This window comes from Entomomonas asaccharolytica (assembly GCF_016653615.1).
GTDB classification, from domain to species: Bacteria; Pseudomonadota; Gammaproteobacteria; order Pseudomonadales; family Pseudomonadaceae; genus Entomomonas; species Entomomonas asaccharolytica.
Genome location: NZ_CP067393.1, coordinates 1,498,100 through 1,613,442 on the forward strand (window position 1 = coordinate 1,498,100; position 115,343 = coordinate 1,613,442).

Below are 115,343 nucleotides of genomic sequence, written 5' to 3' on the forward strand. Positions count from 1 at the left end.
CCATTATGATTACAGTTTGCAAAAAGATCGTGTACAGCATGAGGGGCAATTTGCTTCTTCTTATATCTCTTTTGATATAGCAACGGGTGTTAATTTAGATGAAGCTGTTAAAGCAATCGATAGAACCATTGCTTTGTTAAATATTCCAAAAGAAATTCAGGCAAAAATGGGTGGCACAGGTAGTGCTTTTCAATCCACAATGACAGGACAGCCGTTAATGATTCTTATGGCACTGGTAATTGTCTATATTGTATTAGGTATTCTTTATGAGAGTTATATTCATCCTTTAACAATTCTTTCAACATTACCCTCTGCAGGTGTAGGTGCGTTGTTGGCATTAATGATGTTAAATACCCCTTTTAGTCTAATCTCGTTATTAGGATTATTTTTATTAATTGGTATTGTTAAGAAAAATGCTATTTTAATGATTGACCTCGCTTTACAGTTTGAGCGGGAGCAAGGCATGGATTCGCGAACCTCTATTCAAGAGGCTAGTATTCTTAGGTTTAGACCTATTTTAATGACAACTATGGCTGCTATCTTAGGAGCTGTGCCCCTAATGCTTGGTGGTGCTGAGGGTTCGGAGATGCGTCAGCCATTAGGTATTACTATTGTGGGTGGTTTAATTTTGAGTCAATTATTAACTTTATATACCACACCTGTAGTTTATTTATATTTTGACAGCTTAAGTAATTGGTGGCGTCGTCGTCATCCTCAGAAAAATGCTCATGATGTCTCAGGAGAAACAGCATGAACTCAAGATTTTATCTAAAAACTTTATCACTTGTGTTGATAGGTGTATTGACTGGTTGCGCTATTGGCCCTGATTATCAACGACCAACTACAGCACAAGCAGTGGACTTTAAACAGGTAGAAGGGTGGAAGTTGGCTACCCCTGCCGATACCACATTGCCTGAAAGTTGGTGGACCTTATATAACGATGCTGAGTTAAATCAGCTTCAACAAAAATTACTGCTATCCAACCAAAATTTAGCCCAGTACGAAGCTCGTTATCGACAAGCTATTGCTTTAGTGAAAGGGGCTAGAGCAGCCTATTTCCCTACAGTTTCTGCTAATGTTAATTCCACAAGAGCACAGCAGGGTAGAGCTAACACAGTAACTGATCGCTATGACTTAGGCCCTTCTGCCTCTTGGGAACTCGATATTTGGGGTAAGATTCGTCGTCAAGTTGAGTCTGCCAAGGCAGATGCACAAGGTAGCCAAGCAGATCTAGCAGCAGCTAAGTTGAGTTTACAATCTGAATTAGCACAAACTTATTTTCAGCTTAGAATTATGGATATCCATCAACAGTTATTGGATCATACCGTAGAAGCATATAGAAGATCTCTCACATTAACAGAAAATCAATATAATGCAGGAATGGTTGTTAAGTCTGATATGACACAGGCTAGAACACAGCTTAAAAATACCGAAGCACAAGCTATTGATATAAAGTATCAACGCGCACAATTAGAACATGCAATTGCTGTATTAATTGGTGAAGCACCTGCTAATTTTAGTATTAAACCAACCTATCAAGTTCCAGCATTACCTGTTATTCCTAAGGTTTTACCCTCTCAATTATTAGAACGTAGGCCAGATATTGCTTCAGCTGAACAACAGGTTATTTCTGCCAATGCTCAAATCGGTGTAGCTAAAGCTGCATGGTTTCCAGATTTAACCTTATCAGCCAGTGCAGGATATGCCAGTAATAGCTTTAGTCATTGGATTAATAGCCCAAATCGTTATTGGTCATTAGGGCCACAGTTTGCTATGACATTATTTGATGGTGGTTTAATTCGTTCTCGCTATGAGCAAGCGGAAGCTGCTTATGATGAGAAAGTAGCAAACTATCGTCAAACAGTATTAAATAGTTTTAGAGAAGTAGAAGATTATCTTGTACAACTCTATATTATGGAACAAGAATCTGTTGTGCAAAAAGAAGCAACAGATTCAGCAAAAGAGTCACTACAGCTAATTACTAACCAATATGAAGCAGGTATGATCGATTACCTTAATGTGGCATCTGCCCAGTATTCAGCATTGAATACGGAAAGAACAGGTATTACTTTATTGGGTAATCAACTGACCGCCAGTGTTCAATTAATTGCTGCTATTGGTGGTGGATGGACGACTAAAGATTTAACTAAGGAATAAGAATAATGATAGTACCTAATTATTGGGCAGAAGCTATTGTTAAATACAATCAAGGTGGCCGCAGAGTCACCATTAAACGTTTTGGCTGGTCTGATATTAGCCAAGAAGATGCACAAAAGGAAGCACAAAGTCGTGCTGATGAGGCTTTAAATGCTTGGCTAGAAGGTAAACTAATTACCCTACATGAGAAAAAAATAAACTATAACGGTGCGGATGGGCTACCCATTAGAGAACAGGTGATTAGTCGGCATAACGATGTTGTCATTACTAGAAATAGTTATGGTGCATTATGTTTGAATACGCCTGATGTAATGTTTGCAGATATTGATTTTGAAGAAAATTTTTTAATACAGGGTAATTGTTTATCACCCATTTTATATTTTATTTTTGTAATAGCTTTTATAGTTAGTCTAATAAAAGGACATTATGAAGCAGCAGCGTTATTTGCTGGATTATGCTGTTTGCTCTTTCTAGTGAACAAAATAAGAAAAAAAGTAGCCAAGCCTATTGAAGATAAAAAGACTAAAATCATTGATAACTATTTAAAAAAGATAGAGTTATTTTTAGAAAAATATCCGAAATGGGGGATCAGGGTTTATGAAACACCTGCTGGATTACGTTTATTAATTACCCATAGAACGATGTTGCCTGATGATTCAGAAGTAAGCTTATTTTTTAAATTAATGAAAGTTGACCCTGTCTATGCAAGAATGTGTAAAAATCAACAATGTTTTAGGGCAAGAGTAAGTGCTAAACCTTGGCGAATTGATATGAATTCACATATCAAGCCACGTCCAGGCGTTTGGCCTGTTAAGGAACAATATATGGCTACCCGTGAAGATTGGGTAGCACAATATAATAAGAAAGCTGAAAATTTTGCAGCCTGTCGTTTCATTAAAAGTATAGGAAACGCTACAGTAGATAATAAAGTTGCTGAAATTATTACATTACATGATGAGTTAAGTAAGGCCAATACAGATTTAGCCATTGCTTAATATTTTTATCAGCCTAATGTCTATTACAATTTAAATCGAAATCTTTTAGGATAGATTCTTAAATAAAATAAAGGAGATAATAATGAAAACTACTTTAACACTTATTACTGGTGGATTATTAGCGTTGCAAGTTCATGCTGCTAGTATCGAAGTACCTATGCATGTGGCAACGGAAAAAGGGGTAGGTGACTCCATTGGTACTGTTACCATCACTGAAACAGAGTATGGTTTATTATTTACACCTAATTTAAAAGGGCTTGAGCCAGCAGGTATGCGTGGTTTTCATATCCATGAAAAAGCTAGTTGTGAACCTGCTGAAAAAGATGGCAAAATGCAAGCTGCTTTAGCAGCAGGTGGGCATTTTGATCCTACTAAAACAGATAAACATTTAGGCCCATATGATAAAGACGGGCATTTAGGTGATATACCACCGCTTTATATAGCCCAAGATGGTACAGCTACTTATCCAGTGTTAGCACCACGTATTAAAAAGCTAGATGAGATTAAAAATACGGCAATAATGGTTCATGCAGGTGGTGATAACAATAGTGATCATCCAATGCCTTTAGGTGGCGGTGGCGCACGTTTTGCTTGTGGTATTATTAAATAATAGCTGTTGTTTTAATAACGGTTGTTTAGAAAAGGATGATTATCATAAATCATCCTTTTTTTTCTAATAGTTTATACAACAGTGATCTAATGTCTTTATACAGTTACATGGCTTATAATATGCCCCACATATTATTCACTTCTAGGTACTATTTTAATTATCATGGAACGACGTACGCGTATTACTGTACTGCTTGATAAGGTTACTTTTGAAGATAATGCACTGCGTAAATTAGGCTATATCATGGCCTTTATCGCTGGCGCAGTAAATGCAGGTGGTTTTTTTGCTATTGGTTATTACACTTCCCATGTAACAGGTGAAGTGTCTGCTATGGCAGATCATCTGGTATTAGGCGATATTCAGATAGTTATTTTATTTTTTTGCATGTTACTCTGCTTTATTGGTGGAGCTATGCATTCAACATGGTTAATTATTTGGGCAAGACGTAGCCGTTTTCGTAGTGGTTATGGTATTTCTATGTGTGTGGAGTCATTTATCCTTTTACTCTTTGGTATACTAGGAATGACACTAGGTACACAATGGGAATTTTTATTTTTTTCGCCTACCATTATGTTGTTGTGTTTTATCATGGGTATGCATAACACAGTTATTACCATCTTTTCTAACGGTTTATTGCGCAGTACCCATATGACGGGAATTGCTACTGATATTGGTATTGAACTGTCAAAAGCCATATACTTTCATAAAAACCCACTTAAAAAAGTCGCAGCCATTAAAACTAATAGAAGTAAATTAATATTATTTATTGGGATTTTATTCTATTTCTTTATCGGAGGAATTATTGGGGCTTTAGGTTTTAGGCACCTTGGATTTCAATTTGTTTTGCCTCTAGCTATTTTATTATTTGTTTGGGGTGCTCGATCTGTCTATTATGACTTAAGGGCACGTACACGTTTAAGGAATTATAAAAGAGGTAATTTAGAAACAGCAAAGCCCAAATAATATTGAGCTATGCCGTGAATTATTTTTTAAAAGAATCTTTACGAATAGCAATATAAACCATAATAAAGCTTACACCTTGCATTAACAGATCAACACCTATCATAATACCAAAAATTGTACCACTGACAGGCCATGCAGCAATAATAATGATACCGAATAAGATATTTAAAAAGCCTGTAAGATAGAGCCACTGGCTACCAACCATCTTACGTAGTTTATAACTATAAAATAAACGGCTAATACCAAATGCTATTAATAATATGGCTAACAGTAAAGCAAGGTAAAGTGCAGACTCCATAGGAATGATAAGTAAGCAAATACCTGCTACTAGGTAGATTACAGACCATAATATAGAAAGTATAAAAACAGTGGTTGTTTGTTTAGCATAAAAGCTATGAAATAATTGGATCAGACCCGTTGCAATTAAAAAGCCACCTAAGAAATACATGGCTACAATAGTGGTAATAAAACTATAAGTTAATGCAAACAAACCACCTACGACTAACAGTATCCCTAAAATAAGGAACCAAATACGATTCATTTGTAGCTTTTGTATTAGCTCTGGGTATTGGTTGTCATTCAACATAATAAGAATCCTTTTAAGATTATTTATATCTTAGAGAGAAAAGTTCACTAGATAGTTCTTCAATTGCTTGCAAATACTATGTCTAAATATTAAGTAGGAGTATATGTACAAATTATTACATTGCCTGTATGGTAAAAATTAAACTTTTTATCCCATTGTTAAGTCTTATAAGCATATTTGCCTCTAAGAAATTGTATTGTTATGTTAAAACGTATTGTGCTGTTATCTCTATTATGCATTAGTTCAATCAGTCTAGTAATCGCTGAAGAACAACCGCTATATGATTTTTTACAAGCTTCTAATAAAGTAACTTTATTTACGCAGGGTGTAACTTTACCCAATGATGGAGTGGAACATAACCAACAGAATGAAGTATTAAAGAGAATCACCTTTGCTAATGATATTGATGAACCATCCATTGCCATACACTTTAAGCAAGCAACTAATCTAATCAATCAAAAAGCACTAAGCTTACGTATTCAAAATGCCATGGACTGGGATTTAAGATTATATGTGGATATTAAAGATACTTCCCAAACAACATTACTGCGAGCGACAATCGCACTACCTGCTGGCCCTGCTCAAAACTTACTTATTCCGCTTAAACAAACCTCTGGACGAGTATGGGGAATGCGAGAGGGTTTATCTTCACCATGGCAAAAAGATAATACACGTTATTTGCTACCTATGAGTGTGGTAGGTAAATTAGATACTAGTAAAATAGCTAGTATTACCCTATCAATGGCAAAACCAGCTATCCCACAAAGTATCTTAATAAGTAATATTAAGGCTATTGATAGTGATGCAGAGTATATGGCCTATCATCATTTGCTAGATAAATATGGTCAAAATAATACAGTTAATTGGCCAGATAAAATAACCAGTGATAAGCAATTACAGCAAGTGGCTCAAGCTGAACAAGCTCAATTAGAAGACTGGTTAAGTCATCAATTAATACAAGATAAATTTGGTGGTTTAGATGCTAAACCCCAATTTAAAGCCACTGGCTATTTTCGAACAGAAAAACATAACGGTAGATGGTATTTGGTTTCACCAGAAGGGCATGCATTTATTTCTTTGGGTATTAATACAGTAGTACCAGATCAAAGCCAAACCTATATAACAGGGCGTGAATTTATGTTTGCTTCATTACCTGAACAAAATAAGCCATTGGCTAATTATTATGGCCATGCTGATACTAACAGTGGTAATGCTGCACAAGGCGGTAGAGGAATAGATAAGGGGCAATGGTATGACTTTTACCAAGCCAATATGTATCGGGTACATGGTAAGGATGTAGTAAAAAACTGGCGTGAGCGTACCATAAATCGTTTTAAAGCATGGGGATTTAATACCATTGGTAATTGGAGTGATAAACAGCTAATTGCAGAAAAACGTTTACCCTATACCATGCCTATTTTAATTAAGGGGGATTATGCCAGTGTGCCATCGGGCATGGACTGGTGGGGATTTATGCCTGATACCTTTGACCCGAAGTTTACTGAAGCGGTGGAAAGAGCAGTGAAGTTAGCCACTAAAAATAGAGTAAATGATCCGTGGTTAGTGGGATATTTTGCAGATAATGAATTATCATGGGGTGGGCTAGATAACATACCTGCAGCTCACTATGCTCTAGCCATTAATTCATTAAGTAGAAATGCTGAAAGCCCAGCAAAGCAGGCATTTATAAAACAACTAAAAAATAAATATAAAGATATTGATAAGCTAGCAAATGCTTGGGGAGTAGCTATAAACGCATGGCAGGATATTGAGCAACAGGGTTATAGAGCACCTTTACCAACTGCTAAATACCCAGCAATTAGTGAAGATTATAGTATTTTCTTAACCAACTATGCAGATAATTATTTCAAAACAGTAAAAGAGATGATTTATAAATATGATCCTAACCATTTATTTTTAGGTAATCGATTTGCTGTTAAATTACCTGAAGTAATAACTTCTTGCGCTAAATACTGTGATGTAATTAGTTTTAATACTTATACGCTGTTAGCAAGTCAGGGGTATGACACGGAATTAGTAGCCAGTTTAGACAGGCCGATAATGATTAGTGAATTTACTTTTGGTTCTAAAACGACTGGCGCTTTATGGTCTGGTCCTGTAGCTGTTGCCGATGATAAAGTACGTGCTGATAGTTATCAGCAGTTTGTTAAAAATGCTTTTGAAGACCCTCATATGGTTGGGGTACATTGGTTCCAATATATAGATCAGCCTCTTACAGGGCGCTTGCTAGATGGTGAAAACGGCAATATGGGGTTGGTTGCTATTACAGATGTGCCTTTTCATCAGTTTATTAAGCAAGTAAGGCAAGCTAATTTAGCTGTTGCAGCGTGGATATTAAATAAATTGTAAACTAATAGCTTAATTTTTAGTCATTAGTCTGTACAATAGCAGTAGTTTTTGTATGGAAATAGTAATGATGTCAAACAAGCGTATTTATTTTGAAACCAATGTAGTAGAAGTTAAACCAGATGAAACGGTATTAGATGGTTTTGTTCGTAGTGGCGTTTCAATTCCTTTTTCGTGTCGTGGTGGTTCTTGTCAAACCTGTGCTGTACGTTGTTTAGAGGGTGATATTCCCGCTGATGCACAACTTGGTTTATCAGACTATCAAAAAGAAAAGGGTTATATATTAACTTGTCGTTGTATTCCAACTACAGATATGACCATTGCCCCATTAAGCCCTGATGATGTTATCACTGATGCCTTCTTAATGGCTGTAGAGCAACCGACAGCGGCACATCCTAAATATCGTTTTACAATCGAATTGGGAAGAAGCCGCAAGTTTGAAATAGGCGATACCTTTAAAATCATCGATGGTACAAACGATGAACCAGTTGTTAAAGTGGTAGCAACTGATGGCGACTGGGTGCTTACTGTTGAACTATTAGCTGATACAGCCCCTGCAACACTCACTTGGTTACAAGGTGAATTACAACCTGATACGATGATTCAAATTCGTGGCCCCTACTCACAACAAATACCGATGTGGTTAACGGAAGAAAAACCAGATCCAGAACCGAATTTAGAGGTGTGGCATCAGTTAGATGATGGTGCAAAGGTAAGAACGGTATTAATCGATTTTTATGATCGCGTGTATGAAGATGAACGGTTAGCCCCTTTTTTTGCTAATGTGAGCAAAACACGCCTAGTTGAAAAACAATTTTCTTTTATGAAATACTTGTTCACCCGTGAACATGTTCATTTTGGCCAACGTCCTCGTAATTTACATCATTGGATGGTGATTTCTGATGATTTAATGGATCATCGTCGTACTATTTTAGATGATACCTTTAAAGATCATGGTTTAACCGATGAGCAACGCCATGTGTGGCACCAGTATGAGGAAAAATTCCGTCAAGATGTGGTAAAAGATAAGCCTTGGCCGATTAAAGTGGGTGATGAGTTTATTGACTTAGAAGCATTTGATAAAGAAGTGTTATCTTGTGCTACAGTATGCGACCACTGTGGTGAACCAGTCGATGAGGGTACAGAGGTAATCTACCATCGTCGCACAGGTAAAATTAGTTGCCCTAGTTGTAGTAAATAAATTTAATTTGATATTGTGGAAAAAATTAATGAATAATTATTTAGAAACCCTGTATCCAGATTATGGTCAACGTTTTAGTGTTGATGAAATGTTATTTGAAACACAAACAGACCATCAAAAATTAGTTATTTTTCGTAACGGGAAAATGGGTACAGTAATGGCCTTAGATGGTGTTATTCAAACCACTGAGGCAGATGAGTTTATTTATCATGAAATGATGGCACATCTTCCCATTATGGCGCATGGTAATATAAAAAGTGTATTAATTATTGGTGGCGGTGACGGTGGAATGTTACGTGAGGTTTGTCGCCATGCAACCATAGAAAAAATTACTATGGTAGAGATTGATAGAGGAGTTATTGATCTTTGTACTCAATATTTACCTAATCACTCGGCAGGTGCTTATCAAGATCCTCGATTAGAACTTGTGATTGGCGATGGTATGGAGTTTGTAGCTAATACATCACAACGCTATGATGTAATTATTTCAGATTCTACTGACCCTATTGGCCCTGCTGAAGTGTTATTTACGGAAAATTTTTATCAAGCATGTCATCGCTGTTTAACGGAAAGAGGGGTATTAGTTACTCAAAATGGTACACCTTTTATGCAGTTGGACGAGGTAAAGAGTACAGCAAATAAAATGCAAGGTTTGTTCGCAGATTGGCATTTTTATCGTGCCGCAGTACCTACTTATATTGGTGGCGATATGACTTTTGCTTGGGGAAGTAAGGATAAAGGATTACGTTATACTTCTCTTGAGGAATTAAAGGCTCGTTTTGCTAAAGCTAATATTAAAACGCGTTATTATAATCCTGCTGTACATTATGCAGCATTTGCTTTACCACAATATGTATTAGAAGCGATTGGTAAACAAAATAATGATTAAAAAATTATCCCCTTAGTTTTCGCTAAGGGGATAAAATTATTATTTATATTTGATGCCTGAGTTCATTTCAGAGCGTTTATAGTCTGGTAAGCACCATACTTCACCCCAATCAAAAAACTCTTTTTCGTCTTTAAAAGGGCGTCCTAACTGAATTCTGTATTCAATTAAAGCAAGTAATACAGCTTCATCAACCGTTGCATTCGATGACCAACCTGCTGCTGAACGATCTGAGTGAGCTGGAACGATAGTGATTTTTACTTCAGTTAAAATACCATTATCAATATATAAACCTAGTGTACAAGGGCATTCACTAAATTCTATATCCTCAAAAAACATCCATTCAGTGCCATTTTTATAATCAATATTAGAACGATAAAGAGGCGTTAAAACAGTACCTATTTCCTCTCTAGTCGTACCTTTTTTAAGTATTATAGGGTAGTTCTTTATTGTTACTGATCCATCTTGTTTATTAATCTGTAAAGTATTTTTGTTCATCATAACTAACTTACCTGTTTTATCCATAAAGATGTAACATATTATAACAAGTGTAATATAACAATACCTTGTGTTTTGTCATTATTTTTCAGCTATTTTTCCCTAATCATAGTTATTAATAATAATTGATATTGATTATTTATCTTAATATACTGTTCAGCATTTATTAACCAAGTAACACGACATGTTAAGAGTAAGCTCACTATGAAAAAGAAAGCATTGTTGTTGTATTCAACCATTGATGGTCAGACATTTGCAATCATCTCTAAAATAGTTTTACGCATGACGGAAGAAGCTGAAGATATCGAACATGAAGTTTATGATTTATGGAAAATGCCAGAATTAGATTTGAATGAGTACTCTACTATCCTAATGGGAGCAGCCATTCGCTATAATAAATTTGATAAACCTTTCTTAAATTTTATTAAAAAGAATTATAAAGCGTTAAATGAGAAAAATTCGGCTTTCTTTTGTGTTAATTTAACAGCAAGAAAGCCAGGAAAAGACACACCAGAAACGAATGGTTATGCCCGTAGATTTTTAGCAAAAACGCCATGGAAACCCAATTTAAAAGCTGTTTTTGCAGGCTCTCTACGTTATCCACGCTATAGTTGGTATGATAAGATTTTAATCAAGTTTATTATGTGGATGGATGGTGAAAAACAAGATTTAAGTAAAGAGTATAATTATACTAATTGGCAAAAAGTGGATGAGTTTGCGCAACAGTTTATCGCTTTAGCACGTAAATAGTAATATTGATACTGAATAAAAGGTTCAATTATTTGAACCTTTTGTTGTTTTAGTTATTAACTTTATGTTTTAAGGATAATTTAATGACAGAAAAGCCAGTTGTTGCTGCCTTTGATTTTGATGTTACTATTACTAAAAAAGACACCTTTGTTCCCTTTCTTTATTGGGCTTTTGGTAAAGTAAAGGTTTATAAAGCATTTATTAAATTACTACCTGAAGCTGTTAAGGTAGTATTAAAAATATCTAATAGAGATTCTTTTAAAGAAAAAATAGTGGCAGAGTTATTTACAGGACAATCTGTTAAGCATTTGAAAGTACTGGGGGCAGGCTATGCCAGTTCTTTTACCCCTTTAATCAGACCCAAGGCACTTAAACGTATTAAATGGCATAAAGAACAAGGACACCGCCTAGTAATGGTAAGTGCTTCGTTAAACCTCTATTTAGAAAAAGCAGCAAAAGATTTAGGCTTTGATGATTTACTCTGTACCACACTAAAAGAACAAGACGATATATTTACAGGTAAATTGCAGGGTGCGAACTGTCGTTGCCAAGAGAAAGTTAATCGCTTGCAGGGATTATTGGGTGATTTATCACTCTATGAACTTTATGCGTATGGTGATTCTGCGGGTGATGAGCAGATGTTAGAGGTTGCTAACCATGCTAATTTTCGTGCTCTTGAGTAAGTAATATATCAGCTATAGTGTTACAGATATTATTAAAAATAAATGCTTTGAACTGATATTATCGTTTATTTGTGATTATTGATGAAAATAGAGCCTTAGAGAATAAGGCTCTATTGTTACTTGTTGTTAATCGTTCTTGTCGGTATTTTTACCTTCAAGACGTGATTCATACCATAGCGCATTGACAACAGCGAGTAATACAGCGAAGCCAACACCTAAAAACCAAGCAAAATACCACATAATGCTTCTCCTTAATATAAAGTCTTGTCGTTTGCTTCGATATATTCAGCATTTAATTTACCACGCATAACATAGTAAGACCATGCTGTATAACCTAAAACCATAGGTACGAAAATAAGTACTACGATTAGCATCACGATTAAGGTGTAATAGCTTGATGAACCATCCCATAAAGTAATACTCATGCTAGGATTAACTGTAGATGGTAGTACAAATGGGAATAGTGCAACAGCAGCTGTTAAAATGGTACAGGCAATAGCTAATGATGAGGTTACAAAAGCTAATAAAGTGCGTTTAATTGCTTGTAAACCTAATGTCGCTAGAACCATTACATAAGCAAGTATTGGTATAAGCCATAAAGCAGGAACTGCTTTATAGTTATTTAGCCATGCGCCTTCTTCAACATGAGCCGTTTTCATTAATGGATTAATCACTTCTTTAGGATCTGGCATAGTATCAATTACAATACCTTTTAAGAAAAATACCCATACACCTGCAATACTGAAACATACAAGCATTAGGATACCTACAATACGAGCAACTTTTATTACCCGCGCTTGTAATGCGCCTTCAGTACGATGTGCTAAGAAAGTAGCCCCTTGTAATGTTAATAAGGTGAAACTTACTACACCACAAATGATGGCAAATGGATGCAGTAATTGAAAGAAGTTACCATCATAGAATGAGCGCATATTGTCATCTAAATGGAATGGAATACCTAATAATAGGTTACCAAAAGCCACCCCAAATAATAATGAAGGAATCGCACTACCTACAAAAATGCCCCAATCCCAATTTCTACGCCATTTATCATTGGCTATTTTGGAACGATATTCAAAGCCAACTGGGCGAAAGAATAGGGAAGCTAACAAAAGTAGCATAGCCCAATATAGACCAGAGAAAGCAATTGAATAAACCACAGGCCATGCAGCAAATACACCAGCACCTGCTGTAATAAACCATACTTGGTTACCATCCCAGTGTGGCGCCACACTATTGATCATAACACGACGTTCGTTATCATTTTTTCCTAAGAAAGGAAGCAAAGTACCGACACCCATATCGTGTCCATCCATGATGGCAAAGCCGATTAATACAACCCCAACTATTAGCCACCAGATCAGTTTTAGTATTTCATAATCTAACATGATTTATCTCCTTGCATCCTACTTAACTGGTTCAGTTAGTACAACAGGGCCTAAGCGAGCATATTTAAACATCAAATACATCTCTGCTACGAGTAAGCCTGTATAGAACACAACAAAGCCAATTAATGATGCTAGTACAGAACCTGCACCAACAGAAGAAGGCGACAGATAAGTAGGTAATACACCAAATACAGTCCAAGGTTGACGACCATATTCAGCTAGGAACCAACCACACATAATGGCAACCCATGGTAATGGAATGGCGTATAAGCAAAATTTAAGAAACCAACGTTTTTCTTGCATGGTGTCTTTAATAGAAAGACGGAACGCATAGATAAACATAAAGATAAACAGGAAGCCTAAGGCAACCATTACACGGAATGACCAGAATAGAGGTGTAACTTTAGGTACACTATCATGAGCAGCCTGTGTAATAATGGCAGGTGTTGCATCTTCCACTTTTTCAACGTATTGGTGAACAAGTAGACCATAACCCAAATCTGCTTGATGTGCTTGCAGTTGTTTTGTTGCAGCAGCATGCTCAGTTGTTTTGGTTTTATCTTTTAGAATATTTAAAGCTTTAACTGCTTCAATACCACTGATAATACGTTGCTCATTTTGGGTGCGGATATCTTTGATACCTGGTAGTTTAGTATCGAAAGAACGAGTGCTGATAATACCTAACACATAAGGAATTCTGATTTCATAATGGTTAGTTTCAGCCTCCTCATCAGGAATAGCAAATAGGGTAAAGCCAGCTGGAGCTTCTTCAGTTTCCCACATGCCTTCTAGTGCGGCTAATTTAGATTTTTGAGATTGGGTAACAGAGTACCCTGATTCATCACCTAAAATTACTACACTTAAGGAAGAAGCAATACCAAAGGCAGCAGCAATACAGAAAGAGCGTTTAGCAAATTCTATATGTTTACCTTTTAATAAATACCAGCCTGAGATACCAAGTACAAACATTGAGCCTGTCACATAGCCTGCAGAAACCGTATGGACAAATTTCTCTTGTGCCATTGGATTAAAGACGATATCAACGAAACTATTTAACTCCATACGCATAGTAATAGGGTTAAAGTGTGCGCCAAGAGGATCTTGCATCCAGCCATTAGCAATCAATATCAATACAGCAGAAAGGTTGGAGCCTAGTGCTAGTAAGATAGTGACCATTAGGTGTTTACCTTTGGATAGTCTATTCCAACCAAAGAAGAATAAGCCAATCATGGTGGATTCTAAGAAGAATGCCATTAAACCTTCAATAGCCAAGGGTGCACCAAAGATATCACCCACATAATGAGAATAATACGCCCAGTTCGTACCAAACTGGAATTCCATAGTAATACCCGTAGTAACCCCTAGAGCAAAGTTAATTCCAAAGAGTTTTCCCCAGAATTTAGTCATCTCCTTGTAAATTTCTTTACCAGTAATAACATAAACAGATTCCATAATAACTAGAATCCATACCAACCCTAGCGTTAAGGGTACAAAGATAAAGTGATACATCCCAGTGATTGCAAACTGCAATCTGGCAAGATCAACAGCACTACCGTCTATCATGATTTAGCTCCTTCTGATAAAGACTGATCTGATTGCTCGTTATAAGTGTTGTGAATACTAAATTTCACTTTATAAAGACGAATCAGTGCGTACCAGAAACAATAAAGTATCAGTACTTTTATAATTACGATTAAAAGCAAATGTTTGCTTAATGGTGGAAACCATCGTTCTCGATTTTTCATCAAAACTCTCCAATCGAGTATGTAATTAACAATCACGGTGCTTTTAATTTACGAAAGCTTATGTAGGCAGAAGCGCTACTTTGTAGCACACGGCACAAACTTTCTATCAATTAAACAAACAACAAATTTATTAATTAACAATAAAAATAACGTTGAGAATATGAAAATTCTTATTAAACAATTGCTTTGATTGAAGGAGGGGCGCGACTAAGAATAGACCAGTAGTTAAGGGAGAGAATGTAAGGATCAGTAACCCTAATCACAGTTTGTGATTTTGGCGTCTCGAATAGAGTTATATAAAATGCAACTAATATCGAGGCAGTATGTAATAAATCACAATAACCACAATTAACGATAGTTGCGAAATCATCACTCTGGTTAGAAGTATGATTGGTGAAAAGGGGTGGTTCTTTTTTAGTTTCTAAAAAATCACTGGGATTTAAGTGGTTCTCTTTGTAAAACTGAGAGGCACATTCAAAATGATTTAATGAAGGGCTATGGTGAGGAGTTTTTTGATATGACTCGCCTAATAGAGCGATCGTTTGAGTAATTACTGGACAGATGGTTATCAGTAATATTGCAAACAAGCCCAAGTAAATGTTAAAACGCTGTAATGCCTTGCGTTTAAACACTGTACTCCTCCAGCGAAATAAAATGTTAATATTTTATATGCGACATTTTCTCACATATGGCTTATTACTTATATGGACAAAATGCCGCATATTGTTATTCTATACATTTTATTTATGTTTGTCATGTATATAAGCTACAGAAAAATTATTATTTTTAAAGAGGGATAGAGAATTATCCCTCCTAGATAAATTTAAGCAGCTAAAATTTTATTAAGATCTTGTTGTGCTATTGTGGTTGGATGTAGCTCAAACTTTTCAACAATAATATTAATAAGATTAGGTGTTAAGAAGGCTGGTAGTGTTGGCCCTGCAAAGATATTTTTAACACCTAATGATAATAGAGTAAGTAAAATTACAATGGCTTTTTGTTCGAACCAAGAAAGTACCAGTGTTAACGGCAGATCATTAACAGTACAGCCTAATCTTTCCGATAAATGAACAGCTAGCATAACGGCAGAATAGGCATCGTTACATTGTCCAACATCTATTAGTCGTGGTAGCCCCTCTATATCTCCAAAACTTTCTTTATTAAAACGGTACTTACCACAGCCTAGAGTCAGAATGGCACAGTCTTGCGGAACATTCATGGCAAATTCATTATAGTAGTTACGTTCGTCACGGCTACCATCACAACCACCTATTAGGAATATATGGCGTAATTTATGTTGACTAACAAGGTTAAGAACTGTATCTGCTGCGCCTAATAAAGTTTTACGAGCAAAACCTATAGTAATTGGATGTTCCAGTTCTGTATGTTGAAAACCAGGTAGGCTTAATGCTTGTGTAATAACATTTGTAAAGTCTCTATCTGCTATGTGTTTTACATCAGGCCAACCGACCATACTACGTGTCCAAATACGGTCTTGATAGTTGCCTACATTAGGGTCAATAATACAGTTCGATGTCATAATGATAGGGCCTGGGAAACCAGCAAATTCAGTTTGTTGATTTTGCCATGCACTACCATAGTTACCCACTAGATGCTTAAATTTATGGAAAGCAGGGTAGGCATGGGCTGGTAACATTTCACCATGAGTATAAACATTGATACCTTTGCCCTCTGTTTGTTTAAGCAGTGCATACAAGTCTTTTAAATCATGACCAGAAACAACAATACATTTACCTTTTACAGGTTTAGTATTGACTGTGCTAGGAATAGGATCACCAAAATTTGTGGTTTCCCCTTTATCTAATAATGCCATAACTCCAAAATTCATCTCACCAATAGCCATCGCATTATCTAATAAGGTATTAATATCTGTTGGTTCAGTGCCAAGCCAACTCATAATTTGGTGATATTGTAAATGTATATTATCATCAGCTTGACCTAATACGTGGGCATGTTCCATATAGGCAGCAGCACCTTTTAGTCCATATAGGCAAAGCATTCTCAAGCCATGTATATCTTCGCTTATTTCTTTTTTTGCCTTTAAAGAAAAAGCTTTAGCTTGTTCCTGTAACACTTTAATGGTATTACCTTGTAATTGTAATAAAGCGAGAGGATGTTCTAAATGTGCAGCGGCATCTTTAGTTTGACATTGTTTGATTAAACGATCTCTTAATTGAATGGCTTCAATGGTATATTCAATAATACGGTTAGAGTCAAAATTAACATTGGTCAAAGTCGAAAAGAAAGCTTTTGGGGAAAAAAGGTTTACTTCTTTATCAATAATATTTAATTCATTTGCCTTGATAGCCCATGCTGATAAGCTTTGTAGGGTGGCTATTAATAGATCTTGTAAGTCTGATGTTTCTGCTGTTTTACCACACATTCCTTTAGCGTAAGAACAACCATTTCCTTGTGTTGTTCTCATTGTTTGTTCACATTGTACACAATACATATTGAGCTACCTCATCATCTACTTATATAAATTTATTACCTGTATTAGATGAGTTATCAATTATTATACCAAAGTATAATAATATAAAAATCAATATCCTAGTAATCGTGTATGTAAATATGACTAGAATTAATTGTAGTCAAAATGATTTATAGAGTTATTTTAACTTAGCAAAGTATGATGATATTTAGTTAATATATTGATGAATTAATGCTTTGCTTGTTGTTGCCAATAGTCAGCTTTTTGTAAGTCTTTATCAACCCCTAGGCCATGTTGATAAAGATAACTTAAGGATTGCATTGCAGCATGGTTGCCAAGTTCAGCTGCTTTAGTAAGCCAGTAATAAGCCTGTTGGTAGTGAGAGGCAATAGATTTATCGTGCAAATAAATATTTGCTATATTTAGCATAGCTTTATCATTATTTAGCGTTGCTGCCTTTTCAAACCATTGCATAGCTAGTTGCTTATTTTGCTCTACACCTTGGCCTGCTAAATAAGCGGAGCCAATAAGATTCATTGCTTGGTCATTGTTTAGTTCGCTGGCTTTTATAAACCAATTCATTGCTTGTTGGTAATCTTGGCTAAAAGGTACTGTACCGTTAGCATAAAAATTACCAATATCAATCATTGCATAACTGTCACCCGTATCAGCAGCTTTGTATAGCCAATCGATTAGTTGCTTATTATCAATTTTTATCTTGGCAGCAGCGCATAGGTTGATATAGTTTTTTATTGCCTGTCGATTACCTGTTGCTGCTTCTTCTTTATATTGATTAAGCTGTGTTGTATTAAGTTGGTAGGTAGCTTTCTCATGGCCTAATAGGCTTGCTTGTTTAAACCAAGATTTTGCTTGATTGGCATCTTGTTGGGTACCTTCGCCTGTTTGATAAATAATACCAAGGTTATATATAGCATCACTAGAACCAGCCTTAGCTGCCTCTAAAAAGTAGTTTATTGCTTTACTATAATTTTGAGGGATTACTTCACCAAAATAATAGATTGTCCCTAAGTTATAGGCAGCTTTGGCATTACCTTGTTGGTAGGCCTTTTCTAACCAATAAATGGCTTCATTAATGTCTTTATCAACGCCTTCGCCTGTTAAATATAAAATACCAATATTTAACATAGCTGTATCATTATGATTTTTTGCTGCTTTTAAATATAAGTTAGCTGCTTTTTCAGGATTTTTTAAAGTGCCTAATCCATTGTCATATAAACTAGCAAGATTGACCAAGGCTTTAGTATTGCCTAGTTCAACTGCTTTTTCATACCAATATTTTGCCATCTGGTAATCAGTTTCGACAATATCGCCTGTTAGATAATGATTGGCTAGCTCATACATGGCTTCATTATCATCTTGTTCAGCTTTTTGTTTCAGTATCTCAATAATGACGTTATTAATTGTTTTAATGGCTTTGGGTTGCCCAAGTTTGGCTGCTTGTTGATACCAGTTGAGTGCTTTTGATAAATCTTGCTTTGTGCCTAGACCTCGATAATAGAGTGTTGCAAGGCTAAACATTGCATCTGGATTTTGATTGTTAGCAGATAGTTCAAACCAATAAATGGCTTTTTCTAATAAATGATCTTGTTTGGTGGAAAAGTAGTGGCCTGCAATTGCTAGTTGAGCTTTACTATCACCTTGTTTTGCCTGTTTTAAAAGAGTAGGAGATATGCCTAGTGCATACATTTCTTTTTTATTATTAAAATAGAAAAGTTGTTTTATAAAAGATATAAAAGTCATAAATAACACCTAACAAATATAATGATGTTATAGCAATTGTTAGTATTATTTTAATATCAATAACTATAAAAAAAGCTGTTTATTCTAAAATAAACAGCTTCTTAACAATTCATAAAACAGTGCTAAAAATAACTATTGGTTATCAGCTCTGTATGGTTTATGAGTAGATGTACAACCTAGGCAGCGAGCGAAAGTTAAACGAGCAGGTTCCGCTACTAAAGCATCAGCTGCTTCACCAACATTACCACCCAATGCTGAGAAAGGTAAAGTAACTAAGAATACACCCGTTCCAATAACTGTCATTACAGCGCCTAATGGACGTGCGATTACCAAATCACCAATCATTGCATAAGCAGGTGGTGCATTGACATCAAAACGTGGGTCTTCATATTGACCTTGTTCTGTATAATCTGTAGCAGCATGAGCAGGTACAGCAATTATACCTAGAGCAAGAACAAATGTAGTAGCAATCCGGCGAAGAGTATTCATTAACTCGATCCTTCTTATAAGAACAATTCATAAACTTGTTAACAGCATTATAACATAAAGTGACTATTAGCTAATAGTTGATGTTATATTTTTAACACTTATACAACTTATTTACTACCATATAGATCAATATTTTTGTAATAAATAAGTAGTTACAGAAAAATTATACAGCATTTTATTAAAAAGGAGCAGGACTTTCAAAGAATAATCTTTCTTTTGTGGTTGGATGAGTAATAGATAGTTCAGTAGCATGTAGACAAAGTCGTGGTTGTTTTTCTAAAGCATCTTCATGAGCATATAGCTTATCGCCTAAAATAGGATGACCAATAGATAATAGATGGACACGTAATTGATGTGATCTACCAGTGATTGGTGTTAATTCTAAACGGCTATGATGATCGTGGCGTTGCAATACTTTCCAAAAGGTAAGAGCATGGCGACCTTGTTGGTAATCTACAATATGGCGTGGTTTGTTAATAGGGTCATAACGTAACGGTAAATCAATAGAGCCACTGTCTAAACTTGGTGTTCCCCAACATAAAGCAGTGTATGATTTTTGAGTTTCTCGATCTTGAAATTGTCGCGAAAGCTCTCGATGACTATCAGGATCACGTGCTATGACTAGTAAGCCAGAAGTTTCCCAATCCAGTCTATGAACTATCAAAGCTTCTGGATAGCCATTTTGTTGCAAGCGAGTGATTAAACAGTCTTTATTATCTTCAGCGCGACCAGGTACAGAGAGTAGATAGGGTGGCTTATTAACGATAAAAAAAGAAGGGCACTCATAAATTATTTCGATAGAAGATAACGGCATAAATATCTCTTTATATCAAATTAAAAATAACTATATTGAGTAGTAAAGAATAAGGCGCTAATTGATTAGCGCCCTTCAGATTCAGGTAGAGTAATATTTAACTCAAGTACTGAACAGTTATCTTGAGTGGCTAGCTCTACTTGTATTTGATCCTGTTCAATAGGAATATATTTACGAATTACATCCAGTAAATCTTTCTGTAATTGTGGTAAATAATCAGGTTGCGATTGCCTTCCACGTTCGTGAGCAACAATGATTTGTAAACGTTCCTTAGCGATAGAAGCAGTACTAGGTTGCTTTTTGCTTCGGAAGAAATCTAGAATACTCATTCATTACCTCCGAATAAGCGTTGAAAAATTCCTTTCTTAGGCAACTCTAAGAAACGGTAAGGTACAGTTTTACCTAGCAATCTATCTACAGCATCATTATAAGCTTGGCCTGCATCACTTTGATCATCTAATACCACAGGGATCCCTTGGTTAGATGCTTTAAGAATAGCTTTTGATTCAGGAATAACCCCAATCAGTTCAATGGATAGAATTTCTTTTACGTCTTCAATACCTAGCATTTCGCCTTTTTCTACACGTTCAGGAGAGTAACGGGTAACTAATAGATGTTCTTTAATAGGTGTTTCGTTCTTTTCAGCACGGCGTGATTTACTGGCTAAGATACCTAACATACGATCAGAATCACGTACAGAAGAAACTTCAGGATTAGTCACTACCACCGCTTCATCTGCAAAATACATAGCAAGATGGGCACCTTTTTCAATACCAGCAGGAGAGTCACAGATAATATAGTCAAAGGTTTCAGAAAGTTCGTTAATGACTTTTTCAACACCTTCTACTGTTAAAGCGTCTTTATCACGGGTTTGACTGGCTGCAAGAATAAAAAGATTTTCTACGCGCTTATCTTTAATTAATGCTTGGGTAAGCGTTGCATCGCCATTAATAACATTAACAAAGTCATATACCACGCGGCGTTCACAACCCATGATTAAGTCAAGGTTTCTTAAACCTACGTCAAAATCAATAACAGCTGTTTTTAAACCACGCAAGGCTAATCCTGTACCTATTGCTGCACTTGTAGTTGTTTTCCCTACGCCACCTTTACCAGAAGTGACTACAATAATTTTGGCCAAGCTCTCACCTCAATATAATAAATTTAGTTAATAGATGATAAAACTATAAAATTGTCGGACATGATAACCTTTTATAAACACCTTTTAAAGTCTAATCATACTTAAGAAAGGGGGGTAATAGTTAATTGATTTCCTTCAAGACATAACTGTGCAGGTTTTCCCCATAGAGGATGTCGTCTCAGTTCTTCCTCAGTAATCATCTGTCCTGCAATAGAAATAAGTTCGCCCGTTAATCGGGAGCAAAAAATACGTGCTTTATTGTTACCATGAAAGCCCGCCATCGCTCTGCCGCGCATAATACCGTAAATATGAATATTGCCATCTGCTATTAGCTCTGCACCAGTACTGATATTAGAGGTTACAATTAAGTCACCATCATCAGCTTTGATTTGTTGACCACTACGCACAGGCGTAGAAACAATCATGGTTGGTATTGCTTGCTGTTTAGCTTTGTTTGTTTCTGTAGGTGCAGTTGATGCTTGTTCGTCAAATGCGCTTTCATAAGTGATGATTGCTTCATTGCTCAGTTCAGGTATATTTTCGCTACTTGTTAGAGCAGTATCAACAGCTTGCTGTGTTTCTTCAATAGGTAGTTGCTGTTGTCCATCATCAGGCACTTGTTGTTCAGCTTCAGGTGTTTCAACTATAGGTTCTGTTGCAGTTGGTTCTGCAACAACAGGACGGTTAACTGCAATTTCAATAAGTTTTTCTCTAGCGCCTGTTGGAGGTAATACCACTAAACCTAATTTATGGGCTGTTGCCACTGATTTTTCATCATCTGTACGCAAGCCCATGAGCTGAATATTGAATTCTTTAAAAAGTGTAAGTAACCCTTTAAGTTCTACTCTTGTTAAAGGCATATCTAGTTTGTCAATACTCAGTACCATAGGAATGGTACCAAAAAACTCAGGCGCCTCTTTAACCTTGGCGGTGAGTTCTTTGGTTAAGCGTTCAATATTAAAATGAGCAAGTTCAAATACAGTAATGGCGAGCATGGTTCCTTTAAGTTGAAAGGTGGGCTGTTGGGAGGTATCAGAAAATGGTTTGCTCATACTATGTCCATTGTCAATTTAAAATTAGTGCGAAATTATAGTACAAATCAGTGGCTAATAGATAATAAACTTAGGTTTTATTTAAAAGTTTGTGGTGTCCTAGCAACTGCATAAATATCCACTCTTGTAGCACCTGCTTGATAGAGTATTTTAGCTAAAGTATTAGCTGTTGCACCTGTGGTAACAACATCGTCAATAATCGCTAAATGTAAACCTTGGATATTAATAGAGTTATTGATATTAAAAACGTTTTTTAAATTGTGTAAGCGTTTTCTAGCAGAAAGCTGCTGTTGTGGAGGTGTATCAATTACCCTCGTTAGTAGATGGTAATGAATGGGTATCATTAAATTTTTACCTAACCATTTAGCAAGCATTTCTGCTTGGTTGAAACCTCGTCGTCGTAATCGTTTTTTAGCTTGTGGTACAGGGATTAAGTAGTGTGGTTTAGCTAAGCCATTATGATAATTTTGTTGCAAATATTCAGTTAGTAGCGATGCTAGTAAATGCCCCATAGGCCATTGTTGTTGATATTTAAATTTAGTAATTAACTGGGCAATAGGGAAGTCATACCGAAAAGGAGCTATAACTTTATGATAATTAGGAGGCTGTTGTAGACATTGTCCACAAACACCTTGATAAGGAATAGGAAGTCCACAATTTTGACAGCCTTGTATTATTGAAGGTAAATCGCTTCTACAATCAGTACAAATAGTTAATGTATCGTTTTTAATGGTTGTTAAACACAATAAACAACTAGGTTGTAACGTAAACCAAAAGGGCTTAAGCTTTTTGAGGATAGTAAACAAGCGATTAGTCATAAACTTAATATGTTATATCAACAATATACCAACGTTTAATACCTGTTGGTGTTTGTACAATTACTTCTGTGTCTAATGTTTTTCCTAGTAATGCTCTCGCTAAAGGGGAGTCAATACTAATATGGTTTTTTTTTAAATCTAGTTCATCTGGGCCAACAATACGGCAACGCATTTCTGTTCCATGCTCATCTTCTAAACTAACCCATGCAGCAAAATAAACCTTTGTTTGATCAGTGGGAGGTTGGTCTACAACTTTTAGTGCTTCCAAACGCTTAGTTAAAAAACGAACACGGCTATCTATTTCCCGTAGCATTTTCTTACCATAGGTATATTCAGCATTCTCTGAACGATCACCTTGAGCCGCTGCCTCACTAACAGACTGAGTGATCTTGGGGCGTTTTACATGCCATAGCTCATGCAATTCGGCTCGTAGTTTGGCTTCACCTTCTGGGGTAATTAAAGCTGTACCAGCTTTTCGTGGTGGACGATAACGGCTCATAAATTTTCTAATATTTCATCAGTCTAAGTAAATTATCCTTCGCGCAATACTTGTAGGGGGCTACTGTTAATAGTACGTCGAGTACCCCATACACCAATACAACCGATAAGTATTGCGCCAATCACAGGTAATATCAATAACCAAGGATGAAAGTGCCAACTGATTTTTAAAGTAAAGTGATACAGTAATCCACTAATTACTTCACAACCAATAGCAGCCAAACCACCTGCCATAGCACCTAGTAAGGCAAATTCGGCTATTTGTGTTTGTTTTAATAGTTGTCTTTTTGCGCCTAGCGCTCGTAATAAAGCACCTTGCCGAATACGATTATCCAGTGTCGACTGTAAGCCTGCAAATAGCACAGTAATACCTGCAAATAAGACAAATAATAAAATATATTCTACCGCAATGGTTACTTGGGCGAGAATGCTATTAAGCTGTTTTAATAAACCATCAATATCCAATAAGGTAACAGTGGGGAAGTTTCTAGCTAGTTCAACAATTTCTTTATCATTGCCAGTTGGGATATAAAAGCTTGTTAAATAAGTTGCAGGTATATTTTGTACACTTTCTGGGTCAAAGATTACAAAAAAGTTTGGTTGAAAATTATCCCAATTGATTTTGCGTGTACTGGTCATAATGGTTTTATATTCAACACCACCAATAACAAAGGTTAATTGGTCGCCTATATTAGCTCCTAGGCTTTTTGCTAACTCGTCTTCTAACGAAACTTTAATTACTGATTGGTCATCACTTGTTTCAGACCACCATGTGCCACTGGTAATAATATTTTCACTGGGTAGAGTTGCTGTCCATGTCAAACTTAGATCACGATGGGTAGCATTATCCCCTCGGCCTGTTAGATTAAGTTGCGCAACGGGTGTTCCTTTAACCTCAGTTAAGCGTCCAGCGATAATGGGGTAGTAAGGCGCAATATGGTTGGATAGTTGTTTTACCTTTTGTTGAAATAGAGGTAATTCGGCATCGGTAATATTCATCGCAAAGTAGTTAGGTGCATTTTTTGGCAATTGCTTTTGCCAAGTATCTAATAATTCACTACGTAGTAAGATAATCAACGCCATTGCCATCAAAATGACACCAAATGCTAAAATTTGGCCAATGGCACGTATTGGATAGCGGAGTAGTTGTCCTAACCCTAAACGCCAAGGTAATGAAGCTTTTGTTAGCAATTTACGTAAGCCTTTTAGTCCCCATAATAAGAGGCCACCTAACATAGCAACGGCTATTAATCCACCGCCCATAAGCGAAAGTGTTAGCTTAATATCTAAACTGAGTCGCCACATGATAATGGCTAATGCGAGGATAGCTAGACCATAAACAAACCAACTACGAGGAGGTGTAGGAAAAATATCCTGCCGTAAGACACGGATTGGCGGTGTATTACCTAACGCTGCCAACGGTGGAATAGCAAAGCCTGCTAAGGCAATTAAACCTGTGGCTATTCCCGCTAAGGCAGGAGTTAAGCCAACCGAGGGAAGAACTCCACTGACTAATCCAGCAAGTAATTTAAATAAACCTAATTGTACTAACCAGCCCAAAGCAGCGCCTAGGATACACGCAATTAGCCCAATATAAATGAGTTGTAGAGTATAAAGTGTTAGCACTTGCTTACGTGATAAACCTAAACAACGCAATAGTGCACTACTATCAAAGCGACGAGTAGCGAACTGATTAGCCGAGAGGGCAACGGCTACACTAGCTAATAAAATGGCTACTAGACTAGCGAGGTTGAGATAATTTTCACCTCTACTTAGCGTATTGTTTAGCTGCATATTACCATCTTTCCCTGTTAAAATACGTTGGTGGGGAGCAATGGTTGGCGTGATTTTGGTGTGATACTGGGTAATGGTTTCTGTGTTACCTGCCCATAGTTGCCGATAACTAGCACGACTACCAGGTTGTATGGCGTTGGTGGCAGCTAGATCAGACATATTCATCAGAATATGAGGATTTAATGTATAAAAATCCATTGAGCGATCAGGTTCATAAGTAAGAATTTTGGTGACGCGTAATTGAGCATTACCAATATGAATAATATCCCCTAGGTTAACGTTTAATGCGATAAATAAACGTTGTTCAGCCCATATTTCTCCAGCAGGAGGGCCATTAGAGGTTATTTGTTCCATTGCATCAAAAGCAGTCTTGTATTTTAGCTGACCACGTAATGGGTAATTATTATCTACGGCTTTAACACCTACAAGTTGCATCTCATCTTGATTAATGACAACAGTGCTAAAAGAAACTGTTTTAGCTTGTTTTAAGCCTAACTTTTCACCTTCATTAATTTGTTCAGTTGTGGCAGGTGAACTGCCTCTAATTACAAGATCAGCCGCTAAAAATTCACCTGCTTTTGCTTCCATTGAAGCTTGTAAGCGCGCACTAAAGTAACCAATAGCGGTACTACAAGTAACAGCTATCATTAATGCAAAAAATAAAATACGAAGTTCACCTGCTTTTATATCTCTTAGGAGTTGCCTAAAAGCTAATGTGAACAGTTTTAAAGAAACCGACTTACTCATCCTTAGTTAGCCTCACTGATAAGTTGACCTGCTTCAATTTGAATTCTTCGTTGGCAACGTTTAGCTAGTCGTTCTTCATGAGTAACTAGTACCAGTGTGGTAGATTGTTCTTGATTAAGCTCAAATAATAAATCACTAATATGTTCACCTGTATGGGTATCCAAATTACCTGTTGGTTCATCAGCAAATAATATTTTGGGAGTCGAAGCGAACGCACGAGCAATAGCTACTCTTTGCTGTTCTCCACCTGACAGTTGTTTAGGATAATGGTGTAGACGATGTTTTAATCCTACTCTTGTTAATAGTTGATGTGCTTGTTGATTAGCGTTGCTATTACCTTCTAGTTCTAACGGTAACATAACGTTTTCTAGCGCTGTTAAAGTATCAAGTAGTTGAAAAGATTGAAAAACAAAACCCACATTTTCTGCTCTTACTGCGGCACGTTGATCTTCATTAAGTTGATTAAGTGTTTTGCCCGCTAGTGTAATAGTGCCAGAACTAGGTGTGTCTAAACCAGCAAGTAATCCTAATAGTGTTGATTTACCAGAGCCAGAACTTCCCACAATGGCTAAACTATCACCTGCCTCAAGCTCAAAACTAATGTCTTGTAGAATGACAAGGTCTTGCTCACCTTTGATAACTTTTCCAACTTGCTGCGCACTCAAAATCATACAGTTATAACCCCTTATATATAAATAAAAATATAAAGATGACTGGTAATATTTTTATTTATATTGCCATTTCTATTTTTCAAATTAACGGCTATTTTAAAAAGTAAATTCAGATAACTACAATATTTAATATGTATATATTTAATTCTAACGTTTAATTTCAACACTATATAACACATAATGACTGGCAGATATAAACAATCAATATCAAATAGTTACAGTGTTGTTTTAAAAAAGTTATAAAAACACTTAATTATCAATCATGTCAGTGTAATATTTAGACAATAAACGATGGTTGTAATGAGTGGCTATGTGGTTTTAAATTGAAGGCACTTTTGCTTATAGGGTTGTTCAGATGTTAAAAAGAGTTCTGATTGTTATCATAGCATTATTAACTATTCCCATTGCTAGCGGCAAAACATTGCTTATTGTGGGGGATAGTATAAGTGCAGGCTTTGGTATAGAAGTTGGGCAAGGTTGGGTTAGTTTACTTGAACAACGCTTAAAAGATAAACAATATAATTATCAATTAATTAATGCATCTATTTCGGGAGATACTACCACCAATGGTGTTGCTAGGTTACCTAATTTATTAGAGAAGTATAAACCTGATGTGGTAGTAATTGAATTAGGTGGTAATGATGGCTTACGTGGCACACCACCTAAATTAATTGAACAAAATTTAACACAAATGGTAAGCCTAGCTAAGCAACAAGCAACGGTATTATTGGTTGGTATAGAGTTGCCACCAAACTATGGGCAACAATATTTAGATCGATTTGTTGCTGTTTATCAAGCAGTGGCAGAACAGCAGCAAGTGGCTCTACTGCCCTCTATCGTAGTGAATACAGGTGCTAACCCAGATTTAATGCAAGCGGATGGGGTGCATCCAAATACTAAAGGGCAAGCAATTATAATGGAAGATGTGTGGCAGAAATTACAACCCTTATTAAAGTAAAGATAAACAAATAATTAATAACTTATAAAATTGTTTTAGTTTAGTACTATTTACTACTATAAGGTTGATTATAAAGCGGTTAGAATGATGAGCTATTATAAATAGCCAGTATGCTAATAAATTTTTAATACTTTTAATTTGTGTAGGTTGAGTGGGGTGCAAGGTGCGTTTGTCTAAATTTTTTATTAGTGGTCTTTTATGGGGTGCTTTGGCTACTAATGTATTTGCTGTTCAGTATAAATTACCAGCACAGGGTGAAGATTTAGTCGGACAAATGCAAATTATTAAAGCTAAGTATGAGGATACCTTTGTAGATTTAGGTGATACTTATAGCTTAGGCTATAGCCAAATGATTGCTGCTAACCCTGGCGTAGACGCATGGTTACCTGGTGAAGGTACTGATATTTTATTACCTACTCGCTATATTTTGCCTGATACTGCTCGTGACGGTATCGTTATTAATTTACCAGAGTATCGCCTCTATTATTATCCAAAAGGTCAAGATATTGTCTATACTTTTCCGCTTGGTATTGGTCGGGAGGGTTGGGGCTCACCTTTAGGCACCACTAAAGTGGTGGGCAAAATAAAGGATCCTTCGTGGATTCCACCTGCTTCAATACGTAAAGAGCATGCAGAAGATGGTGATCCACTGCCAGCGATAGTACCACCTGGCCCTGATAATCCATTAGGCCCTTACAAAATACAGTTAGGTTTTAGTGGCTATTTGATACATGGTTCTAACAAGCAATTTGGTATTGGTACCCGTACTAGTCATGGCTGTTTTAGGATGTTGAATCCTGATGTCACCTACCTTTTTAGTATTTTACCAATGGGTACAAAAGTTACTATTGTGACTCAGCCTTATAAAATAGGAGTTGAGAATGGTAAGATTTATTTTGAAGCACACAAGGCTTTAGATGAACATCCTGCTCCTGATGTTGAGCAATTTATTGCCAATGCGCTAAAACGCTATAATAATCCTGATTTTGTAGTAGATATGTCACTTGCTAAAATGGTAGCTAGCCACCATGATGGTATTCCTATACAAATAGGTAATACAGAGGGTCTGCCAATGCAGGCACAAGTAGTTGAAGAAGTCCCCGCTATACCTGAAGAAGCTGCTGAACATGTTGAAAGTGAAGAGCAACTAAATATTGAGCATAAAAAGCAAGAAGCACAAAAGTTAAATAATCTAACTGAAGGTATAGAAGAATAACTAAAGTATTAATGGATAGTTATTAACTAACTATCCATAATTACCATAGAGAAGAGTAGCTACATAATCTGCAATAGCTAATGAAGCAGTCAATCCAGGCGACTCTATTCCAAATAAATTAATTAACCCTTTAACTCCATGCGTTGCTACACCATCTATTCTAAAGTCCGCTGCTGCTACTCCTTGTGGGGTAATTTTGGGTCTTATGCCACTATAGGCAGCTTGTAGTGTATTATCAGGAAGGTTAGACCAATAACTACGAATAGCAGCATAAAATTTATTACAACGTTGTTGATCTACTGTATAGTCAAGTTCAGTAATCCACTCCACATCAGGACCAAAGCGAGCTTGGCCCGCTAAATCAAGTGTTAGATGTACACCGAGACCGCCAGCTTCAGGCACTGGATAAATTAAATGAGTAAAAGGCGCTCGTTTTGTTAAACTGAAATAACTACCTTTTGCATAATAACCTTTAGGGATATATTGCTTTGGTAACCCTTCAAAGTTATCAGCTAATTGAGTGGCATACAGTCCTGCACAATTGATAACGTTTTTGGCTAATAATTGAAAAGGTTCATCTCCAGCTATTGTTAGGATTATGCCTTCTGTTGTTAATGTAGCTGATTGGACAGGGCTATTAAAAGCAATCATACCTCCGTTGCCTTCTAAATCACCTTGTAAGGCAAGCATATAACCATGACTATCAATAATACCTGTAGTGGGAGATAGTAAAGCAGATACGGCATTAAGTTCAGGCTCTAAAGTGGTGATTTGCTCCTTATCTAACCAAGTCAATGTAGGTACATTGTTTGCAGACGCTTGTTGTTGAAGAGCTTGTAACTCTTTAATTTGATCATTATTAGTGGCAACAATTAGTTTACCACAACGTTTATAGTCAACATGGTGTTGTTCACAATACTCATAAAGTAATTGGTTACCTTGTACACAAAGCTTTGCTTTTAGTGACCCTGTCGGATAGTAAATACCTGCATGAATTACTTCACTGTTACGAGAGCTTGTTTCAGTACCAATAGCTGCTTCTTTTTCAATAATAATAACATCATTACCCAGTAAAGCTAATTTTCTAGCTATAGCTAAGCCAACTACACCAGCACCAATTACAACATAATCTATTTTATCCATCTTTAAGTATTCGTTATTTATTTTGATTAGTAAATTATCTTTATAGAAGGAGTTTATATAAGATTATTATTAATATAAAGTGCTAAAAACAGTTAATTAGCTCAATAATAAAATAACCATTTATAGTTTTTGAGCTTTTTCATAAGGTACAAGTAGGTTCAGAAAAATAGAAAAAGAGTCTGCTACAAACACTAGTTTTGACTCATCGAAATCTAACAGACATAAATCGCTGTAGTTATATAAATAAATAGGATATGTTCCATCGTCTTTCAGTGCCATTAAATATTCGTCACCAGCTAATGTACAGGCAATAGGCAGATAGTGGTAACGACCGTCTTTAAAGAAATCTTTTTTATTAAGAATTAACAGGTCATTCATTGAGCTAGTTTGAAAGGGGCAGTTAAATGGATAAAAGTGATCAACGGTACTAGCAATAGTTGGAATATAATAATAACTTGGATAGCCCCCATTTACAGTAAGTAAAAAATTAGAATAATCTTTGGGTAACTGTATATTGGTTTGTTGTTCGAACGATGCTATCTCATCAAGGGTTGGTAGTGGCTGGTTATAAGCTTCTAATAGTTTTTTTTGAGTTTGTAAGTTGCTGTTCCTGAAACCATTAATATTTTGATCAGTTTCTGGCGATTTTACAGTATAACCAAATTTCTTAAATGTTAAGCTCATTACCCTAAACCTGCATTGTAGCAATGGACAGCTATTTTTATACACTACTAAATGGTTTGTGACAGTTCTTTGAAGTTGCTAAATATTTATAATAATTCAGTAACTTATAAAGTTATTATTACATAAGTTAAAGGTGAGATGTAGAGAAAATTTATACAGAAAATGTCATTTTATGCTATAGCACCACTATGAAATCTAAAAGTATTATCAGGGGTTTGAATAGCTTGTTTTTCAATTTCTGCAAAGAAAGTCACACGCTCATCAATTGGTTCAGGAGAGTATTTTTCAGCTAGCTTTAAATAGTCTTGATAATGGCGGCCTTCTGATTTAAGAAGGGATAGATAAAACGTTGCTAACTCATCATCTACCAAAGGTGCAACTCGATAAAAACGCTCACAAGAACGAGCCTCAATAAAAGCGCCTATAATTAAAATATCAATCATACGCTCTGGATCAGATTTTCTCAGGTGTTTACGCAGGCGTTGAGCGTATTGTGCGGCTTCTAAAAAAACATATTTAATATTACGCTTTTTCATAATATTAGCAACTTGCTCAAAATGGCGTAACTCTTCACGGGCTAACCGAGAAAGTTTATATTGTAGGTCTTCATACTCTGTATAACGAACTATTAAATTCAATGCGGTGAAAGCAGCCTTTTTTTCACAATTGGCATGATCAATTAATAAAATAGCTTCATTTTCTTTTTGTTTTGCTTGCTCTAGCCAAGCGTCAGGTGTTGGACATAATAAAAATTGTTCTATTTCAGGAAGTAGCTGTATAGTCATTATTAAAATATAATTGATTGATTAAAAGAATGAAATTCTAGCATTCTTGTAATTAAAACATAAAGTGGGTTTTTATAAAGAGTAATTGATAGATGATAAGTATCAAAGGAAAGAAATTAACAATATTAAATTGGTTGCAAGCTATCGTTATTATTTTTATTTGTTTGCCAATTTTTAGTTGGGCTAATAATGTGCAAATTGCAAAAGCAGCCCAACAGCAAGTCGGTAAAACCCTTGTATATGATCCAAGCTATACAGTATTAGCTTATCCAATGGGTGATATTCCATTAAATCGTGGAGTCTGTACTGATGTGGTTATTCGAGCGTTAAGAAGTAGCCATAAAGTCGATTTACAGCAGCTAGTTCATGAGGATATGCGCCAACATTTTGCGGTATATCCAAAAATGTGGGGATTAACTAAGCCTGATAAAAATATAGATCATCGGCGCGTACCTAATTTAGAAGTATTTTTCAAGCGGCAAGGGAAAAGTCTACCTGTGACCCAATGGGCTAATGACTATCAACCAGGGGATATTGTTTCTTGGCGGTTAGATAATGGTCTACCTCATATAGGTATCGTATCAACTAATATGAACATGGATCAAACACGCCTGCTTGTAATTCATAATATCGGTTGGGGAGCGCAAGAGGAAGATGTATTATTTGAATGGAAGATGAGTGGACATTATCGTTACTACAAATAGTGTTATCCCAGAGCATATAGGGATTTGTAAATTTAGGTTGGTTATATGCTGAAAGCTTTGTTACAAAATGAATGTAACTAAACTTAAATCAATTGCTAGGATGTGATAGGATGATATGATTTATAATATCCTGAAAACATCTTAATTAGCCCTGAAAATATTATGCCTATATTTAATTCAATGAAAGTAGTGACAGTTGGTGTGTTATTAACAAGCTTGTTAACAGTTACTGGTTGCTCTAACCCTGAACCTCAACAACAGGTTGTTGAAGTGAAAAGAGGCGGAGTTACTTATACCTCTACATCCATTAATGAAGCAATGGTTAAACAAGCTATAGCGGGTTCTAAATTTGAAATGGAAACAAGAGGCGATAGCATCGTTATTGTTATGCCAGTTAAAGCTAGTTTCAATGCCAAGCGGCAAGATGTGTTATTACCCGTGACACTAACCCCCTTAACTAAGATTGCTAAATTAGTTAAACAAGATAGTAATAGCGTAGTGGTTATCGTAGGTCACACTGATGATACAGGTGGAGCTGCTGTTAATAATGAGCTTAGTTTAAAGCGCGCTAAAAGTGTTGGCTCTGTATTTAATGTGGCTGGTTTACCAGGTAGACAAGTTTATTCTACAGGTGTAGGTTCTAATCAACCTCTTACTACTAATAAAACTGCAAAAGGTCGTGAACAAAATAGACGTGTTGAATTAATTATTGTTCAAAAACAAGATAGAGATATAGCAACCTTAGCGAATTTATATGCAGTAACAAATTACCAGAATAATAATTAATTTTTTGTTTTATTATTATCCAATAAGTATGATCAGTTTAATTTCATTCTGCTGAACTTTGAACTGAGTTGTTGTTGTGTATCTAGTAAAATTATATGAGTTGAGAAATAGATGATTGTCACTAAAATTAATGAAATAACTGATATTAAGTTAAAAAGATCAATTATTTTAATGGGAATTTAGTGAAATGAATAAGCTGTTAGTCACTGTATTTGTATGTTTAAGTGTTACCCATACAGTGAGTTATGCTCAACAACAGACAACTATTGTTACAGAAAATCAACCTATTACTGCCAATAACCCTACCAACAATATTAAACAAGAAAATAGCATTGAAAATGGGCAGCCATTAGCTAATGAAGCAGTTGCCAATGATAATAATAAAAATCAAGATCAACAAGACAATCATATGGTATTGCACATTTTGGTGCAAAGTGATGATTTTTATCGAATTGATAAAGGACAAAAGGGTATATTTTTTATTATCCAAGATTTTTATAATTCAGGTGAAAAAAGAACAGATCCTTATTTGATCACCGATATAGAGCAAGCTAAACACCAAAATTTTGATGCTGTTAATTACGATCATATGGATGTTAATGGCTTATTGATTGTCTGGTTTAAAAATGGTCAAGTTGAACAAAAAGGTGTATTTGATCAAGGCCAACGAAAAGGCCTGTGGGTGTCTTGGTATGAGAATGGCCAAAAGAAAACATCAGGTCACTATAAAGAAGGACTAAAAGAGGGACAATGGACTGTATGGTACCAAAATGGCAGAAGAATGCAGAAAGGCTATTACAAAGCTGATAGAAGAGAAGGCGTTTGGATTTACTGGTACGGTAATGGTAGAAAAAAAGAGGCAGGACGTTATCGTCAAGATGAGCGCGTAGAACGTTGGAGCTATTGGGACGATACGGGTAAATTAGTCAAAGATGTAATTAAAGAAACAGCTAATTAGAATACCCAGACAATGAAAGTATTGTTTAGTAGTTACTGAAAATTTTAAATAGAATAATTAATAATAAAAGCCTTACACAATTTATACCCAAATCACCTAATTAAACTAAGTAAGTTTACCTATCATTTTCTAGCAATTATTTTTTTCAAAAAGATATATGCTTTAATAAACCGAGTTTACAATGATATGATAGTTATCTCCTTTTAATTGATAAAAGGGTGTTTTTACCTTTAACGATAGATCTTTGGAATAACAACTAAATGCGATTTCCCCGTTGGTTAAGAAGGTGGTTCAGACGAATAGCTAGAGTTGTTATTGTTATCGTTATAACTCTTTTAATCATTCGTATATATGATACCCAAAGGGGCGCTCCAATAGAGCTATGGCATACAGCAGTCCCTCATGAGTTAACGGCTAAACAAATTGATAGAACAGATTGGCAGGGCTATTTAACAGCAGAACAACAAGTATTTGATGAAGTTAAAAAGAAAGTAACTGATAAAATGCATAATGATGGGCGATATGTATTAAATCGTTATGCGCTGAGTAGTTCGATTTATCCTGAGCATTTTAAACAGAATTGGAATCGCTCCTTTTTGTTAAAACCTGAAGGGAAACCAAATGGCGCAGTAGCACTATTGCATGGTTTAACAGACTCTCCTTATAGTTTAAGAAATATAGCGTTCCATTATCAACAACGAGGATTTGTGGTAGTTGCTATTCGAATGCCTGCACATGGAACAGTTCCAGCCGCTTTAACAGAAGTGCATTGGGAAGATTGGCTAGCAGCTACACGTTTAGCTGTTAGGGAGGCTCAAAGTTATATTGAACCCTCTCAACCTTTACACATCGTAGGTTACTCTAATGGTGGTGCATTAGCACTTATCTATACTTTGGATGCCCTTGATAATCATCAGTTAGCAAAACCTGATCAAGTTATTTTAATATCGCCAATGATTGGTGTAACGAGTTTTGCTCGTTTTGCAGGTTTAGCAGGATTGCCTTCAATATTTCCTCCCTTTGCTAAAGCAGCATGGATAGATCTGGTGGCTGAGTATAACCCTTTTAAATATAATTCTTTTCCTGTAAATGGCGCACGTCAATCTTATGAGTTAACAACGGCTCTACAAAAGCGTTTATTAAGTGTTGGTGAAGAGAAGATAGCGCAATTGCCACCCATATTAACCTTTCAGTCGGTGGTGGATAGTACCGTTACTACGCATTCGGTTATCACTCTTTATGGTTTATTGACAAATACCCATCATGAGTTGGTGTTATTTGATGTGAATAAAACAGTTAAATTTGGGCCATTATTAAAAGACAAAGCCTACAATGCTGTTACTGAACTATTGCCTAATCCGCCAAGGATATACCAAACTACTGTTATTACAAATAAGTCACCTAATAGTAATCAAGCAGTGGCTAAGATTACTAAGCCATTACAAATAGCACAGCAGATTTATGATTTAGGTTTAGAATATCCAGCAGATATTTATTCGCTTTCCCATATCGCTTTACCTTTCCCAGAAACTGATTCGCTCTATGGACAATATCCAGAGAATAAGGGCGAGTTTGGTATTAGTATTGGTGCATTGGCAATTCGCGGGGAAAGAGGAGTGCTTGTAACAAGTTTAGATAATTTATTACGGGCTTCTGCTAATCCTTTTTACCCTTATTTATTAGAGCAAATAGATAATAAGATTGATATTTCATTGCAAAAAAAACAGCAATAATGGCAATTTAATTGTAAAATTATTATTCTTTACTTGTTGTTGTATACAATCATCGTTACCATTGCGCCTTATTTTTTATTAAGCCTTATTCCTATAAATGCGTGTTGCTGATTTTAACTTTGAATTACCAGATAATTTAATTGCTCGTTATCCTTTGCAAAACAGGACGGCTAGCCGTTTGCTTGTGCTTGATGGCTTATCAGGTAAGATTGAGCATAAGCATTTTGCTGACTTATTAAGTTATCTTAATGCTGGCGATTTAATGGTGTTTAATAATACTAAAGTGATTGCTGCACGTTTGTTTGGCCAAAAAGAAACGGGTGGTAAGGTAGAGGTATTGGTTGAGCGATTGTTAGATACCTATAAGGTGCTTGCGCATGTCAAAGCAAGTAAGGCCCCTAAACAAGATACGAACATTGTATTTAATTCACAAATACAGGCTACAATGCTAGCAAGACATGGTTCATTGTTTGAGTTGGTGTTTAACCAGCCTGTATTAGAAATATTAGAGCAAATTGGTCATGTTCCTTTACCGCCTTATATTGACCGTGATGATGAATTAGCAGATAAACAACGTTATCAAACAGTTTATGCAAAAAATGAAGGCGCTGTTGCAGCTCCCACTGCAGGACTCCATTTTGATGAGACTTTATTAGCTGCCATTAAAGAAAAAGGCATAGATAGTGCTTTTGTAACCCTCCATGTAGGTGCAGGTACTTTCCAACCCGTGCGCGTAGAAACCATTGAAGATCACCATATGCATAAAGAGTGGTTAGAGGTTGCGGCTGAAGTTGTAGATGCCATTAAAGCATGTAAAGCAAGAGGGGGACGAGTTATTGCGGTAGGTACTACCAGTGTGCGTTCATTAGAAACAGCCGCTTTAGATGGGGAATTAAAACCTTTTACGGGCGATACAGATATTTTCCTATATCCTGGTAAACCTTTTCATGTAGTCGACGGATTAGTGACCAATTTTCATTTACCAGAGTCTACCTTATTGATGTTGGTATCTGCCTTTGCTGGTTATGAAAATATAATGAATGCTTATAAAGTTGCAGTGGCTGAGCAATATAGATTTTTTAGTTATGGGGATGCGATGTTTATTACTCGTAATCCAAAGGCATGAGGAAGGTTAATTAATGTCTTTTATGCAGTTTGAATTATTAGCAACAGAGGGTAAAGCCAGACGTGGTCGTTTAACTTTTCCTCGAGGAACAGTGGAAACACCTGCATTTATGCCAGTAGGTACTTATGGCACAGTAAAGGGAATGTTACCGAGAGATATTAAAGAGATTGGTGCTGAAATTATTTTAGGTAATACCTTTCATCTTTGGTTAAGACCAGGTACTGAAATTATTCAAAAGCATGGTGATCTCCATGATTTTATTCAATGGGATAAACCTATTTTAACTGACTCAGGTGGTTTTCAGGTATTTAGCTTAGGTGCTTTACGCAAAATTAAGGAAGAGGGTGTTACGTTCTCTTCACCTATTGATGGCGCTAAAGTATTTATGGGGCCAGAAGAATCGATGCAAGTGCAACGAACACTAGGTTCTGATGTGGTAATGATCTTTGATGAGTGTACCCCTTATCCAGCAGATTTTGAAACTGCTAAACAATCTATGGAGCTTTCCTTACGTTGGGCTAAACGTTCGAAAATAGCCCATGCGGATAATCCAGCAGCCTTATTTGGCATTATTCAAGGTGGTATGCATCAAGACCTTAGAATGAGGTCGTTAGAAGGTTTATCTGAAATAGACTTTGATGGTTTAGCTATTGGTGGTCTCTCGGTTGGTGAACCTAAAGAAGAAATGATTAGGGTGTTAGATTTTTTACCTCCACAAATGCCAGCTGATAAGCCGCGTTATTTAATGGGCGTTGGTAAGCCTGAAGATTTAGTAGAGGGGGTAAGACGGGGCATAGATATGTTTGATTGTGTAATGCCTACCCGTAATGCACGCAATGGCCATTTATTTGTGGATACTGGAGTAGTCAGGATTCGAAACTCTGTTCACAAACATGATACGACAGCACTGGATGCTACATGTGATTGTTATACTTGTCAGAATTTCTCTAAATCTTATTTACATCATTTAGATAAATGTGGCGAAATGCTAGGCGCCATGTTAAATAGTATTCATAACTTACGATTTTATCAAAAGTTAATGAATGATTTGCGTAATGCCATTTTACAAGGTAAATTGGCAGCTTTTGTAGATGAATTTTATAGTAAGCGTGGATTAGTTACGCCACCTTTAAATTAAATCCGCATTTTTGTGTTAAGGAGTTTTAATTTATGAGTTTTTTTATTTCCTCTGCTTATGCTCAACAAGCAGCAGCAACGGGTGCAGCAGGTGATCCTAACGGTATTTTTACATGGGTATTCCTAGGCGGTTTTATCGTTATTTTTTACTTTATGATTCTACGTCCGCAAATGAAACGTGGTAAAGAGCACCGTAATTTATTAAGTGCTTTGCAAAAAGGTGATGAAGTGCTTACCACAGGTGGTATTGCAGGTAGAATAGTAAAAGTATCTGATGAATTTATCGTATTAGCTGTATCAGATAATGTACAATTAAAATTTCAAAAATCAGCAATTGCTGCAACCTTACCCAAAGGTACTTTAAAAGCAATTGATGAATAATCACAACTGACATTATGGTTATATAAACTATTTAACCATGGTGTTTATTAATTTTTTGATAGATGGTTGGCATAATGCTTAACAAATATCCTTTATGGAAATATATCTTAATCTTAGTTGTGTTGGCTATAGGGCTACTATATTCAGCACCTAATCTGTATCCTGATGATCCTGCTGTTCAAATTACAGGTAGCAATGTAAATTTAGTAGTTGATGATGCTACTGTAACGAGAGTTAAACAGGTTTTAACAGATGCTAAGATTGAAACAAAATCAGTAGCTATTGAAAAAGAAGCTGTTTTAATTAGATTAACCAAATTAGCAAGTCAATTACCTGCGAAAGCTGCTTTACAAAAAGCACTAGGTGATGATTATGTAGTGGCTTTAAATTTAGCACCTACTACACCAGCATGGTTAACTAATATAGGTGCACGTCCTATGAAGTTAGGGCTTGATCTATCAGGCGGTGTTCACTTCTTACTTGAAGTGGATATGGATAGAGCCATAAAAACGCGCCTTAATATGTACGATGGCGAAATCAGAAATCTGTTACGTGAAGAGCGTATTCGTTATCGTAGTGTTCCAAGTAAAGACAGCAGTATTCAATTTAGCTTTGCTGATGAAGCAACAGCTGCTAAGGCTGAAGCGTTAATTACAACTAAATTTAATCAATTTAATATAACGACTGCTACTGAAGAGGGTGCTCAAATACTTAAATTAGTCATGTCACCTAGTATTATTTCTGATTTATCAGAGTATGCCGTTTCCCAAAACTTACAAACCGTACGTAATCGTGTTAACGAGTTAGGTGTGGCAGAGCCTATTGTCCAGCAGCAAGGCGCTAATCGTATTGTGGTAGAACTACCAGGTGTGCAAGATACTGCTGAAGCAAAACGTATTTTGGGTAAAACCGCTAACTTAGAGTTTCGTTTAGCAGCTAAGCCTGATGATCCTGCCATTTCAACTGAGCAGTTTGATTTTGAAGGCCGAACGGTTGCTTTAGAGCGTTCATTAATTATTACAGGCGATCAAGTTTCTAGTGCTAAAGTAGGTTTTGATCAACGTAATAATCAACCGCAAGTAGAAATTGAACTAGATGGTCATGGTGGCGATTTAATGTTCAAAGCGACGCAAGGTAATGTTGGTCGTAGCATGGCTGTAATCTTTATTGAACAACGCCCAATTACTCACTATGTGAAAGAAGAGGGAAGTGATAAAGAGAAAGCTGTACAGGCTTATGTAGAAGATAGAAAAATTATTAGCCTAGCAACTATTCGTGATGTGTTAAGCAGTCGTTTTGTAATTTCTGGTTCTAAATCGACGAAAGAAGCTTCAGAGTTAGCCTTATTATTAAGAGCTGGTGGTTTAGCAGCCCCTATGCACTTTGTGGAAGAACGTACACTAGGCCCAAGCTTAGGTGAAGAAAATATCAAAATGGGTATTAATTCAACAATTTGGGCAATGATCTTAATTGCTATTTTTATGGTCATTATCTATAAGTTCTTTGGCATAATTGCTACAGTAGCTTTAGCATTTAACTTAGTACTATTAACAGGCTTATTGTCAATTATTGGCGCAACACTTACCCTGCCAGGTATTGCGGGTATTGTATTAACCTTGGGTATGGCGATTGATGCTAACGTTTTGATTTATTCTCGTATTCGAGAAGAGTTAAATAATGGTTTATCCGTCCAAAGAGCAATTCATGAAGGATTTGACCGCGCCTATACAGCGATTATTGATAGTAACTTAACAACTTTGTTAGTGGGTGCTATCTTATTCCAAATGGGTACAGGGCCAATTAAAGGCTTTGCGGTAACACTTTCACTCGGTATTATTACCTCCTTATTCACAGCTGTAATGGTTACACGTGGTATTGTAAACTTGCTGTTTGGTGGTCGTAATGTTAAGAAATTGTGGATATAAGGTGATATTACTATGATTAAGTCCACTATTCATTTTATGAAAATCCGTAATGTAGCCTTTGCTATTACGGTACTGATTACGGTTATAGGTTTAGTCAGCCTATTTCATAAGGGTTTAAATCTTGGTTTAGATTTTACAGGGGGTACTTCTATTGAGTTACTCTATGAAAAGCCAGCTGATTTAGAAAAGATACGTTTAGAATTAACCACAGTAGAGCCAGGGCAAGAGCAAAAATTTGATGATGCAATTGTACAAAGCTTTGGTTCTACTAATAGTGTTTTAATTCGCTTAAAAAATGATGAAGCCGATGTTGGTAATTTAGTAGCTGCTAAACTACATCGTATTGATCCTGATAATAAATTTGAGCTAATTAGTGCTGAAACTGTAGGAGCGCAAGTTGGTAAAGAATTATTAGATAAGGGTGGGATTGCCTGTTTATTAGCATTAGCAGGTATCCTGATTTATTTAGCATTTCGTTTCCAATGGAAATTTGGTTTGGGGGCGATTGCTTCATTATTCCATGACTTAGTAGTAACCCTCGGGGTTATCGCGTTTTTCCAAATACCTGTTGATTTAACAGTGTTTGCGGCCATATTAGCGATGATCGGTTATTCGTTAAATGATACAATCATTATTTATGACCGTATTCGTGAGAATTTCCGTGTCTTACGTAAAGCAGATATTATTGAAAATATTGATGTTTCTGTTACACAGACTTTGCTAAGAACTATCGCAACTTCAACCTCAACAGCGATGGCATTAATTGCCTTGTTAATCTTTGGTGGTCCTTCGTTAGGTGGCTTTGCATTGGTTATGTTAATCGGTGTATTTGTTGGTACATATTCTTCTATTTATATTGCAGGTCCAGTATTAGTTTGGTTAAAACTAACGCGTGAGGATTTGCTACCACCACCTAGCTCCCAAGAGTTAAAAGAGCAGCATCCTTAATAATAATGTAAGATAATTAAACTTCCCTGTATTTTTATGGGGAAGTTTTTTTTTAATCAGTTTATAATAAGCAAAATTTCTCATCTTAGTACTAAAAAGATAAATAGGGCATAGGGAGGGGGAAATAACTGAAAATATAAAGAAAATAGTGAACTTAACCATATATCTAGTTGTCAATATCGAAATAACCGACTATACTGTGCGGCTATCTGCCACATAAGGCGGTGAGGTTAATCAAAGTTAATAATATTGACCTTTGAGTAGTTTAATTCTTTCCAATAACCGCTCCCAGATAAGGGGCTTATAAAGATGAATAGAAACGTGAATAGCCAACGACCCGTAAATCTCGATCTTCGGACTATCAAGCTACCTATCACAGCTTATGCGTCCATTCTTCACCGTATTTCTGGTGTTATCCTTTTTGTTTCACTTGTTATCGCGCTTTTCTTACTAGATAGATCACTATCTGGACCAGAAGGCTTTGCCACAGTTAAATCGTGGATGTCTAACTTTTTTGTGAAGTTTATCGTATGGGGTATGTTCTCTGCGTTAATTTATCACTTAGTTGCGGGCATTCGCCATTTGATTATGGATTTAGGTATTGGTGAATCGCTTGAGGGTGGCCGTTTCGGTGCTAAAGTAGTATTAATCGTTTCAGTAATCCTTATTGTGATTGCAGGAGTGTGGATAGTATGGTAACTAATGTCACAAATTTTTCACGCTCAGGCTTATTTGATTGGATGGCACAGCGTGTATCAGCTGTTGTTCTAGCAACATACTTTATTTTTTTAGTAGCTTTTGTTATTTGTAACCCTAATCTTGAGTACTCTCAATGGTATGGACTTTTTCATAATAAATGGATGCGTACCTATAGTTTATTAGCATTACTTTGTTTAAGTATTCATGCTTGGGTAGGTATGTGGACAATCACTACAGACTATTTAACACGTATGGCATTAGGTAAGTGGGCAACAGGTGTTCGCTTCTTAGTACAAGCGCTATGCGGTATGTTAATGTTTGTGATTTTTGTCTGGGGTATACAGATTCTTTGGGGTGTTTAATAAACTATGTCTACTATACGAGCTCTTTCTTTTGATGCTATTGTTGTCGGTGGTGGCGGTGCAGGTATGCGCGCCGGTTTACAATTAGCTAGTTCTGGTTATAAAACAGCAGTTGTGACTAAAGTGTTCCCAACTCGCTCTCATACCGTATCAGCACAAGGTGGTATTACCTGTGCAATTGCTTCTGCTGACCCTAATGATGATTGGCGTTGGCACATGTATGATACCGTAAAAGGTTCTGACTATATCGGTGACCAAGATGCTATTGAATATATGTGTTCAGTAGGTCCTGAAGCTGTATTTGAATTAGACCACATGGGTTTACCTTTCTCACGTACTGAGACAGGTCGTATTTATCAACGTCCTTTTGGTGGTCAATCTAAAAACTTTGGTGAAGGTGGTCAAGCAGCACGTACTTGTGCAGCAGCAGACCGTACAGGCCATGCATTATTACATACTCTTTATCAAAATAACTTAAAAAATAAAACGACTTTCTTAACAGAATGGTATGCCGTTGATTTAGTAAAAAATCAAGATAATGCTGTAGTCGGTATTATTGCTATCTGTTTAGAAACGGGCGAAACGGTTTATATTCGTTCTAAAGCAGTAGTATTAGCTACTGGTGGTGCAGGTCGTATTTACGCTTCTACCACAAATGCTCACATCAATACAGGTGATGGTGTTGGTATGGCATTACGTGCAGGCGTACCTGTACAAGACATTGAAATGTGGCAATTCCACCCAACAGGCATTTATGGTGCTGGTGTACTAGTAACTGAAGGATGCCGTGGTGAAGGTGGTTATCTAATTAATAAAGATGGCGAGCGTTTTATGGAACGTTACGCACCTAATGCTAAAGACTTAGCAGGTCGTGACGTAGTTGCTCGTTCTATGGTTAAAGAAATTTTAGCAGGTAATGGTGTTGGTCCTAATAAAGATCACGTTTTATTAAAACTAGATCACTTAGGTGAAGATGTTTTACATAGCCGTTTACCTGGTATTTGTGAGCTTTCTAAAACGTTTGCTCACGTTGATCCAGTAACTGCACCAATTCCTGTAGTTCCAACTTGCCACTATATGATGGGTGGTATTGCAACTAACATTCATGGTCAAGCATTAACCCAAGATGCAAATGGCAATGATGTAGTTGTTGAAGGTTTATATGCAGTAGGTGAAGTGGCTTGTGTATCCGTACATGGTGCTAATCGTTTAGGTGGTAACTCATTACTTGACCTAGTTGTGTTTGGTCGTGCTACAGGTCTTTACCTTGAGAAAGCATTAAAAGAAGGTATTGAATACCGTGCAGCTAGTCAAACTGATATTGAAGCAGCTAGTAAGCGTTTGATTTCATTAAATGAGCGTGTTGAAGGTGAAGAAGTAGCACCATTAAAACGTGAGCTACAAAACTGCATGCAAAACTATTTTGGTGTATTCCGTACTGGCGAATACATGGAAAAAGGTATTAAAGAGCTTGCTACTTTACGTGAACGTATTGAACATGTGAAAATCACAGATAAGAGCATGGCATTTAATACTGCACGAATGGAAGCACTTGAGTTACAAAACTTATTGGAAGTTGCAGAAGCTACAGCAATTGCTGCTAACGTTCGTACAGAATCTCGTGGGGCTCATGCTCGTGAAGATTATGAGGAGCGTGATGATACTAACTGGTTATGTCATACACTTTATTTCCCTGGGGAAAAACGTGTAAGCAAGCGAGCAGTGAACTTTGCTCCTAAGACTGTACCAGCTTTTGAACCTAAAAAACGTGTTTATTAATAGGGGATTGTCATGCTCTCAGTAAGTGTATATCGCTATAATCCTGATCAAGATAAAGTACCTAGTATGAAGACTTACCAGATCAATACAGGTGGTAAGGATTTGATGGTACTTGATGTGCTTGAGCTTGTAAAAGAACAAGATGAAAGTTTTTCATATCGTCGTTCATGCCGCGAAGGTGTTTGTGGTTCAGATGGTATGAATATTAATGGGAAAAATGGTTTAGCTTGTATTACTCCTTTATCAGAAGTGGTAAAAGCAGGTGAACAATTAGTTATTAGACCATTACCAGGTTTACCTGTTATTCGTGACTTGATTGTAGATATGAATATTTTCTACAAACAATATGAAAAAGTTGAGCCTTATTTACAAAATGATACACCAGCTCCAGCTATTGAACGTCTTCAGAGTATCGAAGAACGTGATAAGTTAGATGGTTTATATGAGTGTATTCTTTGTGCATGTTGTTCAACTTCATGTCCTTCATTTTGGTGGAATCCTGATAAGTTCTTAGGTCCATCTGCTTTATTGCAGGCGTATCGTTTCTTGGCAGATAGTCGTGATACCTATACCGAAAAACGTTTAGCAATGATGGATGATCCTTTCAGTGTGTTCCGTTGTCGGAGTATTATGAACTGTGTTCATGTTTGCCCCAAAAACTTGAACCCCACACAAGCGATAGGACATATCCGCAGTATGTTGTTACAAAGCGGAACTTAAAAAAATTAAAATGCCTCTTATAATAGTAAGAGGCATTTTGCCATAGGCGCAAGTGTTTTACTTGTAGTTAATTTGTATTTTGAATAAACCATAGGAGCACTGAGCTGGTTTTTACACTGACTAAAGTCCACGCTGCTTTTATCACTTTGCTTAATAAAAATAAAAACAGAATGGTTTTTTCATTCAGTGCAGTGCTTTAATAGAAGGTGACCTGACATGCCCGAAAGCATGATGCAACAGTTGTGGGATAGCGCTTATTTATCTGCTGATAATGCAGACTATGTAGATGAGCTGTATGAACAATACCTGCATGATCCTAATGCAGTTCCTGAAGAATGGCGTACTTACTTCCAAAAGCTGCCTGCTACCTCAAATGGCGCAGATGTACCGCATTCTCCAATTCGTGATTACTTTGTAATGCTGGGTAAAACCCAAAACAGAGCACAACCTGTCGCTACTGCGAGTGTTTCTAGTGATCATGAGAAGAAGCAAGTAAAAGTACTGCGTTTAATTCAGATGTATCGTATGCAGGGACATCAGGCTGCTAATCTTGATCCTTTAGGTTTATGGCAACGTCCAGTACCAGTATCTTTAACTTTACAGGATAATGAGTTAACTGAAGCTGATTTAGATACTACTTTCTCTTGTGGTGATCTATTTGCTGATAAAAAAGAAGCAACGCTACGTGAAATTGTAGAAGTTTTAAAAGCCACCTATTGTAATACAATAGGTATGGAGTGTATGCATATTGTTGATACAGAACAGCGTCGTTGGTTATTACGCCGTTTTGAGCATGTTAAGGGCCGCCAACAATATTCACCAGACATTAAGAAGCATTTATTAGAACGTTTAACTGCTGCTGAAGGCTTAGAAAAATATTTAGGCAATAAATACCCAGGTGCAAAACGTTTTAGTTTAGAGGGTGGTGATGCCCTTATCCCGATGGTTGATGAATTAATTCAACGCTCAGGTACTTACGGTGTGAAAGAAGTTGTGATGTCAATGGCACACCGTGGACGTCTAAATGTGTTAGTGAATACCTTAGGTAAAAATCCACGTGAATTATTCGATGAATTCGAAGGTAAGAAGCGTGCTAAAGTTGGAGTAGGCGACGTTAAATACCACCAAGGTTTTTCTTCCAATGTAATGACTCAAGGTGGCGAAACACATTTAGCATTAGGTTTTAACCCATCACATTTAGAGATTGGTTCTCCTGTAATGGCTGGTTCAGTACGTGCCCGTCAAGACCGACGAGCAGATACTACTGGTGAGGCAGTATTACCTATTACTATTCATGGTGACGCTGCTTTTGCTGGGCAGGGTGTGGTAATGGAAACATTCCAAATGTCACAAACCCGTGCTTACAAAACAGGTGGTACAGTACATATTGTGATCAATAACCAAATTGGTTTTACTATTAGCCGCCCTGATGATGCACGTTCGACAGAATATGCAACTGAAATCGCCAAAATGGTACAAGCGCCAATTTTCCATGTAAATGGTGATGATCCTGAAGCTGTGCTATTTGTTACGCAAATGGCGTTAGATTTCCGTATGCAATTCCATAAAGATGTGGTGCTAGATTTATTCTGTTATCGCCGTCATGGTCATAATGAAGCTGATGAGCCTAGTGGTACTCAACCACTGATGTATCAAGCTATTGCTAAACATAATACACCTCGTAGTTTATATGCTGATGAATTAGTAAAACAAGGTGTAATTACCGAGCAAGAAGCACAGCAAAGAGTGGATGAATACCGTGATGACTTAGATAATGGTCGTCATGTGGTAAGAAGTTTAGTAAAAGAACCTAATAAAGCATTATTTGTAGATTGGACACCTTATATTGGTCATGAATGGAACTCTTATTATGACACTACTGTAGATCTTAAAAAGCTACAAGATCTAGCTACAAAGATGACCTCTATTCCAGAAGGTTTCGTGTTACAGCGTCAAGTAAAAAAGATCTATGAAGATCGTGAAAAAATGACGGCAGGCGCTTTACCTATTAATTGGGGTTATGCAGAAACTTTAGCCTATGCGAGTTTATTAGCAGAAGGTTATCCAGTACGTATGACAGGCCAAGATATTGGTCGAGGTACTTTCTCTCATCGTCATGCTGTCTTACACAGTCAAAAAGATGATGCCGTTTTTGTTCCTTTACAGCATTTATTTGATGGTCAGCCAAGAATGGATATTTATGATTCATTCCTATCTGAAGAAGCCGTGCTAGCCTTTGAATATGGTTATGCTTCAACTACACCTAATGCGTTAGTGATTTGGGAAGCCCAATTTGGTGATTTTGCTAATGGTGCTCAAGTAGTAATTGACCAATTTATCAGCAGTGGTGAGCTTAAGTGGGAACGTTTTAGTGGCGTTACCATGTTATTGCCACATGGCTATGAAGGGCAAGGTGCAGAGCATTCTTCAGCCCGTTTAGAACGTTACCTACAACTTTGTTCAGATCAGAATATTCAAGTGTGTGTACCTACTACACCCGCACAGATATTCCATTTATTACGTCGTCAAGTGGTACGTCCAATTCGTAAGCCATTAGTGATAATGAGTCCTAAGTCTTTATTACGTCATAAACTAGCCATTTCTACTTTAGAAGAATTGGCAGAGGGATCATTTAAACTTATTATCCCCGAAGTGGACGATATCAATCCTAAGAAAGTAGATCGCCTTATTTTATGTAGTGGTAAAGTGTATTACGATCTATTGGAAAAACGTCGTGCAGAAGGACAAGATAATATTGCTATTGTTCGTATAGAACAACTCTATCCATTCCCTAACGAAAGTTTAGATAGAATTATGGCGACCTATCCAAATCTAAAACGTTTAGTGTGGTGTCAGGAAGAACCTATGAATCAAGGTGCATGGTATTGCAGTCAGCACAATATTCGTCGTGCAGCAGCCGAATACAATCCACCCCTAGATTTACAATATGCTGGCCGTGATAGTTCTGCGGCGCCTGCGTGTGGCTATCCATCAATGCATGCTGAACAGCAAGAGAAATTATTACAAGACGCATTTACTGTTTAATACTCGATCAGATGGGCGCATGGGCGTCCTCTAATAAATTTAAGGAATTTTACAATGGCTCAAGAAATTAAAGCGCCTTCTTTTCCCGAATCCATCGCCGATGGTACTATTGCTAACTGGTTAAAAAAATCTGGCGAAGCCGTCAAGCGTGACGAGTTGCTGGTCGAGATTGAAACTGACAAAGTAATGTTAGAAGTAGTTGCTCCTGCTGATGGTGTGTTGACTATCGTTAAAAATGAAGGTGATACAGTTTTAAGTAATGAAGTAATTGGTAGTGTTGATGAATCTGCTAGTGCTTCTGCGGCACCAGCAGCAAAAGCAGAGGTTGCTCCTTCTGCCGCTCCTACGCCAGCTACATCAGACCCTTCTGCTGCTTCTGATGAAGATCCTATATTAGCGCCAGCAGCACGTAAATTGGCTGAAGAGAATAATATAGATCCTGCGACTATTAAAGGTACAGGTAAAGGCGGACGTATTACTAAAGAAGATGTGGTAGCAGCTATTGCTAATAAATCTTCTGCGCCAACTGCTACACCAAAAGCAGCCACAGCTCCAGTAAACGTGCCTACAGGTGATCGCGTAGAAAAACGTGTGCCTATGACTCGTTTACGTGCTAAGGTAGCAGAGCGTTTAGTTGAGGCACAATCTTCAATGGCGATGTTAACTACTTTTAACGAAGTTAATATGAAGCCTATTATGGATTTGCGCTCTAAATATAAAGATTTATTTGAAAAGAAACATGAGGGTGTACGTTTAGGCTTTATGTCTTTCTTTGTGAAAGCGGCTACTGAAGCATTAAAACGTTTCCCTGGTGTCAATGCGTCTATTGATGGTAATGATGTTGTATATCATGGTTATCAAGATATTGGTGTAGCTGTATCAAGCGACCGTGGTTTAGTGGTGCCTGTACTCCGTAATGCTGAGTTTATGAGCCTTGCAGAAATTGAAGGTGGCATTGCAGACTTTGGTAAAAAAGCTAAAGCAGGTAAATTAACTATTGAAGAAATGACAGGTGGTACATTCACTATTTCTAATGGTGGTGTATTTGGTTCGTTACTTTCAACACCTATTGTTAATCCACCACAAACAGCTATTTTAGGTATGCATAAAATTCAAGAGCGTCCTATGGCAGTAAATGGTCAAGTAGTAATTTTACCGATGATGTATCTAGCACTTTCATATGATCACCGTATGATTGATGGTAAAGAAGCTGTTAGCTTCCTAGTAACAATGAAAGATTTATTAGAAGATCCTGCTCGTTTGTTGTTAGATGTGTAATGTATCACTCAAGCCGCATAGCGGCTTGAAAGTTGATTACAATTTTCCAAAGATTAAAGTAGTAATGATCTATTGATAAACATCATTCTTAATGAATTAAAGTCACTCTGTTGTAAGAATATACACATACAAGGGATAAAATTATGAGTCAAAAATTTGATATTGTTGTTATTGGGGCTGGTCCTGGCGGTTATGTAGCAGCTATTCGCGCTGCACAAATGGGTTTTAAAACGGCTTGTATTGAAAAATATCAAGGTAAAGAAGGTAAAACCTCATTAGGTGGTACTTGTCTGAATGTTGGCTGTATTCCTTCTAAAGCGCTATTAGATAGTACGTGGAAATATCACGAAGCTGAAGAATCTTTTAAAATTCATGGTATTGCTGTAAAAGGCCTAGCCATGGATGTAAAAACCATGATTGCCCGTAAAGACACCATTGTTAAAAACTTAACAGGTGGTATTGGCATGTTATTTAAAGCTAATGGTGTTACCTTACTTGAAGGTCACGGTAAATTACTAGCTAACAAACAAGTAGAAGTAACTGGCCTAGATGGCAAAGTTGAAACGGTTGCTGCTGAAAATGTCATTATTGCTTCTGGTTCTCGCCCTATTGAAATTCCACCTACACCATTAAATGGCGATACAATTGTGGATTCTACAGGTGCTTTAGATTTCATTGAAGTACCTAAACGTTTAGGCGTGATTGGTGCAGGTGTCATTGGTCTGGAGTTAGGTTCTGTTTGGGCGCGTTTAGGTTCAGAAGTAACAGTACTAGAAGCAATGGATAAATTCTTGCCAGCAGTAGACGAGCAAGTAGCCAAAGAAGCGCAAAAAGTATTAACTAAACAAGGGCTAAATATTAAATTAGGTGCTCGTGTAACAGGTTCTAGCACTAAAGGTAAAACAGTTACGGTTGAGTACACAGATACGGAAGGTGAGCAAAAAATCACTTTTGATAAAGTCATTGTAGCTGTTGGCCGTCGTCCAGTAACTACTGATCTATTAGCTGCTGATAGTGGTGTAAACATGGATGAGCGTGGCTTTATCTTTGTTGATGACTACTGCACAACAAGCGTTCCAGGCGTTTACGCAATTGGTGACGTAGTACGTGGCCCAATGTTAGCACATAAAGCGTCTGAAGAAGGTATTATGGTAGTAGAGCGCATCGCTGGTCATAAAGCACAAATGAGCTACGATTTAATTCCAGGTGTTATTTATACTCACCCAGAAATTGCATGGGTTGGTAAAAATGAGCAAACCTTAAAAGCAGAAGGTATAGAAATCAATGTAGGTGTATTCCCATTTGCAGCCAGTGGTCGTGCTATGGCAGCTAATGACACCACAGGTTTTGTAAAAATCATTGCTGATGCTAAAACTGACCGTATTTTAGGTGGTCATGTAATTGGCCCAAGTGCAGCAGAATTAGTACAACAAATCGCTATTGCCATGGAATTCGGTTCAAGTGCAGAAGATGTAGGTATGATGATTTTCTCTCATCCAACTGTTTCTGAAGCAGTTCACGAAGCAGCTTTAGCAGTAAATGGACACGCTATTCACGTTGCTAACCGCAAAAAACGTTAATAACCGTCTTCAAATGGGGCATTTATTGCCCCATTTACTCGCCAGAAAGTAATTAATAAACAAGCTGGCAAACTAGGTGGTGATACAATTCTGTATCATCTAAACATAGCAATACCAAAGAGATAGTATAGCTTATGAATCTCCATGAATATCAAGGTAAGCAGTTATTTGCTGAATATGGATTACCTGTATCGAAAGGCATCGCAGTAGATACACCAGAAGAAGCCGCTGCGGCATGTACAACTATTGGTGGTACTGAGTGGGTTGTTAAAGCTCAAGTACACGCAGGTGGTCGTGGTAAAGCTGGTGGCGTAAAATTAGTAAAAGACCCAGCTGATGCAAAAGCGTTTGCAGCACAATGGTTAGGTAAAAGATTAGTTACTTATCAAACAGATGCTAACGGCCAACCTGTTAGTAAGATTTTAGTAGAAACATGTACTGATATTGATAAAGAATTATATTTAGGTGCCGTAGTTGATCGTTCTAGCCGTCGTATCGTATTTATGGCGTCTACTGAAGGTGGTGTTGAAATTGAGAAAGTAGCTCATGATACCCCAGAAAAAATCTTAAAAGCGACCATTGATCCTTTAGTGGGTGCACAACCTTTCCAAGGACGTGATCTAGCGTTTAAATTAGGCTTAAAAGGCGATCAAATCAAACAGTTTACTAATATCTTTTTAGGTTTAGCTAAATTGTTCCAAGATTATGATTTAGCTCTATTAGAAATCAACCCATTAGTAATTAAGAAAGATGGAAACTTACACTGTCTAGACGCTAAAATTAATATTGATGGTAATGCTTTATATCGTCACCCTAAATTACGTGAAATGCACGACCCATCGCAAGATGATCCACGTGAAGCACATGCAGCACAATTTGAACTTAACTATGTAGCATTAGATGGTAACATCGGCTGTATGGTTAACGGTGCTGGTTTAGCAATGGGTACTATGGATATCGTAAATTTACACGGTGGCAAACCAGCTAACTTCTTAGATGTTGGTGGTGGTGCGACTAAAGAGCGTGTAACCGAAGCGTTTAAAATTATCCTTTCTGATGACAATGTTAAAGCCGTATTAGTAAATATCTTTGGTGGTATCGTACGTTGCGATATGATTGCGGAAGGTATTATTGGTGCAGTAAAAGAAGTAGGCGTAAAAGTACCTGTAGTGGTTCGTTTAGAAGGTAATAACGCTGAATTAGGTGCTAAAGTATTATCTGAAAGTGGCCTAAATATTATTGCTGCAAGTGGTTTAACAGACGCTGCACAAAAAGTGGTAGCGGCAGCGGAGGGTAAATAATGAGCGTTTTAATTAATAAAGATACTAAAGTTATTTGCCAAGGTTTTACTGGTAGCCAAGGTACATTCCACTCAGAACAAGCCATTGCTTATGGTACTAAAATGGTAGGTGGTGTTACTCCTGGAAAAGGCGGTACTACTCATTTAGGTTTACCCGTATTTAATACCGTAAAGGAAGCAGTAGAAGCAACGGGTGCAGATGCTAGTGTTATCTATGTACCAGCTCCTTTCTGTAAAGATTCTATTTTAGAAGCTGCATTTGGTGGTATCAAATTAATCGTTTGTATCACTGAAGGTATTCCTACTATTGATATGTTAGAAGCTAAAGTTAAGTGTGACGAACTAGGTGTAGTACTTATTGGCCCTAACTGTCCAGGTGTTATCACTCCTGGTGAATGTAAAATTGGTATTCAACCAGGTCACATTCATTTACCAGGCAAAGTAGGTATTGTTTCTCGTTCTGGTACCTTAACCTATGAAGCGGTAAAACAAACTACTGATGCAGGTTTTGGTCAATCTACTTGTGTTGGTATTGGTGGTGACCCCATTCCAGGTTCTAGCTTTATCGATATCTTAAAGCTATTCCAAGCAGACCCAAAAACAGAAGCGATTGTAATGATTGGTGAAATTGGTGGTAGTGCAGAAGAAGAAGCAGCTGCATTTATTAAAGCTAATGTAACTAAGCCAGTAGTTTCTTATATTGCTGGTGTTACTGCTCCTGCTGGTAAGCGTATGGGCCATGCGGGTGCTATTATCTCTGGTGGTAAAGGTACAGCTGATGAAAAATTTGCTGCTTTAGAAGACGCAGGTGTTAAAACTGTGCGTTCACTTGCAGATATTGGTAAAGCTTTATCAGAATTAACTGGTTGGCCAATGAAAAAATAGTGATTAGCTTTGCTAATAAGTAAAAAAGACCAAGCCTTAGTGCTTGGTCTTTTTGTTTTATATAACTGTTGCTATAGTTATATTACAAGAGAAAGTCTACGCTCGACTACTCTAGCGGTTTGTGGAATAGTAGTCTCGTGGTTTAATACGCGATTTAAAATTAGCTCTTCTAAATCGGCTAACTGATGTGACCCTCTAGAGCGTGAACGAGATAGTTTAACAGCCAAGTCTAAACCAATCTGACCTTGTTCAATTAAAATCACTCGATCAGCCATAATCACTGCTTCACTAACATCATGAGTGACTAATACCACAGTAAACTGATGTTGTTGCCATAGCTGCTCAATTAACTGCTGCATTTCAATACGGGTTAAGGCATCCAAGGCACCTAAAGGTTCATCAAGTAATAATAAGCGAGGTTGATGAATTAATGCTCTGGCTAAGGCAACACGTTGTTTTTGTCCACCTGATAGGGTGGCAGGCCAAACATTCGCTTTATCCGCTAAACCAACTGCTTCCAATGTTGCTAATGCTCTAGCACGCCAATTACCCGTAAGACCTAGACCGATATTATCAATTACTTTTTTCCAAGGTAATAAGCGAGAATCTTGAAACATCAACCGTGTATCAGGATGAGCTTTATTGGTTAAGCTATTATCCACCAATAACTTACCTTGAGTAGTTTGTTCAAGTCCTGCTAATAAGCGTAGCAGGGTACTTTTTCCGCAACCACTACGACCAACTATTGCCACAAACTGTCCAGCAGGAATAGTTAAATCTATACCCTTTAGTATTTGCTTATTACCAAAGCTTTTTTCAATACTATTTAAATGGAGTGTTAAACCTTGTTTGTTCATTGTGCAACTCCTAATTGATAAGCAGGGTGCCAACGTAAGCATATGTGCTCTAAAACACGAGCTATAACATCAGCCAACTTGCCTAAAATGGCGTATAGAATAATGGTTAATACCACCACATCAGTTTGTAAAAACTCTCTGGCATTCATCGCTAAATAACCTATGCCTGCATTGGCTGAAATAGTTTCAGCCACAATTAGAGTTAACCACATAAAACCAAGCGCAAAACGAACACCTACTAAAATAGAGGGTAAAGCCCCTGGTAAAATAACCTGTCTAAATAAAGCAAAGCCAGATAAACCATAACTTCGAGACATTTCCAATAAATCTTTATCGATATGTTTAATCCCATGATAAGTATTTAAGTAAATGGGAAATAGTGAGCCTAATGCGACTAGAAATATTTTGGCAGATTCGTCGATACCAAACCAAAGGATGACCAAGGGTATTAAGGCAAGGTGAGGGATATTACGAATCATCTGAATGGTACTGTCTAATAACTTTTCACCCCAAGGAGATAAGCCAGTAATCAAACCCAAAACTAGCCCAATACCTCCGCCAATGATAAAACCAATCATTGCTCGCCAAGTGCTAATAGCTAAATGTTGCCATAGTTCGCCTGTGGTGCTTAATTGCCAACCTACTGCAAATACAGCACTGGGGGCTGGTAGGGTGCGGCTAGCAATCCAACCTAATTCTACAGCCAATTGCCAAATTGCGATTAGCACAATGGGAAGCAGCCAAGGTGTAATTCTATTAAATATTTGTTGTGTATTTAACATGACCTACAATTCCTCTATTAATTGGCTTGTTTAGCTTGTTGGCTAGCAGGTGGTGTCCAAATAACATCGTCAATATTTAATTTTTTTGGAATTAACCTTAACTCAGAAAAGGTATCAGCAATTTTCTGTTGTTCTGCTACCACCTTAGGTGTGATAAATTGAGTACCATAACTTTGGCGCGTTATTGCCAGCAGCGTAATCTCTTTTGATAACCCTAAAATAAGCGCTACTAAATCTGTGACTTGATTAGGATTGTTTTTTGGCCAATCACCTACTTTTTGTATTTCTTCAACAATAGCTGTTATCACTTGTGGATGTTGCTCTGCATAAGGACGACTAGCTAAATAAAACTGATGGTTATCAACTATATTAGAACCATCTTTTAATACTCTAGCGGATAACTGTATTTCTGCAGCTGCTAAGAAAGGATCCCAGATTACCCATGCATCCACTCTATTACTTTCAAAGGCTGCTCTGGCATCAGAGGGTGCTAGATATACTGGTGTAATATCAGAATATTTTAAACCAGCCTCTTGTAATGCACGAACTAATAAGTAATGCACATTAGAACCTTTATTGAGGGCTACTTTTTTCCCCTTAAGCTCAGCAACTGATTGAATAGGTGAATCTTTGGTTACTAAAATTGCTTCACTGGTAGGGGCTGGAGGCTCATTAGCCACATATACTAAATTAGCGCCAGCCGCTTGTGCAAAAATAGGCGGTGTTTCTCCCGTCACACCAAAATCAATACTACCTACATTTAATCCCTCTAATAATTGAGGCCCTCCTGGAAACTCTACCCATTTAACTTGAATACTTTGTTTAGCTAAACGTTGTTCCAAATTTCCTTTAGTTTTTACTAACAATAAATTGCCATATTTTTGATAACCAATTCTTAACTCAGTGGCTTTTTGTTCACTGGCTGATACCTGAAAGGTAACTAGAGAAACGGCTACAATAATAGCTGTTTTTAATAAATATTGAATGTTCATTGTAAACTCCAAGTAGTTTTTTAATTGCTGAATTCTTTGTAATAAAAGGATTTGTGAAACTTTATTAAATTCAGTATGCAAAAAAAGAAATTAAATGAAAAAGAATAAATATTAATTTATATATTTCTTTTAGTTATATAAAATATGTTTATTTATAATTTGTTGATATATAAACAGTCAAGCAACATAAGTGTTGCTATAGCAACACTAAATAAACTAGCAAACCTTTTATCAATATTTCATTGTTATATTAATTAATTATAAAAATCATATTGTTATAAGTAATTTTTATTGTTTTTAAGTAATTGGTATAAATATTGTTTATAGCAAATAATTCTAAAAAAATTATTTTTTATTTACTAATGGAGATATTATTATGAGTCTAGATATTTTTTGGTTTTTACCAACTTCTGGTGACACACGTTATCTTGGTCATTCTTCTAGCGCACGTGCTGCTAGTAATGATTATTTAAGACAGGTGGCAGTTAGTGCTGAAAACTTAGGTTATGATGGATTATTAATTCCTACAGGGAGTAGTTGCCTAGACCCTTGGATTACAGCAGCTAGTTTAGTACCAGTTACCCACAAGATTAAATTACTGGTAGCCTTAAGAACTTCCACAGGTAACCCCACAGTAATAGCCCGTCAAGCAGCTACCTTAGATCAAGCGTTAAAGGGTCGTCTTTTATTAAATATCGTAGCAGGTGGCGATGCCAGTGAATTTGCGGCAGAAGGTGTGTTTTTAGATCACGATCAACGCTATGAAGCAGCTGATGAATTTTTAACGGTGTGGCGTGATTTATTACAGGGAAAAACCGTTGACTATAAAGGCAAGTACATCTATGTAGAGCAGGCTAAGAATTTCTTTCAGTCGGTTCAACAGCCTTATCCACCACTATATTTTGGTGGTTCTTCTAATGCTGCTCATGATTTAGCTGCTAAACATGTAGATGCCTATTTAACATGGGGCGAACCACCAGCAGCAGTAGCAGAAAAAATAGCAGATGTTAAAAAGAGGGCAGCAGCACAAGGCCGTACTGTACGATTTGGTATTCGTTTACATGTTATTGTTAGAGAAACTAATGAAGAGGCTTGGGCAGCAGCTGAAAAACTAATCAGCCATTTAGATGATGAAACCATCGCCAAAGCACAAGCTAACTTTGCCAAAATGGATTCAGTAGGACAACAGCGCATCACTGCATTGCATGGTGGTAAAAGGGATAAACTAGAAATCAGTCCTAACTTATGGGCAGGTGTAGGGTTAGTAAGGGGTGGTGCTGGTACAGCCCTAGTAGGCGATCCACAAACAGTGGCAGCTCGTATAAAAGAATACGCTGATCTAGGCATAGATAGCTTTGTACTTTCTGGTTATCCACATTTAGAGGAGTCTATTCGTTTTGCTGAATTAGTATTCCCACTATTGCCAGGTAAAAAACCAGTGACTATTGCCGCCACTGCAACAGGTGGTGCTTTTGATGTAAGAGCTACAGCATCAGCTAGTTAAGGGAAAGTAAATAGCATGAGAGTAATAGATATGCGCTGTCGGCCAGCGTATCTGCATGAGTTTTTTGGGGCTAAACCTGATACTGCAAGTTATCAGGCAGCTCGCTGGTTAAATAGAAGAGTAGGGACAAGGGGCGATGATGAACATTTTAAGCGTTCATTAACTGCACAAGGATTTTTAGCAGAAATTCACGATGCAGGATTAACTAAAGCAGTAGTGGTTGGCAGGCACACGCCTAGCCAACATATTGCGAATGATTTTTTATATGAAATTACTAATCCCCATAAAGAATTGTTAGCAGTTGCTGGCGTTGATCCTGTATTACAAGGCGTAGATGTGGCTATACAAGAAATTGATAGAGTGATTGATCAGCTTGGTTTTGCAGGGATTGGTATTGAACCAGGCTTTGCAGAGCCTGCGCATCATCCTGATGCAGCAATCTATTTCCCTATTTATGAGCATTTAGCTAACAAAGGTGTGCCTGTTTTTATTATGTCAGGCCCTACTACTCCTGATCTGCAATTTAATAATCCAGATCATTTAGTGAAAGTAGCACAAACATTCCCACAATTACCCATAGTATGCTATCACGGTTACTATCCCAATACTCAGCAGTTAGTTGGGGTTGCTTTTCGTTATGAAAATGTTTTTGTGGTGCCAGATATGTATGGTTTTCTAGCGGGTAGTGAAGTATTTGTTAGTGCGGCAAATGGCTTTTTAGCAGATCAATTGCTATTTGGTTCATCTTATCCTTTTCGCCCCATTAAACAATCTATTGAAGATTTTTTACAATTAGGCTTTAAAGAAAATATTATTGATAAATTACTTTATGGCAATGCAGCTAACCTTTTAAAGTTATGACTTTAAAATAAATCATTGCTATTTTTTGACCTAGTAGCACTGGCTTGAGCTTTAGTTCTATCAACAAATGGCTTAAATATAGCTTTTATATATAAAAGTTATAATAAAAGAATTATAAATTCTTTTTAGTTATTTAATGATTGGCGTAGACTACCAGTGCTTACTTATTTTATAAGGATGCTTAACTATGTTAGTTGTTGCTATTGGCGGTAGCCCTAGCGCTAAATCACGCTCAACGGCGTTACTTAATTATGCTACAGATTGGCTAACCCAATATGGGGTAAATAGTTATACAGTGACTGTTAAAGATTTTTTAGCAGAAGATTTGTTATATGCCAATTTTGATAGTCCACAAATTAAAGAATTACAACAAAAACTAGCACAGGCAGATGGTGTAATTTTGGCCACGCCTATCTATAAAGCTGCTTATAGTGGCGCTCTAAAAACCATTTTAGATCTATTTCCTGAACGTGCTTTGGCTAATAAAGTTGTGTTGCCTATAGCCACTGCAGGTAGTAGTAATCATCTATTAGCATTAGATTATGCACTTAAACCTGTGATTGGTGCATTAAAGGCTAAAGAGATATTACAGGGGGTATTTGCCAATGATCAGCAAATCACCTATCCAACTGAAAAAACAACATTAATTTTAGCTAAAGATTTAGAGTTACGTTTAGAAAGTGCGCTGCAACAATTTTATATTAGCCTACAACAACCCAAACCGCATACACAGCAATTGTTGTCGAAAAAATTGGCAGAGGCTGTTTAATTGTATGGATAATGGAAAATCTTATGCAATTATTTAATCTTCCCTATTCGCCTGCATTAGCGACTTCTATTAGGGCTACTGCCCAAACCTTTGAAGACCCTAAATCAAAAGAGTTATTGGCTTATTTGCAGCAAATAGCACCTAGTGAAGCCAGTGTTTTAATTATTGGTGAAACAGGCACGGGGAAAGAGTTAGTAGCTAGGCATATTCACCAACTTAGTGAACGACATAAAGGGCCTTTTATTGCGGTAAACTGTGGGGCTTTTGCTGAAACTTTAGTAGAGGCGGAACTATTTGGTCAAAATAAAGGGGCTTTTACTGGCGCTGTTATTGATAAAGCAGGTTGGTTTGAAGAGGCAAATGGAGGCACCTTATTTTTGGATGAAATAGGGGATTTACCCTTATCTATCCAAGTGAAACTATTACGGGTGTTACAAGAAAGGGAAGTGGTAAGATTAGGTTCTCGTAAAAGTATTGCGATTGATGTACGAGTAGTGGCTGCTACCAATGTGGAGCTAGAAAAAGCTATTATTGCAGGTAATTTTCGGGAAGATTTATATTATCGGATTAATGTAGCCCATTTAAAGTTACCTCCTTTAAGAGAGCGTAAAGGGGATATCTTACCGTTAGCTAACTATTTTATTGCTGAGTATGCTAAACGTTTAGGCAAGCAAATTATTATCTTAGATAAAACGGCTGAAAAAAAGCTATCAAGTCATACTTGGCCTGGTAATATCAGGGAATTAGAAAATGTAATACATCACACTTTATTAATTTGCCAAAGCAATGTAATTAGTGAGCAAGATTTACATTTTTCTAGCTTGCCTTTAAAACAACAGACCTCCTCCAATAGTATTGAAGATATAGCAATAGAGGAACTGCTCGCAAAAACTTTTGAAAGGTTATTTAATGAGCAACCAGAGAATATCTATCAGTTAGTAGAAAAAGCTTTATTTCATACAGCTTATGACTATAGTTTTCATAATCAAGTGCACACTGCGCAGTTGCTAGGGATTAGCAGAAATATTGTGCGTGCGAAACTTATCGAGTATGGTGATTTAGTGGTAAATAAACGAGCTAATAATAGCGAGTGATTTTATTGATGAAGAGCATTTATTTATAATGCGCAAAAGTAACAGCATAAAAAATTACTGTTTTTCTAAAAATACAAACTCTAAATTATCCTTTATTTTCTCTCTTTTAAATTCCTTATAGCCATTTTTAACATAAAGCGCTAAATTTTTTTCGCTTTTTGTACTGGTAAATAGTTCATAACGTAGCTGCGGGTAATATTTCTCTATGGTCATTAAAAGTAATGTGCCTAACCCTTGATTTTGTTGATTTGGGCGTACTATAAGCTTGCCAATATAGAGCGTATTATCATCTGTATAGCCTCTTACTGAGCCAATAATTTGATGATGGGTATCTGTAGCTTTTAAAATAATGCCTTGCTTAAACTCTTTTTCAATATCGGTAAGCGTTTGTGTAAGGGGTGGTATATTAAAGTTATTAAGTAATTTGGCTTCACTTTGATAAGCTAATTTTTGTAGCTCTAATATGGCAGGCAGGTCTGTTATAGTGGCTGGTTCGATAAACATTGATCATTCCCTTTGCTAATGTCTTGGGCTACTATACATAGTCAAAAAGCGGTTAGTAAAGATAAAAGTCATATCAGGAAATATATGGAATTAGTTTTTTTAGGTACTGGTGCAGGTTTACCCACTAAAGAGCGTAATGTTAGCAGCTGCGTACTTAATTTAATGGTTGAGTGCAATGCCCTATGGTTGTTTGACTGTGGGGAAGGCACACAGCACCAATTTTTACAGACAAGATTAAAAATTAATAAAATCGATAAAATTTTTATAACCCATTTACATGGCGATCATCTTTTTGGTTTACCAGGTTTATTGGGTAGTCGTTCTTTTAGGAATGAAGCGGGTGAATTAACTATCTATGGTCCAAAAGGGATTAAACAGTTTTTAGAGGTTGTACTAAAAATTTCCGAAAGTTATATCCCGTATCCGCTTAATATTGTAGAGATTGAAGAAGGGATTGTTTTTGAAGATGAACAATTTATTGTGACTACAGCACTTTTAGATCATAGAATAGCTAGCTATGGTTTTAGGGTTGTAGAGAAGGATAAATTGGGGCGTTTAGATGTTGATTTGCTAAAAATAATGGATATTCCATCAGGCTCACACTTAAAGCTTCTTAAAGAAGGACAAATAGTTACTTTAGAAGATGGTCGTGTTATCGATGGTAAAGATTTACTTAAATCACCTGAGAAAGCAAAGGTAGTGGCTATTTTTGGTGATACAAAGCCTACGCCTTCAGCTATTGCGTTAGCGAATAATGCAGATATTATGGTGCACGAAGCTACTGTAGAAGGCTCTTTAGCAGAGAGTGCTGCAAAATATGGTCACTCATCAACTCTCCAAACAGCCACTATTGCCAAACAAGCAAAGGTTAAAAAATTAATTATTACCCATATTAGCGCACGTTATGGACTTTCGGATTATGAACGTTTAGTTGCTGAGTGTAGAACTATATTTGCTAATACTGAAATGGCAGAGGATTTCTCTGTTTTTAAGGTATAAAAAGGGGATTACCATCCCCTTAATAAACTAAGCTTTTGGCAGAGTAACACCCGTTTGACCTTGGTATTTACCTCCACGATCTTTATAAGAAACTTCACATACTTCATCTGATTCTAGGAATAGCATTTGTGCCACGCCTTCATTAGCGTAGATTTTAGCAGGTAAGTTGGTGGTATTAGAAAACTCTAAGGTTACATGGCCTTCCCATTCAGGCTCTAAAGGGGTTACATTAACGATAATACCGCAGCGTGCATAAGTGCTTTTACCTAAACAAATAGTTAGTACATTACGTGGTATACGGAAATATTCAACGGTACGAGCAAGGGCAAAGGAGTTAGGTGGAATAACACAGACATCACCCACTATATCTACAAAACTCTTTTCATCGAAATGTTTTGGATCTACAGTAGCTGAGTGAATATTGGTAAATACTTTAAATTCATTGGCACAACGTACATCGTAACCATAACTAGAAACACCATAAGAAATAAGCTTTTCTGCACCTTCTGTACGAACTTGACGTTCAACAAAAGGTTCAATCATGCCATGTTCTAATGCCATACGGCGAATCCACTTATCTGCTTTTATACTCATGCCAAAGATTCCAGTAGTTGTTTAAAATAAGCACTAATTTTAACAGAGACTAAAATGAGGTTCTATCATTTAAATTAACTAGCTATTGATTAGTGAGGTAGTATTAAGTAATTAATGCATATAGTTACTTATCAATAGGCTTTAGTAGATAAAAATAATAAATAATGCATAGATCACATACCACAGAATAGCTGATCTAATCAGTAGATTCCATAATACATCCAAAGAAGATATTTGTTCTTCATCTTCACTCACTTCTTGTGATTGTATGGCTGCAATACCTGCTTTATTTATTAATTCTTTTGCAGATAGCTTTTTATTGAAAAGTTCTTTAATAAGGACATCAAAGCAAGTGGTAAAGTGACCCACTAAGCAGAAACTATATATTAGGATACGGCTAGGCAGCCAATCTAAATAATAGCGAATAGATGAAGCCTTTGCTCGTAACTGTTCATTAACAGTTAAATCATCCACCATTGCAATCAAACGATAGAAAAGGGGAATAAGTGGGCCAAGTAACATATACCAGAATACAACAGCAAAAAAGCCTTCATAGCTCTGCCATAGCAGTTTGCTTTGTGCTTGATAAAGCAATTGGTTTGGGTTTTCTGTGTCTACATCTGTTAAATCGAGATCGCGCTCAGCAGCGATCTTTAAGCCTTGTTGATCACCACGCCGCCATGCATCACGGAATGAACCAAAACGTTGTAGCAAATCGCCTCGCCCTAAGGCGTAGAGCATAACCGCAATATCAATAAAGAATAAGAAAATACCATGAAATACGTTGTGAAGCAGGAAAATAATAATCCCAATAATAATCACAGGTAACAAGGTTAATTTAAAAATAGCATAATTTGCACTATTACCATGTGAAGTTTGATTTTCAGCTTGTTGTAGTTGATGTAGCCAAAAGCTGTCTTTTTGGATATGACCACGGCCATTAGAAAGTTTTTCTACAGCAATTAAAATAAGTAGCACCAAAAAAGACATTAGTTTCTCCTAAAGGAATATAGGATAATGAGAATTAGATTTGTATGATAACTTAAACAATAAGTGAATAGTATGGCTGATTTATTAGTAATTGTATAACGTTGTTGCGCATACTATACAGTAAAAGAGAGTAGCTTGTTTTAATCATCAAGATAATTTTTAATCACTTTAACAGCGACAATCGCTATAATAATAACAATAACTATGGTGATAGATAGAGATAAAATACTTGAAGTCATTAATTTGTTTCCTATTTTAGTCACTAATTTAATATAGTTAGTAACTTATTACAATCCTTGTTTATAGTTTATGTGAAGCACTAAACAAGGTTATTAGTGGCGATTTAAATAAGTATATTAATATGTCTAAAGTAATTGTAAAACGGGTAATGGTTGCTTTTATTTGTGTAATTATTATTCCTAGTAGTTTTTATTTATTACTGAAAGGATTTCAGGGAGCTAGGTATTATCAGCGCTACATAGAGGCGCCAAAGCTAGCATGGAATCAAATAAAAACAATAGAAGCAGCGAATTTACCGAGTGACGCATTAATAGAAGCTAATCTAAATAGTAAAATAATAGATTGGTCTGTTAATGGCAAAAATGTTAATCGAATCATTCGCTTATTTCGTTTTAGAGAACTTGCGATAAAAGAGCAAGAAAATAAATTATTACTCTGTGATTTACAACGTTATCGTTTAAAACGCCCTATAACAAAAGATTATTATGATGTGATTTTTAATGATAGTGCTAACGATAATAAACAAAACATGCAACAATTAAAGGCGTATTATATACAAGAAGTTAATAATAACTGGTTGCAAATACTTAATCTTTCTTGTGAGGCAAAATAACCATGCAAAAGAAAGTGATTAATTATTTGCTAGTGCCGTTGGTTATTGTTGTTGCTTATGGTTTTTTAATGCAGCAGGCGATTGAGCAAGGGCGTTTTTATCATGCGCAAGAAGACTATTTATTAGAGGCCTCTTTGTTAGCCTATAACCCAGTAATAAATTTACTAGAGCAAGAACGGCAAGATCAAACAACAATAGAAAAATTCTCAACGTTAAATTATATACAATTTTATGATTTGTTAATTCGTAGTAATAATATGCCTAAAACTAATTTGTTAGGCACTGTATTAGGTGTTGTGAATGATCAGATAGATACCATTCCATATACACAAAAACAACAACGTTTGATAGCTCAACAAGTAATTCCTTGTCGCTTGTTAAATCGTAAACAAAAAGGGTTAATTCCTGAAGGTGAACAGGTTTTAAAAAATTACCAAAATAACTTTGCTGACTTATTAAAATTACAATTAGATGAAAAGCAAATAGTAACCATATGGTCAAAATTAAGCTGTAATTAATTATGATAAGTTATAAGCAATAACAAGCAGAATTTTAAAGAAATTAACTATTTATATAAGTTTGTAATACTAATTGATGTTGCTAACCTTATAGGTTAATATGACAAAAAGGTAGCAGTAATCGCTAAGCTTGTTATAGTAATTTTTGTAATAAATGGAATATTTTTATATGAAACTATATAAAAAAGGCACAACAATGACTATTAATAAATGTCCAGAGTGTAGTGCAAAGCTAGTTAAAGATAAAAAAGATTTTACCTACGTTTATAAGGGGGAAAGTGTCACCCTTAAAAAATTACCAGGTTTATATTGCACAGGTTGTGATGAAGTGATTTATGACTCAGCAATTAGTCGATTAATTAATGATGCAGCCAATATTTTAAATAAAAAAGTAAATGCTAAAGAAATAAATCCAGAATTTATAATAAATGTTCGTAAAAAACTAGGTCTTACTCAACAAGAGGCTGCTGATATTTTTGGTGGCGGTGTAAATGCCTTTTCACGCTATGAAACAGGTAGAGCAGTACCGCCAGTATCGGTTCTAAAACTACTTAAAATATTAGATAAGCATCCTGAATTATTAGCAGAGTTAAAAGAACATTAATAACTGCCGTTCAAGCAAGATACTTTGCTAATAATAAGCAGGGATTAGCCTCATTCCAAAGAGTAGTAAATACTTCTAAAGGACGAAATTGCATTTTCAGATAAAAACTTCTAGTTCTTGCATAATAGGGGTCTTTGTTTGTTTCAGCTAGCGTCTTAACTGTTAAATATTCTGTTTTGTTGGCTTTACAATATAACTCTACTTGCTTAACTAATTGCTGTCCGATACCTAAACGATGATATTTTTCTAAAACAGCCATTACATAGATTTCAGCAGTGTAGTAATTATGTTGCTTTACTGCGATAAAGCCAATGGCCTGCCTGTTATCAACAAAAGCCCAAAAGCTCATAGCTTGGCATTGCTTTGTATAGTCAACTATAGCGCTTTCAATACCAAACCAATTAGGGAGACTTCTAAGGGTGGTATTGCATATTTCCATCTTTCGTTGTGGATTGTCTATATGATTGATTTTAATCATTTTAACTTTTCAATAATTAGTCGTGTTAATTTATAAATAAGTATAGCTTACTCAAAAACTAAATAGCCTAGTTAAGTTAGCCTAATGGGTACTATAGAAAAAAGCCAGACACTCTATAATTACGCGCAGGATTATTATTGATAATAATGAGGAGCAAAATGAAAAAAATAATAGTTAGTGGTCTGGGGCTCTTACTAGCAACCAGTGTTTATGCTGCATCTCCTTACGATACGGTGATGGTTAGATCAAGTCAAGGTGAATTAAGTGCTGTTTCTGTAGCTAATAAAGCATTTTATGTAAAGAGTTTTAATGTGGAGTTAATCAATATCGGCCCCAAGCCTGTCGATCTCTCAAAAGTATGTTTTAAAGCTTATGATGATAAAGGTAAAGAATTTAAGGTAGATACCATTGATGAAGTATTTACAACAGGTATTCTAAAGGCACAAGGACATATTAAAAGTTTTATTGAATTTGCCTCAGAAGATGATGCAGTTTATAACACGCAGATAGTCAAACTAGCCACGGACTGTGATTAATATTTCACTATTAAAAAAGGATTGAGCTTATAGAAAGCTCAATCCTTAATTATTATTTAATTCCTAAACCGTAAGCAACACCTTCACCATAAGCTTGGTCAGCTTTTAAGAAGTGTTCTATTTGACGACGTTGGATCGTTTCATCAATTCCTTTCATGGAATTAACAATGTTATCGATTAATAAAGCTTTTTGCTCATCATTCATTAATCTGAATAATGCACCTGCTTGGCTATAGTAATCGCTATCTTCACGATGGTCATACTGATAAGCTGGCCCTGAGTTTGCTACTGGGTAAACAGGCTCTTTGATATTGGTTTGTTTAGGTGCATTTTCAAAACTATTAGGTTCATAGTTTGGTGCACCGCCATTATTACCATCAAAACGCATCGCACCATCACGTTGATAAGTATGATAAGGACATTTAGGGGCGTTGACAGGTAATTGTTGATAATTAGTACCCACTCGATAACGTTGTGCATCAGCATAGGCAAACACACGACCTTGTAACATCTTGTCAGGTGATAAACCTGTGCCAGGCACAACGTTGCTAGGTGCAAAGCTAGCTTGTTCTACCTCAGCAAAATAATTTTCAGGATTACGATTTAACTCAAATTCACCTACTTCAATTAGTGGAAATTCTTTTTGTGACCACACTTTAGTAACATCGAATGGATTTTCAGTACGTTCACTGGCTTGTTGCTCAGACATTACTTGAATATAAACTCCCCATTTTGGATAATCACCACGCTCAATTGCATGGAATAAATCATCTTGGGCGTAATCAGGGTTAGTACCTGCTAATTCTTCGGCTTGTTTAGGATGGATATTTTTAATACCTTGCTTAGTCTTAAAATGCCACTTAACCCACGTACGCACACCATCTTTATTAATTAAACTATAAGTGTGGCTACCAAAACCGTGCATATGGCGATAACCATCTGGAATACCACGATCTGAGAATAAAATAGTAACTTGGTGTAAGGACTCAGGAGAAAGAGACCAGAAATCCCACATCATACGCGGGCATTTTAAGTTAGTTTTAGGATCACGTTTTTGGGTATGAATAAAGTCAGGAAATTTGATTGCGTCACGAATAAAAAACACAGGTGTGTTATTACCCACGATGTCAAAATTACCTTCTTCTGTATAGAATTTTAAAGCGAAACCACGTGGATCACGTGCGGTATCTGCAGAACCACGTTCACCGCCAACCGTAGAGAAGCGAACAAACATAGGAGTTTGTTTAGCTACATTGGAAAATAGTTTGGCGAAAGTATATTGAGTAATATCATTAGTCACTGTAAATGTACCATGAGCGCCTGAACCTTTAGCATGAACACGTCTTTCAGGTATGTTTTCACGGTTAAAGTGAGCTAATTTTTCCACTAAATGAAAATCATCTAAAGTAACTGGACCACGTGGACCAGCCGTACGAGAGTTTTGATTGTCTGCTACAGGAGCACCGTTGGCTGAAGTTAAAATCGTTTTATTAGTCATGTTATCTCTCCAATGAGAACTATTTTTGTATGCTTGGAGAAAGTATAGAAATATATTATTGATTATAAAAATTAATAAAAACTAAGAATATGATTTATTTTTTATATTGGATTATTATTTGCTTGCATCTTATGAATCTAATGCATTGCTATATAATGAATTTTTATAAATAAAATAAATTAATAGCGGCTGATTTCAATATATTCTATTAGTATAAAAAATTAATATGATATTGATTAATAATTAATCATTGGTAAACTCACGATATAAAAATAGTTGACAGTTGCTAGGGTATTCCTATTATCATTAGCTAATTATTAGCCTGTAATTACTATTTTAAGGATACTTAAATGACATTAGGTGCTATTCGCCATGATTGGACATTAGCAGAAGTTCACAATTTGCTTACCATGCCCTTTAATGATTTGATATTTCAAGCTCAAACAGTACATCGTCAGTACTTTGATGCTAATCAGGTGCAAGTATCCACATTGTTATCGATTAAAACTGGCGCTTGTCCAGAAGATTGTAAATATTGTCCACAATCAGGCCACTATGATACAGGACTGGATAAAGAAAAATTATTAGAAGTTCAAAAGGTACTAGAAGAAGCCAAAGTAGCTAAGGAAATTGGTTCTACACGTTTTTGTATGGGGGCTGCGTGGAAACATCCAACGGTCAAAGATATGCCCTATGTACTAGAAATGGTGAAAGGTGTTAAAGCATTGGGTTTAGAGACATGTATGACGCTAGGTCGTTTAAGCCAAGAACAAGCAATGCAATTAGCCGATGCAGGCTTAGATTACTATAACCATAACTTAGATACTTCGCCTGATTTTTATACCAATATTATTACTACCCGTACCTATAGCGAACGATTACAAACACTTTCTTATGTCCGTGAAGCGGGTATGAAAATTTGCTCAGGTGGCATTTTAGGGATGGGGGAGACATTGGATGATCGTGCCAATTTATTAATTCAATTAGCTAATTTACCTGAGCATCCAGAGAGTGTACCTATTAATAATCTAGTAAAAGTAAAAGGTACTCCCTTAGAGAATGCAGAAGATGTAGAGCCTTTTGATTTTATTCGAATGCTTGCTGTAGCAAGGATTATGATGCCGAAATCCCATGTTCGCTTATCCGCAGGACGTGAGCAAATGAATGAGCAAATGCAGTCTTTAGCTTTCTTAGCGGGTGTTAATTCAATTTTTTATGGTGATAGATTATTAACTACCTCTAATCCACAAGCAGAAAAAGACCGCGCGTTATTTAAAAAATTAGGCATTAAGCCTGAGCAAAGGCAAGATCATGCAGACGAAGTACATCAGGCAGCGATTGAACAAGCAGTCTTAGAACAACGTCAATCGAATATATTTTATGATGCTGCAAAAGCTTAAATCGAGGTTAGTATGAGCTTTGATTTAGCGGCACGTTGTGCTGAGCAAAAGGCAAAACATCTCTATCGTAGTCGTTTAAATTTACAAAGCCCACAAACACCAGAGGTTAAAATAAATGGCCAAGATTATTTGGCTTTTTGTAGTAATGACTACCTAGGTTTAGCTGCCCATTCTAAAGTAATTGAAGCGTTACAGCTAGGCGCAAAACAGTGGGGAGTGGGTGGTGGTGCTTCTCATTTAGTAATTGGACACAGCGAGCCACATCATCAACTAGAACTTGAGTTAGCAAAATGGACTAAGCGTGAGCGAGTATTATTATTTACCACAGGTTATATGGCTAACTTAGCAGCAGTTACCAGTTTGGTAGGTAAGCAAGACACTATTTTAGAAGATCGTTTAAATCATGCCTCATTATTAGATGCTGGTTTATTAAGTGGCGCTCGTTTTTTTCGTTATCAACATAATAACCCTGCTAATTTACAATTACGCTTAAAAAGAGCACAGGGAGATACATTGATTGTAACTGACGGTGTATTTAGTATGGATGGCGATCTAGCAAACTTACCTGCTATTTGCCAAGTAGCTAAACAACATCAGGCATGGGTAATGGTGGATGATGCGCATGGTTTTGGTGTGCTAGGTGAAAACGGCGGAGGGATTGTAGAGCATTTTGGTTTAACCACTGCCGATGTACCTGTATTGGTGGGTACTTTAGGCAAAGCCTTTGGTACATCAGGTGCTTTTATTGCAGGTAGTGAAGACTTAATAGAAATACTGATCCAATTTGCGCGCCCTTATATTTACACCACTAGTCAATCACCTGCCATAGCGGCGGCCACTTTACAAAGTCTGCAACTTATTCAACAACAAGCATGGCGTAGAACACATTTAAATAATTTGATTAAGCTATTTAGAGAGGGGGCGGGGCAAATTGGTTTGCCTGTAATGGATAGCCAAACAGCTATTCAACCTATTCTCATAGGTAGTAGCGAACAAGCGATGCAGTTTTCTGAAGCCTTAAAAGAACAGCATATTTTAGTGACAGCAATTCGTCCCCCTACTGTTCCTAGTGGTAGTGCAAGATTACGTATAACTTTAACTGCGGCACACACAGAAAATCATATTGAGCAACTATTGCAAGCATTAGCAATTTGTTGGCAGCGTTTTAAGGGTTCTAATAAATGAAACAGTCAATATGTCTAGTTACAGGTTGGGCTGTGGGAACTGTACCTTTAGAAAACTTAGCCAAGCAATTAACGGTTCTAGGCTATGAGATTAAACTATTAGATTTACCCTATTTAGTTGATGCTACTCAGTGGCTAGCTAGCCTTGCAAAACAGTTACCAGAAAAAAGTTATTGGATAGGTTGGTCTTTAGGCGGGCAGTTACTTAGTCAAGCCACTCAATACTATAGTGAGCAATGTCTAGGTTTAATAACTTTGGCTAGTAATACTTGTTTTAAAGCTAAAGCAGATTGGCCTACAGCAATGGAGGAAGATATATTTTTAAGCTTCCAACAAAATTATATGCAAGCACCCAAGCAAACCATAAAACGTTTTTTACAGCTAGTTGCACAAGGTGGTACCGATACCAGACATCTGGTCAGGCAATTACAACAAGGTTTAGTCGATAACTCAACAGCACAGGCTAATGCAGGTTTAGAGCTTTTAGCGGAATTAGATACTCGGCAGGCACTAAGGCAGTTTAAAGAGCCACAATATCACTTGTTAGCTGAGTTTGACGCATTAGTCCCCAGTAATTGCAGTAAAGCATTGTTAAATTTATTGCCAGAGGCATCCGTGGAGTTATTAGAGAATACAGGACATGCTTTTCCTGTACAGCTATATCCTTTAGTGGCTGAAAAAGTAGATCAATTTATTAAGGCTAACTTATGACAGCACTAAGCAAACCTAGTAAATTAGCGATTGCTGACTCTTTCTCTAGAGCAGCGGTTAGTTATGATCAGTCTGCACAGTTACAAAGAGTTATTGGTCAAAATCTATTAGCAAGGTTACCAGATACTTTTCAGGCCAGTAGTATTTTAGACTTAGGTTGTGGTACAGGTTATTTTACTAAACAATTAAATAAAAAATTTCCACAAGCTGCTTTATTTGGCTTGGATATAGCAGAGGGAATGCTAAAACAGGCACAACAATCTGTAAAACTTAATAGTTGGATAACTGGCGATGCAGAACAACTCCCTCTAAAAGATAATAGTATAGACCTTGTTTTTTCTAATTTAGCTTTACAGTGGTGTCATGATTTTTCGGCTGTAGTTGCAGAGGTGCATCGTGTATTAACTCCACAGGGTATCTTTTTATTTACTAGTCTCTGTGATGGTACCTTAGGCGAATTAAAACAAAGTTGGCTGGCTGTAGATAATTATATTCATGTTAATAGTTTTAATAACTATCAATATTACCAACAGCTTATACAGACTAGTAAGTTTATTATTGAAGACAATCAATGTATTGCTGAAACAAGTTATTACCCTAGTTTGAAATTATTAATGGGCGATTTAAAGGGTATAGGCGCTCATAATATTAATCCACAACGGCATAAGGGATTAACAACACGTCAACAGTTAAATACCTTAATAAAAGCTTATGAGCAATATCGTACAAAGCAAGGTTTACCTGCGACTTATCAAGTTATTTATAGTTATTTAAAGAAAGGATAAAGCCATGGCATTACAAAAAACCTTTTTTATTACAGGCACTGATACAGAAATAGGTAAAACTACCATCGCCTGTGGTTTATTAGCTGCTGCAAAAGCTAAAGGATTAACAACAGCAGCAGTAAAGCCAGTGGCCTCAGGATGTGAAAAAACATTAGAAGGTTTACGTAATGAAGATGCTTTAGCATTATGGGAGCAATGTTCGACACCCTTAGAGTATTCAGAAATTAATCCATTGGCTTTTCAGCCTGCAATAGCTCCTCATATTGCAGCACAGGAAGCTAAGGTAAATTTATCAATAACAAATTTATTACCAACCGTACTAGCGACTTTAAAAAAAGCGGCTGACTTTAATGTGATAGAAGGGGCAGGTGGTTGGCGAGTACCTTTAAATGACAATGAATATTTATCTGATCTAGCGAAAAATTTAAAAATTCCTGTTGTTTTAGTGGTAGGCATTCGCTTAGGTTGTGTTAACCATGCATTACTAACTAAACAAGCTATTGAACAAGATGGATTACAAGTAATTGCTTGGGTGGCTAATATTATTGATGCTAATACATCTCGCTTGGATGAAAACATACAAACATTGCATACACATTTAGCATTACCTTGTTTAGGTGTGGTGCCTTATATAGACAATATCCATGCTGAGCAAGTTAGCAGTCATTTAGATATTAACCCTTTATTATAGGAGATCAATGTGAGTTTAAATGATCTATGGATGCAACGGGATTTAGCTGTGTTATGGCATCCATGCACACAAATGAAAGATCATGAACAATTACCATTAGTACCTGTTAAAAAGGGTGAGGGCATTTGGCTAGAAGATTTTGATGGAAATCGTTATTTAGACGCGATTAGTTCATGGTGGGTGAATGTGTTTGGCCATGCGAATCCTCGTATTAATGAACGGATTAAACAACAAGTTGATCAATTAGAGCATGTAATAATGGCGGGCTTTACTCATCAGCCTATTATTGAGTTATCTGAACGTTTAGTTGAGTTAACACCACAAGGATTGGATCGTTGTTTTTTTGCTGATAATGGTTCATCGTGTATCGAAATTGCTTTAAAAATGAGTTTTCATTATTGGTTAAACCAAGGGCAATCTGCCAAAAAGAAATTTATCACTTTAACTAATAGCTACCATGGTGAAACCGTAGCCGCTATGTCGGTGGGTGATGTGTCTCTTTTTACAGAAACGTATAAAGCGTTATTATTTGACGCTATTAAGGTTCCTTCCCCAGATTGTTATCTAAGGGAAGAGGGTGTTACAACAGAACAACACTCTATAATGATGTTTAAGGAAATGGAACAAGCCATAGCGGATAATCATCAGCAAGTAGCCGCTGTAATCGTTGAACCATTAATACAATGTGCTGGCGGTATGCGCATGTACCATCCTATTTATTTACAAAAATTAAGAGAGGCTTGTGATCGTTATAATGTCCATCTTATTTTTGATGAAATTGCCGTGGGTTTTGGTCGTACAGGTACTCTGTTTGCTTGTGAACAAGCAGGTATTAGGCCTGATTTTTTATGTTTGTCAAAAGCCTTAACGGGTGGTTACTTGCCTATGTCAGTTTGTATGACCAGTAATCAAATTTACCAAGCCTTTTATGATGACTATAAGACATTACGCGCTTTTTTACATTCACATAGCTATACAGGTAATCCCTTAGCCAGCGCTGCTGCTTTAGCTACGTTAGATATTTTTAAAGAGGATAAAGTAATCGCCAATAATCGCCATTTAAGTGCTTGTTTAGCTAAAGCCGCAGCTCATTTAGCTGACCATCCACATGTGGGAGAAGTACGTCAAACAGGTATGGTTTTAGCGGTGGAGATGGTGGCAGATAAACAAACTAAAACTCCCTATCCATGGCAAGAACGAAGAGGCTTGCAAGTATTCCAATATGCATTAAGTCAAGGGTTATTATTAAGGCCTATAGGCAATGTGGTTTACTTTATGCCGCCTTATATTATTACATCGGAACAAATTCAGTGGATGGTTAAAATAGCTAGTGAAGCTATTGAACGAGCGACTAGTAAGCCTGTTGCTGCTGTAAGTGGGGATTTAATTAATTACAAAGATCCAGCTTAAATAGAGGCACAGTTTATTACTGTGCTTCTACTGATTGACGTAAGTCTGCAGAAGCCTGCTTGCGTTTAGTTAAAGAATCATTATTATTTAATGCAGATAGATTATTCACACCTTGTCTACCCATAAAACGCTGTTCCATCAATTGCGCTCTTTGACGAACGCGCTGTTCAGCAATACTCATTTGCCGCGAATCATTATTAGCTACTTGTTGGTTTACTTTATTAGTTGTAGCTTTTTGTTGATTTGGTTTGATAACAAAATTCACTCTTTTGTTAGCTGTACCTGTGTTAGCTACTGCTTTATTAGTAGTTGGCGTAGCAGTGTTAGCAGGGGTTGAGGTTTTAAAAATTTCACCATGAATATCTACATTTTGACATTTGCCACCAGAAGGGCCTTCTAAGCAAGCTATTTCTGCATGAGCTAATACAGGAATTATACATAATCCAAGTAGAACTTTTTGCAACATAATCTAGATTCTCCAAAGGTTTTGCGCTATTTAATAACATATTGTTAGGATTTGTCTATTAATTTCACCATTATGTAACAATTTTAATACTATTTATTGTTTAATGACTCGATCTGAGCTGAAAAACATAAATAAGCTAATAATAATTGCTGCTGAACCTGCAACAACAGCTAACGCTATGCCATAGTTACCGCCTGTTTGATTAGCTATATAAACTTGCAGGGTTAAATTTACAGAAGCTAATAGATTACCCAATTGATAAATAAAGCCAGGAAGTACCGCGCGGGTATTTTCAGGCATTAATTCATTAAGGTAAACAGGCACAACACCCCATGCACCTTGTACCATAAATTGCATAAAAAATGCTCCGATACCTAGCATAATTGAACTGGTAGCAAACGCCCATAAAGGAATAGCAGGTAATGAAAGTAATGCGGCTATAATAATTGCTTTACGACGTCCTATTTTCGCTGATAGGCTACCAAATAATATTCCCCCTAAGATTGAAGCAATGTTATAGCAGATGGCTATAATACTCACCACATGGGGCTCAAAGCCATGTTGTTTTTCAAGGAAAGTAGGGTAAACATCTTGCGTACCATGACTGAAAAAGTTAAAACAGGTCATTAGTAAAATAGCGTATAAACATAATTTCCAGTGTTTTTTAACAATCGGTAATAGCGGAACATTGGTCTTATGTTCATTTTTAGATGTTAACCAAACAGGTGATTCCTCTACTTTAAACCAAATAAATACGGCTAATAAGATAGGTAGCGAACCAATAATAAACAGTTTTTCCCAACCAATTAAACTAAACAATAAGCCATAAACAATAGCTGCGATTAGATAACCAGCAGGATAACCTGCTTGGAATAGTCCAGATACAAAGCCCCTTGATTCTTTGGGTGCTGTTTCTAAGGCAAGGGATGAAGCTACACCCCAAATGCCGCCCATAGCAATACCATAAACACAACGAATGGTAATAAAGATAAACAGCGTTGGGGCAAATGCTGAAGCTGCTTCTAGTATCGAAAATATAACAATATTGATGATTAGAACAGGTTTTCTACCTATTTTTTCGGCCATACGACCAAATATTAATGCACCTATTGGTCGTACTGCTAAGGTGAGAAAGACAGCTAAAGAGACTTCTTGCACTGTTACATTAAAACTTGCCGCAATATCTTTTAAAACAAACACTAATATAAAGAAATCAAATGCATCCAGTGTCCAACTGGTTACCGCTGCAAATACAGCATTCTTTTGTTTGGCGGTCCATTGAGTCATGGCAATTACTCTCCAACAGGTTTGTATTATTATGAAGGTAAGGATGTGGTAATTGACTGAGAATTATAATTATAGTTTCGCCTAGTTAGACTTTTTACCTATATGAATAACATAAGCCGTTGAATAAAAATATATTAACTCGCTAGAAGTTTCACATAATTGAGGTAGTATATGGATTCTGACTTCTGGAAGGATAAATACCCTATAGGTATTGCCCATACAATAGAACCATCTTGTTATAACAATATATTAGAAATATTTGCTATGGCCTGTCAGAAATTTGCTGAACAGCCTGCTTTTACTAATAGTAACCATACTATTACTTATCAGCAATTAGATGCTTTATCTATGCAACTTGCCAGCTATTTACAGCAGCTATCAGGTTTACAGAAAGGCGATAGAATAGCTATTCAAATGCCTAATTTATTACAATATCCTGTGGTTGTGTTTGCCATTATTCGCGCAGGTTTTGTAGTGGTGAATACTAATCCTTTATATACTGCCCGTGAAATGCTCTATCAATTTAATGATGCAGGCGTAAAGTGTATTATTTGTCTATCAGCCATATCACCTAAATTAGAATCCATAATAGCTAAAACAGCTATTCAACACGTTATTCTAACAGAGCTAGATGATTTACATTGTTCTTCATTACAGCAAATCAATCATTATTCAGTGGCTAATAGTATTCATTTAACAGAGGCCTTTATACTGGGTCAGTCATTGGCTTTTAAACAGCTTTCTATACAGCCTGATGATATTGCCGTATTGCAATATACAGGGGGAACAACTGGGATAGTTAAAGGAGCTATTTTAACACAGCGTAATTTAACTGCTAACACCTTGCAATGTAAGGTTTTATTAGAAAGAACACTGGCGGTAGGTAAAGAAATTGTGATAGCACCATTGCCAATGTACCATGTTTATGCCTTTACTATTAATTGCATGGCTTTGTTAATGTTAGGTGTTAATAATATCCTAATAACCAATCCAAGAGATACAGCAAAAGTAGTGCAAGAAATTGCTAAAATTCCGTTTACTGTCTTTATTGGTGTTAATACTTTATTTGTAGCCTTGAGTAATGATAGTCAGTTTAAACACTTAGATTTTTCTCATTTGAAATTAACTATTTCTGGCGGTATGGCACTGCAACCTACTACTAATACAGCATGGAAAGAAATTACCAATACAGATATTTGTGAAGGTTATGGCCTAACGGAAGCTAGCCCTGTGGTAAGTTTTAATTATGTGGAAAATATCCAACAAGGCTCCATAGGTATGCCAGTGGCTTCAACGCTTTGTAAAGTAATTGATGACAATGAAAATGAATTACCTATAGGGGAGTATGGTGAGCTTTGTATTAAAGGCCCACAAATAATGCAAGGTTATTGGAATCATCCTGAGGAAACCGCTAAGGTCTTTACCGCAGATGGTTGGCTTAAAACAGGAGATATAGCACTTATTCAAGCAGACGGTTATATACGTATTATTGATCGTAAAAAAGATATTATTTTAGTATCAGGTTTTAATGTTTACCCCAATGAGCTAGAAAATGTTTTAGCGGAACTTTCAGGTATAACAATGGCTGCTGCTATTGGTGTACCTGATCCAAACTCAGGTGAAGCTATTAAATTATTTATAGTGCTAAAAGAAGGCGTTATATTGACAGAGTCAGAGATTATGACTTATTTACATGAAAACCTAGCTAGTTATAAGTGCCCAAAATATTTAGAGTTTAGAGAGCAACTGCCTGTTACTAATGTGGGAAAGGTATTACGTAAACAGTTACGAGAACAAGAATTAAAAAATTATCATTAGACTATTGTATATCATCCCTCTTTTGCTATACATTCTTGTATGTTTTTAATAAATTTTACACTTAAGTAGTATATTCTTTGTACTCTGGCAAATTAGCTGTGGTAAATTTAATAAAAAGTAAAACAATAGTTTAAATATGATGGTTAATTGAATAAGAAGGAAGAGGGTATGTATAAGGGCTTTTGGCAGGATAAGTATCCACCAGTTATTCCAGCTGAGATAGATATTAATGCCTACAGTAGCGTGCTAGATGTTTTTCATGAGTCTTGTGAGAAGTTTGCAGATAAACCTGCCTTTACCAATATGGGAAAAACGTTAACTTATCGTGAAGTAAACCAATTATCAGCACAGTTTGCAGCTTATTTACAAAGTATTCCAGAGCTTAAGCAGGGTGATCGTATTGCAGTTCAACTACCTAACACGCTGCAATATCCTATTATTATCTTTGGTATCATTCGTGCGGGCTTTATTGTTGTAAACACTAATCCAATGTATACGCTAAGGGAAATGGAGCATCAGTTTAATGATGCTGATGTAAAAGTCGTTATTTGTTTATCTACCACAGCACACATGTTACAAGAGGTTTTACCACATACCCAAATCAAGCATGTTATTGTTAGTGAAATTGGTGACTTTTTACCACCAATAAAACGGTTTGTTACTAACTTTATCGTCAAAAATGTTAAGAAACTCGTTAAGTCTTATCAAATTGCTAATAAAGTATCCTTTAGAGAAGCATTAGCCATAGGAGCTAACAAACCATTTAAAGAGATTACACCAAGCCCTGAGGATGTCACTATCCTACAATACACAGGTGGTACTACAGGGGTTGCTAAGGGAGCTTCATTAACTCATCGTAACCTTGTGGCTAATATGATGCAGTCTAAGTATTTTATGGGGGTAGGGCTTTCTGAAGGAACAGAAATAGTGATCTCGCCACTACCGTTATACCATATTTACTCATTTACAATTCATTGTATGGTGGTTATGGTATTGGGTGGCCATAATATTTTGATTACAGATCCTAGAAATCTCAAAGGGCTTATTAATGATGTTGCCAAGTATCCCTTTACAGTATTTATTGGTTTAAATACGTTATTTGCATCACTTTGTAATAATGAAGACTTTAAAAAACTTGATTTCTCTAACTTAAAACTTTCTTTATCAGGCGGTATGGCACTACAACCAGCCACCAATGAACGTTGGCAACAATTAACAGGCTGCCAAATTTGTGAAGGTTATGGTATGACAGAGGCAAGCCCTGTTATTACTGCCAATCCACCTTTGCCTAATTGGGTTAAAACTGGTTGTATTGGTCTGCCTTTACCTTCAACCCAATGTAAAATTGTTGACAATGACGGCAATGAAGTACCTATTGGTGAGCGTGGTGAGCTTTGTATTAAAGGCCCACAAGTGATGAAAGGCTATTGGAACAAGCCAGAAGAAACTGCAGAAGTGATTGATAGCGATGGTTGGTTACATACTGGTGATATAGCTATTGCTCGTGCAGATGGCTATTTAAGCATTGTTGATCGTAAGAAAGATATGATCGTTGTATCAGGTTTTAATGTTTATCCTAATGAAGTAGAAGATGTGGCTGTACAAATCGAAGGTGTGTTACACACAGCTGCTATAGGTGTTCCTGATGAAAAGTCGGGGGAGGCAGTAAAGTTATTTATCGTCGTTAAACCAGACACTGTATTGACCCGTGATGAAGTAATGAAATATATGAAAGATAATCTAACAGGTTATAAGCGCCCTAAATATATTGAGTTTAGAAATTCTATTCCCATGACCAATGTGGGCAAGGTATTACGTAAAGAGTTACGTGATGAAGAATTAAAGAAACTAGCAGAAAAATAAAAGGTCGATAGGAGAGTTTTTAACTCTCCTATCATTTTCAACTATTTTAATTTACTAGCAATTTCAGTTACACGTTTACCTAGTGCCTTAGCTGCTTCCAGGTCTCCTTTGTGTGGTGCTTCCTCGGGAGAAGCATCAGAAGGAGAGATAGCCATTACTCCAATCGAACCACCAGACCAGTTAGTATCGGCAGAAGTATTAGTTTTAGTATTTGAGGGTGGTAAACCTAAACCCACCCAAATTTGACCATGTTGTTGCGCTAGGGTAAATAGATAGTTTAAGGTTTGACCTTTATCGCCATTGGTAGAAGCTGAATTAGTAAAACCTGATGCTACTTTATTTTGCCATTGTCGCATAAACCAGATTTTAGAAGTAGTATCAGCAAATTTCTTAAATTGCCAAGCAGGGCCAGCCATATAAGTAGGGCTACCATAAATAATGGCATCAGCTTCACCAAGTTCTTCAAAATCACTATCTGATAAATCACCTTGTTGGCTAATAGCATACAGTTTAACGTTTGCGCCATTATCTGCGGCACCTTGTTGTACTGCTTCTGCTAGTTTTTTAGTATGGCCATAACCACTAAAATATACGATTGCTACTGTAGTCATATTAAATCCTTATTTTTTACTTAACTCTATTTTGGAAAAACATACTATTTATTTTAAGTGTTTTTAAGATAATAATAAGACCTTTATATGGGTATTATTGTTGCATAAATGGAACAGATAGGTAGTGTTATTAGTATTATGATTTGGCTAGTTATGTTTTGCTATTTGTAACATAGAAATTGAGTTGTATAAAAAGTCTTATAGAAAAAGGTTAATTATTAATTACCCCCTCCTATTAGATAATTTTATTCCCAATGAAAAAGGCTAATAATTAGTTTTGTATGATTTAAAACCATATTGTTTAAACATGAGTTTTCAGTAGTTATTGACTGGTTATGATGGAGAAATCTGATGAAGCTTCTTAAATTGCGACACTTCAAGTTATACAGTAGCTTTTTGGCTACCTTAGTATGTTTTATTGCTACCAGTGATGCTTGTACCCGTATAGTTTTTTTAGGTGACAATCAACAAATAATTACCGCACGGTCTATGGATTGGAAAGATGAAATTGATACTAACCTATGGATTTTTCCAAGAGGAATTGAACGTAATGGTTTAGTAGGCGACCAATCAATTAGTTGGCAGTCAAAATATGGCAGTGTGATTGCTTCAAGTTATGATGTAGCAACAACCGATGGTGTTAATGAAAAAGGTTTAGTAGCAAATTTATTATGGCTAGCAGAATCACAGTACTCTAACAAACCTTCATCTGGACATACGTTATCAATTTCTATTTGGGCGCAATTTATGCTCGATAATTTTGCAACAGTGGCAGAGGCAGTAGATTATCTACAGCAGAATCCGTTAACAGTAATGACTGATAATGTACCAGGGCAAACCCGTTTAGCCACTTTACATCTATCATTATCAGATAGTACAGGTGATAGCGCGATTATAGAATATATTAATGGTGACCAACTGATTCATCACAGTCGTGAATATCAGGTAATGACTAACTCGCCAACTTATGACAAACAGTTAGAAATGGAAAAATATTGGCAAGATGTTGGTGGCCTCTCATTTTTACCAGGAACTAATCGGGCGGCTGATAGATTTGCTCGTGCCTCTTTTTATATTAATAGTCTTCCAAAACAAGTAGATGATAATACTGCAGTAGCCAGTGTGTTTAGTGTTATTCGTAATGCTTCTGTTCCCTATGGTTTAACCACAGAAGAATCGCCAGAAATCTCATCAACAAGATGGCGTACATTGTATGACCATAAACGTCACCTATACTTTTTTGAATCTGCATTAACCCCTAATGTTTTTTGGACTAATCTAAATCAAATTGATTTTTCAAAAGAAACAGGTAAAGTGAAAACGCTAAAACTAGGTCAAGGACAGCGTAATACTTTTTCAGGGAATGTAAACAGTCAATATAAAGATAGCGAACCCTTTAAATTTCAAGGTTTAACTGCAAAACAATTAAGCTATTAAAAGAAAAGGATGAATTGGTAAATTAATAGTAATCAGTAAGGAAAATATAAATTTTCCTTACTGTTGCTTTTATGGTAATCGCTATTTTAGTTAGGTAATACTCGGCATAGTAATGATTTGATATAGCGTGTTTCAACAATGGCAGGATGTACAGGATGATCTGGACCTTGTGAACCACGCTCTATAATTTGCATAAAACGATCATTATGGCGTGCCGCACCTTGTACAATATCCACTAACGTTTCTTCAGCTAAATGCATAGAGCAAGACGCGCTTACTAAAAGTCCATCTTTTTCTAATAGTCTAACAGCCAGTTCATTTAAACGATGGTAAGCAGCTTGACCATTTTTGAAGTCTTTTTTACGTTTAATAAAAGCAGGGGGATCTGCAACAATCACATCAAATTTTTCATTATTGGCTTTTAATTCTTTCATTGCTTCAAATACATCACCTTCAATACAAGTGATTTTTTCTGCTACTTTATTTAAGCTAGCATTACGCTCTACACCATCTAAAGCAAAAGCAGATGAATCGATACAGGTTACATCAGTTGCGTCATTAACAGCTGCTTGAATGCCCCAACCACCAATATAGCTAAATAAATCCAAAACCCGCTTACCTTTCACATAAGGCATAAGATGGACGCGATTAAAACGATGGTCATAGAACCAGCCAGTTTTTTGACCTTCTAAAATAGGTGCTTCAAAGCTAACCCCATTCTCTTCTAAAGGTGCCCATTCAGGAACATCCCCGTAAGCCACTTCTACATAACTAGGTAAGGATTCTGCATTACGAGATGAGCTATCGTTTTTCCATACGATGCCTTTTGGTTTTAATACTTGAAGCAGTGCCGCTAGCACTTCATCTTTATGTTGCTCCATCGCAGCTGAATTTAATTGTGCCACTAGAATATTACCAAAACGATCAACAATAAGACCCGGTAATAGATCAGAATCACCATACACCAAGCGATAATATGGCTTATTAAAAATTCGTTCTCTTAATGATAGAGCTACTTGTATACGATGTACTAATAATGATTTACCCAATAGGTGCTCAGTATTTCTAGAAATAATTCTTGCACAAATTAGGTTATTAGGGCTTAACACTACCACAGCTAAAGGTTTACCAGTGGAGTTTTCTAAAACTGCTTGCTCGCCACTAATAAATCCCTGTAAAGGAGAAACTTGGTTATTTATTTCATTACTATAAACCCATAAATGACCAGCACGAATACGACGATCTGCATTAGGATTAAGGCGTAAAATGGGTAATGTCATCTGTTAAGCTCATTAGAAATTTAAAATTAATTACTAGAATAACAGATAACATACTGGCATGGGTATAGTTATACAGAAGGTGTTATTATTGTGACAGGTAAGGCATAATATATTATTTAAATTCTCCCATTGGTCTAATAAGAAAATCATTCTATGGATAAAATTGATCTCTCATCACATACACCTATGATGCAACAGTACTTGGGGATAAAGCAGGACTACCCAAGCCAATTATTGTTTTATCGAATGGGAGATTTCTATGAGCTATTTTTTGAGGATGCTAAAAGAGCTTCTAAGTTATTAGATATTACCTTAACGGCTCGTGGTAATTCGGCAGGCAATCCCATTCCTATGGCAGGCGTACCTTTTCATTCAGTAGAAGGTTATTTAGCAAAATTGGTAAAGCTAGGCGAGTCTGTTGTTATCTGTGAACAGGTTGGTGATCCTGCTACCAGTAAAGGGCCAGTAGAACGTAAAGTAGTTCGTATTATTACCCCAGGTACAGTAACAGATGAAGCGTTATTAGAAGATAGAAGAGATAATTTATTAATCGCTGTATTTGGCGATGAAAAATGCTTTGGTATAGCTGTATTAGATATTGCCAGTGGCCGTTTTTCTGTGCAAGAACTACAAGGCTGGGACAGTTTATTAGCTGAGTTAGAAAGATTAAATCCAGCAGAACTACTGTATCCAGATGATTGGCCAATGGGCTTACCTATTGAAAAACGTAAGGGAGCACATCGACGCCCAATTTGGGATTTTGATCGAGATACGGCATTTAAAGGGCTTTGTGAACAGTTTGGTACACAGGATTTAGCAGGGTTTGGTTGTCAAAATTTAAAATTAGCTATTGGTGCAGCAGGTTGTTTGCTTATCTATGCCAAGGAAACACAACGTACAGCCTTACCCCATATTCAAGGGCTACACCATGAGCGTATAGAAGACAGCGTAATCTTAGACAGTGCCAGTAGACGCAATTTAGAAATAGATACTAATCTCAATGGTGGTTTGGATAATACTTTACTGGCAGTACTAGACCGTTGCCAAACTACCATGGGCAGTCGGTTACTAGCTCGATGGTTAAATAAACCGTTACGTCAAATTAAGGTTATTCAATCAAGGCAAGCCGCTATCGCTTGTTTATTGAATAATTATTGTTTTGAACCTATGCAACCCCTGTTAAAAGAAATAGGGGATATGGAGCGAATATTAGCGAGAATAGGTTTACGAAATGCAAGACCAAGAGATTTAGCTAAACTACGTGATTCACTAATTATTTTACCTGCGGTACAAGCAAAATTAAATTGTTTAGAAGATAGCAAATTACAAAAGCTTGCGCAGTATATTACAGCATATCCTGAGCTATCGACTACCTTACAAAAAGCCATTATTGAAAATCCACCTGTGGTGATTCGCGAGGGTGGTGTATTAGCAGAGGGCTATGATCAAGAGCTAGATGATCTACGCAATATCAGTGAAAATGCAGGCCAATACCTGATGGACCTTGAAGTTCGCGAAAAAGAAAGAACAGGCATAGCTACCTTAAAAGTAGGCTATAACCGTGTTCATGGATACTATATTGAGATTTCTAAGGCTCAAGCAGGCAATGCAGAGATTCCTGTAGATTATATTCGTCGACAAACCTTAAAAGGGGCTGAGCGTTATATTACCCCTGAGCTGAAAGAGTTTGAAGATAAAGCATTATCAGCAAAAAGCCGTGCCTTAGCTAGAGAAAAAGCGCTTTATGATGAGTTAATAGAAAAGCTTATCTTACAATTACAGCCATTACAAAAAACTGCAGAAGCCGTAGCAAAATTGGATGTACTCTGTAATTTAGCTGAAAGAGCTTTAAATCTAAATCTTAATTGTCCAGAGTTTGTTGAAGAAACGGGTATACATATTGAGCAAGGTCGCCATCTTGTAGTTGAACAAGTACTAGAAACACCCTTTGTAGCCAATGATGTTACCTTAAATGATCAAACCCGCATGTTGATTATTACAGGGCCTAATATGGGCGGTAAATCCACTTATATGCGACAGACAGCATTAATTGTTTTATTGGCTCATATTGGAAGTTATGTGCCAGCACAAATTTGTAAGCTATCCTTAGTGGATAGAATTTTTACCCGTATTGGCTCAAGTGATGATTTAGCAGGTGGTCGTTCAACCTTTATGGTGGAAATGACAGAAACAGCAAATATTTTACATAATGCCACTGCACAAAGTTTAGTATTAATGGACGAAGTAGGACGTGGTACTAGTACTTTTGACGGGCTTTCTTTAGCGTGGGCGGCTGCCGAATACTTAGCTAAACTAAAAGCCTTTACTTTGTTTGCGACCCATTATTTTGAATTAACCACCTTACCAGAAACCCTAGCAAATGTAGCCAATGTTCACCTTAAAGCGGCAGAATATAACGATACTATTGTCTTTTTACATCATGTAATCACAGGGCCTGCTAGTCAAAGTTATGGCTTGGCAGTCGCAAAATTAGCAGGTGTTCCACAAACTGTAATTAATAGAGCCAAAGAGCATTTAGCTAAGCTAGAGGCTACAGCTATTAATACGACGGTTTCTAGCCAAACATTGAATTACACTGAGTCTACTATATCAGCACCGATTCAGGCAGATTTATTTAGTACACCCACTCATCCAGTTATAGAAGAGTTGGCTATGGTTAATCTAAATGAATTAACACCTTTTAAAGCCTTAGAATTATTATATGGATGGCAAAAGAAGATTAAATAATACAAGGTATTAAACATTACTTACGAGTTGTTAAAGGTTGCTAGTATATTAATGAGTTTATAAAGCAAATTATTAGCTGTATTTTTAAACCACTCCAGTAAGATGAAAAGTATATTTATATCTTAGTTGTAGTTTTTTGTGGACAAACAAAAAAATAAAGGTGTATGTTAATATGGATGATTACAGATGATTTATTTAAAAATGACAGTGAGCTTAACCAAATAAGGTTAGGTGAGGGAACATTATTAATTCGTCATTTTATTGCTAGTTATGCTTCCGAAATTATTAAAGAGTTAGAAAAAATAACCAAGCAGGCTCCTTTTAGAAAAATGTTAACACCCAATGGCCATAAAATGTCAGTAGCTATGACGAATTGTGGGGAAATTGGTTGGATCACTGATTTAAAAGGTTATCACTATACACAACAAGATCCTATAACTCAGCGAAAATGGCCTGATATGCCTAATTTATTTAGAGAATTAGCCCTGCAAGCAGCCAATTTTGCGGGTTATCCTAATTTTAAACCTGATGGTTGCTTAATTAATCGTTATTTAGTGGGCAGCAAATTGTCACTGCATCAAGATAAAGATGAAAAAAATCTAAAAGCCCCCATTGTTTCTTTTTCTTTAGGTATACCAGCCACTTTTCAATGGGGTGGATTAAAACGAACTGACCGTCTAGAAAAATTGATACTCTCTCATGGCGATGTTTTGGTTTGGGGAGGAGTTGATAGATTACGTTTTCATGGTATCTTGCCAATTAAAGCAAATACTCATCAAACATTGGGGGCGCAACGTATTAACATCACCTTTAGACAGTTTTATTAGTACGCGATTTATCAACAAAAAATGTTATAATACATACTATTAATTATATTGATATAACTAAAAAAACAGTCTAAAGCTGCCAAAGAAGTTATAAAAACTGTTAGAATTACATCCGCTGCCGTGAGCGTGAGGAGAACTTGAATGACCTTTGTTGTCACTGATAACTGTATTAAATGTAAATATACTGATTGTGTAGAAGTTTGCCCTGTGGATTGTTTTTATGAAGGACCTAATTTTCTGGTGATTAATCCAGATGAGTGTATCGATTGTGCTTTATGTGAGCCTGAGTGTCCTGCTAAAGCTATATTCTCTGAAGATGAGTTACCCGATAATATGCAGCAATTTGTAGAAATTAATACAGAGTTATCAGCTACTTGGCCTAATATTACTGAGAAAAAGGATGCATTACCAGATGCAGCTGAATGGGATGGTGTAAAAGATAAATTACAGTATTTGGAGCGCTAATCAGTATCCATGTAAAAAACACCATTGTGTTTTACAACAATGGTGTTTTTTATTTTATAGAAGTTAATGTAGGGGTATACAATGCGTGATGGTTTTGCTTGGCTTGAGAAACATTTTTATCAAGTCAAAGATACTAAAGATCAGCAACAATATGCTGCAGTGATTGATCAACTACAAATATTTATAGATAAATATCGCAATGTAATAGATGTAGAAGAACAAGTTCTGGTAGCTAAGGCATTAGAATACCAACTGATATTATATGTTTTGAATGATCAACAAGAACAAGCTGAACGTGTTGAAAGTATTCTTAATGAAGAGTTTTTTGGTATTCATAAGATTGGCAAAGCGATAGATGTTAATCCAAATGCACCTGTTACTAATGGCAAATTAAATCTCCCTAGTAATTTACTAGATATGAATCGTTTAAAACAATTTGCTATTAAACAAAAAGGCATAAGTAAATCAAAATTATTAGGTTGGGTTTTAAAAATAGCGGGCTTATTATTAATAGCTTTAGCGGCATGGTTGTTTAGTATTAATTGGATTTGGACGCCACTGATTATTGGGATTGGAGGTGTGTTTTTAAGTAGTATTGGTACACAAGTCACTAATGTTGTAAATCGCTTTTTTAGTACCATTACCTTTAATTTAGGTACTATTATTCCAGGTATTGTTATCAAAGTTGAAAAAGAAAGGTACCAAGCTATTTTTATGGCGCCTTTGATGAAAACAAAAGATCAGGCACCACGTTGGGCAGTCAAAGTGGTTACTTTTAAAAAAGCATTGGGTAAGTTTAAAGAAGGCAGTAGGCTAGCAGGGGTTTGTATATTTGGACAAGAACCAACTGAGTACTATCAAGATTTTATAGCCAATCCAGTGTGTTTAGGTTATCGTAACGAACTGATACCCTTTAAGGCTAAACAAGTTATTCGAGCAGAAGATTGGCAACGTTTAGAGAGTGTGGTTGAAGCTTTTAAGAATAATGCTAAAGATTTATTAATTGTAGATCAAGATTTACAGAAGATTAGTTAATTAGTGAGTAATAAAAAAGGTAGCAAACTAGCTACCTTTTTTATTATCTATCGTCTATTTATTTTGCTCTCTAGCAATTGCTTGATAACCAATATCTTTACGATAGAAGCAACCATTCCAATTAATTTTGTTTGCTAATGAATAAGCATTTTGTTGAGCTTCTAGCACTGTATTACCCAGTGCAGTTGCACAAAGTACACGACCACCATTAGTAACTACTTTTCCTTCTTTTAAGGCTGTGCCTGCATGGAATACTTTACCATGATCACTGGTAGCTTGTTGCAAGCCAGTGATTTCATCACCCTTTGCATAGTCTGAAGGATAGCCTGCGGCAGCTAAAACAACACCTAAACTACAACGCTGATCCCAATTTGCTTCAATGGTATTTAATTTATTAGCTAAAGCTGCTTCTACTAAATCCACTAAACTTGATTGTAAACGGAGCATAATAGGTTGTGTTTCAGGATCACCAAAACGACAGTTAAACTCGATAACCTTTGGATTACCTGCTTTATCAATCATTAACCCTGCGTAAAGGAAACCCGTGTATACATTACCTTCTTTGGCCATACCACGCACAGTAGGATAAATAACTTCATCCATCACGCGTTGATGTACTTCTGCAGTGACTACAGGGGCAGGGGAGTAAGCGCCCATACCACCGGTGTTGGGGCCTGTGTCACCATCACCTACACGCTTGTGGTCTTGGCTAGTTGCCATAGGTAACACATGTTCACCATCAACCATCACAATAAAGCTGGCTTCTTCACCTTCTAAAAACTCTTCAATAACAACACGAGCACCTGCATCACCAAATGCATTACCAGAAAGCATATCTCTAACAGCTGCTTCTGCTTCATCAAGTGTCATTGCCACAATAACACCTTTACCAGCAGCTAATCCATCTGCTTTAATAACAATAGGAGCGCCTTTTTCTTTTAGATAGGTAAGGGCAGGTTCAATTTCAGTAAAATTTTGATAACTAGCGGTAGGAATATGATGACGTGCTAAGAAATCTTTAGTAAAGGCTTTAGAACCTTCTAATTGCGCAGCTTCAGCAGTTGGGCCAAAACATTTTAAACCACGTTGTCTAAATAAGTTTACCACACCTTTTACTAAGGGAGCTTCTGGCCCAACAATGGTTAAATTAACATTTTTCTCTGCAAAATCAGCTAGTTTTTGTATCTCTAAAACATCAATAGCCACATTTTCACATTTATGTTCAATCGCTGTACCTGCATTGCCTGGAGCAACAAATACTTTTTCTACTTGTGGGTCTTTTGCTACTTTCCAAGCTAAGGCATGTTCACGACCGCCACTGCCTATAATTAATACATTCATTGTCTAGCTCCTATTAGTGACGGAAATGGCGCATTCCTGTAAAGACCATAGCAATACCTGCTTCATCAGCGGCATCAATCACTTCTTGATCACGCATTGACCCACCTGGTTGAATAACTGCTGCAATACCTACATTGGCAGCATTATCTATACCATCACGGAAAGGGAAGAAGGCATCACTGGCCATTACCGCACCTTTAACTTCTAAGCCTGCATGTTCTGCTTTAATGGCAGCTATACGGGCAGAGTTAACACGGCTCATTTGACCAGCACCAATACCTACTGTTTGACGATTTTTAGCATAAACAATAGCATTGGATTTAACAAATTTAGCTACTTTCCAAGCAAAAATAAGGTCATGAATTTCTTTTTCTGTGGGTGCGCGCTTAGTAACGACTTTTAAGTCGTCAGCAGTGATCATACCATTATCACGGCTTTGCACTAATAAACCACCATTTACACGTTTATAATCCCATGCTTGTGGTCGCTGTTCAGGCCATTCACCACATTCTAATAAACGTACATTGTTTTTTGTTGCAACAATAGCTTTGGCTTCTGCGGATACTTTAGGTGCAATAATAACTTCTACAAATTGGCGTTCAACAATTGCCTTAGCTGTTTCAGCATCTAACTCACGATTAAAAGCAATAATACCGCCAAACGCTGATTCTCTATCAGTAGCAAAGGCTAAATCATAAGCTTTAAGGATACCACCTTCATTTTCTGGTACTACTGAAACACCACAAGGGTTGGCGTGTTTGACAATTACACAGGCAGGTTTTACAAAACTTTTAACACATTCTAGAGCAGCATCAGTATCAGCGACGTTGTTATAGGAAAGTTCTTTACCTTGTAGCTGTTTTGCAGTAGCAATACTTGCCTCTACTGGATTAGCTTCTATATAGAAAGCAGCTTTTTGGTGAGGGTTTTCACCATAACGCATTTCTTGTGCTTTAATAAATTGGCTATTAAAGGTTTGTGGGAAATCCGCGCGATTATTCGTGGTTAAGGTATCTGTTTGCTGATTAATTGTTCCAAGGTAATTGGCGATCATGCCATCATAGGCTGCAGTATGTTCAAAGGCTTTTAAGGCTAAAGCAAAACGTTGCACATAAGTTAAACCGCCATGTTTTAGGCTATCAATCAACGCAGAATAATCTTGGTGATTTACTACAATAGCAACATCTTTATGGTTTTTAGCAGCACTACGTACCATTGTTGGGCCACCAATATCGATATTTTCAATGGCAGTGGGTAAGTCACAGTCGGCTTTTGCTACAGTAGCTGCAAATGGATAGAGGTTAACAACAACCATATCAATAGGATCAATTTGATGTTGTTGCATTATTTCATCATCTGTACCACGACGACCTAAAATGCCCCCATGTATTTTGGGATGCAGGGTTTTTACACGACCATCCATCATTTCAGGAAAGCCAGTATACTCTGCTACTTCTTTGGCATTAATTGCATTATCTTTTAATAACTTATAAGTACCACCTGTAGATAAAATTTCTACATTAAGTTCACTAAGTTGTTTGGCAAATTCAACAATACCCGTTTTATCGGAAACACTAATAAGTGCACGACGAACAGGAAGACGCATTGTTTGGTCAGTCATGATCAGTCCATCAAGTTAGAAGTTATAATTTATGAAAATTAAAGTAAATTATATTGCTTTAATTTTTTGCGTAATGTACCACGATTCAAACCCAAAAGTTCTGAAGCTTTACTTTGATTACCCTTAACATATTCCATAACAGTAGCAAAGAGGGGGGCTTCAACTTCTGATAAAACTAAATCATAAAGATCGGTGGTATTTTGCCCATCAAGCTGAGCAAAATAGGTTTGCAGTGCTTTTTCAACGCAGGAACGTAGCGTTTGACCTTCTGTGTAGTTTGTACTGAGTGGTACAGCTTTATGCACAGTACTTGTTACCATCTGTCTAAGTCCTTCATGTTTATCATGTTGTAAGTAGTTCATTGAGTAAAAATATTTTTAATGTAGGAATATTGTTCTTGCGCGGATTCTAGTTGATTAAATTGATGTTTAAAAACTATACCTTCGGGTAGGTAAGACAAGTACCAACCCATATGTTTTCTTGCAATCCGCATTCCCATCGCTTCACCGTAAAGGGTGTGTAAGGCAGCTAAATGCTCTAACATTACTTGCTTTCTTTCTGTAAAGGTAGGGGAAGAATAATGTTGCCCAGTCTCTAAAAAATAATTAATTTCCCTAAATAACCATGGATTACCTTGCGCGGCTCTACCAATAAGTAAAGCATCTGCTTTTGTATAGTTTAATACAAATTGCGCTTTTTCTGGAGAAGTAATATCACCATTTGCAAAAATAGGTAAGCTAACTTGCTGTTTTATTTCAGCAATAGTATCGTATTCAGCAGCTCCAGTATATAAGTCTGCACGCGTTCTACCGTGTATTGCGATAGCTTTAATGCCAGACTGTTCTGCTATTTTAGCAACAGTAATGGCATTTTTAGTTGAGCTATCCCAACCAGTACGCATTTTTAAGGTAATAGGTACATTAACAGCTTTTACTACTGCTTGCAAAATGCCTTCAACCAATTTTTCATCTTTCATTAAGGCGGAGCCTGCAGCTTTATTACAGACTTTTTTAGCAGGACAACCCATATTAATATCAATAATTTGTGCACCTAATGCAACATTGGCTTTAGCTGCATGAGCCATTTGTTCTGGATCAGTACCAGCAATTTGTATGGCTCTAGGCTCAAGATCATCTTGATGAGGTAAGCGATGCTTTGATTTATTACTTTTCCATAAACGCGTGTCACTTGTTACCATTTCGGACACGGCTAATGCTGCACCGAAGCGGCGACATAGCATACGTTGTGGGCGATCAGTTATACCTGCCATAGGTGCAAGTATAAGACGGCCATCTAATTGGTAACAACCAATGCGAGGAAAAGTAGCAGTCATTATTTAGAGGGGATAAATAATAAGAGGATGTATCATACTGGGTTTAGCGTGGGGAATAAAGCTAAAATATAATAAAATTAACAAAATAACAAAGCAGATAGAGGTTTCTATCTGCTTTATATTAAGTATGATTATTTGCCTGTTAAAGTTCTGTACTGATGTTCTGCTTCATCAAAGCGTTTTAACATATGTTCTGTAGGTTTAGTTAGTTTACTGCCTACAATAATAGCAATAATACCTAATATGAAACCTGGCACAATTTCATATAAATTAAACCAACCATACTGTTTCCAAACAAGTACTGTCAGAGCACCTAGAATCATGCCTGCTAGTGCACCTTCTTTGGTCATATTACGATAGAATAAAGAAAGTAGAATCACTGGGCCAAAAGCTGCACCAAAACCTGCCCACGCATAACTAACCATGCCTAGCACTTTTGAGTTAGGATCTCTTGCTAACCAAATAGCAACTACAGCAATCAGTAATACCATAACGCGCCCCACCCATACTAACTCTTTTTGGGAAGCGCCTTTGCGTAAGAATGGTTTGTAGAAATCTTCAGTTAAAGCACTGGAGCATACCAATAACTGGCAACTTAATGTACTCATTACAGCTGCTAAAATACCTGATAATACAATACCTACTATCCAAGGATTGAATAGCGCTTTACTTAATTCAATAAAGATATATTCAGAGTTTTTAGCAACCACAGCTGCACCTGATAAGTCTGGGTTATTTGCAAAGTAAGCAATACCAAAGAAGCCTGCTGCTACAGCACCGCCTAGACATAAAATCATCCAAGTCATACCAATACGACGTGCATTAGGAATATTTTTTACTGAATCAGCCGCCATAAAACGTACTAAAATATGAGGTTGACCGAAATAGCCTAAGCCCCAAGCAGCTAGAGAGATTATAGCAATAGTTTTAATTAAAGCTGTATCTCCTTTCACCGCAAACAAGTCAAACACATTAACATTTTCTCTTACTGAGTTAATAGTTTGAACTGTTGTATTCCAATCTGATAAAGAAATAATAACAAAAACTGGGGTGAGTAATAATACAAATAGCATTAACGTGGCTTGTACGGTATCTGTCCAACTTACAGCAAGGAAACCACCAATACAAACATAGATAATAGTGGCGGTTGCACCTAGTAACATAGCAATATTATAAGGAGATAGACTAGTACCAATAATATTATTGATGCTATCTGCAAGTGGTGCTAAATTGAATAGGCTTTCAAAAAGCCTAGCACCTGCAACAACGCCTGATGCGCAATAAAGAGTAAAAAAGATTAAAATGATAAGTGCTGAGAAAATACGTAATAAACGAGTATGATCATCAAAGCGCGCTGTAAAGTAATCAGGTAAGGTAAGGGCATTATGGTTATGCTCTGTATGAACTCGCAATCTACCTGCTACCAATAGCCAATTAAGCCAAGCACCAATAGTAAGTCCAATGGCAATCCACGCTTCTGATAAACCTGATAAATAAATAGCACCTGGCAAACCCATTAATAACCAGCCACTCATATCAGATGCACCTGCTGAAAGTGCTGTTACTAAACTGCCTAAACTTCTTCCCCCTAAAATATAATCATCAAAACTTTTAGTAGAACGATAGGCATACAGCCCAATTATGATCATTAAAATAATGTACAGTATAAATGTTACTGTGGTTTGATAGTTTGCTGACATGCAGGTGTTACTCCTGATTATTTTGTAAGTATAAATGGTGTAATAAGGTTGCACCTTTGGTTAACTTAAAGAAAAACTTAATATATTTATTGGTAAATCTAATAATTATCCTAAATATATTATTTAAATTAACCTTACCTTCCTGTTTTATTATTCCAGTTAAATATTTGTAGCAAGAAGTGTGCCTAAAATAGGTGCAACCTTAAAAAATGTAGGTTGCACCTTTTGGCATGGATATTGAATAATAATTATCAATATTTTTATGTTGGGTAAAAATAACACATAAAAGTTATAAACAAAAAGTTAAATAAGCTTTTGGATTCATTTTAATATTTTTTGGAGTTTGACTATGGCTTCAACAACTCTAGGTGTTAAGTTAGATGATGCTGCGCGACAACGTTTAAAAGATGCAGCAAAACGTATTGATAGAACACCTCATTGGCTGATTAAGCAAGCAATTTTTAGTTATTTAGAAAAGATAGAACAGGGAGCATCAATTGATGACTTGCTAGGCGTTCAAGCTAATGCAGAAATAGATGAGTTACCTAATAATAACAATCCTGCAACAGTTGCAACTCAACCATTCTTAGAGTTCGCTGAAAGTATTCATCCTCAGTCAGTATTACGTGCTTCAATTACGGCTGCTTATCGTCGCCCTGAGCCAGAGATTATTCCTTTAATGCTTGAGCAAGCACGCTTTAGCCAGCAAGATGCACAGTCTGTTCATAAAATGGCTTTTGATATTGCCAATAAATTAAGGAATCAAAAAAGTGCAGGTGGCCGCTCTGGTTTAGTGCAAGGATTGTTACAAGAGTTCTCACTTTCATCGCATGAAGGTGTTGCTTTAATGTGTTTAGCAGAGGCACTGCTTCGTATTCCTGATAAACAAACACGAGATGCATTAATTCGCGATAAAATCAGTAAAGGGAATTGGCATCCGCATGTTGGCAAAAGCCAATCAACCTTTGTTAATGCAGCCACTTGGGGACTGTTAATCACAGGCAAATTAACTGCAACCCACAATGAAACAAAGTTAACCAGTTCTTTAAATCGTATTATTAGTAAAAGTGGTGAGCCACTTATTCGTAAAGGCGTGGATATGGCCATGCGTATGATGGGCGAACAATTTGTAACAGGTGAAACCATTGGCGAAGCATTAGCGAATGCAGGTAAGTATGAGGCCAAAGGTTTTAGATACTCTTATGATATGTTAGGCGAAGCCGCATTAACTAAAAAAGATGCGGATAACTACTATATCTCTTATGAGCAATCTATACATGCTATTGGGAAAGCTTCCAATGGCCGTGGCATTTATGAAGGCCCTGGTATTTCCATTAAACTTTCTGCATTACATCCTCGTTATAGCCGTGCTCAATATGATCGAGTAATGGAGGAGTTGTATCCGCAGTTACTGAACTTAACGTTATTAGCTAAACAATATGATGTAGGTATTAATATTGATGCTGAAGAGGCTGATCGTCTAGAGTTATCTTTAGATTTATTAGAAAAACTTTGTTTTGAACCTGCTTTAGCAGGTTGGAATGGTATTGGTTTTGTTATTCAGGCTTACCAAAAACGTTGTCCTTATGCAATTGATTATGTAATAGATTTAGCTCGACGTAGCCGTCATCGGTTGATGATACGCTTAGTAAAAGGTGCTTATTGGGATAGTGAAATTAAACGTGCACAATTGGATGGATTAGAAGGTTATCCTGTGTATACGCGTAAATGCTACACTGATATTTCTTATTTAGCCTGTGCTCGTAAATTATTAGCAGTACCTGAAGCAATTTTCCCTCAGTTTGCTACGCACAATGCGCATACCTTAGCGGCTATTTACCATATTGCGGGTAATAATTATTATCCTGGCCAATATGAGTTCCAATGTTTGCATGGTATGGGAGAGCCACTGTATGAGCAAGTAGTAGGTAAAACGGCTGATGGCAAATATAACCGTCCATGTCGGGTTTATGCACCTGTGGGAACACACGAAACATTGCTAGCCTATTTAGTCCGTCGTTTACTTGAGAACGGCGCTAATACTTCGTTTGTAAACCGTGTGGCAGACCAATCTATTTCCATTAATGAATTAATTGAAGATCCTGTGGAAACAATTGAAAAATTAGCTGATCATGAAGGGCAAATGGGCTTGCCCCACCCACGTATTCCTTTACCTGTAGAGCTTTATGGCGAAGGCCGTGCAAACTCTAGAGGAATTGATCTTTCTAACGAAAACCGTTTAGCTTCTCTTTCAAGTGCTTTATTAAATAGTGCTACTGAAGAGTGGGTAGCTGCCCCCATGTTAGGAGAAGATGTTACTTTAGGTAACGCACAACCAGTAACAAATCCTGCCAATCATAATGATATTGTGGGTAAAGTATATGAAGCAAGCGAACAAGATGTTGCTGTAGCATTGAGTTGTGCTGTAGCTACAGCTCCTATCTGGCAGTCCACACCACCACAAGAGCGGGCAGCTATTTTAGAGCGTGTTGCGGATCAGTATGAATTTGAAATGCAGACTTTAATTGGTGTGATTGTTCGAGAAGCAGGTAAAACCTATAGTAACGCTATTGCAGAGATTCGTGAAGCTGTAGACTTTTTACGTTACTATGCAGAACAAGCAAGAAATGATTTTGCTAATGAATCACATCGTCCTCTAGGCCCTGTTGTGTGTATTAGTCCATGGAACTTCCCAATGGCTATTTTTACAGGTCAAGTTGCTGCGGCATTAGCAGCAGGTAACACAGTTATTGCCAAGCCTGCTGAACAAACTCCATTAATTGCTGCACAAGCTATTCGTATTATGTTAGAAGCAGGTGTACCGAAAGGGGTTGTGCAATTATTGCCTGGTCGTGGTGAAACAGTAGGTTCAAAATTAACCTCTGACTCTCGTGTTAAAGGCATAATGTTTACAGGTTCTACGGAAGTAGCGCAAATTATCAATAAAACTATTGCTGGTCGTTTAGATGATCATGGACATACTATTCCATTGATTGCTGAAACGGGTGGTCAAAATGCTATGATTGTTGATTCTTCCGCACTAGCTGAACAAGTGGTGGTGGATATTGTAGCTTCTGCATTAGATAGTGCTGGACAACGTTGTTCTGCTTTAAGATTACTTTGTATTCAAGAGGATGTGGCTGATCGCACCATTGAAATGTTAAAAGGTGCGATGGATGAAAATCAATTAGGTAATCCAGAGTTATTGTCAGTAGATATTGGTCCTGTGATTGATGCTGATGCTAAAGCGATTATTGATAAGCATATTGAAACGATGCGTAATAAAGGTCGTACAGTTTATCAATCAGCTATCTATAGTAATGCCATCATTAAAAATGGTACTTTTGTAGTGCCTACTTTAATTGAGTTAGAAAGTATTACAGAGTTACAGCGCGAGGTGTTTGGACCTGTACTGCATGTTATTCGTTACAATCGTAAAGATTTAGATAAACTTCTAGAGCAAATTAATAAACTTAACTATGGTTTAACCATGGGTATTCATACACGTATTGATGAAACTATTGCTCAAGTAATTGATAAAGCACATGTCGGCAATATCTATGTAAACCGAAATATTGTTGGTGCGGTAGTAGGGGTACAACCATTTGGTGGTGAAGGTTTATCGGGTACAGGGCCTAAAGCAGGTGGTCCACTTTATATGTATCGTTTATTGGCAACCAAACCAGAAGATGCTGTTGTTAAGTCACTGACCCGTCGTGATGAAGACATTGCGCCTGAAGATATTGGTAAAGCTGGTCGTGAGGAAGTAATAAAAAGCTTCAAAACATGGGCAGATAAAAAAGAATACCTTGGTATTGGTAAACTAGTAGAAGATTTCTATCATCTTGCCCAATCAGGAACCTTACGTATATTACCAGGACCAACAGGAGAGCGTAACAGTTATGAGTTAATAGCAAGACAAGATATTCTGTGTTTGGCCAATACTGAACAAGACTTATTAGTACAATTAGCTGCTGTGTTATCAATAGGAGCAACAGCGTTATGGTCTGATGAATATGCTAAATTGCGTTCTCAACTGCCAGAAAAAATACAGCGACATGTGAAATTTATTGCAGATTGGAAAAAACCTGAAAGCCATTATGATGCAGTGCTATATCATGGTGATTGTGACCAATTAGCAGAAGTTTGCCGTATTGTAGCTAATCGTAAAGGTGCTATTGTTAGTGTGCATGGTTTAGCACAAGGTGAAACTAATATACCATTGGAACGCTTACTAATTGAACGTTCGATTAGTGTAAATACAGCCGCTGCTGGTGGTAATGCAAGCTTAATGACGATTAGTTAATAATTGTTAGAGATAAAAAAACCGTTATGTACTATTTCATAACGGTTTTTTATTACTTAAAAATATGTAATTGAATTTACTTAATACCATTTAACAAATTATGTTCAATAGTACCCATGGATGCACAAGAAAATTTCTCAGTATTATAAGGTTCTGTTGATGAAAATTTAATTTGTTCTTTTTCAACAGGTAACTCTGTGTTATCGGCTTGATTAGTAGATGTTGTGTTACGATTTAATATATAGTCTACATCAATAGTTACAGTACTAACTGCACCTGCTTCTGCCACTTTAGCAGTGATAGTGGCTTCAAGGTCTGTTGTTACTTTGGCGTCGTAATCTTGTCCATTTTTTTCATAAGTATACTCAGTAGATTCAGCATAATTATAAGCGTATTTTTTAGTTACTTTTTCCTTATTAACATAACTACTAGTCACTAAACCACAATCCACATAATTAGCAGGACGGTCTGTTTTAAAAGTAGCAATTATAGTACCTGTTGCTTTATCTGATGATTGAACAGAAAAAACATTATTAAATAATTGATTAAAAGTAGCAGTCCATGCCTTATCTTTAGGCATATTAATAAATTTTTCATTATTAATGGTTACTGGGTCTGGTTGTTTATGGACATAAGAAGTACAGCCAAATAAACTAATCATTATGAGTAAGCTTAAAATATTTTTTTGCATAATTGCATTGCCTAAGTTTATGTTTATGATTATCATACAAAAGTTTTAACCTATTATCCAATTGGATTAGGGTAATATTTCATATTATAGGATAAATTAACTAAAGGGAGTAATTAAAAAGGATTGATATAGCACAAGCAGTAGAGGTATGCATGGCAAATTTTGAAGTGGGAAATGTTGTACAATTAAGATCAGGCGGTCCAAAAATGACAGTAGTTGGTGAACCAAGGAAAGGAGTCTACACTACTGATTCAGAAGTGATCGTAATATGGTTTGATGATAAAGAAAATAAATTTAAATATGATACTTTTATCGCTGCCATTTTAGAAAGGGTATAGTAACTAGATTACCACTATACTTTTAAACCAAATTATCACATCATCTTTATAGATATTATCGTCAAAAGTTCTATAAATATTTAGGGGAAACAATAAGTTATTAGGTTAGAGCAGTGTGCAAGTTTAGCGCTTGGTGCTGCTCATTCACCTAAAACAGTATCCCACAAGACATATAACTTATCTTTTAATTGATAAAAAAAGCTATGAAATAATCCTTTTTGGCGACTTACCCTTACTACAGTAAATAAAATAGCCATAGTAATGTTCCATTATTAGATCAATGTCAATTTTAATGTTATAAACTTTATAAAAAGTTTTATTTTTCTTTTTAACATGCAAGACTTATCTATTCATATAATAACTACGATATACCTACAATAAATAATAACCATTATTATTTTGGTTGCATAAATACACGATTAGGAGAATCTAAATGATTAAATTGCGTAATGGTGAAACGCTTCCTTTAGAAATGCATAAAATAAAAGTTGTACAAAAAACCTATCTTCATCCTATACGGGAGCGGCTCAAAGCCATTACTGAAGCAAGCAACAATACTTTTTTATTGCCCACCCGAAATGTCTTTCTTGATATGCTAACAGACAGTGGCACTAATGCAATGAGTGATCGACAAATTGCAGCCTCTATGATGGCTGATGATAGCTATGCAGGTAGTGAAACCTTTTACCGTTTAAAAGATAAATTAAAAAGTTTTTTCAATACGGAATATTTTCTTCCTGCCCATCAGGGCCGCGCTTGTGAAAATATCATCTCAGAAACCTTTGTTAAACCTGGCAATATTGTTCCAATGAACTATCATTTTACCACCACCTATGCCCATATTGCGAAACGTGGTGGTGAGATTGACGAATTACTAATTGATGAAGGGTTTAAAATTACCAGTGATAATCCTTTCAAAGGCAACATGTGCCCCAATAAATTACAAAAATTAATTGATGAAAAGGGTGATAGAATTGCTTATGTACGTATGGAGGCAGGGACTAACCTTGTTGGTGGCCAACCTTTCTCATTAGAAAACTTAGAAACTATCAGCAATATCTGCAAAACGAATAAAATTATGTTGGTGTTAGATGCTAGTTTGCTTTCTGATAACCTCTATTTTATTAAAGTTCGTGAACCTCGTGCAAAAGACATGTCAACTCAGGCAATTGTGCATGAAATTGCTAATCGTTGCGATATTATCTACTTTTCAGCAAGAAAACTGGGCAGCGCTCGTGGCGGTGGAATTTGTTCAAACAATGAACAACTTATAAATCAAATGAAAGAGCTTGTACCACTTTATGAAGGATTTTTAACCTATGGTGGCATGTCAACTCGAGAAATGGAAGCTTTGGTAGTTGGGCTTGATGAAACATTAGACTTAGATATCATCTCCCAAGGCCCCATGATGATTAACTACATGTCAAAAGAATTGATTAAACGTGGTGTGCCTGTAATTACACCATCAGGAGGGTTAGGCTGCCACCTAGACGCAAAAGAGATTGTTAGTCATGTTCCACAGTCAGAATATCCTGCTGGAGCATTAGCAGCGGCTGTTTACCTGATTAGTGGTATTCGTGGTATGGAGCGAGGAACAATGTCTGAGGCTAGAAAGCCAGATGGTACAGAAACACTTTCCTCCATGGAATTATTACGTTTAGCAATACCAAGACGAATGATGACACTTTCACAAATCCAATATGCAGTTGACCGTATCCATTGGCTCTTTGATAATCGTCACTTAATTGGTGGTTTAGAATTTTTTGAAGAACCAAAAATCATGCGCTTTTTCTTCGGCAGACTAAGACCTTTAAGTGATTGGCAAGATAAATTAGTGGCAGCCTTTGAAAAAGATTTTGGCGAGAATGCTCGTTAGTAATACTATTTATTAATGAAAAAGCCAGTATATCTTTTGATAATACTGGCTTTGTTTTACTAGTTTGTACACCAAAAACTAGAGGCTATTCCCACTCAATCGTAGCGCCAACTAATTTTTATTTATTAATTAATAAGTTATAAATTCAAAAAAATACTTATACCGTTAAAAATACCGTGCAATCCTTAGTGGATACACCATAAATAATTGAATTAATTAAAAAATATTTATAATCAGATAGTTATAAAATTTTAATAAAAAATATTATTTTTGAAAAACCACCTGCAATCTTTTTATACAATACATTGCACATTAACCATATGATTATAAATAAAAAGACTATTCTTTATGAGCTCAATATTACCTCAAAATATTAAAATTTAATACCGTTTGTTAGAGTGAAAAGTGCAAACTGTGCTTTTAATTTATAAAAAGCTGGAAAGATATTGCCAAATTTTTTCACCAGTTTGATAACTGATTTTCTTTTATCGCCTGTTGACTGAACAACGTATTTGTTTCTTAAAAATATAATGAATTAATCAGTTTTTAATAAAAATATAAACTACATATCATTGGTTTAGCTGATGCCGTTTACTTACAATCACCAGTAAACTATGTTATATTTTTGGCCAACATTCCTGATTAGAAATGACCTATGGATATTAAACTCGGTAAAAACGATAAACGTTATGTAGAAGGTTCAGACGACGTTTATGAAATCATGCAGCGTATTCTACGTCGTGAAAATAAGATAGACAGAGAAAAAGAACATTTCTGGATTATCGGCATGAACGAAGCAGGATACATTCTGTATATCGAGTTAATTGCATTAGGCACTGTAAGATCTGTTCCAGTCGAACCTATGAATATCTATCGTGTTGCCGTAATGAAAAACGCTACACGGGTAATAGCCGTTCACAACCATCCTTCAGGACGATTAGTCCCCTCAAAAGACGACTTAGATATAACCGATCGCCTTATTCAGGTAGGCCGGATACTCAATATTGCCCTAGTAGATCACCTTATCATCAGCACCGAAGCCTATGAGTCTTTTAGAGGTATGGGCTTAATGGATGAGCTAGAGAAAAGCCTTAAGTATGTGCCGACTTATCAGGTGATAGAGCAGATTCGGAAAGAAGAGAAGAAGATTGCCAGGGATGCAATAAAAGCTACTAAAGAAATGCTTAAGACTGAGCGTGCTCAAAAAGAAGCTTTGGTTTTCGCCTTATTTGAAAAAAGTGTTTCTGTTGAAGCTATTGCAAAAATTTTGGATGTAAAAGTTAAAGAGATTGAAAGAATAATAAATAAATAAAATAGTGACTTATGGAAGGTAATATATTATGAAAACTAGACCCTTTTCTATTTTTCTTCTCAAACAAGGTTATAACGCAAGTAATTCTATAAAGCCTACTAGTGACTTACTTTCCAATATTGGCGCTAGTAATTTACCTGAAAGTGCATCTTTATATATTGCAGATAACATGGAAACCACTCCTTGGTGGGTAAATTATTTTGGTATTGAAAGTAATTTAACCCAGAAAAATAAAGGGGCATTAATATTTTTACCTGTAGATGATAGGTGTTTTGCTTTATCGTTTGGATTCGTATCTCATCATTTAATTGATGCATCTTATGAATATGACTTTGGTTTAAAAGTTACTCTTAATAGTTTAGATCCACAAGAACTTAGAAGTGCAGATATTGTAGACCCTAGCGCCGCCAGAAGAAAAAGAATGCAGTTACCAATAACATCCGATTTAACATATTTAGATTTTGATAGTAATAGTGAGATATTAAAAAGCTTAACAGGTAAAGTTAAGAGTGAATATGTTAATTTATTTAAAAATGCTACAGGTTCAATAAGTTTGAGAGTAGGTTTAAAAATAGAACCTGAAAATTTATTAGGGTTATGTCAACAACTTTTAACATTATATAATAGTGAAGAATATTTAACATCATTTCCCAATATTCAGAAAATAATGCCTGAAAAAGATCCAGTAAAAGTTGCAATATTAAACAATATTCTTTTAGAGAATTTTATTAATAGAAACCAAGATCTATTATTATCAGTACCTGAAATTATAGACTATAAAGATAATATTTTCTGTACATTTAGTGGTAAAGCAGGTATACAAAAAGTATACTCTGATGTATCACTCAATGGTTTTTATGATTACTTAGATGATCGTGGTATAAATGAAATTACATTAGATATATTGAAAAAAACCGAATTAAACTTATGTGATAGTGATGGGAAAACTACTGGATCATATAGTGTTTATCGTAGTTTGATTTTTGATACTCCTCTTCAATCAGATAATCATATTTATCATCTATGTGAAGGTGAATGGTATCGTATTGATACCGACTATCTAGCTAAACTAAAAGAATCTATTGATGCAGTATGTGAAGATACCAATCTTATTGCATATAATCATGATAATAGAAATAACGGAGTTTTGACATATAGTGAAGAAAATTATAATCAAGCAGCTATAGAAGGAAAAGAAAACTTTTTTTGTTTAGATCAAACAAATATTAGTCCTGATGGGTACTCTCAAATTGAACCTTGCGATATATTGACGTTTAATGAGCAAGCTGAACAATGTATTTTATACCATATAAAAATATCCTCTCGCTCATCACAGCTAAGCCATCTTTTTAACCAAGGAGCAAATTCAATTGAATTATTATATTTAGAAGAAACTTGTAGGGATAAATTAAAAGAGTTACTACAGCAACAAATAAATAATGATTTAACTATAATTAACAATATTATTGATAAAAAAAATTATAAAGTAATCTTTGGAATAATAACAAAAAAAGATAAAAATCTTCGCTCAGATAATCTTCCATTGTTTTCAAAAATTAGCTTATTAAGAGTGTTGCGTGCACTCGAGCTATCAAAAACAGAAGTATCGCTTACATTTATTCAAGATGATAGTCTAATAAAAGAAGGCTATAGTAAACATCCTCAGATAATAGCAATCATTAAAAATGATGAACATGGAAAAAAAGAGCTTTACCCTTTCCAAGGACAAGTTTTTTCTCATACTATAAAAATAAATCGTTGTGATAAAAATATAAAAGAGCATGATGTTGATACAAAATTCAAAGTATACGTAAAGGAAAACGAAAATGGCGAACTTACATATTTACGTAGTGGTGGATATGAGGTCATACAATAATATTTTCTTGTCATCTATAACAAAAAAATATTTTAATGGTTGTTATTATTGCTGCACATCATGTCATACAAGTTAAAACAATTAATTTTCATGCTATAAATTTGTGGAATTTGCGGTTTAATTCGCACAAATTTATAGCAATTTACAACTATTCAATACCCTTAATCTTTTAAAGCCAAGAAGAATTTATTATCCATATTATAACTTTTTAATTTAACCATTCATTAAATCATGAGGGTTATTTTACTTGTAAACTCTAGTCTTGCTATCTACTATATTGGTCGTTTTATTGCTTTTATTGCTCAATATCACAGAGCTACCAACTTCTAGCCCTACAATTTTAAGCCTCAACTTAAAGATAATTATTTACTTTTTCTCTCCTTTCTAGCTAAACGCTCATCAATCCAAGCATCAATATCGCTCTCTAACCAAGCTACGGCTCGTTGGCCTATCTTGAACTGCTTAGGAAATGTATTTTGTTTAATGTGTAGATAAATAGTGGCTCTTTTTAAGCCAGTTTTTTCCATTACTTGAGGTAATCGGAGTAGAGTTTTGCTCATTGTTCTACTCCTGTATTACCATAAACCAGCTTGATATAGCGTCCTCTGCCATCACCATGACCTAAATCCATTGAAACCATAGCCATGACTTCCTTTTCTGAATGTCCCTGTGCTTTGTAATAACGCATTAAATCCTGAGCAAAGGCATACCTTAAGCTATGAGGTGCTAATTTACCCGTTAACCCAATTGCACTACAATGATTACGCCAGTAAGTCATTGCCTGTTTCAAAGTAGCTTTGTTAATTAATTTTCCATTTTGCTTTTCAGCGATCGCTACTGCATTATTGATGGCATTAATTACTCTGGTTCTGTCTAATATTGTCGTTTCCCTTGGTCTACCGCCTTTCGTGCCGAAAATAACTTTAAGTCTACTAGCACCATTAGTCAGAGCTGTTTGCCATGTTTTAAGGGATTGGCAGCTTTGTACAGCTTCTTCACCTCTTAAACCTAATACTCTGGCAATTTCAATAGTGGCGGCTAATGCAGGGCTTTTCTGGAAGGCTTTTTGGTAAATTTCTTGATACTGAATATCAGTAATAGCGACTTTGGTTCCTTTTCTACTATCGCCTGTTAATCCTAAAGCCTCATTACTGATAAGAGGGGAGTTGGCAAGTTTGCTCCGATTTTCCATTCTCAGTACTTTTCTGATAGCGGACATTTCATTTTTTAAGGTTCGCTTTTTTACGCCCTGTTCAAGGCGCTGAGTTATATAGCCCTGAATATATTTTGTTTTGATTTGGCTTATATCTCTAATTTGGATGTTATTGGCTTTTAAATAACTACTAAAGCGTTTAACGTGTAATTTCCTTGCATGTTCTGTTGTTCCTGAACCTTTAGCCTGCATAGCTGCTTGCTTCAACTGTTGATTCAGACTTTTCGATTTATTCTTTTTCATGATTTTTCCTCAAAGCGTAGTTAATTGTTTTCTCTGGCGCGTGCTGTTTCGAAATAACCAACAACAAAAAGTGTTTACTTTTTCCTGACTTGGTTATTTTTGAGCGATACCTTTGCACCAGAGCGGAACAACGTTGAGGTCAAGGGGTTCGGTTGATGTACTCTGTACGACCGCCTGTTAATCAGGTTATCCCCTCATGTCATGGATGGTGACAAGCCATCGGTATCGGTCAAATCCTCCTGAAATAATTATGAAAAGTGATGAAATTATCTAATAAACCCGTATAAAGCCTGATAATTAAGGCTTAAGACTGTGTTAGTAAACGGCGTCACCTTCTAGCTCTACGCTTTAAGGTGACGCCTTAGTGCAGTTTAAGTCTGAAACTTAGCCGTTGTTGATTAGCAAAAAAGCAACAGGAAAAGGGACTAAGCTTAAGCAAAGTCCCTTATTATCATTTGTGCCGTAGGAACGGTTAAATGAAAAAGGATTGAGCATTAATGAACGCTTTTACAGCAGTTCATTAAGCTTCAATAAACAGAACTAGGCACCCATTAAATTAATAAATAAAACAGGTTTAACAAAATAATAGACAGCAAATGGCTTAATAAAATAAATATACTCCCTACTACTTTCTATTATGAAAGCAGTCCACGTGCAGACAGAAGTTTAATCACGTGAAAAGGTTTGGTTCTTATTCAGGTTTTTCACCTGAACAGAGACTCGAAAGAACCTGTCTCACTGGGATTGTGGATGGCCCCACACGGCATGTTGCGTTCCACGAACGCTTTCACATAGGGCTTATTATAGGTAGAGTAAAACAAAAATCAATAGCAGGAAATAAAAATATCAATTATAAACAATGAGTTATGCTGATATTTTTAGATTTAAATGGGCGCTAATGGAAATCTTTAGACTGTAAAGGACAATAAAAATAATTTTTATTTTTTTGATATCTATCATGTTTTGTATGAGCACAATAACATCGATGTTCTCTGAACTTATTATGCGTCCCCTTAAATCATCAAAAGTTAACTTTTGATGATTTAAGGGGAGATATTTATTATTTTCATGTTCTCAAATGTACCATGTGTTATCGAATTGAGTTTAGTCAACGCTGTTATTCTTTATACTCTTCAATCCATTGGTCGACCATATCAGCCCAATCTTGCAGTAGCGTACGACGCTGTTCTGCATATTCAGCCTTGTTATAAACAGCTCTAACGCCTCGTTGCTCATGTGACAACGCTTTTTCTATCCAGTCCGAATGATAGCCTGCCTCATGCAAGTGAGTAGAGGCCGTTCTGCGCATGTCATGCAGTACAAATTTTTCTATTGGTAAGCCATTTTTTTGTGCTAACTCAACGGTATGCGCAGCGGCTCGATTTAATGAACTTAGCGATACAGTGCCATATTTTGACTGACCGAAACTAGGTAAAACATATTCTGAACCGCTCGCTAATACATGCAGTTGCATAAATAAGTCTAACGCTTGTATTGATAAGTAGACGACATGCGGACGACCTGCACCTTGGCGACTTGCTTTCATTTTTTCAGCAGAAATAGTCCATTCAGCATTCACAAAGTCAATTTCATCCCACTTTGCATTGATGAGATTACTTTTTCGAACCATTGTTAACATCAGTAATTTCAAGGCGACTTTTAATGAATGGGAAGTTTGTGCATTCTTAAGGGTGTTAAAAAAGATACCAACTTCTCTTTTTGAAAGGGAGCGCTCTCTTGGCGTAAACACAGCGATAGTTGAAGGTGCCACATAATCCGCTGGATTTTCGCATTTAACCCCTCTGGCTTTAGCATAAGTAAAAACACTACCTACAATATCGCGTACTCTTACCGCTGATGCTGCCGCGCCTCTCTGTTTGACTTTTTCGCACTGGTTGCGCAACACGTCACCCGTGATTTCATCAAGCATTTTTTTGCCAAATTTAGGCATTACATCGCGCTTAATAATGCCTTCAACAATAGCCCGTGTACTATCTTTATAGTTAACGTCTTTTAGCCAACGTTCGAGCCAATCGCTAAAGCTATTTGATTTAGTCTGTTCTTTTAAACGCTGTTTTTCGGCAGCAGGTGATATTCCTTGAGCTATTAACTTCTTTGCTGACATCAACTTTTCTCTTGCTTCTGCCAGCGTAATAATTCCGTATTTACCAATAGTCAGCGTTTCACGCCTATCGTTAATTTTATAGTCGTACCTGAAAGTAACAAGACCTGATTTAGCAACAGTAACATAGAGCCCATCACGATCGGCAACCTTATAAACCTTATCTTTAGGCTTTAAAGATTTAAGTTTTGTATCACTAAGCATCCCACTACCTCCTTATGAGCATAATTAATTTTTACCGTAACAGCACACGGTAAAAATGCATCATAACACGGTAATTAAAATTTTTTACCGTTAATTTTTACGGTAAAAAGGAATAGCTCATAATAAATCTTATTAAACCTTAATGAACAAAAAACCCAGTTAATCTATTGATATAACTGGGTTTAATGGAATAATTTAGAAGTTAATAAAAGCTAAATTTCTATTCCCACTCAATTGTTGCAGGTGGTTTGCTTGATACGTCGTAGGTTACTCGGGAAATATTTTCTATTTCATTGATAATACGATTAGATACTTTTTCGAGTAGCTCATATGGGAGGTGAGCCCAACGTGCGGTCATAAAGTCGATAGTTTCGACTGCGCGTAGTGCTACTACCCATGCATAACGTCGTCCATCACCTACAACGCCTACAGATTTAACAGGTTGGAATACTACAAAGGCTTGGCTTACTTTATGGTACCAATCAGCTTTGTGTAGTTCTTCAATAAAGATATGGTCAGCTTGACGTAATAAATCAGCGTATTCTTTTTTAATTTCTCCAAGAATACGAACACCTAAGCCTGGGCCGGGGAAGGGGTGGCGATAAACCATATTGTAGGGTAAGCCAAGTTCTAAACCTATTTTGCGCACTTCATCTTTAAAAAGTTCGCGTAGTGGCTCAACTAGCTTTAATTTCATATCTTCTGGTAAACCACCCACATTATGATGTGATTTAATTACATGGGCTTTACCTGTTTTAGCACCTGCTGATTCAATTACATCAGGGTAGATAGTACCTTGTGCTAAGAATTGAATATTGGTTAGTTTGCTAGATTCTTGGTCAAAAATTTCAATAAAGGTATTACCAATGATTTTGCGTTTTTGTTCAGGATCAGATATGCCAACCAATTTATCTAGAAATAGTTTTTCAGCATCAGCACGAATAACTTTAACGCCCATATTTTCTGCAAACATGGCCATTACTTGATCGCCTTCATGAAGTCGTAGTAAGCCATTATCTACAAATACACAGGTTAGTTGCTCGCCAATTGCTTTATGGAGCAGGGCAGCAACTACAGATGAATCGACACCACCTGATAAACCGAGCAATACGTTTGCATCACCTACTTGCTCACGGACACGCTGTGTCATATCTTCGATAATATTAGCAGGAGTCCATAAAGCTTTACATTGGCAAATATCTAAGATAAAACGAGATAGTATACGTTCGCCCTGTTTAGTATGGGTTACTTCGGGATGGAACTGTACACCATACCAATGGCGTTCGTTGTCTGCCATACCTGCATAAGGGCAACTAGGAGTGGTAGCTAATGGTTTAAAGCCTTGTGGTAGTTGACTTACTTTGTCTCCGTGACTCATCCATACATCAAGGGTGGGTGTGCCATCATCTTTAATGCTATCTTCAATGCCCTCTAATAAGCGTGCTTTATCAATAACATCAACTTGGGCATAACCAAATTCACGTATAGTAGAACTTTCTACTTTACCACCTAGTTGTTCTGCCATAGTTTGCATCCCATAGCAAATACCAAGAATAGGGATGTTTAGTTCGAAAACAATTTGTGGAGCACGAGGGCTATTAGCTTCGTGTACTGATTCTGGGCCACCTGATAAAATCACACCTTTTGGATTAAAGTCGCGAATGGCTTGCTCATCCATATCAAATGGATGTAGTTCACAATAAACGCCAATTTCCCTTACTCGACGAGCAATGAGTTGGGTGTATTGAGAACCAAAATCAAGGATAAGGATGCGATGAGCATGTATGTCTTGAGTCATGTTTGATATCCATCAAGGCAGAACATAAAAGGAAAATCCTCTTATTTTAACAATAAGAGGAGGGATTTTTTAACCAACACGATAGTTAGGTGCTTCTTTAGTGATTTGTACATCATGCACATGTGATTCAGCCATGCCAGCGCCAGTAATACGTACAAATTCTGGACGAGCGCGCATGGTAGAAATATCACTACTACCTGTATAGCCCATCGCAGCACGTAAGCCACCAATCATTTGATGAACGATTGCGCCTACTGCACCTTTGAAAGGTACACGGCCTTCAATGCCTTCTGGTACTAGCTTTTCAGCACCTGCTGAGGTGTCTTGAAAGTAGCGGTCACTAGAGCCATGCGCTTGAGCCATAGCACCTAATGAGCCCATGCCTCGATAGGATTTATAAGAACGGCCTTGGTAAAGTTCAATTTCACCTGGCGCTTCTTCAGTACCTGCTAACATAGAACCCATCATTACGGAATAAGCACCAGCAGCAATAGCTTTGGCTAGGTCACCTGAAAAACGGATACCACCATCAGCAATTAACGGAATATCTCTATCTTTTAAAGCAGCGGCTACATTGGCAATAGCAGAAATTTGCGGTACACCAACACCTGCTACTACACGGGTTGTACAGATTGAGCCAGGTCCAATACCCACTTTAACGCCATCAGCACCTGCATCTGCTAAAGCAATAGCAGCCTCACCTGTAGCAATATTGCCACCAATAACTTGTAAGTCTGGATAGTTTTGTTTAGCCCAACGGACACGATCAAGTACACCTTTAGAATGGCCATGCGCTGTGTCTACAATAATAACATCAACCCCAGCTTCAACTAACGCAGCAATACGATCAGGTGTTTCAGCGCTAGTGCCAACAGCAGCGCCTACACGTAAACGGTCCTCAGAATCTTTTGTTGCTAGAGGGTAGGTTTTAGCTTTTTCAATGTCTTTGACCGTCATCATGCCTTTTAATTGGAAGTCATCATTAACGATAAGTACTTTTTCAATACGGTGTTTATGAAGAAGTTGTCTTACTTCTTCTTTATTAGCGCCTTCTTTAACAGTCACTAATTTATCTTTTGGGGTCATAACATCACGGATTTTGGTATTCATATTGCTTTCAAAACGAATATCGCGTGAAGTAACAATACCTACCAAGTCACCGTTAGAAAGAACAGGAACACCTGAGATATTATATTGCTTAGTGATTTTTAATAAATCAGCAATTGTTTTATCTGCTTCTATGGTGATAGGGTGCTGCACAACGCCTGCTTCAAAACGCTTTACTTTGCGAACTTCTGAGGCTTGTTGTTCAATAGTCATATTTTTATGGATAATACCAATACCACCTTCTTGTGCCATAGCAATGGCCAAGCGAGCTTCGGTTACAGTATCCATAGCAGCGGAAATAAGAGGAATATTGAGTTCAATACCGCGGGATAACTTAGTTCTTAAGCTAACTGTATTAGGCAGAACTTCAGAGTATCCAGGGATTAATAAGACATCATCAAAGGTAAGTGCTTCTTGATTTATGCGTAACATGGCAACTCCCAGCAGGGAAAAAATGAAGCACGTAATTATACTGAAATAACTTTAATCAAACAATCATTAATAAAGGTTTATTGTTAAGCTTAATCACAATATACTAATAGACTTTTAACTGTCATTTGGATCAAGTCAATGAAATCATTAATATACATACATGGTTTTAACAGCTCAGCTAAGGGATTTAAATGTCAACAAATTAAAGATTTAATGCTTGAAAGAGGTCAAATTAGCCACTTTAGAGCGCCTAATTTGTCGCTAAGTCCTCTGGAAGCTATTGATCAGCTTAAGGAAATAATACTTAGTCTAGAAAAGCCTACGCTTATAGGCAGCTCTTTAGGTGGTTATTACGCTACTTATTTAGCTGAAAGGTATCAATTAAAGGCATTATTGATTAATCCAGCCGTTTTACCCCATAAATTTTTTGGTAAAAATTTTGATGAACAGGAAAGTTTGCAAGATAATCAACTTTTGGCTACTGAAGAAATTGGTAAAGTATTAAAAGATGTCTTTGATAGTGAGCAAAAGTTTATTGAGAGTTATGTGAAAGAGCTTGCTACCTTAGAGACACCTATGCCAACCGAGAAAGAGCGTTTTAAAGTATGGTTAAAAGCAGGTGATGATGTATTAGACCATCGTTTTGCAAAAGAATGGTATAAGAATTGTGATTTGACTATTGATGCAGGTGGCGACCATAGTTTTTCAGACTTTGCTGAACGTGTACCTGAAATTTTAGAGTGGGCAGAAATACCTAATAATTAATTGGTTTTAAATAAAGAGAGTATATGGCGAATACAACTTATACAGCTGAGGCAATTGAAGTTTTATCAGGGTTAGATCCTGTTCGTAAACGCCCTGGTATGTATACAGATACAACCAGACCAAATCATTTGGCGCAAGAAGTTATTGATAATAGCGTTGATGAAGCATTAGCGGGTTATGCAAAGAATGTACGGGTTATTTTACATACAGATCAATCACTAGAAGTAACTGATGATGGTCGAGGAATGCCTGTGGATATTCACCCTGAGCAAGGTATTTCAGGGGTAGAATTAATCCTTACTAAACTTCATGCAGGCGGTAAGTTTTCCAATAAAAACTATCAGTTTTCAGGTGGTTTGCATGGTGTTGGTATTTCAGTTGTTAATGCGCTTTCACATCGTGTAGAAGTACATGTAAAACGCGATGGTAATGAATACCGTATGGCTTTTGAAAATGGCTATAAAGCTTCTGAACTGGAAGTTATTGGTACAGCAGCTAAGCGTAATACAGGAACAAGTGTCCGCTTTTGGCCAGATGCTAGTTATTTTGATTCGGCTAAATTTTCATTATCACGTTTAAAACATCTTTTAAAAGCTAAAGCGGTTCTTTGTCCTGGCTTAACAATTACCTTTGATGATTTAAATACTGACGAGCATATAGAGTGGTTTTATGAAGATGGTTTAAAATCTTACTTAGCTGAGGCTATGCAAGGTTTTGAATGTGTGCCTGCCACACCTTTTATGGGGCAATTAGCAGGCACTAAAGAAGCAGTTGAATGGGCGGTACTATGGTTGCCAGAGGGTGGCGAGACACTACAAGAAAGTTATGTGAACTTGATTCCTACGCCATTAGGTGGCACCCATGTAAATGGTTTGCGGCAAGGTTTATTGGATGCGATGCGAGAGTTCTGTGAGTTTCGTAATCTCTTACCTAAAAATATGAAGTTAGCCGCTGAAGATATTTGGGAACGCATCAGTTTTGTACTTTCTATGAAAATGCAAGACCCACAGTTTTCAGGACAAACCAAAGAGCGCTTATCTTCCCGTGAAGCAGCTGCTTTTGTGGGAGGAACGGTTAAAGATGCCTTTAGTTTATGGTTAAATTCTAATCCAGAGATTGGCCAACAATTAGCAGAATTTGTTATTAGTAATGCAGGTAAACGATTACGTGCAGGTAAAAAGGTTGAACGTAAAAAGGTTACTCAAGGGCCAGCTTTACCAGGTAAGTTAGCAGATTGTGCTACCCAAGATACTAATCGTTCAGAATTATTTTTAGTGGAAGGGGATTCAGCAGGTGGTTCTGCTAAACAAGCAAGGGATAAAGATTTTCAGGCTATTTTGCCACTACGTGGAAAAATTCTTAATACATGGGAAGTAGATGGTAACCAAGTGTTAGGTTCGCAAGAAGTACATGATATTGCTGTAGCTATGGGTATTGATCCAGATTCAGATGATTTAAGCCAGTTACGCTATAACAAAATTTGTATTTTAGCAGATGCGGATTCAGATGGATTACATATTGCTACCTTATTATGTGCGTTATTTGTTCGGCATTTTAAACCATTAGTGGAAGCAGGGCATGTATTTGTTGCGATGCCTCCCTTATATCGCATAGATATTGGTAAGGAAGTATTTTATGCCTTAGATGAAGGTGAGCGTGATGGTATTTTAGATCGTATCGCTGCTGATAAGAAAAGGGGTAAAGTGCAGGTGACACGTTTTAAAGGGCTAGGTGAAATGAACCCTTCTCAATTGCGTGTGACTACTATGGATCCCAATACTCGTCGTTTAGTGCAATTAACCTTGGATCATTTTGAAGAAACGCGCGAAATGATGGATATGTTATTGGCTAAAAAGCGTGCTTCTGATCGTAAACAATGGTTGGAAGATAAAGGAAACCTCGCTGAGGTATTGGCTTAATGCTAAAGAGAAGTTTAGCATTATTATTAATACTACTATCAATTTCAGTTTATGCTGAAGTTGATAGTAAGATAATTACACCACCGAAATGGCCAGAGCTTCAATTAGCCAAAGAATATGCTGTTGATAATATGCCAGATGGTAACTTATCAGGTATTGCTATGTGTGGTAGTGATTTATTTGCTATTTCTGACCGTAATGATACGCAACTGTATAAATTGGTTAAACAGCAAGATAACAGTAAGCTGAATCAGTTATCTATTTTAAAGGCAGAAGCAGAAGTTTTTGATCCACCGTCAGTGCCTACTAATGCATTGCCCGCATGGGGAGGTTTAGCTAATTTAGGGATTGGTATGGTGCGTGGTGGCGCTTATGACTATGAGAGCATAACTTGTGATGCACAAGGTAACCGTTATATTGTCAGTGAAGCCTATTTAGCAATATTAAAAGTACCTCCGCAAGGTAAGCCCGAATGGCTAGCATTACCTGATAATTTATGGCAACAAGCCAAACAACAAGGGTTATTACAAAAGATCAACCAAATGCTAGAAGGCATAGCTATATCACCTGATGGTCAAAGATTATGGCTAGCCGCTGAACGTAATAAGCGCGGTATATTAGCTGTGCAATACGATGAAAAACAAGGTTGGCAATGTGCAGAGCAACAATGTGTATTATTAGCAGAAGGTGATAGAGAAGCTTTTCCAAAACAATTTCGTCGGAAAAATCGGGTAGATGCTAGGGATTTTTCTGATTTAGTTTTTTATAAGGAAAAACTATTTACTTTAGAACGTGGTGCTTTTCGAGTTTGTCGTCGTAATCTTAAAGCCGAAGTAGAACAATGTTGGTCTTTTGCTGAGGAAGGATTACAGCCACAACGTCAATATAAAGCGTATGGCATGCCAGAAGCATTATGGGTTGATGACGCAGGTGCATGGATTGGACTTGATAATGACAGTGCTAATAAACGAATAGATGGTGAAGATCGCCCTATTGTTTGGCGTTTTGTTGTACCTAACAAAGGATGGTTAGCAACAGAGGGAACCTTAAATGACTGATCAAAATCAGCAGCCAGCAGGTAAGGGTGCTGGTAAAACGATGATGATAATTGCTTGGTTAGTGGGTATGTTGCTAGCTGTGAAGTTCTTTGCTAGTTGGGAAGAGGGAAAAATGAATCCCAATAAAAATCCTCAATCGACCTATACCAGTAATTATATAGAAGTGGTTTTAGACAGTGGTCGTGGTGGTCATTATATGGCTACAGGTCGTATTAATGGCCAAACAGTTACCTTTATGTTAGATACAGGAGCTACCCAAGTAGCGGTATCTGAGTCATTAGCTAATAGATTAAATTTAAAAAAACAAATGCCTGTGGATTTATCAACTGCCAATGGTATGGTTCGCGGTTGGACAACGATGTTGGACACTGTGGCGCTAGGTGGTATTGAAATACAAAATGTGCGTGCAACGATTGTTCCTAATATGGATGATGAAGTG

Annotated in this window: 103 protein-coding genes and 1 pseudogene (2 of these 104 running past the window's edge); 61 read left to right on the forward strand and 43 right to left on the reverse strand. The window is 36.6% G+C overall.

The window, feature by feature from the left end:
* From JHT90_RS06985 to JHT90_RS07005, 5 genes are all read left to right on the forward strand, one after another.
* Positions 1–754, forward strand: partial view of an efflux RND transporter permease subunit gene (locus tag JHT90_RS06985; protein ID WP_201095509.1) — the 3' portion only. Its footprint begins 2,357 nt before the window's first position; the window shows 754 of its 3,111 coding nt (coding positions 2,358–3,111); its start codon lies off the left edge, out of view; the stop codon is at positions 752–754.
* Complete coding sequence (locus JHT90_RS06990) at positions 751–2,157, forward strand: efflux transporter outer membrane subunit (RefSeq protein ID WP_201095511.1); 1,407 nt, start codon at positions 751–753, stop codon at positions 2,155–2,157. Before JHT90_RS06985 ends, JHT90_RS06990 begins: the two co-directional genes overlap by 4 nt.
* A gap of 5 nt (positions 2,158–2,162) precedes the next feature.
* Positions 2,163–3,152, forward strand: a complete 990-nt coding sequence (locus JHT90_RS06995; RefSeq protein ID WP_201095513.1) for a hypothetical protein — start codon at positions 2,163–2,165, stop codon at positions 3,150–3,152.
* A gap of 82 nt (positions 3,153–3,234) precedes the next feature.
* Positions 3,235–3,762, forward strand: coding sequence for a superoxide dismutase family protein (gene sodC, locus JHT90_RS07000; RefSeq protein ID WP_201095515.1), 528 nt, complete (start codon positions 3,235–3,237; stop codon positions 3,760–3,762).
* 162 nt (positions 3,763–3,924) lie between these two features.
* Positions 3,925–4,725 (forward strand): YoaK family protein, encoded by an 801-nt coding sequence (locus tag JHT90_RS07005; RefSeq protein ID WP_201095518.1) that lies wholly within the window; start codon positions 3,925–3,927, stop codon positions 4,723–4,725.
* A gap of 19 nt (positions 4,726–4,744) precedes the next feature.
* Here JHT90_RS07005 and JHT90_RS07010 read toward each other — a convergent pair whose 3' ends face one another.
* Complete coding sequence (locus JHT90_RS07010) at positions 4,745–5,311, reverse strand: HdeD family acid-resistance protein (protein ID WP_201095520.1); 567 nt, start codon at positions 5,309–5,311, stop codon at positions 4,745–4,747.
* A 201-nt stretch (positions 5,312–5,512) separates the two neighbouring features.
* On the opposite strand from JHT90_RS07010, the gene JHT90_RS07015 reads away from it, so the two are divergent.
* The 3 genes from JHT90_RS07015 to speE all read left to right on the forward strand — a co-directional run bounded on the left by JHT90_RS07015 (position 5,513) and on the right by speE (position 9,768).
* A complete protein-coding gene (locus tag JHT90_RS07015) occupies positions 5,513–7,681 on the forward strand; it encodes a beta-galactosidase (RefSeq protein WP_201095522.1) in 2,169 nt (722 codons plus the stop codon).
* A gap of 64 nt (positions 7,682–7,745) precedes the next feature.
* The gene (locus JHT90_RS07020; protein WP_201095524.1) at positions 7,746–8,879 is read left to right on the forward strand and encodes a 2Fe-2S iron-sulfur cluster-binding protein; all 1,134 of its coding nucleotides are present in this window, start codon (positions 7,746–7,748) and stop codon (positions 8,877–8,879) included.
* 28 nt (positions 8,880–8,907) lie between these two features.
* Positions 8,908–9,768 carry a polyamine aminopropyltransferase gene (speE, locus tag JHT90_RS07025; protein ID WP_201095525.1) on the forward strand — a complete coding sequence of 287 codons (861 nt, stop codon included), beginning with the start codon at positions 8,908–8,910 and terminating at the stop codon, positions 9,766–9,768.
* A gap of 39 nt (positions 9,769–9,807) precedes the next feature.
* On the opposite strand, the gene JHT90_RS07030 is transcribed toward speE, so the two are convergent.
* The gene (locus tag JHT90_RS07030) at positions 9,808–10,266 is read right to left on the reverse strand and encodes a hypothetical protein (RefSeq protein ID WP_201095526.1); all 459 of its coding nucleotides are present in this window, start codon (positions 10,264–10,266) and stop codon (positions 9,808–9,810) included.
* Positions 10,267–10,467: 201 nt separating this feature from the next.
* Here JHT90_RS07030 and hemG point away from each other — a divergent pair, with 201 nt between their 5' ends.
* Both hemG and JHT90_RS07040 read left to right on the forward strand, forming a co-directional pair.
* Positions 10,468–11,013 (forward strand): menaquinone-dependent protoporphyrinogen IX dehydrogenase, encoded by a 546-nt coding sequence (hemG, locus tag JHT90_RS07035; RefSeq protein ID WP_201095527.1) that lies wholly within the window; start codon positions 10,468–10,470, stop codon positions 11,011–11,013.
* 83 nt (positions 11,014–11,096) lie between these two features.
* Positions 11,097–11,696, forward strand: coding sequence for an HAD-IB family hydrolase (locus JHT90_RS07040; RefSeq protein ID WP_201095528.1), 600 nt, complete (start codon positions 11,097–11,099; stop codon positions 11,694–11,696).
* A gap of 126 nt (positions 11,697–11,822) precedes the next feature.
* Here the strand turns inward: JHT90_RS07040 and cydX are convergent, their stop codons facing one another.
* From cydX to JHT90_RS07115, 15 genes are all read right to left on the reverse strand, one after another.
* Entirely contained in the window at positions 11,823–11,936 is a 114-nt protein-coding gene (gene cydX / locus JHT90_RS07045; RefSeq protein ID WP_201095529.1) for a cytochrome bd-I oxidase subunit CydX, read from the reverse strand.
* An 11-nt stretch (positions 11,937–11,947) separates the two neighbouring features.
* A complete protein-coding gene (gene cydB / locus JHT90_RS07050; RefSeq protein ID WP_201095530.1) occupies positions 11,948–13,084 on the reverse strand; it encodes a cytochrome d ubiquinol oxidase subunit II in 1,137 nt (378 codons plus the stop codon).
* Positions 13,085–13,102: 18 nt separating this feature from the next.
* Positions 13,103–14,647, reverse strand: a complete 1,545-nt coding sequence (locus JHT90_RS07055) for a cytochrome ubiquinol oxidase subunit I (protein ID WP_201095532.1) — start codon at positions 14,645–14,647, stop codon at positions 13,103–13,105.
* 355 nt (positions 14,648–15,002) lie between these two features.
* On the reverse strand, positions 15,003–15,461 hold the full coding sequence (locus tag JHT90_RS07060) for a DUF2946 domain-containing protein (protein WP_201095533.1): 459 nt from the start codon (positions 15,459–15,461) through the stop codon (positions 15,003–15,005).
* A 191-nt stretch (positions 15,462–15,652) separates the two neighbouring features.
* Positions 15,653–17,302, reverse strand: coding sequence for a hydroxylamine reductase (hcp, locus tag JHT90_RS07065; RefSeq protein WP_201095534.1), 1,650 nt, complete (start codon positions 17,300–17,302; stop codon positions 15,653–15,655).
* Positions 17,303–17,509: 207 nt separating this feature from the next.
* A complete protein-coding gene (locus JHT90_RS07070; RefSeq protein WP_201095535.1) occupies positions 17,510–19,042 on the reverse strand; it encodes a tetratricopeptide repeat protein in 1,533 nt (510 codons plus the stop codon).
* A gap of 132 nt (positions 19,043–19,174) precedes the next feature.
* Complete coding sequence (locus JHT90_RS07075; protein WP_201095536.1) at positions 19,175–19,531, reverse strand: multidrug transporter; 357 nt, start codon at positions 19,529–19,531, stop codon at positions 19,175–19,177.
* 178 nt (positions 19,532–19,709) lie between these two features.
* Positions 19,710–20,345 carry an RluA family pseudouridine synthase gene (locus JHT90_RS07080; protein ID WP_201095537.1) on the reverse strand — a complete coding sequence of 212 codons (636 nt, stop codon included), beginning with the start codon at positions 20,343–20,345 and terminating at the stop codon, positions 19,710–19,712.
* Between the two features lie 65 nt (positions 20,346–20,410).
* On the reverse strand, positions 20,411–20,674 hold the full coding sequence (gene minE / locus JHT90_RS07085) for a cell division topological specificity factor MinE (protein ID WP_201095538.1): 264 nt from the start codon (positions 20,672–20,674) through the stop codon (positions 20,411–20,413).
* Entirely contained in the window at positions 20,671–21,486 is an 816-nt protein-coding gene (gene minD, locus JHT90_RS07090; protein ID WP_201095540.1) for a septum site-determining protein MinD, read from the reverse strand. The genes minE and minD overlap by 4 nt, the downstream gene beginning before the upstream one ends.
* Before the next feature lie 101 nt (positions 21,487–21,587).
* On the reverse strand, positions 21,588–22,538 hold the full coding sequence (gene minC / locus JHT90_RS07095; protein WP_201095542.1) for a septum site-determining protein MinC: 951 nt from the start codon (positions 22,536–22,538) through the stop codon (positions 21,588–21,590).
* 77 nt (positions 22,539–22,615) lie between these two features.
* The gene (locus JHT90_RS07100; RefSeq protein WP_236254064.1) at positions 22,616–23,356 is read right to left on the reverse strand and encodes a ComF family protein; all 741 of its coding nucleotides are present in this window, start codon (positions 23,354–23,356) and stop codon (positions 22,616–22,618) included.
* 4 nt (positions 23,357–23,360) lie between these two features.
* The gene (gene greB, locus JHT90_RS07105; protein WP_201095544.1) at positions 23,361–23,855 is read right to left on the reverse strand and encodes a transcription elongation factor GreB; all 495 of its coding nucleotides are present in this window, start codon (positions 23,853–23,855) and stop codon (positions 23,361–23,363) included.
* A gap of 32 nt (positions 23,856–23,887) precedes the next feature.
* Positions 23,888–26,395 carry an ABC transporter permease gene (locus JHT90_RS07110; protein ID WP_201095546.1) on the reverse strand — a complete coding sequence of 836 codons (2,508 nt, stop codon included), beginning with the start codon at positions 26,393–26,395 and terminating at the stop codon, positions 23,888–23,890.
* A gap of 2 nt (positions 26,396–26,397) precedes the next feature.
* Positions 26,398–27,066 (reverse strand): ABC transporter ATP-binding protein, encoded by a 669-nt coding sequence (locus tag JHT90_RS07115; protein ID WP_201095548.1) that lies wholly within the window; start codon positions 27,064–27,066, stop codon positions 26,398–26,400.
* 355 nt (positions 27,067–27,421) lie between these two features.
* On the opposite strand from JHT90_RS07115, the gene JHT90_RS07120 reads away from it, so the two are divergent.
* Together JHT90_RS07120 and JHT90_RS07125 are read left to right on the forward strand one after the other, a co-directional pair.
* Positions 27,422–28,024 (forward strand): arylesterase, encoded by a 603-nt coding sequence (locus tag JHT90_RS07120; protein ID WP_201095550.1) that lies wholly within the window; start codon positions 27,422–27,424, stop codon positions 28,022–28,024.
* 163 nt (positions 28,025–28,187) lie between these two features.
* Positions 28,188–29,108: pseudogene (locus JHT90_RS07125) on the forward strand (L,D-transpeptidase family protein); the annotation flags it as partial.
* 162 nt (positions 29,109–29,270) lie between these two features.
* Here the strand turns inward: JHT90_RS07125 and JHT90_RS07130 are convergent.
* The 3 genes from JHT90_RS07130 to miaE all read right to left on the reverse strand — a co-directional run bounded on the left by JHT90_RS07130 (position 29,271) and on the right by miaE (position 31,852).
* Complete coding sequence (locus tag JHT90_RS07130) at positions 29,271–30,383, reverse strand: NAD(P)/FAD-dependent oxidoreductase (RefSeq protein WP_201095552.1); 1,113 nt, start codon at positions 30,381–30,383, stop codon at positions 29,271–29,273.
* A 120-nt stretch (positions 30,384–30,503) separates the two neighbouring features.
* The gene (locus JHT90_RS07135) at positions 30,504–31,067 is read right to left on the reverse strand and encodes an SMI1/KNR4 family protein (protein ID WP_201095554.1); all 564 of its coding nucleotides are present in this window, start codon (positions 31,065–31,067) and stop codon (positions 30,504–30,506) included.
* A 170-nt stretch (positions 31,068–31,237) separates the two neighbouring features.
* On the reverse strand, positions 31,238–31,852 hold the full coding sequence (gene miaE, locus JHT90_RS07140; RefSeq protein ID WP_201095556.1) for a tRNA-(ms[2]io[6]A)-hydroxylase: 615 nt from the start codon (positions 31,850–31,852) through the stop codon (positions 31,238–31,240).
* Positions 31,853–31,944: 92 nt separating this feature from the next.
* Here miaE and JHT90_RS07145 point away from each other — a divergent pair, with 92 nt between their 5' ends.
* The 18 genes from JHT90_RS07145 to sucD all read left to right on the forward strand — a co-directional run bounded on the left by JHT90_RS07145 (position 31,945) and on the right by sucD (position 53,198).
* On the forward strand, positions 31,945–32,556 hold the full coding sequence (locus tag JHT90_RS07145) for a DUF1287 domain-containing protein (protein WP_201095558.1): 612 nt from the start codon (positions 31,945–31,947) through the stop codon (positions 32,554–32,556).
* A 162-nt stretch (positions 32,557–32,718) separates the two neighbouring features.
* Positions 32,719–33,342 carry an OmpA family protein gene (locus JHT90_RS07150; protein WP_201095560.1) on the forward strand — a complete coding sequence of 208 codons (624 nt, stop codon included), beginning with the start codon at positions 32,719–32,721 and terminating at the stop codon, positions 33,340–33,342.
* 187 nt (positions 33,343–33,529) lie between these two features.
* Positions 33,530–34,300 carry a toxin-antitoxin system YwqK family antitoxin gene (locus JHT90_RS07155; RefSeq protein WP_201095562.1) on the forward strand — a complete coding sequence of 257 codons (771 nt, stop codon included), beginning with the start codon at positions 33,530–33,532 and terminating at the stop codon, positions 34,298–34,300.
* Positions 34,301–34,560: 260 nt separating this feature from the next.
* Positions 34,561–36,033, forward strand: coding sequence for an alpha/beta hydrolase (locus JHT90_RS07160; protein WP_201095564.1), 1,473 nt, complete (start codon positions 34,561–34,563; stop codon positions 36,031–36,033).
* A 97-nt stretch (positions 36,034–36,130) separates the two neighbouring features.
* Positions 36,131–37,159 carry a tRNA preQ1(34) S-adenosylmethionine ribosyltransferase-isomerase QueA gene (queA, locus tag JHT90_RS07165; RefSeq protein WP_201095565.1) on the forward strand — a complete coding sequence of 343 codons (1,029 nt, stop codon included), beginning with the start codon at positions 36,131–36,133 and terminating at the stop codon, positions 37,157–37,159.
* A gap of 22 nt (positions 37,160–37,181) precedes the next feature.
* Complete coding sequence (gene tgt, locus JHT90_RS07170) at positions 37,182–38,297, forward strand: tRNA guanosine(34) transglycosylase Tgt (protein ID WP_201095794.1); 1,116 nt, start codon at positions 37,182–37,184, stop codon at positions 38,295–38,297.
* Between the two features lie 32 nt (positions 38,298–38,329).
* Positions 38,330–38,677 (forward strand): preprotein translocase subunit YajC, encoded by a 348-nt coding sequence (gene yajC / locus JHT90_RS07175; RefSeq protein ID WP_201095566.1) that lies wholly within the window; start codon positions 38,330–38,332, stop codon positions 38,675–38,677.
* A gap of 74 nt (positions 38,678–38,751) precedes the next feature.
* Positions 38,752–40,602 carry a protein translocase subunit SecD gene (gene secD / locus JHT90_RS07180; RefSeq protein ID WP_201095567.1) on the forward strand — a complete coding sequence of 617 codons (1,851 nt, stop codon included), beginning with the start codon at positions 38,752–38,754 and terminating at the stop codon, positions 40,600–40,602.
* A gap of 12 nt (positions 40,603–40,614) precedes the next feature.
* Entirely contained in the window at positions 40,615–41,550 is a 936-nt protein-coding gene (secF, locus tag JHT90_RS07185; RefSeq protein WP_201095568.1) for a protein translocase subunit SecF, read from the forward strand.
* A gap of 321 nt (positions 41,551–41,871) precedes the next feature.
* The gene (gene sdhC / locus JHT90_RS07190; protein ID WP_201095796.1) at positions 41,872–42,249 is read left to right on the forward strand and encodes a succinate dehydrogenase, cytochrome b556 subunit; all 378 of its coding nucleotides are present in this window, start codon (positions 41,872–41,874) and stop codon (positions 42,247–42,249) included.
* Positions 42,243–42,611: a succinate dehydrogenase, hydrophobic membrane anchor protein gene (gene sdhD, locus JHT90_RS07195; protein ID WP_201095569.1), complete on the forward strand. Its 369-nt coding sequence runs from the start codon at positions 42,243–42,245 to the stop codon at positions 42,609–42,611. Before sdhC ends, sdhD begins: the two co-directional genes overlap by 7 nt.
* Positions 42,612–42,617: 6 nt before the next feature.
* Positions 42,618–44,390 (forward strand): succinate dehydrogenase flavoprotein subunit, encoded by a 1,773-nt coding sequence (gene sdhA / locus JHT90_RS07200; protein ID WP_201095571.1) that lies wholly within the window; start codon positions 42,618–42,620, stop codon positions 44,388–44,390.
* 12 nt (positions 44,391–44,402) lie between these two features.
* A complete protein-coding gene (locus JHT90_RS07205; protein WP_201095573.1) occupies positions 44,403–45,110 on the forward strand; it encodes a succinate dehydrogenase iron-sulfur subunit in 708 nt (235 codons plus the stop codon).
* A 216-nt stretch (positions 45,111–45,326) separates the two neighbouring features.
* A complete protein-coding gene (locus JHT90_RS07210) occupies positions 45,327–48,155 on the forward strand; it encodes a 2-oxoglutarate dehydrogenase E1 component (RefSeq protein ID WP_201095574.1) in 2,829 nt (942 codons plus the stop codon).
* A gap of 54 nt (positions 48,156–48,209) precedes the next feature.
* Positions 48,210–49,433, forward strand: coding sequence for a 2-oxoglutarate dehydrogenase complex dihydrolipoyllysine-residue succinyltransferase (odhB, locus tag JHT90_RS07215; protein ID WP_201095575.1), 1,224 nt, complete (start codon positions 48,210–48,212; stop codon positions 49,431–49,433).
* A 143-nt stretch (positions 49,434–49,576) separates the two neighbouring features.
* Complete coding sequence (gene lpdA / locus JHT90_RS07220) at positions 49,577–51,013, forward strand: dihydrolipoyl dehydrogenase (protein ID WP_201095576.1); 1,437 nt, start codon at positions 49,577–49,579, stop codon at positions 51,011–51,013.
* Between the two features lie 134 nt (positions 51,014–51,147).
* A complete protein-coding gene (gene sucC, locus JHT90_RS07225; RefSeq protein ID WP_201095577.1) occupies positions 51,148–52,314 on the forward strand; it encodes an ADP-forming succinate--CoA ligase subunit beta in 1,167 nt (388 codons plus the stop codon).
* On the forward strand, positions 52,314–53,198 hold the full coding sequence (sucD, locus tag JHT90_RS07230) for a succinate--CoA ligase subunit alpha (protein WP_201095579.1): 885 nt from the start codon (positions 52,314–52,316) through the stop codon (positions 53,196–53,198). The genes sucC and sucD overlap by 1 nt, the downstream gene beginning before the upstream one ends.
* 77 nt (positions 53,199–53,275) lie before the next feature.
* Here sucD and ssuB read toward each other — a convergent pair whose 3' ends face one another.
* The 3 genes from ssuB to JHT90_RS07245 are packed head-to-tail and all read right to left on the reverse strand — an operon-like array spanning position 53,276 to position 55,829.
* Positions 53,276–54,055 carry an aliphatic sulfonates ABC transporter ATP-binding protein gene (gene ssuB / locus JHT90_RS07235; protein ID WP_201095581.1) on the reverse strand — a complete coding sequence of 260 codons (780 nt, stop codon included), beginning with the start codon at positions 54,053–54,055 and terminating at the stop codon, positions 53,276–53,278.
* The gene (gene ssuC / locus JHT90_RS07240) at positions 54,052–54,837 is read right to left on the reverse strand and encodes an aliphatic sulfonate ABC transporter permease SsuC (protein ID WP_201095583.1); all 786 of its coding nucleotides are present in this window, start codon (positions 54,835–54,837) and stop codon (positions 54,052–54,054) included. The genes ssuB and ssuC overlap by 4 nt, the downstream gene beginning before the upstream one ends.
* Before the next feature lie 17 nt (positions 54,838–54,854).
* Positions 54,855–55,829: a sulfonate ABC transporter substrate-binding protein gene (locus JHT90_RS07245; protein ID WP_201095585.1), complete on the reverse strand. Its 975-nt coding sequence runs from the start codon at positions 55,827–55,829 to the stop codon at positions 54,855–54,857.
* 376 nt (positions 55,830–56,205) lie between these two features.
* On the opposite strand from JHT90_RS07245, the gene ssuD reads away from it, so the two are divergent.
* From ssuD to JHT90_RS07265, 4 genes are all read left to right on the forward strand, one after another.
* Positions 56,206–57,333, forward strand: coding sequence for an FMNH2-dependent alkanesulfonate monooxygenase (gene ssuD, locus JHT90_RS07250; protein ID WP_201095587.1), 1,128 nt, complete (start codon positions 56,206–56,208; stop codon positions 57,331–57,333).
* 15 nt (positions 57,334–57,348) lie between these two features.
* On the forward strand, positions 57,349–58,194 hold the full coding sequence (locus JHT90_RS07255) for an amidohydrolase family protein (protein WP_201095589.1): 846 nt from the start codon (positions 57,349–57,351) through the stop codon (positions 58,192–58,194).
* A gap of 187 nt (positions 58,195–58,381) precedes the next feature.
* Entirely contained in the window at positions 58,382–58,963 is a 582-nt protein-coding gene (ssuE, locus tag JHT90_RS07260; RefSeq protein ID WP_201095590.1) for an NADPH-dependent FMN reductase, read from the forward strand.
* Positions 58,964–58,986: 23 nt separating this feature from the next.
* Positions 58,987–60,057, forward strand: a complete 1,071-nt coding sequence (locus JHT90_RS07265; RefSeq protein WP_201095591.1) for a sigma-54 interaction domain-containing protein — start codon at positions 58,987–58,989, stop codon at positions 60,055–60,057.
* Between the two features lie 54 nt (positions 60,058–60,111).
* Here the strand turns inward: JHT90_RS07265 and JHT90_RS07270 are convergent, their stop codons facing one another.
* Positions 60,112–60,561 (reverse strand): GNAT family N-acetyltransferase, encoded by a 450-nt coding sequence (locus JHT90_RS07270; protein WP_201095593.1) that lies wholly within the window; start codon positions 60,559–60,561, stop codon positions 60,112–60,114.
* Between the two features lie 84 nt (positions 60,562–60,645).
* Here JHT90_RS07270 and rnz point away from each other — a divergent pair, with 84 nt between their 5' ends.
* Positions 60,646–61,560 (forward strand): ribonuclease Z, encoded by a 915-nt coding sequence (gene rnz, locus JHT90_RS07275; RefSeq protein WP_201095595.1) that lies wholly within the window; start codon positions 60,646–60,648, stop codon positions 61,558–61,560.
* 27 nt (positions 61,561–61,587) lie between these two features.
* Here rnz and dcd read toward each other — a convergent pair whose 3' ends face one another.
* Both dcd and ampE read right to left on the reverse strand, forming a co-directional pair.
* Positions 61,588–62,154 carry a dCTP deaminase gene (gene dcd / locus JHT90_RS07280; RefSeq protein WP_201095597.1) on the reverse strand — a complete coding sequence of 189 codons (567 nt, stop codon included), beginning with the start codon at positions 62,152–62,154 and terminating at the stop codon, positions 61,588–61,590.
* Positions 62,155–62,295: 141 nt separating this feature from the next.
* Entirely contained in the window at positions 62,296–63,144 is an 849-nt protein-coding gene (gene ampE, locus JHT90_RS07285) for a regulatory signaling modulator protein AmpE (RefSeq protein WP_201095599.1), read from the reverse strand.
* A gap of 361 nt (positions 63,145–63,505) precedes the next feature.
* Between ampE and JHT90_RS07290 the strand changes: the two genes are divergently transcribed.
* The 3 genes from JHT90_RS07290 to JHT90_RS07300 all read left to right on the forward strand — a co-directional run bounded on the left by JHT90_RS07290 (position 63,506) and on the right by JHT90_RS07300 (position 65,119).
* Positions 63,506–63,997 carry a hypothetical protein gene (locus tag JHT90_RS07290; protein ID WP_201095602.1) on the forward strand — a complete coding sequence of 164 codons (492 nt, stop codon included), beginning with the start codon at positions 63,506–63,508 and terminating at the stop codon, positions 63,995–63,997.
* Positions 63,998–63,999: 2 nt separating this feature from the next.
* Positions 64,000–64,515, forward strand: coding sequence for a hypothetical protein (locus JHT90_RS07295; RefSeq protein ID WP_201095604.1), 516 nt, complete (start codon positions 64,000–64,002; stop codon positions 64,513–64,515).
* Between the two features lie 169 nt (positions 64,516–64,684).
* A complete protein-coding gene (locus JHT90_RS07300; RefSeq protein WP_236254066.1) occupies positions 64,685–65,119 on the forward strand; it encodes a type II TA system antitoxin MqsA family protein in 435 nt (144 codons plus the stop codon).
* 10 nt (positions 65,120–65,129) lie between these two features.
* Here JHT90_RS07300 and JHT90_RS07305 read toward each other — a convergent pair whose 3' ends face one another.
* The gene (locus tag JHT90_RS07305) at positions 65,130–65,597 is read right to left on the reverse strand and encodes a GNAT family N-acetyltransferase (RefSeq protein ID WP_201095606.1); all 468 of its coding nucleotides are present in this window, start codon (positions 65,595–65,597) and stop codon (positions 65,130–65,132) included.
* Positions 65,598–65,755: 158 nt separating this feature from the next.
* Between JHT90_RS07305 and JHT90_RS07310 the strand changes: the two genes are divergently transcribed.
* Entirely contained in the window at positions 65,756–66,133 is a 378-nt protein-coding gene (locus JHT90_RS07310; RefSeq protein ID WP_201095608.1) for a DUF4354 family protein, read from the forward strand.
* Positions 66,134–66,185: 52 nt separating this feature from the next.
* Here the strand turns inward: JHT90_RS07310 and JHT90_RS07315 are convergent, their stop codons facing one another.
* Complete coding sequence (locus JHT90_RS07315; RefSeq protein ID WP_201095610.1) at positions 66,186–67,631, reverse strand: catalase; 1,446 nt, start codon at positions 67,629–67,631, stop codon at positions 66,186–66,188.
* Positions 67,632–67,981: 350 nt separating this feature from the next.
* Here JHT90_RS07315 and bioB point away from each other — a divergent pair, with 350 nt between their 5' ends.
* Genes bioB through JHT90_RS07345 form a run of 6 tightly spaced genes read left to right on the forward strand, consistent with a single transcriptional unit; the run spans position 67,982 to position 73,812 of the window.
* Entirely contained in the window at positions 67,982–69,031 is a 1,050-nt protein-coding gene (gene bioB, locus JHT90_RS07320; protein ID WP_201095612.1) for a biotin synthase BioB, read from the forward strand.
* Positions 69,032–69,043: 12 nt separating this feature from the next.
* The gene (bioF, locus tag JHT90_RS07325) at positions 69,044–70,216 is read left to right on the forward strand and encodes an 8-amino-7-oxononanoate synthase (protein ID WP_201095614.1); all 1,173 of its coding nucleotides are present in this window, start codon (positions 69,044–69,046) and stop codon (positions 70,214–70,216) included.
* A complete protein-coding gene (locus JHT90_RS07330; RefSeq protein WP_201095616.1) occupies positions 70,213–70,926 on the forward strand; it encodes an alpha/beta fold hydrolase in 714 nt (237 codons plus the stop codon). Before bioF ends, JHT90_RS07330 begins: the two co-directional genes overlap by 4 nt.
* Positions 70,923–71,711, forward strand: a complete 789-nt coding sequence (bioC, locus tag JHT90_RS07335; RefSeq protein WP_201095618.1) for a malonyl-ACP O-methyltransferase BioC — start codon at positions 70,923–70,925, stop codon at positions 71,709–71,711. The genes JHT90_RS07330 and bioC overlap by 4 nt, the downstream gene beginning before the upstream one ends.
* Positions 71,712–71,715: 4 nt before the next feature.
* Positions 71,716–72,402 carry a dethiobiotin synthase gene (bioD, locus tag JHT90_RS07340; protein WP_201095621.1) on the forward strand — a complete coding sequence of 229 codons (687 nt, stop codon included), beginning with the start codon at positions 71,716–71,718 and terminating at the stop codon, positions 72,400–72,402.
* Between the two features lie 9 nt (positions 72,403–72,411).
* Entirely contained in the window at positions 72,412–73,812 is a 1,401-nt protein-coding gene (locus JHT90_RS07345; protein WP_201095623.1) for an adenosylmethionine--8-amino-7-oxononanoate transaminase, read from the forward strand.
* Between the two features lie 16 nt (positions 73,813–73,828).
* Here the strand turns inward: JHT90_RS07345 and JHT90_RS07350 are convergent, their stop codons facing one another.
* Positions 73,829–74,278 (reverse strand): hypothetical protein, encoded by a 450-nt coding sequence (locus JHT90_RS07350; protein ID WP_201095626.1) that lies wholly within the window; start codon positions 74,276–74,278, stop codon positions 73,829–73,831.
* 93 nt (positions 74,279–74,371) lie between these two features.
* A complete protein-coding gene (locus JHT90_RS07355; protein ID WP_201095628.1) occupies positions 74,372–75,565 on the reverse strand; it encodes an MFS transporter in 1,194 nt (397 codons plus the stop codon).
* A 171-nt stretch (positions 75,566–75,736) separates the two neighbouring features.
* On the opposite strand from JHT90_RS07355, the gene JHT90_RS07360 reads away from it, so the two are divergent.
* Entirely contained in the window at positions 75,737–77,383 is a 1,647-nt protein-coding gene (locus tag JHT90_RS07360) for an AMP-binding protein (RefSeq protein ID WP_201095630.1), read from the forward strand.
* Positions 77,384–77,551: 168 nt separating this feature from the next.
* Positions 77,552–79,246 carry an AMP-binding protein gene (locus JHT90_RS07365; RefSeq protein ID WP_201095632.1) on the forward strand — a complete coding sequence of 565 codons (1,695 nt, stop codon included), beginning with the start codon at positions 77,552–77,554 and terminating at the stop codon, positions 79,244–79,246.
* 41 nt (positions 79,247–79,287) lie between these two features.
* Here the strand turns inward: JHT90_RS07365 and JHT90_RS07370 are convergent, their stop codons facing one another.
* Complete coding sequence (locus JHT90_RS07370) at positions 79,288–79,857, reverse strand: flavodoxin family protein (protein ID WP_201095634.1); 570 nt, start codon at positions 79,855–79,857, stop codon at positions 79,288–79,290.
* A 351-nt stretch (positions 79,858–80,208) separates the two neighbouring features.
* Between JHT90_RS07370 and JHT90_RS07375 the strand changes: the two genes are divergently transcribed.
* Entirely contained in the window at positions 80,209–81,294 is a 1,086-nt protein-coding gene (locus JHT90_RS07375) for a linear amide C-N hydrolase (RefSeq protein ID WP_201095636.1), read from the forward strand.
* 86 nt (positions 81,295–81,380) lie between these two features.
* Here the strand turns inward: JHT90_RS07375 and JHT90_RS07380 are convergent, their stop codons facing one another.
* Positions 81,381–82,574, reverse strand: coding sequence for a class I SAM-dependent rRNA methyltransferase (locus tag JHT90_RS07380; RefSeq protein ID WP_201095638.1), 1,194 nt, complete (start codon positions 82,572–82,574; stop codon positions 81,381–81,383).
* A 186-nt stretch (positions 82,575–82,760) separates the two neighbouring features.
* On the opposite strand from JHT90_RS07380, the gene mutS reads away from it, so the two are divergent.
* The 4 genes from mutS (at position 82,761) to JHT90_RS07400 (ending at position 87,649) form a co-directional block, all read left to right on the forward strand.
* The gene (gene mutS / locus JHT90_RS07385) at positions 82,761–85,322 is read left to right on the forward strand and encodes a DNA mismatch repair protein MutS (protein ID WP_236254104.1); all 2,562 of its coding nucleotides are present in this window, start codon (positions 82,761–82,763) and stop codon (positions 85,320–85,322) included.
* 176 nt (positions 85,323–85,498) lie between these two features.
* Entirely contained in the window at positions 85,499–86,149 is a 651-nt protein-coding gene (alkB, locus tag JHT90_RS07390) for a DNA oxidative demethylase AlkB (protein ID WP_236254068.1), read from the forward strand.
* A 141-nt stretch (positions 86,150–86,290) separates the two neighbouring features.
* A complete protein-coding gene (gene fdxA, locus JHT90_RS07395; protein ID WP_201095645.1) occupies positions 86,291–86,614 on the forward strand; it encodes a ferredoxin FdxA in 324 nt (107 codons plus the stop codon).
* Positions 86,615–86,695: 81 nt separating this feature from the next.
* A complete protein-coding gene (locus tag JHT90_RS07400) occupies positions 86,696–87,649 on the forward strand; it encodes a DUF3239 domain-containing protein (RefSeq protein ID WP_201095647.1) in 954 nt (317 codons plus the stop codon).
* A gap of 54 nt (positions 87,650–87,703) precedes the next feature.
* Here the strand turns inward: JHT90_RS07400 and purD are convergent, their stop codons facing one another.
* From purD to putP, 5 genes are all read right to left on the reverse strand, one after another.
* Complete coding sequence (gene purD, locus JHT90_RS07405; RefSeq protein WP_201095649.1) at positions 87,704–88,990, reverse strand: phosphoribosylamine--glycine ligase; 1,287 nt, start codon at positions 88,988–88,990, stop codon at positions 87,704–87,706.
* Positions 88,991–89,003: 13 nt separating this feature from the next.
* Positions 89,004–90,611 (reverse strand): bifunctional phosphoribosylaminoimidazolecarboxamide formyltransferase/IMP cyclohydrolase, encoded by a 1,608-nt coding sequence (purH, locus tag JHT90_RS07410; RefSeq protein WP_201095651.1) that lies wholly within the window; start codon positions 90,609–90,611, stop codon positions 89,004–89,006.
* Positions 90,612–90,649: 38 nt separating this feature from the next.
* A complete protein-coding gene (gene fis, locus JHT90_RS07415) occupies positions 90,650–90,931 on the reverse strand; it encodes a DNA-binding transcriptional regulator Fis (RefSeq protein WP_236254070.1) in 282 nt (93 codons plus the stop codon).
* A gap of 38 nt (positions 90,932–90,969) precedes the next feature.
* Entirely contained in the window at positions 90,970–91,944 is a 975-nt protein-coding gene (gene dusB / locus JHT90_RS07420; RefSeq protein WP_201095655.1) for a tRNA dihydrouridine synthase DusB, read from the reverse strand.
* A 131-nt stretch (positions 91,945–92,075) separates the two neighbouring features.
* Positions 92,076–93,644, reverse strand: coding sequence for a sodium/proline symporter PutP (gene putP / locus JHT90_RS07425; RefSeq protein WP_201095657.1), 1,569 nt, complete (start codon positions 93,642–93,644; stop codon positions 92,076–92,078).
* A gap of 349 nt (positions 93,645–93,993) precedes the next feature.
* Between putP and putA the strand changes: the two genes are divergently transcribed.
* Positions 93,994–97,950, forward strand: a complete 3,957-nt coding sequence (gene putA, locus JHT90_RS07430; RefSeq protein WP_201095659.1) for a trifunctional transcriptional regulator/proline dehydrogenase/L-glutamate gamma-semialdehyde dehydrogenase — start codon at positions 93,994–93,996, stop codon at positions 97,948–97,950.
* 76 nt (positions 97,951–98,026) lie between these two features.
* Here putA and JHT90_RS07435 read toward each other — a convergent pair whose 3' ends face one another.
* Positions 98,027–98,641 (reverse strand): hypothetical protein, encoded by a 615-nt coding sequence (locus JHT90_RS07435; protein ID WP_201095661.1) that lies wholly within the window; start codon positions 98,639–98,641, stop codon positions 98,027–98,029.
* A 152-nt stretch (positions 98,642–98,793) separates the two neighbouring features.
* Between JHT90_RS07435 and JHT90_RS07440 the strand changes: the two genes are divergently transcribed.
* From JHT90_RS07440 to JHT90_RS07455, 4 genes are all read left to right on the forward strand, one after another.
* The gene (locus tag JHT90_RS07440) at positions 98,794–98,979 is read left to right on the forward strand and encodes a YodC family protein (RefSeq protein WP_201095663.1); all 186 of its coding nucleotides are present in this window, start codon (positions 98,794–98,796) and stop codon (positions 98,977–98,979) included.
* Between the two features lie 433 nt (positions 98,980–99,412).
* The gene (locus JHT90_RS07445) at positions 99,413–100,855 is read left to right on the forward strand and encodes a tryptophanase (RefSeq protein WP_201095665.1); all 1,443 of its coding nucleotides are present in this window, start codon (positions 99,413–99,415) and stop codon (positions 100,853–100,855) included.
* 655 nt (positions 100,856–101,510) lie between these two features.
* On the forward strand, positions 101,511–102,167 hold the full coding sequence (locus JHT90_RS07450; RefSeq protein WP_201095667.1) for a JAB domain-containing protein: 657 nt from the start codon (positions 101,511–101,513) through the stop codon (positions 102,165–102,167).
* 28 nt (positions 102,168–102,195) lie between these two features.
* Positions 102,196–104,043 (forward strand): TIGR04141 family sporadically distributed protein, encoded by a 1,848-nt coding sequence (locus JHT90_RS07455; RefSeq protein ID WP_201095668.1) that lies wholly within the window; start codon positions 102,196–102,198, stop codon positions 104,041–104,043.
* Between the two features lie 362 nt (positions 104,044–104,405).
* Here JHT90_RS07455 and JHT90_RS07460 read toward each other — a convergent pair whose 3' ends face one another.
* The 5 genes from JHT90_RS07460 to guaB form a co-directional block, all read right to left on the reverse strand.
* The gene (locus tag JHT90_RS07460; protein WP_201095670.1) at positions 104,406–104,603 is read right to left on the reverse strand and encodes a helix-turn-helix transcriptional regulator; all 198 of its coding nucleotides are present in this window, start codon (positions 104,601–104,603) and stop codon (positions 104,406–104,408) included.
* On the reverse strand, positions 104,600–105,499 hold the full coding sequence (locus tag JHT90_RS07465) for an integrase domain-containing protein (protein WP_201095672.1): 900 nt from the start codon (positions 105,497–105,499) through the stop codon (positions 104,600–104,602). The genes JHT90_RS07460 and JHT90_RS07465 overlap by 4 nt, the downstream gene beginning before the upstream one ends.
* A 1,117-nt stretch (positions 105,500–106,616) precedes the next feature.
* On the reverse strand, positions 106,617–107,825 hold the full coding sequence (locus JHT90_RS07470) for a tyrosine-type recombinase/integrase (RefSeq protein ID WP_201095674.1): 1,209 nt from the start codon (positions 107,823–107,825) through the stop codon (positions 106,617–106,619).
* Positions 107,826–108,045: 220 nt separating this feature from the next.
* The gene (gene guaA, locus JHT90_RS07475; protein WP_201095676.1) at positions 108,046–109,623 is read right to left on the reverse strand and encodes a glutamine-hydrolyzing GMP synthase; all 1,578 of its coding nucleotides are present in this window, start codon (positions 109,621–109,623) and stop codon (positions 108,046–108,048) included.
* Positions 109,624–109,692: 69 nt separating this feature from the next.
* The gene (gene guaB, locus JHT90_RS07480) at positions 109,693–111,162 is read right to left on the reverse strand and encodes an IMP dehydrogenase (RefSeq protein WP_201095677.1); all 1,470 of its coding nucleotides are present in this window, start codon (positions 111,160–111,162) and stop codon (positions 109,693–109,695) included.
* Positions 111,163–111,300: 138 nt separating this feature from the next.
* Here guaB and JHT90_RS07485 point away from each other — a divergent pair, with 138 nt between their 5' ends.
* The 4 genes in view from JHT90_RS07485 to JHT90_RS07500 are tightly spaced (at most 23 nt apart) and all read left to right on the forward strand, a layout consistent with a single transcriptional unit that may run on beyond the window.
* A complete protein-coding gene (locus tag JHT90_RS07485) occupies positions 111,301–111,927 on the forward strand; it encodes a YqiA/YcfP family alpha/beta fold hydrolase (protein ID WP_201095678.1) in 627 nt (208 codons plus the stop codon).
* Positions 111,928–111,950: 23 nt separating this feature from the next.
* Positions 111,951–113,846 (forward strand): DNA topoisomerase IV subunit B, encoded by a 1,896-nt coding sequence (gene parE, locus JHT90_RS07490; RefSeq protein ID WP_201095679.1) that lies wholly within the window; start codon positions 111,951–111,953, stop codon positions 113,844–113,846.
* A complete protein-coding gene (locus JHT90_RS07495) occupies positions 113,846–114,904 on the forward strand; it encodes an esterase-like activity of phytase family protein (RefSeq protein WP_201095680.1) in 1,059 nt (352 codons plus the stop codon). The genes parE and JHT90_RS07495 overlap by 1 nt, the downstream gene beginning before the upstream one ends.
* Positions 114,897–115,343: the 5' portion of a retropepsin-like aspartic protease family protein gene (locus JHT90_RS07500; RefSeq protein ID WP_236254072.1), read on the forward strand. Its footprint extends 84 nt past the window's final position; only the first 447 of its 531 coding nucleotides appear in the window; it begins with the start codon at positions 114,897–114,899; the stop codon falls past the right edge of the window. The genes JHT90_RS07495 and JHT90_RS07500 overlap by 8 nt, the downstream gene beginning before the upstream one ends.

Coding starts and splice junctions, on each gene's coding strand:
- bioC (WP_201095618.1), top strand. CDS start 70,923: ATGACAGCACTAAGCAAACCTAGTAAATTAGCGATTGCTGACTCTTTC.
- yajC (WP_201095566.1), top strand. CDS start 38,330: ATGAGTTTTTTTATTTCCTCTGCTTATGCTCAACAAGCAGCAGCAACG.
- minE (WP_201095538.1), bottom strand. CDS start 20,674: ATGAGTATTCTAGATTTCTTCCGAAGCAAAAAGCAACCTAGTACTGCT.
- JHT90_RS06990 (WP_201095511.1), top strand. CDS start 751: ATGAACTCAAGATTTTATCTAAAAACTTTATCACTTGTGTTGATAGGT.
- ssuE (WP_201095590.1), top strand. CDS start 58,382: ATGTTAGTTGTTGCTATTGGCGGTAGCCCTAGCGCTAAATCACGCTCA.
- putP (WP_201095657.1), bottom strand. CDS start 93,644: ATGTCAGCAAACTATCAAACCACAGTAACATTTATACTGTACATTATT.
- rnz (WP_201095595.1), top strand. CDS start 60,646: ATGGAATTAGTTTTTTTAGGTACTGGTGCAGGTTTACCCACTAAAGAG.
- JHT90_RS07445 (WP_201095665.1), top strand. CDS start 99,413: ATGATTAAATTGCGTAATGGTGAAACGCTTCCTTTAGAAATGCATAAA.
- JHT90_RS07485 (WP_201095678.1), top strand. CDS start 111,301: ATGAAATCATTAATATACATACATGGTTTTAACAGCTCAGCTAAGGGA.
- sdhD (WP_201095569.1), top strand. CDS start 42,243: ATGGTAACTAATGTCACAAATTTTTCACGCTCAGGCTTATTTGATTGG.
- cydB (WP_201095530.1), bottom strand. CDS start 13,084: ATGTTAGATTATGAAATACTAAAACTGATCTGGTGGCTAATAGTTGGG.
- JHT90_RS07100 (WP_236254064.1), bottom strand. CDS start 23,356: ATGACTAATCGCTTGTTTACTATCCTCAAAAAGCTTAAGCCCTTTTGG.
- JHT90_RS07470 (WP_201095674.1), bottom strand. CDS start 107,825: ATGCTTAGTGATACAAAACTTAAATCTTTAAAGCCTAAAGATAAGGTT.
- JHT90_RS07245 (WP_201095585.1), bottom strand. CDS start 55,829: ATGAACATTCAATATTTATTAAAAACAGCTATTATTGTAGCCGTTTCT.
- JHT90_RS07020 (WP_201095524.1), top strand. CDS start 7,746: ATGATGTCAAACAAGCGTATTTATTTTGAAACCAATGTAGTAGAAGTT.
- cydX (WP_201095529.1), bottom strand. CDS start 11,936: ATGTGGTATTTTGCTTGGTTTTTAGGTGTTGGCTTCGCTGTATTACTC.
- JHT90_RS07460 (WP_201095670.1), bottom strand. CDS start 104,603: ATGAGCAAAACTCTACTCCGATTACCTCAAGTAATGGAAAAAACTGGC.
- JHT90_RS07120 (WP_201095550.1), top strand. CDS start 27,422: ATGTTAAAAAGAGTTCTGATTGTTATCATAGCATTATTAACTATTCCC.
- JHT90_RS07055 (WP_201095532.1), bottom strand. CDS start 14,647: ATGATAGACGGTAGTGCTGTTGATCTTGCCAGATTGCAGTTTGCAATC.
- JHT90_RS07015 (WP_201095522.1), top strand. CDS start 5,513: ATGTTAAAACGTATTGTGCTGTTATCTCTATTATGCATTAGTTCAATC.
- JHT90_RS07110 (WP_201095546.1), bottom strand. CDS start 26,395: ATGAGTAAGTCGGTTTCTTTAAAACTGTTCACATTAGCTTTTAGGCAA.
- JHT90_RS07210 (WP_201095574.1), top strand. CDS start 45,327: ATGCCCGAAAGCATGATGCAACAGTTGTGGGATAGCGCTTATTTATCT.
- JHT90_RS07310 (WP_201095608.1), top strand. CDS start 65,756: ATGAAAAAAATAATAGTTAGTGGTCTGGGGCTCTTACTAGCAACCAGT.
- JHT90_RS07155 (WP_201095562.1), top strand. CDS start 33,530: ATGAATAAGCTGTTAGTCACTGTATTTGTATGTTTAAGTGTTACCCAT.
- JHT90_RS07375 (WP_201095636.1), top strand. CDS start 80,209: ATGAAGCTTCTTAAATTGCGACACTTCAAGTTATACAGTAGCTTTTTG.
- JHT90_RS07255 (WP_201095589.1), top strand. CDS start 57,349: ATGAGAGTAATAGATATGCGCTGTCGGCCAGCGTATCTGCATGAGTTT.
- JHT90_RS07010 (WP_201095520.1), bottom strand. CDS start 5,311: ATGTTGAATGACAACCAATACCCAGAGCTAATACAAAAGCTACAAATG.
- JHT90_RS07350 (WP_201095626.1), bottom strand. CDS start 74,278: ATGTTGCAAAAAGTTCTACTTGGATTATGTATAATTCCTGTATTAGCT.
- JHT90_RS07380 (WP_201095638.1), bottom strand. CDS start 82,574: ATGACATTACCCATTTTACGCCTTAATCCTAATGCAGATCGTCGTATT.
- ssuD (WP_201095587.1), top strand. CDS start 56,206: ATGAGTCTAGATATTTTTTGGTTTTTACCAACTTCTGGTGACACACGT.
- fis (WP_236254070.1), bottom strand. CDS start 90,931: ATGGTAACAAGTACTGTGCATAAAGCTGTACCACTCAGTACAAACTAC.
- JHT90_RS07465 (WP_201095672.1), bottom strand. CDS start 105,499: ATGAAAAAGAATAAATCGAAAAGTCTGAATCAACAGTTGAAGCAAGCA.
- JHT90_RS07300 (WP_236254066.1), top strand. CDS start 64,685: ATGAAACTATATAAAAAAGGCACAACAATGACTATTAATAAATGTCCA.
- JHT90_RS07130 (WP_201095552.1), bottom strand. CDS start 30,383: ATGGATAAAATAGATTATGTTGTAATTGGTGCTGGTGTAGTTGGCTTA.
- JHT90_RS07365 (WP_201095632.1), top strand. CDS start 77,552: ATGTATAAGGGCTTTTGGCAGGATAAGTATCCACCAGTTATTCCAGCT.
- sucC (WP_201095577.1), top strand. CDS start 51,148: ATGAATCTCCATGAATATCAAGGTAAGCAGTTATTTGCTGAATATGGA.
- JHT90_RS07450 (WP_201095667.1), top strand. CDS start 101,511: ATGGATATTAAACTCGGTAAAAACGATAAACGTTATGTAGAAGGTTCA.
- minC (WP_201095542.1), bottom strand. CDS start 22,538: ATGAGCAAACCATTTTCTGATACCTCCCAACAGCCCACCTTTCAACTT.
- lpdA (WP_201095576.1), top strand. CDS start 49,577: ATGAGTCAAAAATTTGATATTGTTGTTATTGGGGCTGGTCCTGGCGGT.
- ampE (WP_201095599.1), bottom strand. CDS start 63,144: ATGTCTTTTTTGGTGCTACTTATTTTAATTGCTGTAGAAAAACTTTCT.
- guaA (WP_201095676.1), bottom strand. CDS start 109,623: ATGACTCAAGACATACATGCTCATCGCATCCTTATCCTTGATTTTGGT.
- JHT90_RS07495 (WP_201095680.1), top strand. CDS start 113,846: ATGCTAAAGAGAAGTTTAGCATTATTATTAATACTACTATCAATTTCA.
- JHT90_RS07290 (WP_201095602.1), top strand. CDS start 63,506: ATGTCTAAAGTAATTGTAAAACGGGTAATGGTTGCTTTTATTTGTGTA.
- secF (WP_201095568.1), top strand. CDS start 40,615: ATGATTAAGTCCACTATTCATTTTATGAAAATCCGTAATGTAGCCTTT.
- JHT90_RS07270 (WP_201095593.1), bottom strand. CDS start 60,561: ATGTTTATCGAACCAGCCACTATAACAGACCTGCCTGCCATATTAGAG.
- tgt (WP_201095794.1), top strand. CDS start 37,182: ATGCAGTTTGAATTATTAGCAACAGAGGGTAAAGCCAGACGTGGTCGT.
- purD (WP_201095649.1), bottom strand. CDS start 88,990: ATGAATGTATTAATTATAGGCAGTGGCGGTCGTGAACATGCCTTAGCT.
- JHT90_RS07080 (WP_201095537.1), bottom strand. CDS start 20,345: ATGCCGTTATCTTCTATCGAAATAATTTATGAGTGCCCTTCTTTTTTT.
- JHT90_RS07145 (WP_201095558.1), top strand. CDS start 31,945: ATGATAAGTATCAAAGGAAAGAAATTAACAATATTAAATTGGTTGCAA.
- bioD (WP_201095621.1), top strand. CDS start 71,716: ATGGCATTACAAAAAACCTTTTTTATTACAGGCACTGATACAGAAATA.
- JHT90_RS07355 (WP_201095628.1), bottom strand. CDS start 75,565: ATGACTCAATGGACCGCCAAACAAAAGAATGCTGTATTTGCAGCGGTA.
- ssuC (WP_201095583.1), bottom strand. CDS start 54,837: ATGTTAAATACACAACAAATATTTAATAGAATTACACCTTGGCTGCTT.
- hemG (WP_201095527.1), top strand. CDS start 10,468: ATGAAAAAGAAAGCATTGTTGTTGTATTCAACCATTGATGGTCAGACA.
- JHT90_RS07440 (WP_201095663.1), top strand. CDS start 98,794: ATGGCAAATTTTGAAGTGGGAAATGTTGTACAATTAAGATCAGGCGGT.
- JHT90_RS07135 (WP_201095554.1), bottom strand. CDS start 31,067: ATGAGCTTAACATTTAAGAAATTTGGTTATACTGTAAAATCGCCAGAA.
- JHT90_RS07455 (WP_201095668.1), top strand. CDS start 102,196: ATGAAAACTAGACCCTTTTCTATTTTTCTTCTCAAACAAGGTTATAAC.
- JHT90_RS07005 (WP_201095518.1), top strand. CDS start 3,925: ATGGAACGACGTACGCGTATTACTGTACTGCTTGATAAGGTTACTTTT.
- alkB (WP_236254068.1), top strand. CDS start 85,499: ATGATTACAGATGATTTATTTAAAAATGACAGTGAGCTTAACCAAATA.
- sucD (WP_201095579.1), top strand. CDS start 52,314: ATGAGCGTTTTAATTAATAAAGATACTAAAGTTATTTGCCAAGGTTTT.
- dusB (WP_201095655.1), bottom strand. CDS start 91,944: ATGACTGCTACTTTTCCTCGCATTGGTTGTTACCAATTAGATGGCCGT.
- JHT90_RS07370 (WP_201095634.1), bottom strand. CDS start 79,857: ATGACTACAGTAGCAATCGTATATTTTAGTGGTTATGGCCATACTAAA.
- JHT90_RS07040 (WP_201095528.1), top strand. CDS start 11,097: ATGACAGAAAAGCCAGTTGTTGCTGCCTTTGATTTTGATGTTACTATT.
- queA (WP_201095565.1), top strand. CDS start 36,131: ATGCGTGTTGCTGATTTTAACTTTGAATTACCAGATAATTTAATTGCT.
- ssuB (WP_201095581.1), bottom strand. CDS start 54,055: ATGAACAAACAAGGTTTAACACTCCATTTAAATAGTATTGAAAAAAGC.
- JHT90_RS07400 (WP_201095647.1), top strand. CDS start 86,696: ATGCGTGATGGTTTTGCTTGGCTTGAGAAACATTTTTATCAAGTCAAA.
- odhB (WP_201095575.1), top strand. CDS start 48,210: ATGGCTCAAGAAATTAAAGCGCCTTCTTTTCCCGAATCCATCGCCGAT.
- bioF (WP_201095614.1), top strand. CDS start 69,044: ATGAGCTTTGATTTAGCGGCACGTTGTGCTGAGCAAAAGGCAAAACAT.
- JHT90_RS07330 (WP_201095616.1), top strand. CDS start 70,213: ATGAAACAGTCAATATGTCTAGTTACAGGTTGGGCTGTGGGAACTGTA.
- putA (WP_201095659.1), top strand. CDS start 93,994: ATGGCTTCAACAACTCTAGGTGTTAAGTTAGATGATGCTGCGCGACAA.
- JHT90_RS07160 (WP_201095564.1), top strand. CDS start 34,561: ATGCGATTTCCCCGTTGGTTAAGAAGGTGGTTCAGACGAATAGCTAGA.
- secD (WP_201095567.1), top strand. CDS start 38,752: ATGCTTAACAAATATCCTTTATGGAAATATATCTTAATCTTAGTTGTG.
- JHT90_RS07305 (WP_201095606.1), bottom strand. CDS start 65,597: ATGATTAAAATCAATCATATAGACAATCCACAACGAAAGATGGAAATA.
- sdhA (WP_201095571.1), top strand. CDS start 42,618: ATGTCTACTATACGAGCTCTTTCTTTTGATGCTATTGTTGTCGGTGGT.
- mutS (WP_236254104.1), top strand. CDS start 82,761: ATGATGCAACAGTACTTGGGGATAAAGCAGGACTACCCAAGCCAATTA.
- JHT90_RS07435 (WP_201095661.1), bottom strand. CDS start 98,641: ATGCAAAAAAATATTTTAAGCTTACTCATAATGATTAGTTTATTTGGC.
- JHT90_RS07295 (WP_201095604.1), top strand. CDS start 64,000: ATGCAAAAGAAAGTGATTAATTATTTGCTAGTGCCGTTGGTTATTGTT.
- guaB (WP_201095677.1), bottom strand. CDS start 111,162: ATGTTACGCATAAATCAAGAAGCACTTACCTTTGATGATGTCTTATTA.
- JHT90_RS07030 (WP_201095526.1), bottom strand. CDS start 10,266: ATGATGAACAAAAATACTTTACAGATTAATAAACAAGATGGATCAGTA.
- speE (WP_201095525.1), top strand. CDS start 8,908: ATGAATAATTATTTAGAAACCCTGTATCCAGATTATGGTCAACGTTTT.
- dcd (WP_201095597.1), bottom strand. CDS start 62,154: ATGAGTATAAAAGCAGATAAGTGGATTCGCCGTATGGCATTAGAACAT.
- bioB (WP_201095612.1), top strand. CDS start 67,982: ATGACATTAGGTGCTATTCGCCATGATTGGACATTAGCAGAAGTTCAC.
- JHT90_RS07150 (WP_201095560.1), top strand. CDS start 32,719: ATGCCTATATTTAATTCAATGAAAGTAGTGACAGTTGGTGTGTTATTA.
- JHT90_RS07360 (WP_201095630.1), top strand. CDS start 75,737: ATGGATTCTGACTTCTGGAAGGATAAATACCCTATAGGTATTGCCCAT.
- purH (WP_201095651.1), bottom strand. CDS start 90,611: ATGACTGACCAAACAATGCGTCTTCCTGTTCGTCGTGCACTTATTAGT.
- parE (WP_201095679.1), top strand. CDS start 111,951: ATGGCGAATACAACTTATACAGCTGAGGCAATTGAAGTTTTATCAGGG.
- JHT90_RS07115 (WP_201095548.1), bottom strand. CDS start 27,066: ATGATTTTGAGTGCGCAGCAAGTTGGAAAAGTTATCAAAGGTGAGCAA.
- hcp (WP_201095534.1), bottom strand. CDS start 17,302: ATGTATTGTGTACAATGTGAACAAACAATGAGAACAACACAAGGAAAT.
- JHT90_RS07075 (WP_201095536.1), bottom strand. CDS start 19,531: ATGAATACTCTTCGCCGGATTGCTACTACATTTGTTCTTGCTCTAGGT.
- JHT90_RS07070 (WP_201095535.1), bottom strand. CDS start 19,042: ATGACTTTTATATCTTTTATAAAACAACTTTTCTATTTTAATAATAAA.
- sodC (WP_201095515.1), top strand. CDS start 3,235: ATGAAAACTACTTTAACACTTATTACTGGTGGATTATTAGCGTTGCAA.
- JHT90_RS07265 (WP_201095591.1), top strand. CDS start 58,987: ATGCAATTATTTAATCTTCCCTATTCGCCTGCATTAGCGACTTCTATT.
- miaE (WP_201095556.1), bottom strand. CDS start 31,852: ATGACTATACAGCTACTTCCTGAAATAGAACAATTTTTATTATGTCCA.
- JHT90_RS07205 (WP_201095573.1), top strand. CDS start 44,403: ATGCTCTCAGTAAGTGTATATCGCTATAATCCTGATCAAGATAAAGTA.
- JHT90_RS07315 (WP_201095610.1), bottom strand. CDS start 67,631: ATGACTAATAAAACGATTTTAACTTCAGCCAACGGTGCTCCTGTAGCA.
- greB (WP_201095544.1), bottom strand. CDS start 23,855: ATGAGCCGTTATCGTCCACCACGAAAAGCTGGTACAGCTTTAATTACC.
- JHT90_RS06995 (WP_201095513.1), top strand. CDS start 2,163: ATGATAGTACCTAATTATTGGGCAGAAGCTATTGTTAAATACAATCAA.
- fdxA (WP_201095645.1), top strand. CDS start 86,291: ATGACCTTTGTTGTCACTGATAACTGTATTAAATGTAAATATACTGAT.